This window comes from Cutibacterium nasicola (assembly GCF_051303185.1).
Classification (GTDB): Bacteria; Actinomycetota; Actinomycetes; order Propionibacteriales; family Propionibacteriaceae; genus Cutibacterium.
The window spans coordinates 172,676-269,110 of the sequence record NZ_JBPPGE010000005.1 but is presented as its reverse complement, the minus strand read 5'-3'; the positions used below and the strand labels follow the sequence as shown (position 1 = coordinate 269,110).

The window sequence follows — 96,435 nt, the reverse complement described above, 5'->3', positions numbered from 1 at the left end:
GTGGCTGGTTCTGCTGGTTGGTCTCGGTTTTGTGTGTCGGGGCTTGGTGTGGTAGGGTTGGTCGGGTCGCCTTGGGGTGGTCCTGCTTGTTGGTGGGGTTGTTCTGTGGGTGTGATGTTTGAGAACTCAACAGTGTGTCTTTGATAGTCAATGATTTTTTGATGCATCTTTTTGGTGTGTCGGATTTGTTTATGGATTCCTTTGTGATTCTGGACATGGACTGGATTTTTTGGTCAGTGTTTGGGGTTAGTGTTTTGGATTCTTCATGTTGACACCGTTGCCCTGTGCCTGTGTGGTGTGGGGTGGGTGATATTTTTTCATTGGAGAGTTTGATCCTGGCTCAGGACGAACGCTGGCGGCGTGCTTAACACATGCAAGTCGTACGGAAAGGCCTCTTTTTGGGGTACTCGAGTGGCGAACGGGTGAGTAACACGTGAGTAACCTGCCCACAACTTTGGGATAACGCTGGGAAACTGGTGCTAATACTGGATATGTGCTCCTGCTGCATGGTGGGGGTTGGAAAGCTTCGGTGGTTGTGGATGGGCTCGCGGCCTATCAGTTTGTTGGTGGGGTAGTGGCCTACCAAGGCGGTGACGGGTAGCCGGCCTGAGAGGGTGACCGGCCACATTGGGACTGAGATACGGCCCAGACTCCTACGGGAGGCAGCAGTGGGGAATATTGCACAATGGGCGCAAGCCTGATGCAGCAACGCCGCGTGCGGGATGACGGCCTTCGGGTTGTAAACCGCTTTCAGCAGGGACGAAGCTTGTGTGACGGTACCTGTAGAAGAAGCACCGGCTAACTACGTGCCAGCAGCCGCGGTGATACGTAGGGTGCGAGCGTTGTCCGGATTTATTGGGCGTAAAGGGCTCGTAGGTGGTTGATCGCGTCGGAAGTGGAAACTTGGGGCTTAACCCTGAGCGTGCTTTCGATACGGGTTGACTTGAGGAAGGTAGGGGAGAATGGAATTCCTGGTGGAGCGGTGGAATGCGCAGATATCAGGAGGAACACCAGTGGCGAAGGCGGTTCTCTGGACCTTTCCTGACGCTGAGGAGCGAAAGCGTGGGGAGCGAACAGGCTTAGATACCCTGGTAGTCCACGCTGTAAACGGTGGGTACTAGGTGTGGGGTCCATTCCACGGATTCCGTGCCGTAGCTAACGCATTAAGTACCCCGCCTGGGGAGTACGGCCGCAAGGCTAAAACTCAAAGGAATTGACGGGGCCCCGCACAAGCGGCGGAGCATGCGGATTAATTCGATGCAACGCGAAGAACCTTACCTGGGTTTGACATGGACTGGGAGTGCTCAGAGATGGGTGCGCCTCCTTGTGGGGCTGGTTCACAGGTGGTGCATGGCTGTCGTCAGCTCGTGTCGTGAGATGTTGGGTTAAGTCCCGCAACGAGCGCAACCCTCGTTCACTGTTGCCAGCACGTTATGGTGGGGACTCAGTGGAGACCGCCGGGGTCAACTCGGAGGAAGGTGGGGATGACGTCAAGTCATCATGCCCCTTATGTCCAGGGCTTCACGCATGCTACAATGGCCGGTACAAAGAGTTGCGAGCCTGTGAGGGTGAGCGGATCTCGGAAAGCCGGTCTCAGTTCGGATTGGGGTCTGCAACTCGACCTCATGAAGTCGGAGTCGCTAGTAATCGCAGATCAGCAACGCTGCGGTGAATACGTTCCCGGGGCTTGTACACACCGCCCGTCAAGTCATGAAAGTCGGTAACACCCGAAGCCGGTGGCCTAACACGTTGTGTGGGGGAGTCGTCGAAGGTGGGACTGGTGATTAGGACTAAGTCGTAACAAGGTAGCCGTACCGGAAGGTGCGGCTGGATCACCTCCTTTCTAAGGAGCGTTTTGTAAGGGCTCATTCAGTGCGTCTCGTGTGGGGCGTTGGTGGATGGGTTGGCTTCTTGTGGAGTATTGGCGTCCTGTGTGTTGTGGCAGGGTCTTAGGCATGCTGTTGGGGTTCTGGGGTATCACACTGTGTGTGGTGGCCTGGTGCGGTGATGCTGCGTCTGCTGTGTGGTGGGTGTGGTGTTGATTCGTGTGGTGGTTGAGAACTGTATAGTGGATGCGAGCATCTTATTATTTTTGTGTTTTGTGTTGTGTAAGTTGTGTAGTGCGATCGGTGGATGCCTTGGCACCAAGAGCCGATGAAGGACGTTGTAACCTGCGATAAGCCCTGGGGAGTTGGTAAACGAGCTGTGATCCGGGGGTGTCCGAATGGGGAAACCTGGAATGTCCGGAGTAGTGTCCGGTGGCCCTGCCCTGAATGTATAGGGGTGTGGGAGGTAACGCGGGGAAGTGAAACATCTTAGTACCCGTAGGAAGAGAAAACAATTGTGATTCCGTGAGTAGTGGCGAGCGAAAGCGGAGGAGGCCAAACCGTGTGTGTGTTCAAGCCGGCAGGTGTTGCATGTGCGGGGTTGTGGGGGCCTTTGGGTTCTGCTGCCGCAGGATCGGCCAGTGATAAATGTTGCGTGAAGGTGAAGCGTCTGGGAAGGCGTACCGGAGTGGGTGAGAGTCCCGTAACTGTAAGCGTGGCACTGGTGAGGGTTGCCCCAAGTAGCGTGGAACTCGTGGAATTTTGCGTGAATCTGGCGGGACCACTCGTCAAGCCTAAATACTCCTTGGTGACCGATAGTGGATGAGTACCGTGAGGGAATGGTGAAAAGTACCCCGGGAGGGGAGTGAAATAGTACCTGAAACCGGTCGCATACAAGCCGTCAGAGCCTTGTGGGGTGATGGCGTGCCTTTTGAAGAATGAGCCTGCGAGTTAGTGATGCGTGGCGAGGTTAACCTGTGTGGGGGAGTCGTAGCGAAAGCGAGTCCGATAAGGGCGCTAGTCGCGTGTTCTAGACCCGAAGCGGTGTGATCTATCCATGGCCAGGATGAAGCGTCGGTAAGACGTCGTGGAGGTCCGAACCCACTTCAGTTGAAAATGGAGGGGATGAGTTGTGGATAGGGGTGAAAGGCCAATCAAACACCGTGATAGCTGGTTCTCCCCGAAATGCATTTAGGTGCAGCGTTGCGTGGTTCTTGTCGGAGGTAGAGCACTGGATGGTCTAGGGGGCCTATCAGCTTACCGAAATCAGCCAAACTCCGAATGCCGGCAAGTGTGAGCGTGGCAGTGAGACGGCGGGGGATAAGCTTCGTCGTCGAGAGGGAAACAGCCCAGATCATCAGCTAAGGCCCCTAAGTGGTGACTCAGTGGAAAAGGATGTGGAGTTGCGTAGACAGCCAGGAGGTTGGCTTGGAAGCAGCCATCCTTGAAAGAGTGCGTAATAGCTCACTGGTCAAGTGATTCCGCGCCGACAATGTAGCGGGGCTTAAGTTATCCGCCGAAGCTGTGGCAGACCCTGTGTGGGTTTGGGTAGGGGAGCGTCCTGTGTGAGGTGAAGCTGCCGGGTGACCGTGTGGTGGATTGTGCGGGAGTGAGAATGCAGGCATGAGTAGCGAATGACGGGTGGGAAACCCGTCCGCCGATTATCCAAGGGTTCCAGGGTCAAGTTAATCTGCCCTGGGTGAGTCGGGACCTAAGGCGAGGCCGACAGGCGTAGTCGATGGATAACCAGTTGATATTCTGGTACCGGCTTGTCACCGTTCGTGTCGAGGTGTGTGATGCTAAGCGTGCGAGCCTGCCATTGTGGCATCGTTGATGTTGTGGTGGTGTGGTGAGTGTGTGAACCGATCATGTAGTAGGCAAGCTGCGGAGGGACGCAGGGAGGTAGCTCATCCCCGGCGATGGTTGTCCGGGGCTAAATGTGTGGACCGTCTGGTAGGTAAATCCGCCGGGTGTGTGGTTGAGGCATGATGGCGAGCCCATGTGTGTGGGTGAGTGAGTGATCCTGTACTGTCGAGAAAAGCTTCGTGAGCGAGGTGGCTGGTCCGCCCGTACCCTAAACCGACACTGGTGGATAGGTAGAGTATACCGAGGCGATCGAGATCATCATGGTGAAGGAACTCGGCAAAATGCCCTCGTAACTTCGGGATAAGGGGGACCTGAGCTGTTGCTGCCACGTGCTGGTGGTTGCGGTGAGGGGCGCAGAGACCAGGGGGAAACGACTGTTTACCAAAAACACAGGTCCGTGCGAAGTCGTAAGACGATGTATACGGACTGACTCCTGCCCGGTGCTGGAAGGTTAAGGGGAACTGTTAGCGTGTGCGAAGCGGTGAACTTAAGCCCCAGTAAACGGCGGTGGTAACTATAACCATCCTAAGGTAGCGAAATTCCTTGTCGGGTAAGTTCCGACCTGCACGAATGGAGTAACGATTTCCCTACTGTCTCCACCATGAACTCGGTGAAATTGCATTACGAGTAAAGATGCTCGTTACGCGCAGCAGGACGGAAAGACCCCGGGACCTTTACTATAGTTTGGTATTGGTGATTGGGACGACTTGTGTAGGATAGGTGGGAGACTGTGAAGTGGCCACGCCAGTGGTTGTGGAGTCATTGTTGAAATACCACTCTGGTCGTTCTGGTTATCTCACTTTGGGCCGTGATCCGGTTCAGGGACAGTGCCTGATGGGTAGTTTGACTGGGGCGGTCGCCTCCTAAAAGGTAACGGAGGCGCCCAAAGGTTCCCTCATCCTGGTTGGTAATCAGGTGGTGAGTGTAAGTGCACAAGGGGGCTTGACTGTGAGACTGACAGGTCGAGCAGGGACGAAAGTCGGGACTAGTGATCTGACGGTGGCTTGTGGACGCGCCGTCACTCAACGGATAAAAGGTACCCCGGGGATAACAGGCTGATCTTGCCCGAGCGCTCATAGCGACGGCATGGTTTGGCACCTCGATGTCGGCTCGTCGCATCCTGGGGCTGGAGTCGGTCCCAAGGGTTGGGCTGTTCGCCCATTAAAGCGGCACGCGAGCTGGGTTCAGAACGTCGTGAGACAGTTCGGTCCCTATCCGCTGCGCGCGGAGGAATCTTGAGAAGGGCTGTCCTTAGTACGAGAGGACCGGGACGGACTGACCTCTGGTGTGCCAGTTGTTCTGCCAAGAGCATGGCTGGTTGGCTACGTCGGGTCGTGATAACCGCTGAAAGCATCTAAGCGGGAAGCATGCTTCAAGATGAGGGTTCCTACAGGTTTCTGGTAAGGTCTCCGGTAGACGACCGGGTTGATAGGCCAGGCGTGGACGCATCGTAAGGTGTGGAGCTGACTGGTACTAATAGACCGAGGACTTACACATTCTGTTTTGAGACGTCAAGAATGGTGTTGTGTCGCATCCACTGTACGGCTCCCAGCCCCCACGCGGGGTTGCGCCAAGCCTGACTGGCCCCATAGTTTTCCGGTGGTCATGGCGGAAGGGAAACACCCGGTCCCATACCGAACCCGGTAGTTAAGCCTTCCAGCGCTGATGGTACTGCATGAGGGATCATGTGGGAGAGTAAGACACTGCCGGACTCAATTCATTTCATGAAAAACAGAGGGTGTGGGGAAGAATATGATTCTTCCCCACACCCTCAGTCTTTTTTCCTTTCCTTTCCTTTTCTTTTCTATGCGCCCCCACACCAACACATACAACTCCCCCAACATATTGCCGTTGTGCCGAAGCCCGGGAGGCCCGGGACCTTCGCGACCTACCAGGCCTGATTTGACGGGTGCGTGCGACAATGTCGTGCTCGATGCTATGAGGGTAGAGGCGTGCGCGTTCCACGAGGGATCGCCAAGGCGCGCCTGCGTCTCACGATGGCTGGGACATGGCTTCACGTCTTTGCCACGGTTACGTGCCGACACCTCCGCACTCATGAAGGTCCAGCGAGCCCGGGAGCGGACATGAGAGGTGACAGCATTAGTATGACATGACTATATGAAGACGTGGCCCCTCTCCAAGAGGGGCCACGTCAGTCTTGAAAGGGCTGTCAGCAAGATGTCGGGCTGAAATCGGAGTTCCTAATCATGTAGGCAACGACTTTTCCGCCAGTGAGGAGATAATCGACTTCCTTGCCATCGTTGGAGAATGCAAGGGCCTTCTCATAGCCCATTCCACTGAAGTCCGAGGTGACGTCGGTCAGCTTGAGCTTGGAGTAGTCGGACCGCAGTTGCGCCTCCGAGATGCCGATTCGTGCTCCGTTCGAGCTGGCGTTGGTGCCACCAACGAACAGGTAAGCCTGGACATTTCCGCCGCTGGTCCACACTCCGCCGAGGAAGCCGCTGTAACGGGCATACACCGGGGTGTTGCGGGCACAACCATCGCTGACGCCGTCAGGGATGACATGGATCGTGGCGGCGAGCTCCGACGTCGCCTTGTCGAGGTTGAGGGGCCCGACACCGGCCATCTTGCCGAGTCGGATCGGGCTATTCACCGCCAGGTCATAGACGATTGCTGCATCGCACTGCTTGTTGTTCATGACCTGGCTGGTAGCAACGGCAGCCTTGTTTCCCAACGTCTTGAGCATGGCGTCGCAGTCGTTGTCGTCAGTGATGACCCCGCCTTGGGGGAGAGGCTCCCAATGGTCCTTGTTCTTCCTCATGACGAGGTGGCCACCATCGGGGCCAGCGGACTTCCCATTGATGTTGAAACTAGGCGCATAGGCCACAGCGGCGTTCTGCCCGTCAGCAGCCAAGGAGACCCACTGGACCTGGGCGTCGGGCGCGTTGAAGAGCTGCCTGACAAGATCCGGGGTCGGGGTGACCGACGCATTGTTGGCAACCTTCGGCATCGGTGTGGCCGGTGTCGAGGCAGTCGATGATGCGGTGGCCGTCAACGTCGAGGTGACTGTGACCTCGGGGGTCTGGGTCTTGGGCGTCGGCGCGGGAACTGCCTTCGTCGCATCATCGTTGGTCTTGAGGAAGTGGAACAGACCAACTCCCAGCGCGACGACGAGGACCGCGGCGACGGCAATGATCCAGTACTGGCTCTTGCGCTGTGGCTGGGGCTCGTCGCTGAAGGGAATGCCGCCCACTGACTCACTGACGTTCGGACGGTCATTGGCCGAGGCACCGGCTGGTCCTGCACAAAGGTCAGGCCCATAGTCGGCCTGAAGACCGTAGACCTGTCCGTAATCGTAGGCTCGGCCATTCTGGTCAACTCCTACTTGCTGGTTCCATTCGTTGCCAGTCCCCGGTCTGAACTGTTGGCTGTCGCCAAGCTGTTGTTGGTCCTGGAAGTTCGCGTCATTCCAGTTCCCCGCAGGCTCAGCGCCTTCCCAGTGGTGCTGCTGGTCCCAGCCCTGTGGGTTCTGATTGGGATCCCAGCCCTGTTGATGCTGATGTGGATCCCAACCCTGGGGGTTCTGGTTCGCGTTCCATTCCTGCTGCTCACCCCATCCGTGCTGATTCTGGGGCGTTTGCCATTCTCCTTGAGGGTAACCAAGGGTCCAGTCCTGTTGGCCGGGCTGCTGCCCCTGACCCTGCTGACCCCAACCTTGCTGACCTTGCCGGCCCTGTTGCGGATATTGTGCGGGGTCCCATCCTTGCTGGGGGTACTGGCCGTTCAAGTCGGCATACTGGCCTGTCTGGGGGCCCCATCCGGCCGCGGCGTCTTGGGCGCCCCAGCCATCGCCGACCTGCGGGTACTGGTTCCAGCCCTGTGGGTATTGATTCGGATTCTGCGGGTACGCGTAGCCGTCCGGCTGATAGTAGCTCCAGCCTTGCGGGTACTGGTCGTTCTGGGAGTCACCGGGCTGCGGATACTGCTGATCGGCGTAGGGGGATTGTGAACCGTCCGGCTCGATCGAGAACTCAAGGTCCTCTGGCAGCTCCTGGGTGGGTTCGTAACCCTGTCCCGGGCCAGTATCCGAATCGGGCTGATCAGGGGTCAGCTCGGTTTCGTTGTCGTCAGAGTGTGAATCGTCGGGGTGTTTCCCCTCTTGGAATCCATCGTCAGCCACGACTCATTCTCCCCTCACTTCGTCAGTGAATGTGCCAATTTGACGTTGATGACATGGCGAGCAGCGTCATCGAGACGCTTCTTGCCCGACGAGGACGCCGCCATCGACGTCAACGCGCGAACCATGGGGCCTGCCAGACCTGGATCGGCAGTAATTGCCAGATCACCGCCGGCAGACACGAATTTGCTTGCTCGGTGTCCGCCGTCGACCGAGAACACCGAAACTGAACTGCCCAGGTCATCGGAGACGATGAGTCCTTGATATTCGAAGTCCTTGCGAAGCATGTCATTCATGATCTTGGACGAGAACAACCCGAGAGTCCCCGGATCGATCTTTGAGTAGTACGCCGAGGAGATCATGACAGCTTCGGCCCTGGCATTGAATGCCATTCGGAACGATTCGAGACATGGGTCATGGCGAGTCGTCTTCTCGTCGGTAATTCCAGTGGGTTTGAAATCGGTGTCCTCGACGATGCGACCAATTCCGGGAAAATGTTTGACGGTCGAGATGATCCCGGCCTTGCGATGCCCTGTGACGACGGAGGCCGCGTACCTGCCACAGGTCTGAGGATCGGTACCGAAACCGCGATGGTGCTTGGCGATCGGCTTGTTCCTGGCACCAAGATCAGAATCAATGACGTCAGCGACGGGGGAGAAGATCATGTGGACGCCGAGGTCAGCGAGCTGTTGGGCGCTCCTCGTCACCACGGACTGGGCCTTCGCCGGAGACATCCGAGTCAGAGCTTCCTGGCTCGGCAGCCGGTCGACTCCCGGAACCTGGATGTTCTGAATCTCGCCGCCCTCATGGTCAGTCGCGACGATGGGCTTGATGTCATGCGGACTGACGCCATTGACGGCGTCAAGCATGGCGTGAAGTTTGGACTTCTTGGTCCAGTGACCAAGAATGAAGATGCCGGCAAGACACTTGGCGTCAATGAGATTGGCGATGTACTCGGGAGAGTCCGAGGGAACCACCCCGACGAGAATGCATTGACCGGCACGCTCCGCGACCGACATGTCCGACACGATGCGGGTGGCCCGTGGATCCATGGGGATCGGGGTCACCTTTTCCATCGGGGCTGCCAACTGGGTAGGGCTGGGGGTGAGACTGGCCGAGGGCGGGGTTGGAGTCGGCGTGTCAGATGGGGACGACGACATCATGGGCGCGGAGGAGGGCGGTTGGGCTGGGGAGTCGGTTTGTGAAACGCATCCAGCCAATGGCGCACTCAAACCGGCTGCGATGATTGTTCGGCGTCTCATGGTCGGATTGTTTCACAGCCTTTCCATTGTCGTCAGTAACCAGGAAGGTCAACGCGGAATGATGAGATACACCTCGTGGTCCTGGCTACTACAATCGACGTATTCACCGACGACATGACAGAAGAACGGGTGAGACTTCCCGGCCCGTGGATCTTGCGCACTGACGGAGAAGTTTGAGGGACGATTCGGCGGCACCGGCGGGGAAAGGTGATCTGGGCCGGTGCGCGAGCCGAGGTCGGAGCCGTCTACCAGTTCCATGACGATGGCGAAGGTGGAGGACTCAGTGACCATGTCCGTCACTCGGACGGCCGAGTCGTCATCGACGGACATCAGGATTTCGCGCTCGTCGACGACGTAGTGGCTGCCAACGTGGCGTGCTGTTGACCCACCGGTGGCGTCCTCCTCGGACATGATTCACCCCTTCGATGTGTAGTGCCCACGGCCCGACCGGGGTAGAAGTGTCAGTCGCCAGTCGTGAGGGCATCTGCCACGTCGTCTCGGTGGGAGCGACGACGCACGATCGCCCAGGCGACGGCGAGCGCGATGAACCACACCGGGGTGGCGAGGAGAGCTTGGAGGGTGTCGTCAGCCCCAGCCAGAAGGACAAGGACAAAGATGAAGGAGGCCAGCACAACCCATGGCATGACATGCGCGCCGGGCATTGGGTAGATCGACTCGGCATGAGCCTGTGGGTTACGACGCACATGCACGATGTAGCTGACGAGGATCATGCTCCACACGAAGATGAACAGCGCTGAGGAGACCGTCGTGACCAGGGTGAACGCACTCATCACCGAGTCCTTCGCGGCGAGGATGAGGGCCGAACCGATGAGGATGACGGTGCACACCAGGCCCCAACCGGGGACGCCATGGCGGGTGAGCCTGCCGAAGGCCCTCGTTGCCATGCCCTTGTGAGCGAGGCCGTAGACCATCCGGGAGGTCGAGTAGACCCTGGAGTTGGCGCTGGATGCTGCCGAGGTCAGCACGACGAAGTTCATGATGCCGGCAGCTGCGGTGAAATCGATGAGTCCGAACATCTGGACGAACGGGGAGGAGTCCTTCTGGATGAGGTTCCACGGGGTGACGCACGTCATGGCAAGCAGCGCTGCCACGTAGAACACCAAGACTCGTACCGGGACGGCGTTGATGGCCTTGGGCATCGTCTTTCGAGGGTCACGGGTCTCCGCGGAGGTGGTACCGACCAGCTCGATGCCGACATAGGCGAAAACAGCGATCTGGAAGCCGCCGAAGAACCCACTCCAGCCCTTCGGGGCGAATCCGCCATGGATCCACAGGTTCGACACCGAAGCCTTGTACCCGCGCGACGAGGTGAATCCCATGATGATGAGCGCCACCGCCACGACGATGAGAATGGCGATCGCGACAATCTTGATGAGAGCAAACCAGAACTCAAGCTCGCCGAAGAGCTTCACCGTCAGCAGGTTGAGAACCAGCAGGACAAGCAAGGTGGCCGCGGTGAGGATGAAGGCCCACAGTTGGTCATGGGCCCAGTAACCCCAGTACGAGGTGATGGCGATGACGTCAGCCATACCCGTGACGACCCAGCACAACCAGTACGTCCAGCCGAGGAAGAACCCCGCCCAGGGGCCCAGAAGATCGGCGGCGAAATCTTGGAAGGACTTCCATTGCAGGTTGTGTAGCAACAACTCGCCCATGGCCCTCATGACGAAGAAGAGCATTGCGCCGATCACGACATAGGCAACCACGATGCTCGGGCCCGAGGCGTTGATGGACTTTCCGGATCCCATGAACAGGCCGGTTCCGATTGCGCCACCGATGGCGATGAGCTGAATGTGGCGGCTACTCAGGCTGCGACGTAGATGCTGCATGTCGCCAGCCACATCGTGGTTCTCGCGATTCATGGGGAGCATTGTTGCCCCAGCAGGGGCCAGGTCCAGGAGGCCATCTCGCATTGTGCAACGACTGCTCAGTCTTCAGGACTCTGGAGACCGCCGGAGTCAGCCTTGTTCTGTGAGGAGTTGATGACGGCGACAGCTGCTCTGGTGTCAACGTCTTCACCTGTGACCGTGACGCAACGGTGTTGGCTGACAAGACCGTGCACGAAGATGTGCGGACGCCGAGCTCAATTCAAATGATCGCAGGGGCGAAGCCGTCCCCGCCGTCCTTCTTGCCCTGAGACGTCACGCCTGGGGGATAGACCCTATTCCACAACGGAACGACGGTGAGGGTTCGGGAATCTTCAGAGCGACATGGTCCTCCCGGGATGGTAAGGGGTCGCCCCTTTGCAAAAGAACTGGGGTGGCTAACGGGACTTGAACCCGCGACCCCCTGGACCACAACCAGGTGCTCTACCGACTGAGCTATAGCCACCATGCGCCTTCACCAGGCAACCCGAGGAGAGTACCGGGTTCGGGAGCGAGAATGCAACTCGCCCGCCCCGTCGTCGGCGTCAGTCCCTACCTGCTCCGGTGAGGAAGCCCTGGTACTTCGCCGCGATCTCGTCACAACGGTTGGCATCCGGGCCAGGGACAGGAACCATGAGCGCCTCGCGCCAGTACATGAGCTCCTCGATGGACTCCTGGATGTCGGCAAGAGCGCGATGGTTGCCCTGCTTCTCCGGTGTGTGGCCGAAGGCTCGCGGATACCAGCGTCGTGCCAGCTCCTTGATGGAGGAGACGTCAACGTTGCGGTAGTGCACGTAGGACTCCAGCTCCGGCATGTCTTTGGCCAGGAAGGAACGGTCAGTGCCGATGGTGTTTCCGGCCAGTGGGGCTTTTCCTGCGTGCGGGACGTGGGTACGGATGTAGTCGAGCACCTGTTCCTGAGCCTCAGCCATCGTCAGCCCCCTGTCGAGCTCCTCCAGGAGTCCGGACGTGGTGTGCATGTTGCGCACGAAGTCATTCATGTGCCCGAGCCACTCGGGCTCAGGCTTGATGATGACGTCCACTCCCTCGCCCTGGACGTTGAGCTGGCCATCGGTGACCAAGGCGGCCACCTCGATGAGTCCGTCGTGGGCCAGGTCGAGCCCGGTCATCTCGCAATCGATCCACACCAACATGTCTTTCACATCACGACAGACTAGTTGGTGGTGACGACATGACACCTTCCAGCGGTTGATGCGGACGGTGCGTTCACTGCCTGCCGTTGGGGGCCAGCGCGCCATCCAGTAGTTGCCGACCAGACCGATGATGCCGATGGTTCGAGGTCGAGATTCTGGTGAGGGCCTCGTCGTTCGTGAGGTCGGGGTGACCGGGGCCAGGTCAGGTACGCCCATGTCATCGAGGATTCCCACAGGATTCACGACCCGGCCATCATGCCGGGGAGCCATTCCACCCGGAACGCCCCACCAAGGGTGGGCAGCGCGCGAGCTCGGTACCGGTACGGAATGGCGACCGTCAGGTACTGGTGCCGAGCGATGCGATGCACGGCGCCGGTCATGCCGTTGACGAGCGTGGCGATTGCGGCAGCAAGGGCGGCAGATGCACCGTTACGGACCGCGGTGAGCGGAATGTGCGGAATTACCGCGCCATGACCCAGCGACGCATCAACGTTGGCAAGGAAGCCGAAACGATGATCGACGACCACGTTACCGGTGGAGTGAGGCCCGGTGCGCGTTGAATCAATCGCGGAGAAAGACCAGCACGTCCAACGAAACCGACAGCCCTGTTCGCAACGTGGTTGGGACAAAGTGGGCCATGGTGGTCGGACCCCGATAGGATGTCGGTCATGGCCCGGTAGCTCAGCGGATAGAGCAGCAGCCTTCTAATCTGTCGCGCGTGGGTTCGATTCCCACCCGGGCCGCCGTCGGTCGTCCGTGTTCCACGTGGCGAGGAATCGGCGCATCGGAAACTGTCCCGTGTGCCCGGTAGTCTTTCCACCATGTCCTACGTTGCCCCCGCACCCGTTGTGCGTCGTCCCTGGTGGCAACGTCTGTTGCGTAACCCGTGGTTCTGGGTGTTGCTCGTCCTGGTGATGGCATCGGTGGCCTTCTTGGTTCACACCTACGTCATCATGCACGCGGACACAGTGGTGGAGCGTGACGGTCAGAAGGGTGTCGTCCCGGGTATCACGAACCGGTCGTTCAAGCTCGGTTTCCACTATGCATGGCCGACGGCAGCCGTCTGGTCGTCGATCTTCATCCTCATCGACCGGTTCAGAACCCGACACCTTCACGTGTGGTTCCTCTGCTTCTGCTGGGGAGCATGCATAGCGACCTACGTCAGTATGCACGTCAACACCTGGATGGCCGGGATGCTTTCGGTGACGGGCGGGGTTGACCCAGCCTCGGGCGCAGGTCCTGCGGTGTACTCGGCTCCCCTCGTCGAGGAGTCGTGCAAGGCCATGGTGCTTTTCGGACTGGCCGTGGTCACGGGGAGACGCATGACCTCGGTGGTTCAGACGGTGAGCATGGCGGGGCTCTCGGCGATCGGCTTCGCCTTCGTCGAGAACATCATGTACTACGCGCGGGCCGACAACTACGCCCGCGTCACTGCGGCAGCTGGCGACCCGAAACAAGCCGTCATGGAGTTGGTCATGCTGCGAGGCGTTTACACATCCTTCGGGCATCCGCTGTTCACCAGCATGACGGGCATCGGTCTGGCCCTGGGGCTGCGATCACGCAGTCGTCTGGTGCGGGTTTTGGCTCCGACGACAGGGTTTGTCATGGCAGTGCTCGGGCACATGTTGTTCAACGGATTCTCCGCGGTACTGCCGATGGCGACCCTGAAGAACCTGTGGTACGTCGCCCTCGCGATCGTTGCTTCCGTCGTGGTCTTCGTCATCATTCGCATGGTGCGCGAAGGAAAGGTGATCCGGAATCGTCTCGAGGACTACGTCAAGGCCGGGTGGCTTCCGAAATCGGACGCTGACACCCTCTCGGCTCTGCGGCGTCGTCAGTGGGCGGCCCTGGTGGCCCTCAGTCAGGGGCTGCGTCGCTGGTGGCACACGCTGGAGTTCTTGCGTACCGGCACCGATCTGGCTTATCTGCGTGATGCGGTCGTGCGTGGATTGGACGACGACCCGGGTACGCGCCAGATTCAACTCATCACGCACATGAACTTGCTGCGTCCGATGGCTGTCACCGTGGCCCGAGGTGCCAGACTGTCCAAGCCGAGACTGCCCGCATTCCTTCGGAGACGTCGGAGCCAGCCGGTCAACAACGAGTTGCAGTGGGCACCGCCACAGGCCTGACGAGTGACCAGGAAGGATCGCCATGAACACTGAGCAGATGTTGCTGTCGCTGACTGAGTTGCGGCATGACCTGCGTCAGGCTGATTTCCCTCTTGACCTGCCCGAGGCCATCACCCAGACAGGGCTCGCTCGTCGAATCGCCAACCAGCTCAACGACTACATTCTTCCTCGGTTGGAGACGATTGACGCGCCGCTGCTTGCCGTGGTTGGTGGGTCGACAGGCGCCGGAAAGTCCACTCTGGTCAATTCTCTGGTCGGACGAGTGGTGACACGTCCCGGCGTCATTCGTCCCACCACGACCTCTCCGGTTCTCGTCCACCACCCCGACGACGCAGAGTGGTTCGACGATGACCGGGTCCTGCCGACTCTGGTGCGTTCCCGGGTTGCCAGAAACGATGCCTCGAGCCTCCAACTGGTCGCTGAGCCTGGGATTCCGAAGGGCCTGGCCATTTTGGACGCCCCCGACATCGATTCCGTGGTGGCGCGAAATCGCGACCTGGCCTCCCAGTTGTTGCAGGCCGCGGATTTGTGGGTCTTCGTCACTTCGGCGGCCCGCTACGCGGACGCTGTGCCCTGGGACTTCCTCAACGAGGCCCAGGAGCGGCATGCCTCGGTGGCGGTGGTGTGCGGCCGCGTCCCGCCGGAGGCCATGAGGGAGGTGCCGCCGGACCTGGGGCGTCTCATGACCGAGCGTGGGCTGGCCGATTCCCCGCTCTTCGCTGTGCCGGAGACCAAGACCAATGTCGATGGCCTCCTTCCCGACCAGGCCGTCGCGCCGCTACGGTTCTTCCTGTCGAGCTTGGCCCAGGACCAGCAGAAGCGACGTGAGGTCATTGCGTCGACGTTGTCCGGGGCCATCAGCTCAGTGTGCGAACGGTCGTCCTACATCGCCGCCGGCCTGGAGGCCCAGGCAGTCGCCACGTCCAGGCTGGCTGAGGATGCTCAGTCGATCATGGCCGAGGCGTCCCAATCGATTGCGACACAGTCCGCCGACGGCACCCTACTACGAGGCGAGGTGCTTGCACGGTGGCACGAATTCGTGGGAACTGGCGAATTCATGCGTGCCATGGAGGCGAAGGTCTCGTGGTTCAGAGACCGCGTCGTCCAGGCATTCAAGGGGGCACCGCCGGAAGTTGAGAAGGTCAGTGTCGCGGTGGAATCCGGTCTTGAAAGCCTCATCGTCGCGGAAACCCAAGCTGGGTGTGAGCGAGTCGAGGCGGTGTGGCATGCCGACCCAGCCGGTCGCAGTGTCCTGGAGCGAGCGGACGAGGATCTGGCCCGCCCGTCGCAGAATTTCGAGGAATCCGTCTCCCGCTTGGTGAGGGACTGGCAGGGCGACGTCATGGAGCTGGTCGCTGGTGAAGGCATGGACAAGCGGTCCAAGGCCCGATTCATGGCTTTCGGTGTCAATGGGGTTTCCGTGGCACTGATGCTCGTCGTCTTCGCCCACACCGGTGGACTGTCCGGGGCCGAGGCAGGCATCGCGGGCGGGTCGGCGATCGTTGCCCAGCGGCTTCTCGAGGCCCTTTTCGGCGACGATGCGGTGCGACGCTTGGCGAAGGTTGCCAAGGATCAGCTTGACGCCAGGGTCGAGGGGTTGCTCGCCAAAGAGGTTGCGCGCTACCAAGGCGTGCTCGGATCGTTGGGAGTCGATGAGGAGCTGCCAACTCGGATCCGCACCTCGATCGAGGAGGTGCGGCAGGCCCAGGAAGCGCCGGAATCCCGCGATGGCCAGGTGACGATTCGAACCCGTCCACAGCCCCGGGAAGTGGAGGCGTTCGGGGCTTCTGAGCCCAGACAGATGAGAGCTGACATGCCCATCCTGGATGCCGAGATCGTCGAACCGTCGGTTGTCTTGGAACCTGAGCCTCGTCAGGAGGAACGATGAGTAGACGACGCGTCGACCTTGCCGAGCGCATCGAGATGCTGGGCAAGGCGGTGGATTTGTCGGCTGGACGTATCCCCGACGACGTGTCCGAGCGTGCCCGTGTGGTTCTGGATCGTGCTGACCAACGCTGCCGGATCGGTGGCGATCACACCGTCATAGCTCTCGCCGGTGCCACCGGATCAGGGAAGTCATCAACCTTCAACGCACTGGCCGGTGCGGAACTGGCCAATCCCGGTGTGCGTCGTCCCACGACCTCGAAAGCCACGGCCGCGGTGTGGGGAAACGCGTCGGCTGAGCCCTTGCTGGACTGGCTCGATATTCCGCACCGACACCACATGGGTAGCGACGACGCCCTCGACGGTTTGGTGCTGCTTGACCTGCCCGACCATGACTCGGTGCGACTCGAGCATCGCCTGGAGGTGGACCGACTCGTCGAGATGGTCGACATGATCGTGTGGGTCGTGGATCCCCAGAAATATGCCGACGCCGCTCTGCACACCCGTTATCTGGCGCCGCTGGCGACCCACTGCGAGGTCATGACGGTCGTCCTCAACCAGATCGACCGTCTTGACAAGGAGCAGCGCAAGAACTGTCTGCGCGATCTGCGTCGTCTGCTGGATTCCGAAGGCCTGGACAAGGCCAAGATCATGGCGATCTCGGCTACCACCGGTGAGGGGGTGGAAGACATGCGCGTCGCCTTAGCTCGCGCCGTGCGTGCCAAGAAGGCTCAGGCAGCACGTCTTCATGCTGACCTCGACAACATCTGTCAACAACTGTTGGAGGCCACAGGTGAGGAGGCGGGTCAGGTGAGTCAGGACTCCGTCAATGGGTTGATCGAGGCATTGTGTACCGCCGGAGGTGTCGATCCTGTCGTCGAGGCGACCCGGGAGGCCTACCGCAAGAGAGGCCACTACGCCACTGGCTGGCCGCTGACGTCCTGGGTGTCGAAGATTCGCCAGGATCCTTTGCATCGACTGCACCTGGACCTGGTGCCGGGGAGGAAAAAGGACCTGTCGCGCGGGACGGAACCCACCGATGTGCAGCGAAGTGCCATGACGACGCGGGTCGGGGTCGCAGGAGCCAAGGTGGACACGGCAGTGCGTTCCTTGGCTTCGGAAGCGTCCGAGGGACTACCTCGCTCGTGGGCCGACTCGGTGCGGGCTGCCTCACTGTCGAACCGCCAGGACCTATCTGACGGCATCGATCGAGCTGTCGCTTCCACGGACTTGGGGGTGCATCGCGGTACCGGCTGGTGGACATTGGTGACGGTGGTGCAGTGGATCCTCATCGTCATCGTCGTGGCTGGGGCAGCGTGGTGGTTGGTGGATGGCTTGATGGCCTACTTCCAATTCCGCGTTTCACCGGTGAGATGGCACAACGTCCCGGTGCCGCCCCTCATCGTTGTGGGAGGTACCATCGCGGGGATCGTGGTGTCACTGCTGTGCCAGATCGGGGTGCAGACGGGGGCGCGGGCGGCTGCGCATCATGCCAGGTCTGAATTGCGGGCCAACCTCACCGAGGTCGCATGGCAATCGGTCGTCGACCCGGTCAATGCGGAGCTTGATCACCACGACGAGGTCGTCAAGATCTTGTCCAAGGCGTCCTGATCTGGGCTCGGGGTCAGTGGCGGGCCCGAGTTGTCCACAGAACCCTCGGCAGGCGTCGTCGGAGTTGTCCACAGATCTGAAATTGCCTGACGGATTGTCGGGGTCCCGACGATAACTGTCTATGAGTGGAGAGGAGCTCACAGATGGACGCAAACGTGTCATTCACCGGAAATCTCGGAACTGACGTCGAGATGAAGGTTGGTGAGGGTTGGCGGGGAGCCCGATTCCGGGTTGCCCACACCCCTCGCGTCATGAGGCAGGGGGAGTGGGTCGACGGGACGACGACGTGGCTGTCGGTCCATGTCTACGGGCGCCTTGCGGACAACTGCACCGCCTCCCTGCACAAAGGAGATCCCGTCATGGTGACCGGACGACTGCGCACCCGTAACTGGATTGACGACGAGGGCTCCCACGAGCAACTCATCGTGGTCGCGAACAATGTCGGGCCGGATCTGTCTCGAGTGTCAGCGCTGTGCCGTCGTCCCGAGAAGCGGGCCGAGGCGCCGCTGGGAGACGATCGCGTGCTGCGCTACCAGGAATTCCACGATGTGGGTGGCGACGGTATTGATGAGGACACTGAGGTGGTTGACGACGACGTCGAATTGGTCGGGTCCTGAAGCTCGACGTGAGTCATCGGGAATGAGTTGGTGACGGGAGTCGTTACAACGGCTGGCATACTGTGCAGCGGTCGGTGAAGTGCCGGCCGCCCCGTTCCCGCAGATTCTGGAGGAGTGCCGATGGCCGAGTTCATCTACACCATGCACAACGTCCGAAAGGCGGTGGGTGACAAGGTCATTCTCGACAATGTCACGTTGTCGTTCTTCCCGGGCGCCAAGATTGGTGTTGTCGGACCGAACGGCGCTGGCAAGTCGACGATGCTCAAGCTGATGGCTGGGCTCGACAAGCCGAACAACGGTGACGCCAGCCTCGCCAAGGGAGCCACGGTCGGAATCCTGCTCCAGGAGCCTCCGCTCACCGAGGACAAGACGGTTCGCGAGAACGTCGAGGAGGCCGTCGGCGACATCAAGGCGAAGCTCGCGCGGTTCGAGGAGGTGTCGGCCGAGATGGCCAACCCCGACGCCGACTTCGACGCCCTCATGGCCGAGATGGGCGAGCTGCAGACCGAGCTCGACAACGCCAACGCCTGGGACATCGACACCCGCCTCGAGCAGGCGATGGACGCCCTGCAGTGTCCGCCTGGTGACACCCCGGTCGATGTGCTCTCCGGCGGGGAGCGTCGGCGCGTCGCCCTGTGCAAGCTCCTCATCGAGCAGCCTGACCTGCTGCTGCTCGATGAGCCCACCAACCACCTGGACGCGGAGTCCGTCAACTGGCTCGAGGGTCACCTCAAGTCCTACCCAGGAGCTGTCCTGGCCGTCACTCACGACCGCTACTTCCTCGACCACGTCGCCGAGTGGATCTGTGAGGTCGACCGCGGTCAGCTGCACCCGTACGAGGGCAACTACTCGACCTACCTGGACACCAAACGCAAACGTCTCCAGATCGAGGGCAAGAAGGACGTCAAGCGCGCCAAGATCCTCGAGAAGGAGCTGGAGTGGGTGCGCTCCTCGCCGAAGGCTCGCCAGGCCAAGAACAAGGCTCGTCTGGCCCGTTACGAGGAGCTGGCCACCGAGGCCGAGCGTAACCGCAAGATCGACACCGCCGAGATCAACATCCCGCCGGGCCCGCGTCTGGGCAATGTCGTGCTGGAGGCCAACCACCTCACCAAGGGATTCGACGATCGCGTCCTGATCAAGGATCTGTCCTTCACCCTGCCGCGGGCCGGCATCGTCGGCGTGATTGGTCCGAACGGTGTCGGCAAGACGACCCTGTTCAAGACCATCGTCGGACTGGAGAAGGCCGATTCCGGCTCCCTCAAGGTCGGCGAGACGGTCAGTTTCTCCTACGTCGACCAGAACCGAACTGGCATCGACCCGGAGAAGAACGTCTGGGAGGTCGTCTCCGACGGGCTGGACTACATCAAGGTCGCCAACTTCGAGGAGCCCTCCCGTGCTTATGTGGCGAGCTTCGGCTTCAAGGGACCGGACCAGCAGAAGAAGTCCGGCGTGCTCTCCGGCGGTGAGCGCAACCGTCTGAACCTGGCCCTGACCCTCAAGCAGGGCGGCAACGTTCTTCTGCTTGACGAGCCGACCAACGACCTGGACGTCGAGACCCTCTCGAGTCTCGAGGATGCGCTGCTGGCGTTTCCGGGATGCGCCGTGGTTGTCTCCCACGACCGTTGGTTCCTCGACCGCATTGCCACTCACATCCTGGCATGGGAGGGTGAAGACGAGGACGGTGTGCCGCGTTGGTTCTGGTTCGAGGGCAACTTCGCCGACTACGAGGCCAACAAGATCGAGCGCCTCGGACCAGAGGCTGCTCGTCCGCATGCCTCGAAGCATCGGCGACTCACTCGTGACTGAGTGGTGACGCACTGAGGAGGGGTCCGGACTCTTCCTGTTGATGCTGCTCACGGCGCCGGCCCATTGCTGTAACGCTGCTATGGGCCGGCGCCGCTTTGCTTCCACCATCGTCAGCCCATGGGAGCAAGGACACGGGATACATCTGTACATGGAAGCTCAAGGGATCGGTTGGTCCGGTGCCGGGGATCAAGATCACCCCGCAAGGAGCAGGGAGTCACCTTCCCCAGCGAGGCCGCCGTCAAGATAGCGACAGAATAACGTGTGTGAGGACTCATCGGCCAAGCCGCGCGGGGGCCTTCGACGGGTGACAGCAGCCAGATAAATCGGGTTTCCGTGAGGTCAGCCCGATTCAGATTCTCGAGCTGACCTCGATCATGAGCGAGATCAACGAATCCCAGCAGCGTCTTCTCGCGGCATGATCGACCAGTCCGCAGACTCGCAACATCCGACGTTGTGCTAAGAGTTGGGCCACACCGTCATTGTTTGCCGCGGGACGACAGGTGTGAGGCGAACAGCTCCGAGAAGGTGAGGGCTCGCTGTCCCGTCAGGTCAGAGGTCTGGCGTCGACAGGAGAACCCATCGGCCAGGATGATGGCCTGCGGTCCGGCCTCGTTGATGGCCGGAAGGAGGTTGTTTTGGGCAACCTTCACCGAGAAGTCGTAATGACCGTTCTCGACGCCGAAGTTCCCGGCGTATCCACAGCAGCCGCTGACCACTTTGACCTTCGCCCCCGCAGCTTCGAGCAGACGCCTGTCCGGGCCGAAACCGAGGATCGAGGCATGGTGACAGTGGGGCTGGGCGACGACGGTGTGGCCGGCCAGAGAAGGCGGGGTCCATTTCGCCGCCTCCAGCATCTCAGCGACGGTGTGCATGTTCCGGGCGACGCGGCCAACCCGTGGATCGTCCGGAAGAAGGCGCATGGCATCGTCCCGCCACACGGTCGTGCACGACGGTTCCAACCCGACGACCGGGACGTTCGCGTCGGCCAGGGGAGCCAGTACCGCCAGCCCTGCCCGCAGCCGACGACGGGCGCCTTCGAGCTGACCAGTGGTGATCCAGGTCAATCCGCAGCAGACGTCATCGGAAAGGACCCTGGGGTGGTAGCCGGCGTCGGCCAGTACCGCAACGACCGCGGAGAGGTCTGACCCCTCCAACATGTCGGAGAAGGAGTCCACCCATATGGCGACGTCACCCTTGTCCCCGCTACGGCGAGTCGGTGAGGTCGATCTCGTTGAGGGATTCTCGGTGGCAGGCGAGGTCGAAGTTCCCTGTTTTGCCACGATGGTCTGGGCTGAGGTTGCGTGCTCGCTGGCCAGCCTGGCCGAGGACTGGAACCGCGGAAGCGGACGGCGCTGGTCGACGCCAGCCGTCCATCGGGCCAAGTGGGCGAAGGCCGAGACCGACAACACCTTGTTGGCCAGGGCTAGCGCTCCCGGGATGCGATTGAGGAGACGTTCCCACAGTGGCAGTAGGCCCATGGTGACGTAGGAGCGGGGGCGAAGTCGGTGGCGGTATTTCTCGTTGAGGACCGTACTGCGGTAACTGGCCATGTCGATCCCGGTAGGACAGTCGCGAGCACACCCCTTGCAGGCCATGCAGAGGTCGAGAGCCCGTTCCACCTCGGGGGAGTCCCAGCCGTCAATGAGAGTGCCGTTGACCATCTCCTTGAGGATGCTGGCTCGGCCGCGGGTGGAGTCCACCTCGAGTCCGGAGGCCTGGTACGAGGGGCACATCACTGCGCTCGGAGCGGTGTGGGCGATGCACTTTCCGACTCCGGTGCAGCGATGGACGTTGGCGGCGAATTCGGGATGGGAAACGGTGATCGCGGAAAGAGCCGATTCGTGGGTTCGGATATTGGTCTCGAGCGGTGCGGGATCGACGAGAATCCCCGGGTTGAACACGTTGTCCGGGTCGAGGATCGCCTTGACCTTGCCGAAGAGGCTCAGGGCATCGGGGGAGTACATCGTGTCCAACAGGGCCGAGCGTGCCCTGCCGTCGCCATGCTCACCGGAGACTGACCCACCATGCCGTGCGACCAGTTGCGCCGCCTCGGTGACGAAGGAGCGGTAGCGCTGGGGTCCGTCGGACTGATCGAGGGGGAAGTCGATGCGACAGTGCAGGCATCCCTCGCCGAAGTGGCCGTAAGGCAGACCATGGAGGCTATGGTCTGCCAACAAGGACTCGAAGTCGCGGAGGTAGGGGCCGAGGTCGACTGCCGGAACGGCCGAATCCTCCCATCCGGCCCAGGCTGGCTTGTCGAGGCTGACTCCGGCCAGCCCTGCGCCGTCAGCCCGGATCCTCCAGAGGGCTGCGGCCTGATCTGGATCGCAGACCACCCAGCCATCGAGGCATTCGCTGGCAGCGACCATGTCTTTGGCGCGCGACGCCACCTCGGCCTCGTCGTCGCCGCGAAGCTCCACGAACATCCAGCCGTCGCCACGCGGGAGGTCGGGAACCGGTCGTCCTGCCCGAGAGACCACGTCGACAATCCGGCGCCCAAATCCTTCGCAAGCGACGGGGGAGAAGGGCAGCAAGGCCGTGACCGCATCGGCGGCCTCGGGCATCGATGGGTAGCCCAGCGCCACCGTCAGCCCACAGGGAGCCTCGCGGACAAGTCGGACCGTCGCCTTCGCGACGATACCCAGGGTGGCTTCCGTGCCCGCGATGAAGGCTGGAAGATTGCGGCCACGCTCGGGCAGCAGCCACTCCATTGAGTACCCGGAGACTTGACGGGAGAAAGTTGCGAATTCGGTCCGGATGGTCGCAAGATTCGCGTCTGCCACATCAGCCAGACGTTGCGCGAAAGGAACCGTGAGGTCACCGGGGCGGAGGGTCGTGACGTGACCATCAGCAGTGAGGAGGTCGAGGTCGACGATGTTGTCGCCGGTACGTCCGTACCCCAAAGCCCGCGGACCGCAGGCGTTGTTTCCGATCATCCCGCCGATGGTGCAGCGAGTCGATGTGGAGGGGTCCGGGCCAAACCGCAATTGATGGGGAGCCCCGGCATGCTGAAGCCAGTCCTGGACCACGCCGGGCTCGACAACGGCGGCAGCCGATTCGGGATCGAGGGAAAGGATGCGGTTGAGGTGCGCTGCGGTGTCGATGATGAGGCCGGTCCCGACGGCATTGCCAGCACAGGTCGTACCGGCGCCACGGGTTGTCACGGGTAGACCAACGTGGCTGGCTGCAGTGACTAGGGCACAGAGCTCATCAGTACTTCGTGGATGGGCAACTGCAGCGGGGACAACTCGGTAAATCGAGGCGTCGGAGGAGTACAAGGCGCGTGCCAGCCGGGAATCGTCCAGGATTTCCACGGCAGAGGCGTCCAGACCCCTCAGGGTTGAGTGAAAGTCCTGAAGAATGTCCGTGGTGGCCGTCATGGACTCAGTCTGACACGGAAAGGACAGCCTTCATGGCCCGTCCCAAGGCCGAGAAATCCTCTGGATTGATCGGGTCAACGAAAATATGCCGGACCGCGCGGACATGGTCGGGGGCGGTCTGCCGCAACAGGTCCATCCCGTCGGGAGTCAGCCTTGCGACCACTCCACGACGATCTCGCACGTCAGGCTCACGCACGACAAGGCCGCGGCCCTCGAGCCGCTCGATGGCGTGAGTGAGTCGTGACCTTGACTGATGTACCTCGCTGGCAAGGACAGACATCCGGACCGCGTGATCGGGAGCCTCCGAAAGACTGACGAGGATCTCGTACTCGCACAGCTCGAGGCCATGGCGCCGTAGATCCTCCGAAAGGTGCGCAGTGATACGAGCTGATCCGAGGAGCCAAGCTCGCCATACTCGTTGCTGTTCAATGCTCAGCCAGGGGGCTGCCGCTGACCGCTCCACCTTCGGCCCGACATCCTCAAAAGGCGTTGTCGATGGCGTATTCGAGGCATCGTCATCATGAATGCTGCGCCTGGAACCGCCCTGTGACATGATGAATATCGTACCCGTGGTGCGAGGAACGTACTCCTGCCCACTCCTGTGGACACCTACCTATGGGTGGCGCTGGGAATTGTGGGGATCGGCCAATGCGCCATGCAATAGCGTGGTGGGAGTCATTTTTGACCGAGAAGAGGGTGAGTTGATGAGGCGTACCAGTGACGAGGAGCCCCTTGCTCTGCAGCGCAAGCTCATTGCGTCCTCCGCCAAGAACTTCGCGACGATGCTCGATCGACAGGCGGATGCCCATCCCAATCGCATCGCCTTTCTTACTCCCTCCGGTGCTGACGATGAGGCCAACACCTGGCTCCCCATGACCTTTGCTGAATTCCGTCGTCAGGCCCACGAGGTGGCTGCTGGATTGATGGACTTGGGGCTTTCTCGGGAGGGACGCGTCGCCCTGCTCTCCGGAACGCGCACCGAGTGGATCATTGCCGACATGGCCATCTCCTGTGCTGGTGGCGCGACGACGACGATTTACCCGAATTCCGGGCCGGAAGAGGCCAGTTTCATCCTGGTGGACTCCGAGTCGTCCGTTCTTTTCGTCGATTCCACGGCCCAGGTCGCGAAGATCCAGGGCAGGCCCGAGGTCGATGCGGTTGTTCGGCACATCATCAGTTTTGCCGACGATTCGGCCGAGACCGGCGTCCGGGATGACCGACTCACCACCATGGCTGACATCATTGCGAATGGACGGCGACGCCTGGCCGCCGAGCCGGACCTCGTGCGGCGCATGATCGATTCCGTCGAACCCGACGACCTGTGTACCCTCATCTATACCTCTGGCACGACGGGCACGCCCAAGGGAGTCGAGCTGACTCACCGGGCATGGACGTACATGGGCCAGGCATGGAAGAGCCTCAACATGTTCCGTGGCGGGGACGTCCACATGTTGTGGTTGCCGTTGTCCCACGCCTTCGGGAAATGCCTCATCGCCATCTGTGTCGAGATTGGCATCACCCAGGCAGTCGAGCCGCGCATCCCACGGTTGGCCCGAAGTCTGGGCGAGGTCAAACCGCGCGTCATGTGCGGTGTGCCGCGTATCTTCGAGAAGATTCGTGCCGGCGTCATGACGGCATACCCCCAAGGACGTCTGGCAAGTCGTGTCTCGCGGTGGGCCTTCGCAACCGGACGCGATGCCCAGAGCTATCGCAACGCCGGCGATCGCGCACCCAGGATGCTTGAGGCCAAGCGGAAGATCGCCGATGCGCTGGTCTTCTCCACCCTGCGTCGCAAACTTGGCGGCATCGAGTTCATGATCTGCGGTGGTGCCAAGTTGTCGGAGCAGGTCCAGCAGTGGTTCTCCTCCGCCGGGATTCCCATCGTCGAGGGGTATGGGGCGACCGAGGTCGGGGCAGTCGCGTTCTTCAGCGGGCCCGATGCCATTCGCCCCGGCACCGTGGGACCGGCTGCCCCTGGCTGCCTCGCACAGATCGCCGAGGATGGCGAGATCCTGGTGTCGGGACCGATCGTTGCTCGTGGTTACCACAACCTCCCGGAGAAGACGGCAAAGGCGTTCACTAACGGCTGGTTCCACACAGGCGACATCGGCGAACTCGATGAGATGAACTATCTGCGCATCACCGACCGCAAACGTGACCTGTTCAAGACCTCTGGCGGAAAGTACGTCGCCCCACAGAAGGTCGAGGCCACCCTGATGGCCAATTGCCCGTACCTGTCCAACGCGGTTGTCCTGGGCGAGGGACACAAGTACGCAGTGGCCCTCCTCACCCTCGAGAAGAGCGCTCTCATGACGTGGGCACGTCGGCATGGGCGTCCTGGCGCCAGCTACGCCGAGCTCACAGCAGACCCGGACGTGCGTCGCAGCATTCAGCGGTATGTCGATCGCGCAAACTCCCGCCTCGAACGCTGGGAGACCGTCAAGAAGTTCGCAATCCTCGACCACGAGCTGACCGAGGACGCTCATTCGGTCACGACCAGCCTCAAGGTGCGTCGGGGGGTCGTGGTTGAGAAGTACTCCGACATCGTTGACGAGATGTTTGCCGACGAGAATGAGCAACTGGGTGCGGCCAAGGGAGGCGACGCACCGTGACGGGTGCCGTTGTCGTCGACATTCCGCTGCGATGGTCCGACATGGATGCGCAGGGACACGTCAACAACGTACGCATCAGCGAGTTGGTTCAGGAGTCTCGAAATCAGGCGTTCTACACCAACGGTGCCCAGGAGATGCTTGAGACGGGGATCGTCGTCGTCACTCAGGATGTCGAGTTCTTCGCCCCCTTCGTCGTGGATGGGAGCCCGCTACGGGTCGAGGTTGGTTGCTCCAAGGTCGGCGCGGCCCGAACCGTCCTGGATTACCGTGCCTGGCACCATGACCTTGAGGTCACTCGGGCACGCGGAATTATTTGCCCCTTCGACTTCGACGCAGGACGACCGCGTCGGCTCACCGACGGCGAGCGAGGCGCCTTTGAGGCCATGAAGATTGAGGAGACACCGTGGAAGCCGATCAAGATCGTTGACGTCTCCGAGGTCGGTGACATCGTCGAGGTCCCTATCCGGTGGTCTGACGTCGACCGGCAGGGCCACGTCAACAACGTCAGCATGGCTGGGTACCTCCAGGAGGCCAGGATCCTCGCGACGACGTCGTGGTCGCCAGGGATGAGACGAGCCGGCGACCACCTGTGGGTCGTTGTGCGTCAGGACATCCGTTATCGACGTCAAGTGCTGCCGTCGCAGCGGTCATGCAAGGTGCACACTGCGCTCACGCGGCTGGGAGCCTCGTCAATGACCCTTGCCGGGTCGATTGGCACGGAGGCGGGATCTGCCCTCGATGCCGCAACTGTGCTCGTCTGCGTCGACCCGGACACCGGAGCCTCGGTCCCGATCGACGACCGGACGAGGGAGGCGTTGGCAGCCCACCTCGTCACGGTCTGATCGACGTTCAGGCTCGCAGCCACACGGCTTGGTCACGGCCGACGGATGCGAGTTCGTCGTGGATCTCCAGTGAAGTTGAGCTGACGATGATCTTGTCTGTGTCCACGGTTACGGCCTCGTCACCGAAATTCACGACGCAACGGAAGTCAGGCTCACGGGAGAAGTCGAGGACATCGTCGGCCGACTCGTTCCATGTCATCGTCCCGGCTCCCAGGGCAGGGTTGTTCCGACGCTCAGCCAGGAGAGTGCGGTAAAGGGCCAGGAAGGATGACGGATCGTCTTGTTCGGCCTCGACCGTCCAATCAGCCCAGTCGTGCGGCATCGGAAGCCAACTGTCACTCGCTGATGACCACCCGTAGGGGGCCTCGGAACCGCTCCACGGGATCGGGACGCGGCAGCCGTCACGACCGCGGTCAGTGTGTTCAGAACGCTCCCAGGTGGGGTCCTGCAGGACGTCGTCGGGGAGGTCCTCCACCTCTGGCAGGCCGAGCTCCTCACCCTGGTAGACGTAGGCGCCGCCAGGAAGGGCAAGCTCGAGCATGACGGCCGCGCGGGCTCGACGGCGTCCTAGAGCGACATCGGTCGGTGTGCCGTGGAACTCGGCATGGGGGGCAGCTGGATCTGAGAAGTCCAGACCTGAAATCTTCTTGCCATAGCGGGAGACAGGGCGGAAGTTATCGTGGTTGCCCAGCACCCAGGTGGCACTTGCCCCCACTGACTCGTGGGCTGCCAAGGATTCGGTGATGGTGGTGCGAAGCGAACGGGCCGACCACGCCGAGATGAGGAACTCGAAGTTGAACGAGGTGTGTAGCCTGTCCGACTCGAGGTAGCGCACCAGACGGTCGTGGGGGAGATATGCCTCGGCGACGAACATTCGCGGACCCCCAGGGGTGTCGGCGTATTCGTTGGCGATGGCTCGCCAGCGACGTTGGATGGGCGCCAGTCCAGGCTGATCCCACATCGGGCTGTCCCCGACGAGCTCTCCGATCTCCTCGTTCTCGGGTAGGTCGGGGAGGCCGGATTCCTTGACCATCGAGTTGGCGACGTCAATGCGGAAACCATCGACGCCGCGGTCGAACCAGAATCTCAGAACACGGTCAAACTCCTTGAGGACATCCGGGTTCTCCCAGTTCCAGTCGGGCTGGGAGACGTCGAAGAAGTGCAGGTACCACTGCCCTGGGGTTCCGTCGGGCTCGGTGATGCGTTGCCATGCACCACCTCCGAACACCGATGGCCAATTGTTCGGAGGGAGTTCACCGTTCTCGCCGCGGCCATCTCGGAAGATGTAGCGGTCGCGTTCAGGCGAACCGGGGGCAGCTGCGAGGGCTTCCTTGAACCACGGATGCTCCTCGGAGGAGTGGTTGGGGACCAGGTCGATGATGACTCGTAGGCCCAATTTGTGGGCCCGTTCCACGAGCGCGTCAGCGTCATCGAGAGTCCCGAAGTCAGGGTTGATGTCGCAGTAGTCGCTGACGTCGTAGCCGCCATCGGCCAGTGGGGAGGGGTACCACGGTGAGATCCAAAGGGCATCGACACCCAGGGCGACGAGATGGTCAAGGTGTTCGGTGATGCCGCGGATGTCGCCGATGCCGTCGCCGTTCGAGTCGGCGAAACTGCGCGGGTACACCTGGTACACAACGGCGGACGTCCACCAGTCGTGGGTCGTGGAAATAGTGGTCATGGGAGTCCTTGAAAAGTTGCGGGGGTTGTCAGGAGCAGGGGTAGAGCCACGGCGACTTGCGGTGGCCGCTGCCGTGGAGTTGCTGGGAGGTCAGTTTACGCGGGCTTCGCGTCCATCGCCGGACCAGTTGACGTGCCAGGAACCCTCGTCGTCGACACGACGGTAAGTGTGCGCGCCGAAGAGGTCGCGCAGCCCCTGGGTGAGGGCGGCGTTGAGGCGTGGTGCGCGAACCTGGTCGTAATAGCCAAGGGCTGAGGAGAATCCCGGAACTGGGACTCCGGCCGCGACTGCTCGGGCGACGACGCGACGCCATGCCTGCTGGCAGCGAGCCAGTTCGGCCTTGACGGAGGGTGCCTCCAGGAGGGTGGTGAGGTCACCAGCGGCATACTCGTCCTTGATACGCTGAAGGAGACAGGCTCGGATGATGCAGCCGTCGCGCCAGATGGAGGCGACTTGGCCCATGTCGACTTCCCAGTTGTACTCGGTCGCAGCGGTGCGGATCTCGTCGAGCCCTTGGGCGTAGGCGACGACCTTCGCGGACCACAGGGCGTCACGAACGTCGTCAATGAACGCCTGACGATCATCGACGGAGATGGTGCGGTCCGGCCCCTCAAGGGTCTGCTGGCCCACCTTGCGCAGCGGAAGGGCGCTGGAGACCGAGCGAGCGAAGACGGCCTCACTGATGGTGGAGACGTCAACTCCGAGCTCGAGAGCTGTCTGGACGGTCCAGGTACCTGTTCCTTTCATCCCTGCCTCGTCGCGGATGACGTCAAGGAGGTCGGTGGCAGGATCGCGAGGATCCTTGGCGCGCAGTACCCGGGAGGTGATGTCGACGAGGTAGGAATCGAGATCGCCGTGGTTCCAGGACTCGAAGACGTCTGCGGCCTCGGCATTCGTCAGACCGGCAGCGCGCAAGAGGGCATGGGCCTCGCCGATGAACTGCATGTCGGCGTACTCAATGCCGTTGTGGACCATCTTGACGAAGTGCCCGGCGCCATCAGTGCCCATCCATGCGCAGCAGGGCTCACCGTCGACCTGTGCCGAGATTTTCTCCAGAACCGGGCCGATGGCTTCATACGACTCCTTGGAGCCCCCCGGCATGATTGACGGTCCCTCCAGCGCGCCGACCTCGCCACCGGAAATGCCGGTGCCGACGTAGTGGATACCGGTCGGGCGGATCTCTTCCTCCCGACGTCGAGTGTCGCCGAAGTAGGCGTTGCCGCCGTCGACGAGAACGTCGCCCGGCTGGAGCAGGGGAGTGATCTCCTTGATGACAGCATCTGTGCCACGACCGGCCTTGACCATCATGACGATGCGGCGCGGGCGCTCGAGGCTTGCGACGAAGTCAGCCAGATCATGGAATGGCAGAAAGGTCCCCTCGTGGCCGTGCTCGGCCATGACCTCGTCGGTGCGTGAAGCTGTGCGGTTGTACACGGCGACCCGGAAACCCTTGTGGGCCATGTTGCGGGCCAGGTTAGACCCCATCACGGCCATCCCGATGACGCCAACCTCGGCGGTCTGTGGCGCAGTGTCACTCATGCGATTCCTCCTAGATGTCTCACCTCCATCTTTCCAGGCATTTCCGTGCGGTGCAGCGCGGCTGGCTGGAGATGGCGTGAGACAGTGATGATGGTGGAGGTTGTGGTGACGGAATTCAGCGGTGTTACCGGGATCGCCACGCCGGGCATGACTGCACTCGGGCTGATGAGACATCTTGAACACAGATGCTGCGGTGTCAGGCGCAGTGGCGGCAGGTTTCTCCTCAAGGAGGTGCGATGAGGGCGGACATGGCAGCGGTTAAGCTGGAGCCAGACCAAGCATGATCCGCGAAAGGTCGCGGTCGGACATCATAAACTTCGGACGATGCCGCTTGTGGATCCGCTGTGCCAGCCACTCCAGCACGAATCGTGGCCGTTGCTTGAGCATTGTCGGAGTGATGTGAAGCATCCGCCAGCCATGTCGATCCAAACTCGCTGACCGCAGCATGGTCGCTTCGTAACCTTCAGGTGTGCCGTGTACGCAGCGACCGTCGACCTCAACCCCAACCCGTTCCGCGTCGAAGGCTTGGTCGAGGGTAAAGGCTCCTTCGGCCGTGTCCACCCGCTTGTTGGAGTGCCACCCGGTGAACCCGACTGCGCGGAGTGCCCGGGACAACCACAATTCCGGCACTGACCAAGGATTGAAGGAAATATCGGCCAGGGCTGCAGTGATGCGGTGACGGCTGACCTTCCACGACAGGCAGGAACGAGCTGATCGGCAGGAACGCGGGGTGACGAGTTTTTGTCTCAGCGCCTCACAGACCCATTCCCATTCTCCTCGAACGGCCATGAGGAGGACGGAGGCCTCAGGAATCGCCATGGACACGTCGCGGTATTGGGTGACGTACCGGCGCGGAATCCGCCATCGATGTACGAGGATTCCGTCTCGTTTGATGCCTCTCGTCCGTGAAAACGCCTCCACCTCGTGGACTGCGCTGAACTCTCGTGTCCGGCTGCCGGGTGGAATCATTCCTTGCGCAACGAGGGCGGCTTTACCAATGATGACCGTATCTGCATGCCACATGTGTATCGCTTGCATCTTCACTCGAGGATCGTCAGCTCGTCCGGCATCCGCAACGATTCCCGGGAGCATGCGTATCGCGCGTCCGGCTTTCACGGCGCGGTCAGCCTGCCCGCGTGTTCTGCTGAAACGATGTATCCGCACGACACCGCCGTTGTCCGCCATGGCTAGTTCAAGTTCGTTCACACCAACAGTTATCGGCAAGACATCAGGCGATCCGTCAGCCAATTCAAGATCTGTGGACAGCGTCGGGAGAGTCACGGAGAAGGTTGTGGACAGTCTCAAGGAATGAGGCCCGGGGATGCAAACGGAGAGGAATTCACAGCACAGCGATCAAGGAAGCCCACCATCTTCCATGACAATGAGAGATGTCAGGTTTCAGGTGGTCCCTGTCTGACGTGGTAACCCGGGGAAGACGGGCCTTCCATGACCGAGAAGAGTCCACGATGCGCCATGTGTCCGTGTTTGCCAACTCCCCATGGAGCCTCCAAGGTCGATCTGAAACCGGCGCGACGACGCTACGCGAGCTCACGATCGATGCGCTGGCCCCGGTGCCCATGAAAACTTCGCCTGGCTGGCCCGAGGTCGACTTCAGCTCCGTACGCCTGCTCATGCTGTGTGTCGTGTGGCCGATCTCCGCGGCCATCCCCTTCATCCCTCATTGGCTGGGGAGTCCATGTCGCCAAAAAGGACGCGGCAGCAAGAACGTTGACTGATTCTGGTCGCGCAGCGTGAGTGCTGATCACAAAGATGATAGTGGCCCCGAACCATAATGGTTCGGGGCCACATTCATGTGTCACAGATCAGTGACAGCTGGCCGCCTGGCAACGCAGGGTGCGGCGCGCATTGTCAGCGCGCTCGGCCAGAACGCGCCGCATGGTGCTGCCCGGGTTGTTCTCGGAAACCCAACGATCGAGCTTGTCGAGCCATGCCCCGTCGATGACCTCGGTACTTGGGAAGAGCCACATCAGGGCGTTCTGGACCTGGGCGTGACCGGCCTTGGCCCACTGGCCCTCGTGGGAGTCGATGGATTTGCACAGCTCCAGGTAAGGATTGACGTACTGCGAGAGCACCTTGGTCTGATCGGGCTGAATGAACTGGCTGACGAGCTGGCGGTAGGTCTCGTTGGGCACCGAGTCGTCGGTGGTAGCGCGGTGCCAAGCAGTCAGCTTGGCCTCAGCCGTTGGCATCGCAGCGCGAGCGCCAGCGGCCTGCTCCGATCCGGAGATGGTGTTGTCATGCTGCAATTCAGTAGTGATCTCCGGCTCGCCGACTCGGCCCATACTGGCCAGGGCGATGAGGAGACGCCAACGCATTCCCTGATCGATGTCGAGCCCCTCGGGCACCTCTTCGCCGTTCAGCCACCCCTTGAGCAGGTCGGCGGCATCCTTCGTGGCAGCAGCGGTCAGACCGTTGGCGTAGGCCACCTGATGGTCCGAACCGGGCTCGGCGTCACGTAGCCCCGTCGCCAAGATCGCAACGAGGCGATTGCGCACATCCTGACGAGCTCCAGGAATGGTGTAGGAGATCGCAGCGGTGGTGGCCTGGCGAATGAGGGAGGTGACGGCCGTCAAATCCGTCTCGCTGGGAAGCCCCTTGCCAACCAGGGCGACGTAGTCCTGAGCTTTCATCTCGGCGTCGCGGCACATGTCCCAGGCCGAACTCCAGCACACCGCCCGGGCCAGCGGATCAGACAGGGCGTCAATGTGCTCGATGAGGGTGGCCATCGAATGATCGTCCAGACGGACCTTCGCGTAAGTCAGGTCGCCGTCGTTCAACAGGACCAGATCACCACGGGAATGTCCGACGAGCGCGGCGATCGGGGTGCGCTCGTCATGGATGTCGACGTCGAGGCGTTCGGTCCGAACGAGCTTGCCGTCGGTCAGTGCGTAGATCCCAATGCCCAAGCGATGGGTTCGCAAGGTGGGGTACTTCTCGATGGCCGTCTGGACGATGTCGAAGCGGGTGAAGTTGCCGTTCTCGTCAACGTCGTAATCCGGACGGACGGTGTTGACCCCTGGGGTGCGCAGCCACTGCTCAGTGAAGGAGGACAGATCGCGTCCCGACGCCACCTGGAGCTGGTGGAGGAGATCCTTGAGTTCAGTGTTCGAGAAGGCGTTCTGGGCGAAATAGGTGCGCACGCCAGCCAGGAACTCGGCTTCTCCGACGAAGGTGACCAGTTGCTTCAGGGTCGAGGCACCCTTGGCGTAGGTGATGCCGTCAAAGTTCTGCTCGACGGTGTCGAGATCGATCATGTCAGCGGCGATCGAATGCGTAGTCGGCAGCTGATCCTGGGTGTATCCCCACGTCTTGCGCTGGTTCGCGAAGGAGACCCATGGGTCAATGCCGCCGTGCTGCTCGACGATCTTCTCCTGGCAGTGATGCGACGCCCATTCGGCGAAGGACTCGTTGAGCCAGAGATCGTCCCACCACGTCATGGTGACGAGGTCGCCGAACCACATGTGAGCCAGCTCGTGCAGGATGGTGTTGTCGCGGTTCTCGTAGGCGGCCGAGGTGACGCGGGACCGGAACAGCAGATCGTCACGGTGGGTGACGCAGGCAGCGTTCTCCATGGCTCCGGCGTTGAATTCCGGCACGAAGGACTGGGTGTACTTGCCGAAGGGGTACGGGTAACCGAATTCGGACTCGTAAACCTCAAATCCACGTTGTGTGGTGGTGCGGATTTGGTCGGCGTGGAGGTACTCTCTCATCGACTGACGGCACAGAATGTCAGCGTCCATTTCGCCAGACAATGCGTGAATGGTTCCGTGATCGACGTGGTATTCGCCGGCGACAAGGGCCGTCAGATACGTCGAAATCGGAAGGGTGGGCTCAAAACACCACCGTGACATCCCTTCCCAAGGGCCTTCCGTGGGTTCTGGGGTGGGGGAGTTTGAAACGACGGTCCAACCAGTCGGAGCGATGACCTGCAGCTCGAATGTCATCTTTTGATCGGGCTGCTCGAAATCGGCGTACATACGCCTGGCATCTGCAATCTCGAACTGGGTGTAGAGGTAAACCTTACCGTCAGCCGGGTCGACGAAACGGTGCAGGCCCTCACCCGAATGGGAGTAGCGGCACAGCGCCGTAATCGTGATTTCGTGAGTTCCCGCTTCCGTGGTGAACGGGAAACGATTATTCGAGAATGCGGCTGGATCCAGCGGGGTGCCATCGAGGTCTGCGGCGTAGACACCGTCAGCAATGAGGTCAAGATGGCTCTCGCCACCGGTTGACGAAAACTCGATGGTCGACGAGGAGACGAAGGTGTCGGTCGGCTCGGCGAGCGGATCGCCGTTGGGGTCACGCCCAGAAAGATCAACGAGCACCTTGGAGCTGTGCGCTGTGATGACCTGGGAGCGCTGCTGCGCTTCCTCACGCGTGATGTTGACCGAACTCATCATGCCTCCGTGGAACGTGCGTCAGTTGAGGGTGTACGAAAGCCCCAACCATTTCCGCAAAACTGTATCGGTCCTTGCCTTTCACTGTCTCGTTAAGTGAGAACTGTGTCTCGCGTCATTACTGCGCCTTACGCGAACAATGACAGGGTCGGGGTGTACGCGTGGGGGCGCGTGCGGTTGGCTGGAGCCATGACCACAACAGTTGACTTTTGGTTTGATCCGTCCTGCCCCTGGGCATGGATGACGTCACGCTGGATGCTCGAGGTGGAGAAGGTCCGTGACGTCCATACCGTCTTCCACGTCATGAGCCTGGCCGTCCTCAATGAGGGACGTGATCTGCCGGACGGCTATCGTGCCGAGATGGACAAGGCGTGGATCGGCGCTCAGGCTGCCACTGGCGTCGTCGAGGTGCACGGGCAGGAAGCTGTCCGCGACTTCTACACCGCCCTTGGAACCCGCTACCACCTTGGCAAGGAGGAGCGCAGCATCGAGACCGTCAAGGCAGCGTTGGTGGAGAGCGGCTACGACGAGTCCATCGCGGATCGTGCTGACAAGGGAGAGTTCGATGAGGCCATGCGTGCGTCACACCACGAAGGTATGGATCCGGTCGGACAGGACGTCGGTACTCCCGTTCTCCACATCAATGGCATGGCACTCTTCGGGCCGGTGATGTCCCCTGCTCCGAAGGGTGAGGAGGCTGGTGAGCTCTTTGACGGGTTCGAGAAAGTGACGGCCTACCCCGGGTTCTTCGAGCTGAAGCGGACCCGAACCGTGGGGCCGATCCTGGATTGATCCGCATCTGGGACTGTCACCGGGAGACCATTGAAGCGTTGATCGGGCGTCACCTGCCGTACATGGAGGTGACGCCCGAATCAGTGAGGGTATGGCCAAACTGATCGATCTTCTCGGGAGCACACCATGCCTTCCAGACCTTTCCGTGTTCTTGGCGCCATGGCTGTCGGGTGTCTGGCCATCACCTGTGCACCAATTGCTCATGCTGACACCGACGACTCGCTGTCGACGAAGACTCCGTATCGCTATTCCGGTGGCACCTTGCAGGCCCCGCCCGCCGGATTTCACCCCGTCAACACTCAGGTCGTTGCCCGCCACGGCTCTCGTGGCCTGTCGAGCTTCAAGTACGACGCCCTGACGATGGCGATCTGGGAAAAGGCCAATGAGTTGGGAGCTGTGACTCCCCTCGGCCAGGATGTTCACGCCCAGGCCATGAAACTTCATGAGGCCAATGAAAATCTCGGCAACGAGGACACCTGGGCCCACATGGAGGCCGACGGAGTTGAGCTCAGCAAGGGCAACAAGCTCGAGAGGGGGTACGGCAACCTCACCGAGGTGGGAGCTGATCAGCATCGTCAACTGGGTGAGCGTCTGGCCCACCGGATGCCCGAGATCTTCAACGGGGAAGACAACACGGTCGTCGTGGAGTCCTCGGGAGAACCGCGTGCTGCGGAGTCCGGATACGACTTTGTCACTGGATTGCTCCATGGTGCCCCGCAGATGAGCGGGCATATGTCACGCGCCATCAAGGCCGACACCAAGACGCTGTACTTCCACAAGGACAAGTCGAACCCGGACTACAAGGCTTACAAGGAGTACCAGGACAGCAAGGAACTCTCTGATTACGTCGATGCGGTGAATTCGCGTCCGGAGGTTCGCAAGGCCGCCCGTGAGGTTCTGGAAAAGATCTATACAAAGGACTTCGTCGACCGATTGGCAGCAGGGGAGTGGACCTTCGAGACCCCCGAGGGCAAGAAGGCCAAAAACGACGTCGACGCGGCCCTCAACCTGTACAACCTGTACATCATCGCTCCCTCGATGGCTGCTGAGACCAAGGTCGACTTCGCCAAGTACTTCACGAAGGACCAGGCCAATGTCTTCGCGATGTCCCTCGACGCTGAGGACTACGCCGAGAAGGGTCCCGGCTTCCAGGGATCGGACATCGCCCATCGCAATGCCCGCCCTCTTCTTAACGATTTCCTGGCCCAGATCGATCAGCAGACCAAGGACCATCCCAAGGGATCGGCGACCTTGCGGTTCGCCCACGCTGAGACCCTCGTTCCCTTCGAGGCGCTCATCGGCGCACCTGGATCTCGTACCCAGATCAGCCCGCAGGACACCAATTTCTGGCAGGCCACAGATTGGCGGGGTGCCAAGGTGGCTCCGCTGGCCTCCAACGTGCAGTGGGACGTCTTCGAGTCGGGGTCAGGGCAGAAGGTCGTCCGGATGCTCCTCAACGAGCAGCAGGCTACTTTCGGACGTGGCTGTCGTCCGATCTCGGTGAACTCATTCTTCTACACTCTCGACGAGCTCAAACATTGCCTGACTGGTGCTTCCATTGCTGATGGTGGTTGGTTGGTGAAGCCGTCTGGTGACGGGCCGTCGGCCCCGACCACGCCGGCTCCTTCCTCCACCGCTCCGACCGTGACGCCGAGCAGGCCAGGAGACTTCGCCGGGGCACTTCCGGCTACCGGAGTCTGAAAACCACTGTGGGGACCGGTGGCCGCGGAGCTTCCGCGGCCACCACACCTCGTTGTGGGAGGCAGGTCGACTGATACCCGAATGCACAGGTATGGGAACTGCGCAAGGATGGGACCATGGTTGACGATCCCACCCGAGGCGACGAGTTGGAGGCAAGTGAGTCCGAGTCCGAGGCGCGTCATCGCTGGACTGAGCTGACCGAACGCGTCCTGGACGCCCAGGACGCCTACTACGCCAACGACGCCCCGACGATTTCCGACGCCGAGTACGACCAACTCATGATTGAGCTGAAGAAGCTCGAGGACGATCGCCCTGAGTTGAGGACCCCGAACTCACCCACCCAGCGAGTTGGGGCTCCACAGCGGGTGACCGACTTTGCCCCGGTGGAGCATCTGGAGCGCCTGTTGAGTCTGGACAATGTCTTCACCCGTGACGAGCTCTCGGAGTGGATGAACAGGGTCGCCACGTCCGTCGGGGGAGTCCCGGACTTCCTGTGCGAGCTCAAGATCGATGGCCTTGCCGTCGATCTCGTGTATCGCGATGGTGAACTCGTCTCGGGGGCCACCCGTGGCGACGGTCGCATTGGTGAAGATGTCACCGCGAACGTGCGCACGATCAAGGCGATCCCGCAGAAACTGGCTGGCGACGACATCCCAAGCCTGCTCGAGGTACGAGGTGAGGTCTTCTTCCCGGTCGCCGACTTTGCCGACCTCAACGCCGGTCTCGTCGAGGCTGGCAAGAATCCCTTCGCCAATCCTCGTAACGCGGCCGCGGGATCGTTGCGACAGAAGGATTCGCGGGTGACGGCTTCACGTCCCCTGTCGATGATCGTTCACGGGTTTGGCGCCGTTGAAGGACATGAGTTTCCCAGCCAGGGACACGCGTACGACAAGCTCGCCGAATGGGGCTTGCCGGTGTCGCCGTACCTCAAGATCGTCGAGAACGCCGAGCAGGTGCATGAGTTCGTCACTTCCTGGGGAGAGTCGCGTGACGAGGCCTCCCACCAGATCGACGGTGTGGTGGTCAAGGTCGATGACGTCTCTCTGCAACGCAAGCTTGGTGCAACTTCTCGAGCTCCCCGATGGGCCATCGCGTACAAGTACCCGCCGGAAGAGGTAAACACTGAGCTCCTTGACATTCGTGTCAATGTCGGGAGAACGGGCCGCGTCACGCCGTACGGGGTCATGAGGCCGGTGACCGTTGCGGGATCGACTGTCGAGATGGCCACCCTCCACAACGCCTTCGAGGTCAAGCGCAAGGGAATCCTCATCGGAGACACCGTGGTATTGCGGAAGGCCGGCGACGTCATTCCCGAGATCTTGGGCCCGGTTGTCGAGTTGCGTAACGGTTCGGAGCGGGAGTTCGTTATGCCCGATCACTGCCCCAGCTGCGGCGCTGAGCTAGCGTACGAAAAGGACGGTGACAAGGATCTTCGCTGCCCGAACGCCAAGGAATGCCCTTCTCAGCTGCGAGAACGTGTTTTCGGGCTGGCGTCGCGCGGCGCCCTCGATGTCGAGGCGCTCGGATGGGAAGCCGCCATCGCTCTGGTCGACCCGGAGAATCAGCGACCGGATGAGGGTGAGGTTGCCGAGGGGCTTCCGGACCGGCAAGTCCCGGTGCTCAACTCAGAAGCAGGGCTCTTCGACCTACAGCCCGACGACCTGGCCGAGGTCAAGGTGTGGCGTCGTCGGAAGATGCGCGGGAAGGTGGGCCCCTGGCAGCTCGAGCCCTACTTCTTCACGAAGCCGACGGCGAAGAAGCCCTCCGTGCCAACTACCACGACCAGGAAGATGTTCGACGAGTTGGCCAAGGCCAAGGCCCAGCCACTGTGGCGGGTTCTGGTGGCGCTGTCGATCCGGCACGTCGGGCCGACGGCGGCCAGGGCACTCGCCACCCACTTCGGTTCGATCCCGGCCATCCGGGAAGCATCCTTGGAGGAGCTCGCCGGGGTCGCCGGGGTTGGCGAGATCATTGCGGAATCGGTGCAGCAGTGGTTCGAGGTCGACTGGCACCAAGACATCGTCAGCCGGTGGGCTACAGCTGGGGTACGAATGGCCGACGATCGCGACGAGGCACCCGAGCAGACCCTGGGAGGGCTGACTGTGGTCGTCACGGGAAGTCTGGAGGGATTGACCCGTGACGAGGCCAAGGAGGCCATTGTTTCCCGAGGGGGCAAGGCCGCCGGATCGGTGTCGAAGAAGACCGACTACGTCGTTGTGGGAGAGAACGCAGGGTCCAAGGAAACCAAGGCACGCGAACTAGGTCGTCCGATTCTCGACGAGGCGGGGTTCCGATACCTGCTCGAAAACGGCCCACAGGGAGTCACAACCGTTGCGTGATGGTCGATCTTCCCGGGCCGCCACGCGGGACACAGCTGGCAGGACACACATGTGGGCCGGGCACGAACGCCCGGCCCACAACGTCCTGATGAGAACTCAGAACTCTGAAATGTTGTGAGCCACGTCGACGGTGGAGAACATCCGGTCGACGGCCGCGATCTGCTCGTCAGTACCGGTGATGCGGTGGGCAGCGGCCAGCGAGAACCCGCGTCCCATGCCGAAGTACAGTGACCCGAGGGCAGCCACATCGAGGGTGGCGGCATCAGTGGAATCGTCGACCCGAGTTACCGTGGCTGGTGCTCCTGGGGCATCGACGTCGACACGCCACGTACCCTCGGCGTAGCCCATCGAGTCGGTGACGTGAAAGGTCACCGAGCCCTGGTGATCCCAGCCTCGCACTGCCATCGCCCGGTCGACGTCAAGGATGCGGAGCCACCCGAGATCAGTGTGACTGGTGAACTTGATCACCCTCGGATCCTCGACCGCCCACGGTAGCGGCGTAGCGGGATTGACCTGCCGTGCCTTGATCGTCTCGATAAGGTCGACGGAGGCCAGGAACTCCCACAAGGCGACCTCAGCATTCGGGGTGGTGGCCACCATGTCAACGACGGTGATCTGCGAGCCGAAGTCCTTGTCAATTTCGTAAGACACGACGCCATCAGGTTCTCCGTCGTCATCGTGGTGGACGATCGAACGGACCCGACGGTTCGGGCCATCCTTCTGGGGGTTCCAGCGTCCGGAGGCGAAATCGACATGCCAGGACTGACGGTTGTGGGAACCTCGATGGGCATGATGGAACTCGGAGAACACCTTGAGGCGCAGATCATCGATGGTCAGCGGATCGGCCATCGATACCGTTCCGCTCGGTTCGTGGTTGAGCTTGAACCGGCCATCCGCGACGATCTCGACGTTCTGAGCACGAGTGGAGATGCCGTAGCCAAAACGTCCGTAGATGCTTCCCTCGGTGGCCGTCAGCGCGGCAAAGGGCAGACCCTCCTCCTTGGACCGGCCAAGGGCATTCGTCATGAGGGTGCGAAGCAATCCACGACGGCGGTGACTGGCACGCACGGTCACGTCGGTGATGAAGGTGGCCGGTTCGAGATGACGATGTCCGGTGTTGATGGTGCTGGGGTACGCGGCCATCGTGGCGACCGGGAGTCCCGGGAACTCCGGATCTGGGTCAGGCTGCCGGATCGTCCACAACCGTTGACCCTCGACATAGGTGGCGTAGTGCTCGAGCTCGGCGTCGGATGGTTGTGCCTGGTGGAAGCCCAGTGCCACGGCACGCAGGACATTGTCGACCTCGTCGCTGCGAGAACCGTCGCTGGTGACAAGCTCCAAGCGATAGGGGTCAGGGGCCTGGACGGATGAGGTGCTTTCAGCCATACCCTTCACGCTAGCGGAGTTGATCCCTTGTAAAGGGCCAACCGGCTGGACATCGGTGCCATGATTGAACCATGACCTTCAAGCCTTCACACGTTCATATTGGTACCGATCACGCGGCCTTCGAGCTCAAGGAGTTCCTTGTCGACAGGCTGACCAGGGCTGGGTACCAGGTCGTCGACCACGGCGCGACGAGCTACGATTCCCTCGACGATTACCCGGACTACTGCATTCCGTGCGCTCAGGCCGTCGTAGCTGAGCCTGGTTCCCTGGGCATCGTTCTGGGCGGTTCGGGGAACGGCGAGCAGATCGCGGCCAACAAGGTCAAGGGAATTCGTGCTGCGCTTGCCTACACCGTCGAGACTGCCGAGTTGGCCCGTCTCCACAATGATGCCAACGTCGTGTCCCTTGGTGGCCGGATGCAGACTCACGAGGAAGCGTGGAGGATCGTCGAGACCTTCCTGACGACGGACTTCTCCCATGAGGACCGTCACCAGCGTCGTATTGACAAACTCACTCGCTGGCAGGACGAGGGCTCACTGGGTTGAGCCGTCCTCATCAGACTCTCTGACCGGGCTGGCGGTGGCTCGACGACGAAGATCCGCCAGCACGGTCGGCCACTCTCGGCCTGGCTCGGGCATCTGGGGCCCAGCGGCCGGCTCAGATTGCTCAGCAAATTCGCGCACCCTCAAGGCGCGGTCTCCACCGAGAATGGGTCCACGGCCGCGTCCGTGGTCGTGGGTGCGTCGGGTTTTGCCGTGGGCCGAGGCATTCATGTGACCATCCTGCCGCAAGTACACCTCGCCGTACTCATCAGTCCACGATTACCACGTCATCCCATCTACCTCGAGAGGACAACCGTCTGTGCCTGAAGGCCACGTCATCCATCGTCTTGCCACCGCCATTGGTAACGCCTTTGCCGGAGAACCGGTTGAGGTCACCTCGCCGCAAGGCCGTTTCACCGAGTCTGCAGCCATGCTCGACGGGACGGTACTGGCGTCTGCCGAGGCATGGGGCAAGCACCTTGTCGTTGATTTCGACAATCATCGTGACGATCACCTGCTTCACATCCACCTGGGGCTTGTCGGGAAGCTTGAGGTGGGGCCGTCAGCTCCGGTGGTCGGGCACGTCAGACTGCGCATCACCGACGGTGTCACGGCTGCGGATCTGCGTGGACCCCAGACTTGCGAACTCATCAACGACGATGGCTGGGCGGCGGTCGCGACAACGATCGGGCCAGACCCCATTCGTGACGGCGCAGACCCCGAGACTGCGTGGCGCAAGGTGCGACGGTCCACTCGCCGGATCAGTGACCTGTTGCTGGACCAGAAGATCGCAGCAGGGGTCGGCAACATTTATCGAGCTGAAGTCCTCTTCCGGCATCGGATCGATCCAGCGACCCCTGGCACGCAGATTTCCCACTCGACATGGCTGGCAATGTGGGATGATCTGGTCATGCTCATGCGCGCCGGGGTCGAGGCAGGCCGCATTGACACCGTCGGGCCGGAGCACACTCCGGAGGCGATGGGGCGACCACCTCGCGTTGATCGCCACGGTGGCGAGGTCTACGTCTACCGACGAGAGAATCAGCCATGTCTGGTGTGCAATACGCCGGTGAAGATGGTCGCACAGGGAGGGCGTCACCTGTTCTGGTGCCCACGTTGCCAACGTCGGCATCACTGACGGTTGAGTCGGGTCTGGAGGTCAGGATGAGTCACATCAGCGTCGGTCAGCCGTGGACCCTGGTGTCATGTCAGGAGTCCGCCGCCGACTGTTCGTGGATGTGGACCCACCCGTGCGGAGCGGTGCTGTCTGCCCGGCTACGCCAATCCGACGAGGCCGAGCTCGTCGCCGGAATCACCATGCCCCCCGGCGTCGACACGGCAAAAGTGACGGTTCCCGGTCCGATCTGGGTCCTTGACGATCCGCTCCCTGCTGCTGTGTGGGCGGCTGGGGCTCACGGTCTCGTCGTCACCAGAACTTGCCGCGACGGGCATCCGGTCCTCATGGTGTGGCGGCAACACATGGGTGATTCTTACGCGGTGGACGAGGGCGTCAGCCTGCTCGGAAGCGAACTTGCCTTGACTCCGGGCAATGCTCGGATGGCCTTGTGGCGTGGTCGGTTCGCGGATGACATCGGGGAGGCGCTGAGCTCCCTTCCTGCGTGGTTGCCAGCCGAGACCATCGTGGACCATCCCGAGGAAATGATGTGTCACACCCCCGATGCGGGCATTCTCGTCGATGGGATCGAACACACCAGCGAGACGATCGGCCCGCTGCCGGTCGGGGCGCACGATTTGGCAATTCATGAGTCCCGGGGAGCCACCCGAGTATTGATCGGCTGGTCTCCCGATCTTGCCACGGCTGTGGGCGCAAGGGGCGACGAGATTCTTTCCGGTTTTGATCCACGCACCGTCACCGGACCACAGACATGGCTCCTCATGAGCGCAGTGAGCCTGAGGGTCGCACCATTCTCCGCTCTGGACGTGGCCGTCGAGGGCCTCGAGAATGTCCTGTCGCGGCCGTTCAGCTCTGCCGAGGACCACGTTGCTCGGCTTCTCACCTGCTGTGCAGCGTTCCGGTTGGGTCATCGGATGAGTGATTCTGAACTGCGCGACGAGGGATTGCGGCGGTTGTGGGACTTGCCGTTGGACGAGCCAGGAACGTTCATGTCCCGCTGTATCGCCTCGGCCGAGCTGGCGGAGCTGGCTTCGGGACATGTGTGGGTCAATGTCGTCTCGGGCGAGGGGGAAGATCCACTGATACGTGCCGAGAGAGCCATGTGGACCGGAAGGTGCGCGAGCCGGGATGCCGACGAGGCCGTGTGGGAGCTGGGAGCTTTCCTTCCGACCGTTCCTGGCGGGCCTCTCTACGCGCAGGGTCACCGAGTTGCCAGACGCCGAGCGGCTCTTGCCTATGCCATGACGACGGTGTGGCCAGAGGGGCTGACGAGTTCGTTCGGCTCGACCCGGGTGGGGGAATTGCGTCAACGGACGTTGAGGCGGCTCCTCGTCAGTGAGCATCTGGATGACGAGGAGCTGGCTCTTCTGACATGGTGATGTCGCCGAAACGATGTTTGTCGGGATCATGAATAGGTTGAACAAGTCTCGTTGTGCCACGGTTGTGCCATTTTCAGTAGGTAAGAACGACTGTGCCGCGAGTGAGGTTCTGGTTGTGTCCGCGACACGTGGCACAGTTGGGGCGTGACTTCGTCCCTTTCCGTATCTGAGACGCGAGCAGCAACGACAGCCCGGACACGATCCGGTTCTCAGCCGACCCCCAATCCGAGGTCGACGCCGGTTGTCGTCATACCTCGATTGATGAACGTTGCCGTCCTCCTCATCGTGCTGCGCCTGGTATTCAGCCGCACGGCGTGGGTTGGAATCGCTAACAACCTGTTCTCGGTGTTCATCTTCCCAATCGATGGATTCGGTTGGGTAGGTGTCGTCGTTCTGTTGGTGCTGGCGGATGCGCTGTCGAGGCGCAAGAGATTCGCCTGGTGGGTGAGCATCGTCGTTTTCGGGCTGATGTGGCTTGTCGCGGCCACGGTTTTCGTCATCATTGTTGCCGAGGTCATAGTGGGGGGCCCGACGGACACCTTTGATGACCTCGATCTCGCGGGGTATCTGTTCAACGTCTTCTCAGTTGGCTGGATCCTCGTCGCCCTACTGACTCATCGAAAGGACTTTGCGGCACACACGGTTCGAGCCAATCTCGGCAAGGCCATCGTCGTCCTCAGTGGTGGCCTGTTGGCGACCGGGTTTATTGGCTGGCTGCTGGTCTCCCTGACCGGCGGCGTCGGGCGACCTCGCAACCGGTTGGTAGGCATTGTCGGTCGGATCATTCGCGGAAATGGGGCCGGAATGGCACCAGCACCCATGTCTCCGCACTGGGTGCAGGAGGTGATCTCCTTCCTCTTCGCCCTCGTGCTGGTGGCCGCGCTTGTCGTCATGCTGCGATCCCAGCGCAACATCGCCATGATGAGCGTGTCCGACGAACTGCGCCTGCGTCGGCTTCTGGAGGACAACCCGGCCGACTCCCTCGGCTATTTCGCGCTGCGCCGTGACAAGGCTGTGGTGTTCTCGCGAAACGGCCATGCGGCAGTGTGTTATCGAACGGAGGCGGGGGTCGCACTGGCCTCGGGCGATCCCGTCGGTCCGGTGGATCAGTGGCCAGGCGCCATTGAGGCATTCCTCGACGTGGCCCACACCTATGGTTGGGTTCCGGCCGTCATCGGCACTTCTGAGGAAGGTGCCACTGCATGGAATCAGGCCGGACTGAGGGCAATGCGTATCGGCGACGAGGCCATCATCTCTCCCGCCACGTTCAGCCTTGACGACCCCGACCTCAAGCCGGTGCGTCACACCGTCACCAAGTTGCGCGCAATGGGGTACATGACCCGAGTGCGTCGTCATGAGGACATCAACCCGCAGGAGCTTCAGGGACTTATCGACCTCACTGACAAGTGGCGTCAGAATGGTGAGGAACGAGGGTTCTCCATGGCTCTTTCTCGGTTGGGAGATCCGCTCGACGGTCGATGTGTCATGGTGGAGGCGCTCTACCCCGACGACGGCCCGCGTGCTGGCCGGACGGCGGGGATTCTCTCCTTCGCGCCTTGGGGTAATGACGGATTGTCCCTGGACGTCATGCGTCGTGACTTGAACGGAGCTGACAACGGCGTCACCGAGCTCATGGTCGCCGGCCTCATGGCTGCCGGGCCGGAGATTGGCATCAGGCGCGTATCAATGAACTTCGCGGTATTCCGCGAGGCGATTGAGGAAGGTGCTCGCGTGGGCGCCTCCCCGGTGCGTCGTCTCAATCGTTGGCTCGTGCTCGTTGCGTCGAAATGGTTCCAGATCGAGCAGCTTTACCGATCCAACGTCAAGTACAAGCCGAGCTGGCAGACCCGCTACCTCAACTTCACCGATACCTCTGACCTGGCGCAGGTTGGTCTGGCGATGGGTATTGCCGAGGGCCAGCTCGACATTCCGAACTGGCTCTACCCGATGGAGCCCCCGCCGCAGCCGATTTACTCGATCAGTGGCCACCCGGAGATCGCGGAGTTCCTGGCTGAGGAGCGCACCCCCGCCCTTCCGCAGCGGCGTCTCCCGGAGCAGGTTCGTACCCGGATGGCCACGCGGGAGCGGCTCATCGAGTCCGGGGTGGAGGCCTATCCCCCCGACTGCACGTCCGATCATTGTCCCGGCGACGTCATCGTCGAACTGACCGGTCAGAAGATGACGGTGTCCGGGCGGGTCGATGCCTGCCGCGATCACGGCGGCGTCATCTTCGTCGATCTGTTCGACTGGACCGGGTCGTGTCAGCTCGTGATGGAGCGTGATGTGCTGGGAGTCGATGCGCTTCGGGAGTTCCGCCATGCGGTGTCTCTGGGGGACCATCTCGTGGCATCCGGACCTGTGGGTAGTTCCCGCAATGGAACGCTGAGTTTGGGCACGACGTCGTGGCGGTTGGCTGCGAAGGCCCTACGGCCGTTGCCGTCGCGCCGATCGGGATTCAACGACCCAGAGGCCAAGGTTCGACAGCGCTACCTCGATCTCATCGTGAACCCGGGCGCTCGTGATCAGTTGAGGGCTCGGTCGAACGCCATCCGTGCGGTGCGAGAAACCCTGCTGAGTCACGATTACATCGAGGTCGAAACTCCAATCCTGCAGACGATCCACGGTGGTGCGAATGCGCGACCGTTCCGTACCCATGTCAACGCCTACGATCTGGACCTCTACCTGCGCATCGCCCCAGAGCTGTACCTCAAGAGGCTCATGGTGGGTGGAGCCGGCCGAGTCTTCGAGATCGGTAGGAACTTCCGTAATGAGGGTGCAGATGCCACCCACAACCCCGAGTTCACGATGCTGGAGGCCTACCAGGCCTATGGTGATTACGTGCAGATGCGTCATCTCACGCGCGAGATGATCCTGGCGGCGGCGCGCAACGCCATCGGTGACACCGTGGTCCGAGGACGCGACCGCAGGGGCGTTGAACACGAGATCGACTTGGCCAACGAGTGGCATGTCATCACCGTCAACGAGGGAATCTCGCGAGGACTGGGGGAGGAGGTCACCGCTGACACCCCCAAGGAGAAACTCCTCGAATACGCCGACAAGCTTGGTATTGCGACGATGCCGAAGTGGAGCCGCGGCGACGTGGTTCTCGAGCTGCACGAACACCTGAGCGAGCACGTCACCGTCGAGCCGACCTTCTTCTGTGACTTCCCGACTGACGTCTCCCCGCTGACTCGTCAGCATCGTGACGATCCGCGCCTGGCGGAGAAGTGGGACCTCATCATCTTCGGGTCCGAGGTGGGTACCGCCTACACCGAGCTCGTCGACCCGGTGATTCAGCGGGAGCGGTTCACCGCCCAGTCATTGCTGGCCGCTGGTGGTGACCCGGAGGCGATGGAGCTCGACGAGGACTTCCTGGAAGCTCTCGAATATGCCATGCCACCCTCGGGCGGAATGGGCATGGGCTTGGACCGTTTGGTGATGATGCTGACGAATGCGTCAATTCGCGAGACGATTGCCTTTCCGCTGGTGCGCCCGCGCACCTCGTGAGGCCCTGACGAGTGTGGTGTGAGGCAGGAGATTGCCATGAGTGAGGATGCTGAGGCGCGCTGTTCCAACGGGTGTGGTCACAAGGTGCTTGACTCCTCCCACGACGCCTTGACGTCAGTTCGGGAGCTGGGCGGACGACCACTACGCGTGGTGTACGACGATGGAGAAGGACCCGATGACAGCGTTGACGCCCCGGTCATCCTCCTCATGGCCGGCGCCGCGGCGTCGAGCGATTTCTGGACACCGGTCGTGGACCGTCTGCAGAATCTTGACGTCGTCAGCTATGACAGACCAGGGCTCGGCGGAACGGTCTGGCCAGGGAGCTATCCCGACCTGGACGAAGAGATCGCCAGTCTGAGAGATCTGGTTGAGCTCATCCAAGCACGTTGGGACACCAGGGAGCCACGGAAGGTCATTCTCGTCGCCCACTCCATGGCGGCCTTCCATGCCGAAGCCTTCGCTCGTATCCATCCTGACGCCGTCGCCGGAATCGTCTTCGTGGATCCGTCGGTGGAATGGCCGATCCATCCGCCGCGTCGTCGAAGCCTCGCCTTGCCGAACGCGGTGTACAGGGTTGTGGATTCAGCGGCGGGAACGTTGGGGCGTAGCGTTTTCGCCATCGGCGTCATGGCGCAAACCATGAGATCCGGGTCGGCGGTGTGGCGTCAATTCCAGGAACACCGGCTTCATCGGGTGTACGGGAGCCCTGACGCCATGGCAATGGCGGTAGCCGAGTGGATTGGGTATGACCAGCAGGCATGGGACCTCTTGGCCGTGCGTTCGGAGCATCCCTGGCCTGACCTGTCGACGGTGCTGTTGTCGGCGGTGTACTCAGGCCAGGAGCAGGAGTTGGATCGTCACGAACGTCTGGCCCCAATGCTCAGGGCCGACCTCGTCGTGGTGGAAAACTCCCACCACCTCATGATGCTGGACCGCCCGGACGTTGTCGCGGATGCAATCCAATCGGTGCTGAAGTGACGAGATCGCGATGTGGTGTGGTGTCCCATTGGCCGAACGACAGGGTGTTCCACTAAGCTGTTGATGTTCTTGTTGCGCTAGGCGCGATGAGACGGGGCGTAGCGTAGTGGCTAGCGCGCCTGCTTTGGGAGCAGGAGACCGCAGGTTCGAGTCCTGTCGCCCCGACCGCCTCGTGTTCAGTCGAAGTGCGGCTGTGCGCGGAATGTGATGCCACAACGGTGAGGAAAAATGAACAGCCTCGGACTGCATCCAGCGCGTCCTGAGTGATGCTCCTTCGTGTAAGCTTGTAGCTACGTCGTGTCTGCAAGGACACCTGATGCCATTGCAGTCAAAGGTCATGCTGGTACGCGGCAAGCCATTCCGGGTGTCTACCAGTATCAGCGTTGGTGGAGGGGGGGTAGGCGCCACGGGCAGGGATTGGGCACCTGGGTACTCCCACGGAGGTTCTCCGGCGAGTCGTGGTGATGGCATCCCATCTCCACAGCAGGCGTGGATCGTCCCGATCCGCTGTGTGCTTGCCACGACGATACGGGCGACAACAACATCCAAGACTGGTCGTTGCGCTCAACGGAACGGGGCAGGCAAGGTCAATCAGGCCAGTGGTCGATGGGTCGAAGTATGATCAAAGGTACGAACGTGGTGAGGGACTTCATGGCGCGCCACCCGTGGTGGTGTGCTCTCGTTGTCTCTGCCATGGTTCTCATACCGAGAGCGGGAATATGGTTAGCTGCTGGGTTTTGGCTCGCGATCATTGGTAATCGTATTGGGAGCAAGAATGTATTGCCTGCCGCAAGGGTGGCTGTCAAGGTAGATTCTTTGGGGCCTTCGACGAATTATTACGTCGGGGACAGAGTTACACGGTACGATGTTTTCGGAATGTGCTATTACACAGTTCCCCGGTCGATTGCTGGATTAACAACGTTATGCGTTGAGCGTGAACCTCGGAATAGTCACGACCACAACGCTCTCAAGGTAAGCATAAATGGTCATCAGATCGGTTACATGTCGGTATGGGCTGCCGCCGAAATAGCTCCAGAATGGGATGCCCTCGGTGTGACGTCAATGGAGGTTCACGGACGCGTCATGAGCACCCTCGGCGCTTATGTCGAGGTGCCGACGAATGATGCCCTCCGTGCGGCGCTGTCACGACAAGGTACGGACCAGGGCCGACGCCCCATCCTGCTGAGGGGTCACGCATTGTCATTACCGTCGGCATCGGTGATGGCTCGCACACAAGTGCCAGTTCACCCGTGGGGGCCATGTACCCGTAGCCGTAAGCTGGTGGTGACGAAGAAATCCAAAGCTGGCATTTCTCGAGTCTGTCAGTCTTATGGTCAGAACGGTAAGCATGACAAGGCTCGGCTGGATGATCTCGACGCCCACATAAGGCTGACCGTGAATCACAAACTTGCCGTTTTCATCGACGATGTCCAAGTTGGAATGGTCCCAGATGAAGTGAGGGAATCATATCTCAATGTGGTCGAGGCTCTTGACTCCTCGGATCGATGCTTGTCAGTTCCGGCATCGATCTGGATGACGTATCAGCGCGGTTTTCGAGCCGGAGCGAGCATCGCATTGCCGCTACCCGATGAGATTGCGACCCCCGTCGGAATGCCACAGGGGCCAGTCGCAGTCTTGCCGCGGGGTCGTAAGGTGCAGGTGACCCGAGAAGAGGACCACATGGAGGCACTGTTGGGCCTACTTGACGGCGAGCATTCCGTGCCAGTGGTGGCAGAACTTGAATCCTGCATAAAACAACTCAAGACGACTCAGAAAACAGTGGTTGGCGTCAAGGTGTGCGGTGAGATGGTGGGCTTGTTGTCAACCCAGACGAGTCAGCACTTTCTTCCGGTCGTCGAAGTGTGCGAGGACGCAGGAATTGCGTTGGTCTGTCACGGCAGGGTCACCGGTAACCAGCTGAAAGTCGATCTCGTCCTCGAGGCTGCCAAAGGCAGCGAATTACCTCCAGAGTGGGTCGACGACAACGTACATGGGCACGCCAACAAGCCCGTCGGAGAAGCGGGAGCTCCGGTGTCTTCGCCATACCGGTGAATCTATCCATCAGGTGAATTCATGCTGAGCGTCTCACCGGGACTCTGATCGGCCACGGCAGCTCATGGCAATGCGAGAATGTCTCGAGTTCACTGTTCGGAGCAGCCATTGACCGGTATTCCAAGGCTCGAGCGTTCTCAAGATGTGCTGGGTATCCCCAGCCGAAACGGAGGCGCTCAGCAACGGGCTGGGCTGATCATTCCAACTCACGACAAGCTCATCGCGGGCTCGCGACGCCGCCACGTACAGCAGCGACCGCTCCCGGAGCAGAGCCTGGTCTTTCTCATCCTGATCGAAGTCGTATGCCTTGATGCCCATGGGGATGGACCGCGAGGAGACCCCGAAGAGGTACACCTTGCTGAACTCGATGCCTTTGGCACGATGCATGGTCATGACGACCGGCGCCCCCGGCGGTATCGAACCGTGATCAACGGCTCGGGTCTGTACTCCCCGTTCATGCAGCGCATCTACTACTCGCTCGCGCTGTGACCGGTCCCTCACCAGCACCGCCGTGGTCTCGGGTTGGCGACCCTTCGCCCATTGCCCGACGATCTTGGCCAGGACGTCGAACTCTTCGGTGATCGTCCCGCATGGGTGAACGGTGACGTCGGGGCCGCGTCGAGCCGACCGGTACTGCGTTAGCTCGTCGTCGCCACCACCCAGGTCTACGTAGGACCCGCCCTCGAGCACCTTGGCCGACCAGCGAAGTATCTGCGCCGTGGTGCGGTAATTGAGGGTGAGCCGCCGCGAACGGCCTCTCGTCATGATGTCGTAGCGCGACAGCACCAACCGGTGCCCGTAAATGCGCTGGTGAGAGTCCTCAGCGATGAAGATGTCATTCGGCCCCTCGGGCACCAGTGATCGGATGAGCCTCCAGTGGGCCGGGGCGAGGTCCTGGCCCTCATCGACAAGGACATGATCGGCGACGTCACGATGGCTGGTGAGGTACTGCCCGGCAATAGCTGCCGCCTCGGCGAACGAGATGGTGCCATCCATACGAGATCTCTCGCGATACGCATTCACCAGCTGCCACACCTCATCACGATCGCGACGATTGAGTCGGAAGCCTCGCCCGGGGCGTCGCACCCGCAGATACTCTTCCTGCGTCGTGATGAGATTCGGCAAGACAATGTGCTCGTACTCGGTCTCGAGCAGTCGGTGGTGAGCCAGCCGCTCGGGTACGGTGCCGCGAGCCTGATCAACGACGTCGCGCCACAGCCGCGACGGCGTGCGCCCGGTCAGATCAGTGCGGGGGCTCCGAGGACGGCCCTGACTGCCCCAGCGCGGACGCTCGCGGCAGGGTCGGATCAAGTGACTTCAGGGTCTCCGACAGTTCATTGGCGAGGTTCGTCGTGAAAGTCGTGACGACGATGCGGGCATCGGGGTTCTCGCGAGCCAGCGATGCAGCCCGGTGAAGGATGACAACAGTCTTGCCGGTTCCGGCCCCGCCGCCCAACCGAAACGGCCCGCTCCACCGGCCGTTGACGAATCGATGCTGTGTCGGATGCAGGAACACTCGCCACGCCCTGAAGTCTCCGTCCTCGATGACCCGTCGCAGCTCGTCCTTACCCTCAATCATGGCGAATTCCATGGCCGCCGCAGGGCTGCGCAGACTATTGAGCAGCGCGGCGTCAGACTCGCGAGACACGTCCTTGTGGGGCGCCGGTTCCTGTTCTGCCTCGGACTCTTCCGGCGGCTCGAACAGCTCCTCGCGCACCTGGTCTGGCGTCTTGCCGGTGGCCAGATCGATGAGTGCGGCCCCCTGCCACCCACTCAGCGGCGCGGCCATGTCGAGTATGGCGTCTTCGCTGGTGAGAGTGAGTGCGGCATCGACGAGGTTGGCGTCGAGCCCGAGGGACAGCATGTCTGCCCGATCAGCGGTGATGACGGGAGAGGATCCTTGGACGGGGCTCGTCAGGGGGCGCTGACGTATGGCTTGCTGACACTCGTAGTGTCGGCGTCGCTGGACGGTTCAGCCTCTTTGATCTCAGGGATTCCGTTGAGAGGGTTGATGGCGAGTTCGACGCGCGAGGCCACGTTGTAGGCCTGGTCGTGGTTGTAAATGCCCTCGAGGACATAGTGGTTACGCCCCTCACCGGTGATCTTGAACAGCACGGCGCGGTACTGGTCGTCGACGCGGCCGGTCCGTACTCTGCTGTCGCGGCAGTTTTTCACCTTCTCGACATTCAGGCCGGGCATCGCGTCATCGGCGGCGAGTTTGGCCAGGAAGGTGTACGTCTTCGCCTTGAGGAATCCGTCGAGCTTGTTCGCCTGCTTCGACATGACGATCGTCGACTCAGCCATGGTGTCCTTCCCCCGACTCCACGTTTTCCAACGCCGCGGTGATGTCGTGTGCTGTTGCCTGCACAGTGTCCATCCGTCCTTGGCCAGTAGTTCCTCGTCGCCGGATTCCGGTTCGAAGATGACTGCTATACCCTCCTCGGGCCATGACAGGTCAAGCATGATGCCCTCGGAACCGATCTCCTCGCCGTCCACCGGTTCAGCTACCCCGTGCGCCGCGAGATCCTGCAACAGATCGGAATGCTCGGGTGAGGGGTCGAGGATCTCGAAGACGGCGGGCCAGGGGACGTGTGCAATGTCGATCGCCGGCGTGGTGACGGCCGTCTCCTGCCCACTCGGCTGCTGCGGTGTGGCACAGCCGAGGATGACCGTCTGGTCCGATGCATCGCGCAGCATGAGTGCGTTGCTCAGCGCAAACCACCGACGCCACGCGTCCAAGAAATCGGACTCGTTGGCGGCGTCGTCGTCGAGAACAACGCAGATGTCGCTGGCCGGTGGGAAGCTGACCGGTCGTAGTCGGGTCCGAATGCTCAAGAGGCTGTCCTCACTCCACCAGATGCGCGTATCCTCAGGCGTGTGTTGCGGCTACCGGGGTCGCTTCTCGTGGATCCAGCGGAATAATGGTGTCCAGGTGTTCGTAGAACGTCGCCGTGGTGCCACGGACGAGGTCTGACAAGCCCTGAACCGTCACGAGCTGTCCGTCGTCGGTCTGCTCAACAGTGCTGACGAGCCACTCCTCGTCACGCACTTGGACGACGGAACCTGGCGCGACGGTGATCGTCATGGTCAACTCCATCCTCGTGATTGCTACCGCCCGTCTCGGCGCCAATGACGACGCGTCCGTCGCCGATCGGGCGGACTCGACCACTCGTTGCGCTGGCAGACACCGTCGTGACGGTATCTGCATGCGAACGATATACGACGAGCGTTCACCCCTTGTCCAAGGGTCACTCCGCTGAGTGGTCACTGAGGGGTCGTGAGCTGATCCTGATTCTTGCCTGCGGGCAGTGACGTGAACAGGGCCACCATGAGGCCGATGAGACCGACGGACAGGCCGATGTGTCCAAGTCCTGCAATGCCGGAGATTGCGGGGGAGACGTCGGTATGTCCGTTGATCTGCATGATGCCGTGGACGACGAGCATGGTGATCGTCACCACCAGGCCAAGGTTGAATCCCCAGAAATACGTGGCGAAGGCGCCGCGGTGCTGCGACAGGGTGAACGCGCGTTCCAAGAGGAGCACGATGAGGGTGAGCATGAACCCCAGCGCAAGGCTGTGGGTGTGTACCACCTTGAGCTGGGTCCAGCCGGTGAAGTCGTGGGCCTTGGTGAACTCACGGTAGAACACTCCGCCGACCAGACCGATGACCAACCAGGTGGTCGCGCAGGTGGCAAGCTTCTTCAATGGTGTCATGAGGCCATCACATCATGGGAATGAGCTGTGGACATGGTCCGAAAGATTGATATGCGGGTGACGCGCGGACGAGTTCAGGCCGCTCTGACGCACCGTGTCACCACGGGTGTGACGTCGACGGGCAATCCATGTATGCTGTCGAAGTCCCCTCGGGGATGCGCGGATGTAGCTCAATGGTAGAGCCCCAGTCTTCCAAACTGGCTACGCGGGTTCGATTCCCGTCATCCGCTCCATGGTGGCATTGTCATCTCGACACGTACGATTCAATGAACGGATACGCTAACGGAGAATTCCTGAGGGGCGATTCGAAAGGGTGTTTGCGGTGAGGTCGTATGAATCCGGCGATGAGCTGGCTGCAGAGATTGCCAAGCGTGGCGATCTTTTTATAGGCGAGTTCGCAGATGTTCCTGACGATAGTTGGGATCAGCGTGTTGATGGCGTTGATCGCACACCCCGCCAAATGATTGCTTATCAGCTTGGCTGGATGGAGCTGTTGCTTGGCTGGGAACGTGACGAGCGAGCCGGCGAGGAGGTGGTGACTCCCGCTCCGGGATATAAGTGGAATCAGCTAGGCGATTTGTATCAGACGTTTTATCGGCGTTGGGAGACGCTCCCCGCCGAAGAGTTAATGGATCGATTCAAAATCTCGCTTGACGAGGTAGTCCACCTGGTTAAGGGTCTCACTGAAGAAGAGTTATTTGAGCCGGGGCAGCGGGCCTGGGCGTCATCGACACCATCAGCGTGGCCAGTGTGGAAGTGGGTGCATATCAACACAGTCGCACCTTTTACGACGTTTCGCAGCAAGATCAGAAAGTGGAAGAAACAAGCGGGGTGTTAGACCATGGGGCCTTGCCTTCATGAGCTTCTAGAGGGTATGGGTTCGCTAAGGCCTCACTCAGTCCCTGCACCAAGGCTCGCTGAAAGGGCCACAACACCACCAAAATCACTAGCCAAGATTGTGAAGTTAGGCGGGCCAGGTCATCTCGGGGAGCCGTCCACTGGCTAGGGGGCTACTGCATCGCTAGAATCAGATGGAATGTGTGTTCCCCTCAACGGGGACGACAGAATCGGAACCACAGGAGAAACTTCGTGCCCAGCACCCTTGAGAAGCTCAGCACCAACCGTGTGAAGCTCACGATCGAGATGCCCTTCGATGAACTGAAGCCCAGCCTTGACAAGGCCTACAAGGACATTGCTGCCCAGGTGAACGTCCCCGGCTTCCGCAAGGGGAAGGTGCCCGCTCCGATCATCGATCAGCGATTCGGCCGCGGAGCCGTCCTTCAGGAAGCCATCAACGACGCCCTCCCGTCTGCCTACGGCAAGGCCATTGAGGAGAACACGGTCGTTCCCCTCGGCCAGCCCGACATCGAGGTGACCAAGCTGGAGGATGGCGAGGTCGTCGAGTTCACCGCAGAGGTGGACGTCCGCCCCGACTTTGACCTGCCCGACGTTTCCGCCATCTCCGTCGAGGTGCCTGCCGTCGAGGTGCCCGACGACGACGTTGATGAGCGCATCGAAACCCTTCGCCAGCGTTTCGCCACCAACACCGAGGTTGAGCGTGGCGCAGCCAAGGATGACCTCGTCACCATCGACCTTGCGGGGACCCGCGACGGCGAAGCTCTCGAGGACGCCACCGCTTCCGACGTCACCTACAAGGTTGGCTCCGAGGGCATGTTGGAGGGCCTCGATGAGGCTGTCACTGGTCTGAAGGCTGGCGAGTCCGCTGAGTTCCACTCCACTCTCGTCGGTGGCCCGCTGCGCGGCCAGGATGCCGACATCAAGGTCACCGTCACCAAGGTGTGCGAGCAGGAGCTTCCGGCCGTTGACGATGAGTTCGCCCAGCTGGTGAGCCAGTTCGACACTCTCGACGAGATGCGCGCCGATTTGCGCAACGCTATGGAGAACATGGCCCGACTGGACCAGGCTGCGGACGCCCGTGACAAGGTCCTCGAGGAGGTCATCTCCAAGATCGACATTGAACTGCCGACGAAGCTCGTCGACGGTGAGCTCGAGGCTCGCCGTCAGCAGGTCAGCCAGCAACTGGCCCAGGCTGGTATGACCGTCGAGGAGTACCTCGAGGAGTCCGAGGAGGAGGCCGACAACGCCGACGACTTCTGGGCCGAGATCGAGAAGCGCTCCCTCGACGCCCTCAAGGCTCAGATCGTCCTCGACAAGCTGGCTGACGACGACGAGATCGGCGTCGAGCAGAATGAGCTGACCGAGCTGCTCTTCCGCAAGGCTCAGCAGAGCGGAACCTCCCCCGAGCAGGAGGCCCAGCACATGATGGAGCACAACCACCTGCCCGACTGGATGCAGGAGATCCGTCGCGGCAAGGCGCTGGCCTCGATGGTGGGTGCTGCCACCGTCAAGGACTCGAAGGGCGAGACCCTCGAGCTCGACCGCATCCAGCCTGACGGCACCATTGCTGACAAGCCTGAGGAGTCCGAGGAGTCCGTCGAGAAGGCTGAGGACAAGGGCGAGGCCCCTGCTGAGGAGGCCAAGGACGACAAGAAGTCGACTGCCAAGAAAGCCGCCGACAAGGGCAAGGCTGACAAGAAGCCTGCTGCGAAGAAGGCCTCGGCCAAGAAGACAGCCACCAAGAAGTCGACTGCCTCCAAGTCGGCGGCCAAGAAGGACAAGTCCGAGTGACGATGTGGGACAGCAGTCCCTTAGGATCGACACGATCCGTTGATGACCGGCGTCGTGCGGGTTTCCGCGCGGCGCCGGTTCCACGTCAATCCTGAGGATGTTCGATGAGCACACACCCCTCACGCACCCCACGGCCTCGACGCCGGATCTCCGTGGCCCCTGCCACCCGTCAGTTGCGCGATGTGCGCCAGATGGTGGCCGACGACATTGCGGTGGCCCGTGCTGTCGAGCGCGGCGAGGTCGAGATCGACGAAGTAACGCTCGAGGAGCAGCCGACCCATGGCGCGACGGGTGCCACGATGGCGGCTGAGTCGGGCCTTCAACCTCAGCCCACCGACGAGGAGAAGGTCAAACCTGCGTCCAGCAAGCACGGCTTGCCCAAGGTCACGATCGTCCTGCTCACCATGGCCGCGGCGTGGCTGGGGCTGAGTTTCCTCCACGAACTTTCCGGTGTCATTGCGCCGCTGTTCTTCGCCCTGAATCTGCTCATCACGGCCTACCCGATTCACACCTGGCTCGTGAAACACAAGTGCCCGAGGTGGATTTCCGCCACATCAGCGGGCACCGTCGTCATCATCGTCTTGGCGGCGGGATTGGCCGGAATGGCGTGGTCCGTCGCGGCCATGATCACCGAGCTGCAGAGTTACATCCCGCAGATGGAGAAGCTTTACACCCAGCTGTTGACGTGGTCGACACAGCTGGGATACTCCCAAGAGGTCATCACCGAAAAACTCAAGAAGATTGATCCTCAGCAGGTGATGTCGGTCGTGACATCCTTGGCCTCGGACACCACGAGCGTGGTGACGATGATCGTCGTCATCCTGACGGGCATGATCTTCATGGTCATGGACACTCCTCAGATGCATGATCGTTTGCGTATGGCTGGTGAGCGTAAGCCGGACGTCGTCATCGCCCTCGAGTCCTTTGCCAGCGGTATTCGAAAGTACTGGTTGGTGACGACGGTATTCGGTCTCATCGTCGCGCTCTTCGACTGGGCGGCCCTGCTCATCATCGGCGTTCCGCTCGCCGGGGTGTGGGCGTTGTTCAGCTTCCTGACGAACTACATTCCGAATATCGGCTTCATCATCGGCGTCATTCCGCCAGCACTACTGGCTCTTTTCCAGGACGGCTGGGTGGCTGCGGTGGCCGTCGTCGTTTCCTACTCGGTGCTGAACTTCGTCATCCAGTCGATCATTCAGCCGAAGTTTGCCGGTGATGCCGTCGGTCTCACGCCGACGATGTCGTTCGTGTCCCTGTTGCTGTGGGGCTGGGTGTTCGGTGCACTGGGAACCCTCATCGCCCTACCGTGCTCCTTGCTCGTCAAGGCCACCCTCATCGACCACGACCCGGGTGCCCGGTGGGTCAACGCCCTCATCTCCTCCCGTCCTTCCGAGAGCCTTGAGGACAATCCGGACGAGGAACATGCTGACGTCGTCGAGGACCGCTGAACGCGAAAGGTCCTGGAACTGTCGTCCCCACGAGGTAGGTTCAGAATCGTGAACCACAACACTTCGATCACTTCCCAGGGCATGCCCGCCATGGCCGGCCCCGAGACCGGCGGTGCCGGGATGACCGACAACGTCTACCAGTCGCTGCTGCGCAACCGCATCGTCTTCCTCGGGTCCGAGGTCAAGGACGAGAATGCCAACGCGTTGTGCGCTCAGATGCTGCTGCTCAACGCCGAGGATCCCGAGGCCGACATCTTCCTGTACATCAACTCCCCGGGCGGCTCGGTCACCGGTGGAATGGCGATCTACGACACCATGCAGTGGATCTCCAACGACGTCGCCACGGTGACGATGGGCATGGCTGCCTCGATGGGCCAGTTCCTGCTGACCGCCGGTACCCCTGGCAAGAGATACGCCCTGCCGCATGCCAAGATCCTCATGCATCAGCCGTTGGGTGGCGTCGGCGGTACCGCCACGGAGATCGCCATCAACGCCAAGATGCTCAAGGACACCAAGCGGGAGCTCTCCCAGCTCAATGCCGATCACTCCGGCCACACCCTGGAGCAGATCCTTGAGGACTCCGACCGTGACCACTGGTTCACCGCTCAGGAGGCTCTTGAGTACGGGCTCATCGACCACGTCTACAGCAATGCGTCGCAGCTTCGCGGCGACGCTCCCAATCAGTGAGGTGACCATGGGATTCAACTCCTTTGACAGGAATCGGTTGGCCGCCTTGAACGCCGAGCAGGCCGAGCAGGCTGCTCCCGGCGGGCTGGCCCCGGAAGGCCCGCGCAACGACTACTACATCCCGCAGTGGGAGGAGCGCACCTCTTACGGTGTGCGTCGTGTCGACCCCTACACCAAGTTGTTCGAGGATCGCATCATCTTCCTCGGCACCCCGGTGACCGACGACATCGCCAATGCCGTGATGGCTCAGCTGCTGTGCCTGCAGTCGATGGATGCCGATCGTCAGATCAGCATGTACATCAACTCGCCTGGTGGCTCCTTCACCGCGATGACGGCGATCTACGACACCATGAACTACGTGCGTCCTGATGTTCAGACGATCTGTCTGGGCATGGCGGCCTCGGCTGCGGCCGTGCTGCTGGCAGCCGGGGCGAAGGGGCAGCGTCTGTCCCTGCCGAACTCGACCATCCTCATCCACCAGCCGGCGATGGGCCAGGCCACCTATGGTCAGGCCACCGACATCGAGATTCTGGACGACGAGATTCAGCGCATCCGCAAGCTCATGGAAGGCATGTTGGCTGATGCGACCGGGCAGAGCGTTGAGCAGGTGTCCAAGGACATCGACCGTGACAAGTACTTGACTGCCCAGGGCGCCAAGGAATACGGACTGATCGACGACATTCTCACCTTTCTGTGAGGTTGTTGCTGGACGAGTCCTCGTCCGGCAGTGAGGGGTCTCGAGTCTCGAGGGCCACTGCAGGGTTGGGTGGCGTCACCCAACACGGGGCGGCGACAGCCACGGGGTGGGTGCCGTCCGCGGCTATGGTGGACGGCACCCACCTCGGGGGACGAACCTCCGGAGGGACGTAATGATGGTGGCCTGCCGACAAGGAGGAGAGCCGGATGGCGCGGATTGGTGAGAGCGGAGACCTCTTCAAGTGTTCGTTCTGCGGGAAGAGCCAGAAGCAGGTCAAGAAGCTCATCGCTGGCCCCGGGGTCTACATCTGTGACGAGTGCATCGATCTGTGCAACGAGATCATTGAGGAGGAGTTCTCCTCCTCGGAGGAGATCGGTGGCCTCGACGAGCTGCCCCGTCCTCGTGAACTGTGCGAATTCCTTGATGCGTGGGTGATCGGCCAGCAGGAGGCCAAGCGCACCCTCTCCGTGGCCGTCTACAACCACTACAAGCGCATCCAGTCCGAGGTTGACATGTCGCACGCCCGTCGCGCCGAGGACGATGGGGTGGAGCTCGGTAAGTCGAACATCCTCATGCTCGGGCCGACGGGTTGTGGCAAGACCTACCTGGCCCAGACAATGGCTCGTCAGCTCAACGTTCCTTTCGCGATGGCTGATGCCACGGCTCTGACCGAGGCTGGCTACGTCGGTGAGGACGTCGAGAACATCCTGCTCAAACTGCTCCAGGCCGCTGATTTCGACGTCAAGCGTGCTGAGCGGGGAATCGTCTACATCGACGAGATCGACAAGGTGGCTCGCAAGTCGGAGAACCCGTCGATCACTCGTGACGTGTCTGGTGAGGGAGTCCAACAGGCTCTGCTGAAGATCCTCGAGGGGACGGTTGCCTCGGTGCCTCCTCAGGGAGGACGCAAGCACCCCCAGCAGGACTTCATCCAGATTGACACCACCAACATCCTCTTCATCCTGGGCGGTGCCTTCGCCGGTCTGGAGGACATCATCACCAAGCGGATCGGCACCCGTCCTCTCGGGTTCAACAACGATCCCGGCGTTCATGACGCCATCGGAGGGCCGGAGGTCTTGAGCTTGGTTCGCCCGGAGGACCTTCATGAGTTCGGGCTCATCCCGGAGTTCATTGGTCGTCTGCCCATGGTCACGGCCGTTCATCCGCTGGATCGCCGCGCATTGGTACGTATCCTCACCGAACCGCGCAACGCCCTGACCCGTCAGTTCGAGAAACTCTTCGAGCTCGATGGCATTGAGCTGACCTTCACCAACAGTGCCCTGGAGGCCATTGCCGACAAGGCCGTGGCCCGGGGGACCGGTGCCCGTGGTCTGCGGGCCATCATCGAGGAGACCCTCATGGATGTCATGTTCGACGTCCCCTCCCGCGATGATGTCGCCCGTGTCGTCGTGACCCGCGAGGCCATCACCGGAGAAGGGAAGTGCCAGTACCTGTCCTCGCCGAGCTTGGCGCACGGTCGAGGACGGTTGTCGGCCTGACCTCAGCGTTCGTCGAGAACCTCGGCGAGCAGCCGGTCCGCCCGTTCCTGCAGGTCCGAGACGGACTTGCGACGCTCTTTGCCCCGTTGCACCTTGACCAGCGGAATGCGGGACGCAATGTCGTTGGCCTCGTCGCGCCATTCCTGGGCCTTGGAACTGGACGAGCGGTCGGCATACTCCAGCACGCGATCCACGGTGAGCTGAACCCGTCCCAGTGCCGTCTTCGAGGCCACCGACTTGCGAGCCTTGTCGTAGCCCGATTTCGCCCACGCCTCGACACGGCCATTCGTGTTGATGGAATCCCACAGGTCCTTGGCCAGTGGTGTTCCTGCGGCAATGGCTGTCTTGACGAGTTTCGACTTCGCGGACTTCCGGGTGTCTGCCATGGATTCACTCCTCCTGTTGCGTTCCTTACAAGACGGTACGCTGACACCCATGGCAACCGGATATCTGCGATACCCCGATGTCCACGGCGACCTCGTGGTTTTCACTGCTGACAACGACTTGTGGTTGGCCTCGGTCATGGGAGGACGGGCAAGTCGGCTCACCAGCGATCACGTCATGGTTCGCAATCCCCGTTTCAGCCCGAACGGCACGAAGATCGCGTGGACCTCTCACCTGGGTCAGCGGCCCGAGGTCTTTGTCATCGACCTGGCTACGGGTGACCAGCGTCGCCTGACGTGGCTGGGAGCTGCTCGCAACCTCGTGGTGGGATGGCAGGACGACGAACACGTGGTGTTCTCGTCTCCACATCAGACCAATGACGTCGGTTTGGCCTGGCTGTACACGGTCTGCCTGGATGGCCACGTCGAGCGCCTCGGGTACGGACCGGGAATGGACCTGGCCGTCAATTCGGACGGCGCCGTTGCCGTCGTCACCCCGAACTCCGCAGACTGCTCGCGCTGGAAGCGCTACCGCGGTGGCACTGCTGGCCAGATCTGGTTGCGTCCAGCCGGGGCCGACAGCTTCTTCCGCCTGCTGCGTGACGGCAACGACGATCACGGCGGTCGCTACGCCGCTGCTGGGCGTTACGGGGTCGGCTGGGTCGACGGTCGACTCTTCTTCAGCTCCGACATGAGTGACGATGACTGCCCGCGCGCCCAGGCTCAGATCTGGTCGGTCGACGGTCAGGGCCATGACCTTCGTCAACACACCCATCACGGTGAGGACCAGGGCTACGTCCGCGACCCCCGTACTGACTCAACGACAATCGTCTACCACGCTCACGGCGCACTCTGGACAATGACCGGCCTCGATGCCGAGCCTCACCGTCTCGAGATCGATCTTGGTGTCGGAGCGCCCCAGCGTGTGCCGGTGGACCCCACCGACCGTCTGGAGGCCGTCGTGTCCGACCACGGTGGTGACGGATCCCTGCTGGAGTGGCGGGGAGCTGCCTATTTCCTCACTCACCGTTCCGGTCCGGCTCGAGCGTTGTCGGCAGCTGATGGGGTCCGTATCCGTGAGCCGCGCGTCCTCGGCCAGACGGGTCAGGGAGTCTGGGCCAGCGACGTCGAGGGAGAGGATTGCCTCGAGATCGCCAACCTTGACGGCACCGGCGATGTGCGTCGGGTGGCTCAGGGGCAGATCGGCCGTGTGCTGAACATCGCACCAGCCCCCGACGGCACGAAGGTCGCCCTCGTCAGCCATGACGGCCGCATCCTCATCGTCACGATGGCCGACGGAGACGTCCGCCAGATTGCGAAGTCCCCGGAGGGTGAAGCCAGTGGTCTGGCATGGTCCCCGGATTCTCGTTACCTCGTGTGGCGTTCACCGGTCCCCCTCGGAGAGGCCATGATCGGCCAGATCCGTTGCTGGGACGAGCAGGGGATGGGAGAGTCCTTTGCCCTCACCCGTGGTGCATTCGACGACTCCTGCCCGGTCTTCACCGCCGACGGCAAGTACCTCGTCATGCTCTCGGCCCGCACCTTCGACCCGAACTACGACGGCCAGACCTTCGACCTGTCCTTCGGACACACCCAGCGTCCGTGGTTGGTTCCGCTGAGCGCCACCGAGGCATCCCCCTTCGGTCCATCCTCCCAAGGGTGGCGGATCAGCGAGGTCCAGGATGCCAAGGCCAAAGCCACCGCTGAGACCGGTAACGATGACGAGGACAACACTCCCGACGTCGTCTGCGACCTCACCGCTGATGGCTTCGAGGAGAGGATGGTGCCGTTCCCGGTGCCCTCGGGCTCCTACCGCGGGCTGGCGGCGGTCAAGGACGGCCTGGTCTGGATCGAGATTGCCGATCGTGGTGGCGAACTCGGCGCCACCCGCGCCGGTGTCGGCGGGGAGGCTCCTAGCGACGTGTTGTGGCATTACAACCTCGCCAACCGTCACCTCGACAAGCTCTGCGAGCACGTCGACTCCTACTCGGTTTCCGGCGACGGGGAGCGTCTGGTGGTGCGGTACAAGGATGACGTCATCGTCGTCCCCTCCTCCCACAAGGTGGATGACGACGATCCGGCGTGCATTCGGGTCGACCTGTCGAGGATGCGTCGCACCATCGATCCGCGTGCCGAGTGGCGTCAGATGTTCGACGAGAATGGCCGTCTGATGGCCAGCCACTACTGGCGCGAGGACATGAACGGGGTCAATTGGGACGGCGTGCTGACTCGTTACCGTCCGCTCGTTGATGTGTGCCACGTCGTCGACGACCTCCACGACATCCTGTGGGAGACCGTCGCGGAGCTCAACACATCGCACTCCTACGTCTCTGCCGCAAGTGCTGCTGGTGATCCCGACATGCGCGCCGGGCTGCTCGGTGCTGATGTCAGCAACGAGGTCGACGGGGCCAAGGTCATCCGTGTCGTGCCCGGCGAGTCCTCGGATCCGCGCGCCTGGTCCCCGCTGCGGGCGGCGGGAGTCGCCGTGTCTGACGGTGACGTGATCGTCGCGGTGGACGGTCGCAGGATCGGCGTCGACGGGACCCTCGGCGAGCTCCTGGAGGGATCAGCCGGGCGGGTCGTCGAGCTGATGGTGCGCCGGGGCGAGGACGTGCGTCAGGTTGCCGTCGTGCCGATGGCTGACGAGGCCTCGCTGCGCTACCACGACTGGGTGGCGTCTCGTCGCCGCTACGTCGAGGAGCACTCGGGCGGACGACTCGGGTACCTCCACGTGCCGGACATGGTCTCCGACGGCTGGGCCGAGCTGCACCGTCAGATCAACGAAGCCACCAGCCACGAGGGCGTCATCGCCGACGTGCGCTACAACCACGGTGGCCACATCTCGCAGTTGGTCGTCGAGAGGCTGGCCCGCAAGGTCATCGGTTGGGATTACAGCCGCTGGTACGCCAGCCCCACCACCTACCCCCAGAACGCTGTGCGCGGACCAATCGTCATGGTCACCAACCAGTGGGCAGGCTCCGACGGTGACATCGTCTCCGCCGTCACCCAGACGATGGGCTACGCCAAGGTCATCGGTGAGAGGTCGTGGGGAGGTGTCGTCGGAATCGACGGCCGCTTCGACCTCGTCGACGGTACCGGAGTGACCCAGCCCAGGTACGCCGGGTGGTACGGCAACTACGGCTGGGGGGTGGAGAACCACGGTGTCGACCCCGACATCGTCGTCACCGTCTCCCCGGAGGACTGGGAGTCTGGCAAAGACGTCCAGCTCGACGCCGCCATCGCCGAATGTCTGCGTCAGCTCGACGAGAAGCCGGCTGCGACGCCGCCGGAGTTCCCCGGACCGGTCTTCGGCTGATCATCTCAACGCATTTCGGCCCCCACACCTACTCAGGTGCGGGGGCCGAACCCTGCTCCGGGGACCAATGCGCCTCGTTGCAGGATCAGTGACTCACTTCTTGCGCTTGGCCGGGGGCTCACCCAGCTCGACCTCGAGGTCGAGCTCCTCGCCACCCTCGGTGAAGGTGAAGGACTCGGTCTTCGAGACCTTGGCCAGGTCGGACTCGACGCCCTTGAGGTTGGCAATGACCGAGGCGGGGGCGCTGATGCAGGCCGAGAGGATTGGGGTCCTCATGGGCACCTTGTGGGTCGACTTCACGCCGCGAAGCTCGACCAAGGCGGCCGAGACGTCGGTCATGAGATCGACGTCGCCGTCACCAGGAACCTCGTCGGTGGTCGGCCAGGAGGAGGTGTGTACGGATCCGTCCTTCCACCAGCTCCAGACCTCTTCAGTGACGAAGGGCAGGAAGGGGGCGAACAGACGCAGCATGACGTCAAGGGCCAGACGCAGGGCCGTCCGGGCGCTCAGCGCACCGGCCTCGTCAATGCCGTCGGAGTCGTAGGCGCGCTCCTTGACCAGTTCTAGGTAGTCGTCGCAGAAAGTCCAGAAGAACTGTTCGGAGACCTCGAGGGCTGCGGTGTAGTTGAACTTGTCGAAGGCCTCGGTGGCCTGGGTGACGAGCTGACGCAGTCCGGCGAGCATCGACAGATCGGCCAGGTTGGTGATGTCGCCGACCTGACCGCCCTCACCGAACCCGAGGACGAACTTCGAGGCATTGAGGATCTTCATCGCCAGACGGCGACCGACTTTCATCTGGGCCTTGTCGAAGGGGGAGTCCATGCCCGGGCGAGCCATGGCGGCACGCCAGCGCACGGCGTCGGCACCGAACTCCTCGATGATCGCGGTCGGGACGACGGTGTTGCCCTTCGACTTCGACATCTTCTTGCGGTCGGGGTCGGTGACGAACCCGGAGATTGCCGCACGCTTCCACGGCAGTACGCCGTTCTCCAGATGCGCACGCACCACACGGGAGAACACCCAGGTACGGATGATGTCGTGGGCCTCGGGGGCGAAATCCATCGGGAAGGTCTTGGCGAACAGGTCCGCGTCGCGCTCCCAACCGGTGACGATCTGAGGGGTCAGCGACGAGGTGGCCCAGGTGTCCATGACGTCCGGGTCGCTGATGAAGCCGCCGGCGACGCCGCGCTGGGACTCCTCGTAGCCTGCCGGGGCCTGCGAGGCCGGGTCGACCGGCAATGCGGATTCCTCGGGCAGCAGGGGATGGTCGTAGTCGGGCTCACCGTCGGAGTCCAGCGGGTACCACACCGGGAAGGGAACGCCGAAGAAGCGCTGACGGCTGATGAGCCAGTCGCCGTTGAGACCTTCGACCCAGTTCTCATAACGGTGACGCATGTGCTCGGGGACCCACTCGAGCTCCCGACCGCGTTCCAGCAGGGCGTCGCGCAGGTCCGCGTCGCGTCCCCCGTTGTGGATGTACCACTGGCGGGTGCCGATGATCTCCAGCGGTTTGTCGCCCTTCTCGTAGAAGTTCGCCTTGCGCTGGGTGGGCTTGGGCTCACCGTCCATCTCGCCTGATTCCACGAGGGCCTCAACAACGAGCTTTCGAGCGGTGAAGGTGGTCTTGCCTGCAATGGCCTCGTACTTGTCGGCGGAGTTGGCGTCGATGATCCACTGCGGGGTCTCACCGAGGATGCGTCCATCGCGACCGATGATGGTACGGGTCGGCAGCTGCAGCTCGCGCCACCAGGCGACGTCGGTGAGGTCGCCGAACGTACAGCACATGGCGATACCGGCGCCCTTGTCCATCTCGGCGGCGGGGTGGGCCAGCACCGGAACCTCGACCCCGTACAACGGGGTGGTGACGGTGGTGCCGAAGAGGTGCTGGTAGCGCTCGTCGTCCGGGTGGGCGATGAGGGCACAGCAGGCGGCCAGCAACTCCGGGCGAGTCGTCTCGATGAAGACATCCTCACCATGGGGACGGTGGAAGCCGAGACGGTGGTAGGCACCGGGGTAGTCGCGGGCCTCGAGCTCGGCCTGGGCCACGGCTGTGGAGAAGGTGACGTCCCACAGGGTCGGGGCGTCGGACAGGTAGGCCTCGCCGCGGGCATGGTTGCGTAGGAAGGCCAGCTGGGCGATCCGCTGGGACTCCGGGGAGATCGTCGTGTAGAGCTGGTTCCAGTCCACCGACAGACCGACCGAACGCCACAGGTCCTGGAAGGTCTTCTCGTCAACGGCAGTCAGCTCGACGCACAGCTCGACGAAGTTCCGACGGCTGATCGACACCTGGCGTTTCGGATCCGGCTTGGCTGGCGGAGTGAAATCCGGGTCGTAGGCAAGCGAGGGATCGCAGCGCACGCCATAGTGGTTCTGCACACGACGCTCGGTCGGCAGGCCGTTGTCGTCCCAACCCATCGGGTAGAAGACTTTCCTGCCGCGCATCCGCTGGTAGCGGGCGACGGTGTCGGTGTGGGTGTAGGAGAAGACGTGGCCCGGGTGAAGGTGGCCGGAGACGGTGGGGGGCGGGGTGTCGATCGAGAACACCTGATCGCGGGAGTCCACCGCGGTGGCGTCGAAGGCATAGAGCTGCTGGTCCTCCCAGATCTGCCCCCACTTGGCCTCGAGGCCCTCGAGGGCCGGCTTGTCGGGTACGACGCCGCGCATCGGGAACGTGGCGGATGTGGGCGCAGAGGTCTGTGAGGTCATGTTCCAAACTCTAGTGTTCTACTCGGACAGGTTGCCAGACGAGCGGTTTTCGCCACCCGCCTGGAGTGGGGTTGATGGGCAGGCTGTTGAGAACCACCAGGCTGGCAAGGATCAGTGGGCTTTCTTGACGGCCTTGAGGAGTTCGTCGGCAGAGGGAACGGCCTGGAAGTCTCCCCAGCCCTCCCACGGCTTGCCGTCGACGAGGAAGGTCGGGGTACCGGCACTGCTGAACTTCTGCAGCTCCTGAAGACCCTGGTCATTGCCGTTCTTGACGAACTGCTCGGTCTGTTTGTTGTCGTAGACCCGCTGGAAGGTCGTCAGGTCCTTGTCGGTGATCCCGGCCTCAGAGGCAAACTCCTTGCGCAGCTGCTCATCGGTGTAGCCGGTGCCCTCCTCCTTGGGCTGATGGGCGTAGACGACGTCGTGGTAGGCCTCGTACTTGCCGACGACATCGGCCGCAGCCGCCGCCATCGCGGCGCGGGACGAGGAGTCATTGCGCAGGTTGTGATCCAGGAAGGTCAAGGTATGGTACTCCAGCTTGATGTCTCCCTTGGCCGACAGGTCATTGAGGGGCTTGCCGAGCAGATCCTCGGCACCCTTGCAGGCCGGGCACTGGTAGTCCTGGAAGACCGTCACCGTCGGAACGCCGCCCTTCGCCTTGTCCTTGTTCAAGGTGTAGACGCCGTCCTTGGTGGCTGAGGGAGGAGTGATCTGGCCGGTGGTCGGCACGTCGTCGGACTTGCGGTTGAGCCCAACGACGACAGCGACGACGACGACCGCCGCAATGACGATTCCGGCAATGACGCCGATGATCCGACGACGCTTCTTCGCTGATTCCTGAGCCTCTTGCTGAGCGCGCAGGGCATCCCGCCTCGAGGTACTGGCGGTCGACTTCTTGTCAGCCATCGGTTGAGGTCCCCTCATGCAATCGATGATGTGTTGCCCATGATGGTAGCCGGTCGGCCCATCAGCCCCTCATCCTGCTCGCGCCTCAGCTGTTGATCCAGCGGTCCACGGACAGGGAAGTGCGGGGGCGTACGACCAGCCAGACGCCGCACAGCGCCAGTCCGAGATCACGCAGGATGTCCAGCGCATAGGTGCGCTGAGCGTGGGCCCAGCTGCGCTCGACGGGCCCACCGTTTCCGAAGCAACCGCAATCCAGGGAGATGTGGCGAGCCCACACCGACGAGATGCCGATGATGAAGATGACCATGGCCAGGGTCCCCAACAGGCCGGACCAGCGCGTCGCAATGGCGAACACGAGCATCAGACCGACGATGATCTCGAGAATTGGCATCGCCCGGCCGACGACAGGCGCGAAGTCCCAGGGGACGATCTGGTAGGCGCGTACGGACCATATGGTGGCGTCAATGTCGGCTGCCTTGATGATTCCTGCCACCAGGAGGGTGCCACCGAGGATGATCCGGGCCAGAAAGCCCACCCAGTCACGTACCTTGACGGATCGCGACGACGGCTGAGAATCCATGGCTGCCATTCTAATGGGGCCTCCTGACAGCGATCTGTGCGCCATCGGTCCTGCCGTCAGCGAGTTGTCGGTGCTGTGGGGCGAGCCGCTGTCGACATGGTCCACATGTCACTTGGCCGCATCAATGGCCTTGAGCAGCTCGTCAGGAGTGGTGTCGTCGCCGAGCTGGGTCCATCCTTCCCACACCTTGTCGTTGACCGTGAGGGCCGGGGTGCCATCAGCATCGAGATCTTGCATCTTGCGAAGACCGTTGTCGTTGGCCTCGGTGACGAACTGCTCGGTCTGACGGGTGTCGTAGATGTGCTGGAACTTGGTGAGGTTCTCCCCTGTAATTCCGGCTTCGGCGGCGAACTTCGTGCGCAACTGGTCGTCGGTGTAGCCGGTGCCTTCCTCCTTGGGTTGATGGGCGAAGACGACGTCGTGGTAGGCCTCGTACTTGCCGACGATGTCAGCTGCGGCAGCCGCCATCGCAGCGCGGTGGGAGTTTTCACCGTCGTACTTCTGGTCGAGGAAGGTCATGGTGTGGTACCGGAGCTTGATCTGTCCCCGGGCAGACAGTTCGTTGAACTGCCTGCCCAACGCGTCCTCAACGGCCTTGCATCCGGGGCACTGGTAGTCCTGATAGACCGTGACGGTGGGAGCGCCCTTCTTCCCCCTGTCGGGGTTGAGGGTGTACACGCCATCCTTGGTGATCGAGGGTGGGGTGATCTGAGTTGACGAGGCGCCGCCATCGGACTTGCGGTTCATACCGAGGACGATGGCGAGAATGATGGCGGCTACGACGACGACCCCGATGATGACGGCGACAACCCGGCGACGTTTCTGCGCGGCCGCCTGAGCTTCCTGCTGAGCTCTCAACGCGGCGCGTCTCGACGTGGTTGTCGCCGTCTTCTTGTTCGGCATCGGTTCGGGGTCCTCTCATGGCCAGCTGACGCCCTCCATCGTAACCAGGCCTCCCAGCGGCTCCCACCGGGGTGTTTGTCGGGGTCGTCCCGGGTACAGGGCCAGCCAGAGAAGTGCCGGTGTCATAGCGAGCAGTTGTAACGCGGCAACCCGATCGAGGCGTCGTGGTTGACCATCCAACTCGTCTCGATCGTGCCGTTGGCCCAGGTGGCTGGCAGGGAGGCATCCCCGGCGAAGACCTTCTGGACGGCGTCTGCCTTCTCCGACCCGCTGACGAGGAACCACACCCGCTTCGAACGATTGATGACCGGCATCGTCACCGAGAGGCGATCCGGCGGGGGCTTGGGAGCATCCGTGACGCCGACGGCCAGCGCTGTCGTCGTGGGACTGAAGGAAGGATGGCCCGGGAAGAGTGATGCGACGTGGCCGTCCGGGCCCATTCCGAGCAGACAAATGTCGAAGACCACGTCGCCGAGTTCCTGAGCGTAGGAGTAGGCGGCCTCGTCAGGATCGGCCTTGCCGTCGGCGGCGGGCATGACATGGGTCTTCGAGGGATCCAGTCGGATGGCTGACGACAGCAGTGGCAGGGCCTGCAGGGAGTTGCGGTCCGGGTGGCCGGTGGGAACGAACCGGTCATCACCCCACCACACGTGTAATTGGTCCGGGCGGATCTGGGCGCACTCGGGAACATCGCCCATCGCGGCGTAGACGGCATTGGCGATCCGTCCGCCGGTCAGGCACAGGTCGATGCGTTCCTGGTCGGCCTGCACCTTGACGATGGTCTGGACGAGGCGATGGGCAACACCCTCAGCCAGTCCCTGGGCGGACTGGTACCGCATGAGTCGTCGGCTCGTCATCACTCACTCCTCATCACTCGTCGACGACCTACGTCCGGCACCGTCGCGGATCTCTGCCATGACAGCGGAGAAGACCTTGTCAGGATCAAGTCGGCGAAGCTCTTCGCCGATGAGCATCTGAAGCTCCCGTCGGTCCAGGGCCACACCGCGAGCAGGTTCCCCGGGAATCCGGTAGACGGCGTATCGACCGCTGCGGCGTCGAATCTCGATGTCCCCACCGGAGGTCGACATGACGATGGCCGAGATTCCGGGAGCATCCGTCGTCACCCTCTCCACCGGAACACCGAGACGAAGTCTCAACCAGGCTACCAACAACATGGCTGGCGCGTTGTCGGCAGCAGACTCCACCCGAGCGGCATGGACAGTGGCCGGGTGCTGGTCCAGGGCTGCGGCGGCCAGCGCCCGCCATCCGGTTGTGCGGGCCCAGCAGAGGTCGCAATCACCTTCTGACAGGTGCGCGGCGCGACGTGTGAGTGCCTTGCAAGGGTCCTTGTCGGTGGCCGAATCGGTGATGCGACGGTCGGCCAGGGCGCCGATGGGATCGGCTGCGAGGTCATCGGGGCCCGAGAACGGCCACCAGGCGATGACGGGGGAGTCGGGCAGCAGCGGAAGGATGACCGAGGCCGGTCGCCGGGCCATGGCTCCGGAGAGCCGCAGCACGATGACCTCACCGGGAGTTCCCTCCCCAGCGTGCACCTCGGCGTCGAGCTTGTCCTTGCGGGAGCGAGTCATGACGACCATGAGGAGCCGTGACGGGTGCTGACGAGCAGCGTCTCGGGCGGCCTCGAACGCGGCGTCGAAGTGGGAGGAGTCGCAGACACAGATGAGGGTGTGCACCAATCCTGATCCGGACCCGACGGTGCGACGGGCCTCCACGATGGCGGCGCCGATCTTTGACGCGGTGGTGTCGGTGAGTGTGACGATCATGTCTTCTCCTCAGGGCCTACGCCAGACGAAGCCGTCCCGGGCGATCATTTCGTCAGCCTCGGACGGACCCCAGGAGCCGGCTGGATAGTCGTACGGGGCAGTGTCGGATCCTGCCCAGAAGTCGAGCATCGGGTCGAGGATCTTCCACGCCAACTCGACCTCCTCGTGCCGGGGGAACAGCGGCGGGTCGCCGAGCAGGACGTCGAGGATGAGCCGCTCGTACGCCTCCGGACTGGCTTCGGTGAAGGAAGATCCGTAGGCGAAGTCCATCGTGACGTCTCGGATCTCCATCTGGGTGCCCGGCACCTTGGCACCGAAGCGCAGGGTGACTCCTTCATCGGGCTGAATACGCAGCACGACGGCGTTGGTGCCAAGGGCCGCGGTGTCGGAGAACGGTAGGTGTGGGGCTCGTTGCAGGTTGAGGGCCACCTCGGTGACCCGTCGCGGCACCCGCTTGGCGGTGCGCAGGTAGAACGGCACCCCTGCCCACCGACGGTTGTCGATGGTCAACCGGACGGCTGCGTAGGTCTCGGTGCGGGAGTGCGGATCGACGCCGTCCTCCTCGAGGTAGCCGCGCACCCGTTCCCCTCCTTGACGACCGGCAACGTACTGCCCCCGGCAGGTCTGGGTCGCCATGTCGTCAGGGGGCTGGATGGCGGCCAGGACCTTGGTCTTCTCAGCGCGCAGCTGGTCGGCGTCGAAGCTCGTCGGTTCCTCCATGGCAGTCAGGGCCATGAGCTGCAACAGGTGGTTCTGGATGACGTCACGGGCAGCTCCGATGCCGTCGTAGTACCCCGCTCGCCCCGCAATGCCGATGTCTTCGGCCATGGTGATCTGGACATGGGAGACGTAGTGATTGTTCCAAATGGGCTCGAAAATCTGGTTGGCGAACCGGAACGCCATGATGTTCTGGACGGTTTCCTTGCCCAGGTAGTGGTCGATACGGAAGACCGACTCCGGGCTGAACGCGCTCCCGACGATCTCGTCGAGGTCTCGCGCGCTTTCCAGGTCATGGCCGAAGGGCTTCTCGATGACGACCCTGCTCCAGTGGGAGGAGTCGTGGTCGGTCAAGCCGTGGCGTTTGAGCTGGCTCACCACGGATTCGAAGGAGTGCGGCGGGATCGACAGGTAGAAGGCATGGTTGCCGCCCGTTCCGCGTTCCTCGTCAAGCTCGCGAATCGTGTCAGCCAGCCGTTCGAAGGCCTCGTTGTCGTCGAATTCGCCGCGGACGAACCGAATCCCTTCAAGCAGCTGTTCCCAGACCTCCTCGCGGAAGGGGGTACGGGCGTGCTCGGCCACTGCGTCATGAACGACCTTGGCGAAGTCCTCGTCCTCCCAGTCGCGCCGGGCGAATCCCACCAGTCCGAACCCTGGCGGCAGCAGGCCGCGGTTGGCCAGGTCGTACACGGCCGGCATGAGTTTCTTGCGCGAGAGGTCGCCGGTGACGCCAAACATCACCAGGACGCACGGGCCCGCCACACGGGGCAGTCGACGGTCGGCTGGATCTCGTAATGGATTGACGCGATCGCCGCGCCACCCACTGGTCGCCCTGATGGTGCTTCCTGAAGCGTCTCGACCTGCCACCTCACCCGTCCTTCCGAAACCGGTAGTCATGATGCGGAACTGAGGTTCCACCAGCCCAACGGTAGTCGGTCAAGCTGCCCGGTCCGTGAGCGTGCTCAGCGACAGGCGGACGGATATGTCCCGTTGCCGCGCTCGACGAGGAGGACACCCAGTTGGTGTGCCGTGCCAACACCGGTCCGCGTGACGCCGCTCGTTTCCGGAGGCTGCACGGTGGCCTATCCCCAGACGGTGGCCGGACGTGGCATGGTATTCCTGGCCAATGACCTCGTGGATCCCATCAACAATGGCCAGATCATTCGTGCTTTCCCGAATGTCCACGCGGGGTCCCAGAACGCTCGCGTCCTGCTGTTCATGAATGCCCGTCAGACGGGCGCCACCATCCCGGTCTTGCGATGGCGGCTGGCACACTCATCAGCTCAAGATGTCTGACGAAGAGGGATACATGACTGTTGTCGTCCAGGCCGACGAGGCGCGCAGTGGTGGCCGCGTGCAGAGAGCACGCGTGGTCATTCGGTGAGCACAGACACGTCGCCGTACAGACGACATGACGGGTGAGTTGGGGAATGATTCTCTGGCCCGCCCGTCATCGTCATGGGGGATCTCGTCAGGACGGCCTGAATACTGGGGAAGGGGTCGGACGCACGCTGCACCACAGGGCTCCAACTGCTGCTGCCGACAGCGCGACGCCCACCGTGTGCCAGATGACCAGCCACGGGTTGAGGTGGGTGAGGTACTGGGAGTATCCAATGATGGCCTGGTAGATCTCGACAGCCATCAAGCCAATGCTCCAGCGACGCATCATGGCAAGGTGGCGGGTGGTGGCGATGGCCAGGCAGGCGGTGGTCAGGGCTACAGTGATCCACACTGATATGCCATGCAGTCGTGCCACAGTCTCAATGTTGAACCCGGTTCGTACTGAGTCGGAGTCTCCGGCGTGGGGGCCAGATCCGGTCACCACTGTTCCCAGCCACATCACGACACACATCATCGCGACGGTGGATCGCACCAACCCCATCGCCAGTCCATCGACGGCCTCGCTCGAATGAGGTCCACTCAACCAGATCATCTTGACGTCAACGAGGATGATCGCCACCGACACCATCAGGCGCAAGGCCACGATGAACGGGTTGAGCGCGAGGTGTACCGAGATCGCGCCAATGACAACCTGCACAGTGATGGACACCAGGTTGATCCATGCCAAGGCCGTGAGCTGGGACGTGACACGGACTCGGTAGCAGCGGACGAGCAGGCTGATCGCCACCGCGACGAGGATGAAGGTGAGCAGCCTGTTGCCGACCTCGACGTAGGGGTGAATCCCCATCGCCTCATGTGGGGTGTACTTCCCGGCGGTGCAACGGGGCCAGGTATCGCATCCCAGTCCTGAACCGGTCAGGCGCACCACTGCACCGGTGACGATGATGCCCATGTTGGTGACCAGGGCAGCGATGCACCAACCGTGCAAACGGCGATCTCGGGAGGTCATGAGATCCACTTTCGTGCCAGCATTCTGAGCAGAATTGCCCAGATCAGCAGGCTTGCCAGTGGCCGCAGGACGGCACCGGCAACCAGACTGACGATGTAGGCCAGATTGGCCAGCCCGAGGGTGACCTCGGCCATGAGGGAACCAGCCACGTAGTGCAGTAGCTCGTCGGCTCGGATGCCCCTGCAGGCCCTGGCATCGTGAGACATGAGTCCGGTGGCGGCGGTCAGACGTAACCCATCAAGAGCAGTGACACGGCCAAAAGGGGCCCTCACGTCCTCAAGAAGCAGAGCTTCCGTCGGAGCGTGAGGGTCACCACTCGGGGGCAAGGGGATTCCTGGCACGACGGTCAGTGTAGAACCCTTACGCCACTCACAGCCCGCTACCAGCCTCCCTGGCAACGATGTCGAGCCCGGGATCCTTCGTCGAGTCAATTCGCATGCCATAGAAGGAGCGGTAGACGAAGAAGCAGGCGATGAGGAAGAACACCGCAGCGAGGATGTGGGTGAGCGGACCTGCGCCGATCGACACTGCCAATTCGACGGCTAGCAGTCCGAAGAGGGTCGTGAACTTGATGACCGGGTTGAGGGCCACTGACGAGGTGTCCTTGAACGGGTCGCCGACGGTGTCGCCCACCACGGAGGCGTCGTGCAGCTCGGTGCCCTTGGCATCAAGGTCGACCTCAACGATCTTCTTCGCGTTGTCCCAGGCTCCACCAGCGTTGGCCATGAAGATGGCTTGGTAGAGGCCGAAGACCGCGATCGAGATGAGGTACCCGATGAAGAAGTAAGGATCGACGAAAGCGAACCCGAGAGCCGCGAAGAACACACCCAGGAAAATGTTGAGCATGCCTTTCTGAGCGTATTCGGTGCAGATCTGAACGACCTTCTTGGAATCCTCGGCGGAGGCCTTGGTCGCGTTCTCGTCAAGTTGCATGTTGTTCTTGATGAACTCGACGGCACGGTAGGCGCCGGTCGTGACGGCCTGCATCGAGGCTCCGGAGAACCAGTAGATGATGGCACCGCCAGCGATGAGACCGAGCAGGAACGGGGCGTGGGTGAGGCCGAGCTTGTTGACCTCAGCGGCGTTTGACAGACCTTCGGTGAGCATCATGACGATCGAGAAGATCATGGTGGTTGCACCGACGACAGCAGTGCCGATGAGCACAGGCTTGGCAGTGGCCTTGAAGGTGTTACCGGCACCGTCCTGAGCTTCCAAGATGTGCTTGGCGACGTCCCACCGGGGGGCGAATCCATAATGCTTCTCGATCTCGTCAGAGACGTGTGGGATGTCCTCGATTGTCGACAACTCATAGACGCTTTGGGCGTTGTCGGTGACCGGACCGTAGGAGTCGACAGCGATCGTCACCGCTCCCATACCGAGGAAACCGAAGGCGACGAGGCCGAAGGCGAAGACGGCCCACTTGACCTCACTCATCGCTCCCATGTCGCCCAGGCCGGAACCGGTGCCGGAGACGAGGAAGGAGGCACCCATGAGGGCGACGATGACGATTCCCAGCCAGAATCCGGAGAAGTTACCGGCAACCAGACCAGACAGGATGTCCAGGGAGGCGCCGCCCTCGCGGGCACTGGTGACGACTTCACGGACGTGACGGGAATTCGTCGAGGTGAAGGCCTTGACGAGCTCCGGGATGAGGGCACCGGCCAGGGTGCCGCAGGAGATGATGATGGACAGCTTCCACCACATCGTCCCGTCGCCCATCGAGCCGAGCATCCACCAGGTGGTCAGGACGGTCAACAGGATCGACATCACCGAGGTGATCCAGACCAACGAGCTCAACGGCTTCTCGAAATCCATCTCGGTGACCTTGCCGTAGCGGGCCTTGGTGACAGCGTTGTTGATGAGGTATGAGACGAAGGAGGCAATCAGCATGACGACACGGACCACGAAGATCCACACCAGCAGCTGAACCTGCTCGGTCTGGTCCGGAACAGCTCCCAGCACGAAGGTGATGAGGGCGACGCCGGTGACGCCGTAGGTCTCGAAGCCGTCAGCGGAGGGGCCAACCGAGTCACCCGCGTTGTCACCGGTGCAGTCAGCGATGACGCCCGGGTTACGGGCGTCATCCTCCTTGATGTGGAAGGCGATCTTCATGAGGTCGGCGCCGACGTCAGCAATCTTGGTAAAGATGCCGCCGGCAATACGCAGGCAGGCTGCGCCAAGGGACTCACCAATGGCGAACCCGATGAAACATGGGCCAGCGAGGTCGCCGGGCAGTACCAGCATGATGAACAGCATGAGGGTCAACTCGACGCTGATGAGAACCATTCCGATGCTCATGCCGGAACGCATGGGGATGTCGAAGGTTTCCCATGGAGACCCGCGGAGCGACGCATGGGCGGTACGAGAATTTGCGAAGGTGTTGACGCGGATGCCGTACCAGGCGACGCCGAACGATCCCGCCATACCGACAAGGCTGAATAGCAGGATGATGAGCACCTTGGCGCCCATGTGTTCCAGGAACAGGAAGTACACGACGATCACCACAGCGATGAAGGCCCACAGCAGCATGAGGAACTTGGCCTGCTGTTTGAGGTAGGTCTTGCAGGTTTCGTAGATCAGCTCGGAAACCTCGTGCATCGCCTCGTGAACGGGCAGCTTCTGCAGCTTGGAGTACGTCACCAGACCGAACACCAGGCCGAACAGGCAGATCACCAGTCCGATCCACAGCAGCGTGGTTCCGGAGATGTTTCCGACCTGCTCATTGAGGGGAGGCAGTTTCAGATTGGCCTCACCGCCGCCTCCTCCTCCCCCCCTCGGTTCCCCGCCGCTTGAGCCACATCCGGCCAGGGCGAGGGTGGTGAGAAGTACGGGCAGTGTGCAGCCTAGTAGGCGCTTCATGGGGGAGACCCCCTTGTCAATCGTGTTCACGATCCTGTCTCTTCCCTGAGAATTCTCGTGCACCTGCGTGAGTGCAGGCCTTGCTTCCAACCGTATGACGTGGTGGTCGTATTGTCAGCAGTTGGCGTCGAGATGTGCAGAATGTCACCGTGTCGGGCCGGTATCGCTCATGGGTTCAGCGCGTCTCGGCATGTCCCGGAATGGGTGCTCAGAACCTGTCGTTGAACGTGCAGGTCACGATGCGATGTTGGCAGGTCCGACGGTGGTTGGTCAGCAGCTGGACGGTGCCGTCATCCGGGTCGCAGTTATTCGGAATCTCCATGAAGGCAAGGATCGGGTTTTCGTGCATCCACTTGACCTCGTCGTCGAGGGGGAACTCGCGAGGGGGAGTGCCGTTGCCGTCCTCTTGCAAGTACGTGTAGTTCCTGTAAAGACGTGAGCAATAGCAAGAGAGGCCGGCGAGTGTGGCAGTGGAAGGAATCTGGTGATGTGAGTCTCGTCGGGTTGTGCGCCCGGGTGGGTAAACTTGCGTGTGCGACGTGGGGGAGGCAGTGAGGCTACCCCACGTCGCACACGGTTACGCCAACTGTATACATGACACTGTATACATGACATTGTGAGCGGTGGGAAGGTGATGGACGTGAAAAGAATTCGTTGTTGGCCTTGGCTCTAGGTGGAGTTCTCTGCTGTGGGGCACTTCAGGCAGAGGTATCCCAAGCATTACCGGAGCGGGGAGAATCGCCTCGTGCCATATGTGAGAGTCCTCGGTCTGCGGATGGGGATGCTTCCTGGGATGGTTCATCCTCCAAGGAAGCCAATCACGCTGATGAGGAATTGGCGAGTATTTTTAGTCAGCATCGCGATGTGTGAGGTGGGGTTGAGTTTTGTCGTGACTATTCTGGTTTGAGGGTCTACGTCAAGAATTCTTCGAGTATTTCATTGGCTGATCCGGTTAAACAAAAGCACCCTACTATTCCTATTTATTTCGTTGAGGTTCCGTTCTCGTCGTTAGATCTGGAATCAGCTCAAGATGAGGTTATGCGGAAGGATTTGTCGCCGACCCTGTCTACTGAGCCTGATCCTGAAAGGGGAAGGGTTCTCGTCGAGACGGGCGCGCCGACGGGTGATTTGAAACAGGCGCGTATTCCATCTGATCGAGCGGTAGGCTCACATGCCGTCGTCCCTGTGGTATATATTGGAAACAATATCGAGAGTGGAGATGCGTCCACTCGTGGAAATGACGCATCTCCTTTTATATCTGGGGCAGATATCAGGGCTTAGGGCTTCATGTGTTCGTTGGGGCCCAGGGTTTATTATAATGGCCGCTATGTGATGCTCACTGCAGGGCACTGTCTCGGTGGAACTCACTATACCCCACAGGGGAAAAGTGTGGGCAATAAGTATACCACGTCCTACCCAGGAAATGCCAGTATATATGGTGATTGGAAGATGTTATCGGGGAAATCGTATTCTGCCGACGTCTATGATTCTGGATCATCGTCCTCATCTCGACACCACGGGGCTGGGGCGAACTTCGGTGCTTTGTCGGGTGGCCACCAGTTATGTACTTCTGGGAGGACGACAGGCCAGATTTGCGGGTTTGTAGTTCAGTCAACTTTCGCGAGGGTAAAAATTGGTAACGTATCGACTGGGCATATTACGAAACTCGCGAAAAAAGAAGGTCGGATCAATACGCATGGCTGTAACGGTTTCCGAGGAGGAGATTCTGGGGGTCCGGCATATTACAACAATGGGTCTGGGAAGATGATTTATACTGGAATCGTCACGGGCCACTCGAGGGCTAAGCGCGGAACGCAGTATCGTTGCACTTATTATGTAACCCAACTGAGCGGTGTTCGTGCGTGGAAGGGGTCGGTGAAGTGGTGAGAAGAGTAGCCTTGATGTCAGCCTTGGCGGTTGGGGTCGTCGGCTTATCAGGGTGTGGCGGTCAGCAGGGCGAGACCTCGCCTTCTCCGGAGGTCAAGGTGACCTCGTCGGCAGCGGCTCGCTCTGCATGTCGAGACTCTTCTATGACCTCTCGGGCAGAGAAGCTCACCACCTCGAATGTTGATTCCCTCAAGGGGCACAAGGCGTGGGGCTGTGCAGTTGGTGGAGATGATGACGGCGAGGTTATGCAGTTTGAGACCATCACTCAGGCTGACGTCGACTCAATGAAGAAAGACCCCATTATGGCTGACGTCCCCGTCCCGACGGGATCCAGCTGTGACGTCCCTCACGGTGCCGTGTATCTATTATTCCTTGAGGATGGCCGTATTTTCCAGCATCGGTTGGTCGAGTGTTCGTATCACGACGAGAAGTGATCTGGCCGTTCGCTGTGGTTGTGGCCCGGCTCCGCGTCAACGGAGCTGGGCCCCGTATCGTGTGAGACTCACTCTCGCGCCGTTACTTCAGGGTTTTCAGGATGCTCATGCGCCTCGGGCGGGCCCCGTCGTAGCGCGTATGACCAGTTCCGGGCGCACCAGTCTCTCTCTGAGGAAAACCGCGTCACCGCGCACCAGACCGATGAGAGATTGCACCGCCATCGTCGAGATGAGCCCGACGTCCTGATGCAGACTCGTGAGCGGGGGATCGGTGTACCGCATCAGGGCTGAGTCATCGCTACCGATGACGGAGACGTCACGGGGGACCGACAGGCCCTGTGCGCGGACGGCCCGGATTGCTCCCAAAGCCATGAGGTCGGAGCCACAGATGATGGCGCTGACCCCCTGACCGAGGAGGTCGACAGCCGCATGAGCTCCGCCGTCGACGGAGAACACGGTGTTGCTGACGGCGACCCTGCCATGCCCGCCGAGTCGACGATCCATGGCCGCGCGTACACCTTGTTCCTTGCGCTGTGCCGGGACGTATCTGCGAGGACCCACCGCGAGGCCGATGTGCTCGTGCCCAAGGCTGACGAGATGGGCGATAGCCTGATCCATGGCGGACACGTCGTCGTCACTGATCTGCGGCGTCGCAATGGTGGGCGAATACCCGTTGACAAGCACCAACGGTAACCCGACGTCAACGAGGTGGTGGTAAGTGGACATGTCCGCAGTGGTGTCGGCATGCGACCCTGACATGACGATGATTCCCGAGACCTGACGTGATCGCAGCACCCGGATGTAGTCGTCCTCGCGCATGCCGCCGGGGGCCTGGGTACATACGGCGGTGGCGTACCCCTTCCGCGAAAGCAGGGTCTCAATAGCTTGGGCGTAGCTTGCGAAGGCGGGATTGGTGAGCTCGGGAACGATGAGTCCGACGAGCCCCGTCGTGACGGGCTTGAGGTGGGTGGGGCGCTGATACCCCAGGACGTCGAGGGCGGTGAGCACACACTGCCGGGTGGAGTCTGAGACCCCGGGCTTGTCATTGAGGACCCGGGAGACGGTGGCCTGGCTGACACCTGCCTGGTCGGCGATCTCGGCAAGGGTTGGTCCGCTCATCTCTTCTCCTCCCGGCAGTGTGTCACGTCACTTCACCGCCCCACCGGTCAGCCCGGAGACGATGTACTTCTGCAGCCAGAGGAACAGCACCATTGGGGGAAGGGCGGCGAGCACGGCGCCGGCCGCGAAGACTCCCCAGTTGGAGCTGGTCTCAGTGGAGACGTACTGGTACAAACCGATGGCCAGGGTCGAGGTATGTGGGTCGGCACCAAGAATGACCGAGGCCACCACGTATTCGGTGAAGGAGCCGATGAAGCTCAGCAGACCGACGACCGCCAGAATCGGGGCCACCAGCGGCAGGATGAGGGTGAAGAAGATGCGGGCATGGCCTGCACCGTCCATCCGGGCAGCCTCGTCGAGGGACTGCGGCACGGTGTTGAAGAAGCCGTACATGAGGTAGGTGTTCGCTCCCAGGGCTCCGCCCAGGTACACCATGATGAGCGCCAGCCGGGACCCGATGCCCAGCACCGGGTAGACGTCACCGAGCCATGTCAGTAGCAGGAAGATGGCCACCACCGTCAGAAGCTGGGGGAACATCTGCACCAGCATGAGAGCCAACAGACCACCGCGACGCGCCTTGAAGCGCATCCGGGAGAAGCTGTAGGCAGCCAGAGCTCCCAGGAAGACGGTGAAGATCGCGGTGACCGCGGCGATAATGACGGTGTTGAGGTACCACCGACCGTACGGACGCACAGGGTCGCTCATGAGTTTGGAATAGTTCGAGAAGTCGATCTTCGAGAACAGCTGGTTGGAGCCGGTCAGGGTGCCGCCTGGCGACAGGGACGCCGAGAGCACGTAGACCAGTGGGAAGGCCGCGAAGACAACAGCGATGATGCCGAGCAGATGACGCCACCACTGCGACTTGAGTCGCTTGGAGAACGGCGTGCGGCAGTTGGCGTCCTTGATGGCAGAGGACACTGTTGCGGTGCTCATCAGTTGACCTCCTCAAGGTCCTTGGTCTGGCGGAATCCGAGCCAGGAGATCACGCCGACGATGATGAAGATGATGACGGAGAAGGCGCTGGCCAGGCCGTAGTCACGACTGGCACCGGAGAAGGCGACCTTGTACACCATCGAGATGAGGATGTCGGTGGCGCCGACATCGAGGCTGGTGTCGGTGAATCGGGGGCCACCGAGGGTCAGCATGTAGATGAGGACGAAGTTGTTGAAGTTGAAGGCGAAGGAACTGATGAGCAGCGGTGCCAGCGGCACCATGAGCAGTGGCAGCTTGATCTTCGTGAAGGTGCGCCAGGCGCTCGCGCCGTCGATCCGAGAGGCTTCCAGGATGTCTCCCGGGATGGACTGCAGAGCGCCCGTCGAGACGATGAACATGTAGGGGAAACCCAGCCACAGGTTGACGATGAGGACCGCTGCCTTGGCGATCCAGGGATCTGTCAACCAGGGAATGGATGCTCCACCCAGCAACACCTGGTTGATGAAGCCGAACTCCTGGTTGAACATCCCCGACCACACCAGGGCTGACAGGAACCCTGGGAAGGCATAGGGCAGGAGCATGAGGATGCGGTAGAACTTCTGTCCCTTCATGGAGGTGTCGTTGAACAACAGGGCCAGGGCCAGACCGAGGGCGAAGGTCGTCAACACCGATAGCACGGCAAAGGCGAAGGTCCACGCGGTCACCCTCAGGAACGGTCCGCGGACATCATGGTCGGTGAGAGCCTTCTTGAAGTTCTCGAACCCGACGGTGACCTTCCAACCGGGCTCCAATGCCTTGCCGGAGGCTGAGACGAAGTTGCCGTGACCGTTGTCCTTGTAGACGGTGCCGTTCGTGTCAGTCATCGTCGCGGTCTTCTCGTCGTAGGTCATCGTCGAGGTGAATTCGAAGGCCTGTGAGCCAGTCGTGGTGCGGATGAATCCGGCTGATGCGCCCTTGGAGACGGGAACCTGCAACTGAGAGATCTCATCGCTGCGTTGGGACACCTCAGAGAACGGGAGAACGCGGTAGCCCGGAAGATCTTTGATCCTTCCCAGAGAGTTGAGCTGTGCCCCATCGACGGGTTCCAGGGGCTGATCGGACGTGCCAGCTCGTACCTTCTTGGTACTGGGATCGATGATGATCAGGGCCAGCTTGCCATCCTTCTCGGCGACGCTCGAGTCATAGACCGGAGCGTTGGGGACACGTTGCTGGTTGTCTCGTTGGATGGCTGCGACGGCGTCGTCATGACTGCCGTTGTGCCCATCGCCGTAATTTGTGAAGCCCACGTAGATCGTGTAGGCCATCACGCCCACCGAGAAGACGAGCATGAAGACGATGCCGGGAGCCAGGTACTTGGCCGGCAGCATCCGGTTGGGTGGCAGGTAGATGAGGGTGATGATGACGGCGATGACGCCGATGCCGATGGCCATTGCAGTGGATCCATGGGCGATGGCAGTCATGACGCCGTAGACGGCGATCGCGTCGAGGACGCCGAGAAGTGCGATCTTGAGGATCCAGGCCCACAGTGACCCGGAGTACTTGCCGCTGGCTGCGGCGACACGCTTTTCCCGTGACTCGTGGTCGACGGTTGATGATGACGACATGATGTGGGGTTCTCCGGTTCAGCGGGGCATGTGAGGAAACGCCGGCACTGGCGTTGCGGGAGGTGGGGGCGCGCGACGTCGTGCGCCCCCACCTGGAGGCTGAGATCAGCCCTTCTTGATCTTGTCGTTGATGGACGTCACGGCCTTGTCCCAGGTGGCCTTGGGGTTGGAGACCTTGCCGCTGATGATCTGAGCCTCGGCGACGCCCCAGTCAGCCCACACCGATCCCATGGCGGGGATGTTCGGCATCGGGACGGCCTTCTGGCCGACGGCGCCGAATGCAGCGACGTCCTTGTCCGCCTTGGCCTTCTCGAAGGCCTGCTTGTTGGCCGGTGGACGATTGCCGACCTTGAACAGCTCGGCCTGAACGTCCGGGTTGCCGACGTACTCGACGAGGAACTTCTGGGTGGCGACGGCGTTCTTGGTCTTGGCGCTCATCCAGAATCCCTGGACGCCGACGAACGGGGTGGCGGGCTGGCCACCGGCAGAAGGGATTTCGCTGATCTCGTAGCTGATGCCAGCCTTCTTGAAGCCGTCGAGGTTCCACGGTCCGGTGAGGATGAAGGCAGCCTCGCCCTTGCCGAACAGATCCTTGGAGATGTCCTGGGAGATGTTGAGGTTGAGGTTCTTGGCCTTCCCCTGCTCGGCCAGCCATGCGGCGAACTTCTCGCCATTGGAACCGCCCATGGCGACCTTGGCGGCGTCGAAGCCATTGTCCTTGAACTCGAAAACCGGGGCGCCGAAGGAGGCCTGGAATGGGTACAGGTGGTACGGATCGGACTCCTTGGGGTCAAGCCCCACGAGGAAGGGGTACTTCGCGCCGGACCTCCTGCCCATCTCGATCATCTCGTCGAAGGTCTTCGGGGCGTCGGTGACGAGCTTGGTGTTGCGAACCAGAGCAATGTTCTCGGTGGCATAAGGAACGCCGTAGATCTTGCCGTTGACGGTGAAGGCCTGGATGGCGACGCCCTGGTAGGCGGAGGTGTCGTCGAGCTCCAGTGGGGCGACGACACCGTTCTCGACCATGCGACCGGTGCCGTCGTGGGCAGCGATGGCGGCGTCAGGGCCCTTACCGGTCGGGACCTGGGTGATGAAGTCGTCGGGGATCTTGGCGAAGTCCTTGACGGCCAGCTTGACGGTGACCCCGGTGTCGGACTTGAACTGCTCGGCGACCTTCCGAAGGACGGGTTCACGGTTGGAGTCAGTCCACACCAGGATTGAGCCGGCAGCTCCGGCGGCCGAGGACGCAGCACCGGATGCTGACGAGGTGGATGACGAGGGGGAGTCATTGCCGCCGCATGCGGACAGGACGCCGACGGCAGCAACACCGAGACCTCCAAAAAGCATTGAGCGACGCGTGATGTCAGGCATGTGGGTACACCTTTCGAGGCAGCTCGACGCTCATCGTCGAGCACGTAGTTGTGCATCAGGCCGACGTATCGTTGTCGGTCGTTTGCAGCGTGGTGTCAGTGTTGCAAAGTGTTACACGGTTGTCTAGTCCAAGCGAGGTGAGATTTATCACTATCTAGCAGCTACGAGTCCCGGGCGGCGTTCTAATGGGTTCTGACGACGAGGACCGCGCCTGATGAAAGTGTTGCGGTCTTGGTCTGCATCGTGGCGCTTCGTCGCCACGATGGGCTCCAGTCGGGGCTTCGTCATCCACTGCCACTACGTCACCAAGCAGAACACATCCGGCCCCGAGGCAATATGCGGGTTCGGCGACCCGTGCGGGTCTTGTCGTGGGTTTGTGGTGATGCTTATGTTTGTGGTGGATGGCATCTACTTGGGTCTCGGTGTGAGTTCACACCACATCGTTCGGTCATCGGTGACTGGATATCAGCGACTGATGGGAGAAGTATCGTGAAACTGCGAAAAACCATGGGAGTGTGTCTGGCATCTGCTCTCGTTGTGGGCGCGATAGCCGGGACAGGGCCGAGTGCATCAGCTGAACCTCCTCTCAAGGAATCGAAGCCTGCCTGCGAAAGCGCCCAGACTGAACCGGGATCCTATGAGTTTATCGGCTCTCCTGGCCGTGACGCATTGGCGGCCAGTGAAGAACTGTCGAACTATTTCTCTGAGCATCGTGACAGTTGGGCTGGGGTGCATTTCTGTCGCGATTACAGCGGTCTTGCAGTCTACATCGCCTATCAGGATGATGCGTCCAAGAGGGTTATCGGAGATGTATCGGCTCATTATCCCAAGGTGGGAATCCATGTCTATAAATCCCGGTTCTCGTCCCTTGAATTTGAGGCCGCGGAGCAGGCTGCGCTTGATCGCGATCCATCTCCGGTCATGTCGGCCAACTCGGATCCTGAAAACGGTCGGGTGGTCGTTGAGTCGTCGGGGGTGACGTCGAGTCGATCGGCTAAGCAAGCCTCGGTACGGATCATGTCCTCGGATCCTCGCATGGCTCGGAGGGTCAATGGTCCGGTCGAAGTTCCTATTGTCTATATTCGTACTGGCATCGAAGGGAAGAATGCTGCGACACGTGGGAATGATGCGCCGCCATTTTCTGCTGGTGCCGATATTCAGGCAGAAGGACTGATGTGTTCACTTGGCCCCCGTGTTCGTCTAGGGGGTAAGTATATGATGCTCACGGCAGGTCATTGTCCTGGTGGTACTCACTACACCCCGGCGAAAAGGCCGGTTGGAAATCAATACACTACCGCATATCCGGGGAATGCGAAAGTCTATGGTGACTGGAAGTTGATTGCGGGAAAATCGTACTCGCCAAACGTGTATAACGCAGGGAATTCCTCGTCATCACGCCATCCTGGCGCTGGGCTCTATTTTGGTGGTCTCTCTATTGGCCGTCAGCTGTGCAGCTCAGGTAGAACTTCGGGGCAGATCTGCGGATATATCGTGCAGGATAATTTTGGTAGCATCAAGCTTGATGGTGTTACGGCTGGTCATCAAATAAAGCTTGCCAAGCAAGAGGGTAGATGGAATTCCCATGGTTGTAATGGTACTAGAGGGGGAGATTCAGGCGGCCCAGTGTATTATAATAATGGATCCGGAAAGATGGTCTATGCCGGCCTGGTTAGAGGTTACTCGTGGTGGAAGCCGGGGACACAAAAACGATGCACCTACTACGCCACGCAATTGAGTGGAGTTCGCGCATGGAAAAGCTCAGTCGGATGGTAAAGAGAAGCTCGGCATGGTGGGGTGCTATCGTCGTGATCGTAGGGATGGCTACGGCGTGCACCTCGACCCCGAAGCCCGACGACCCGGCCTCATCACCGGTCGCGACGACATCATCAGCGGCACTGGCTATGTGCCGAGACCGGGGTCAGCTTGACCGCGCTCAAGAGCTGACTACATCCAATCTTGCCCACATCAAGGGACACAAGGCCTGGGTGTGCTGGGTAAAACCGTCAGGTCAAGCGGAGGGGGTCGTGCCTCAAGGCCCTTACAGTGACGCCGATATGCGTGAGATCCGCAAGTCCGGAATCCTGGGCGACACACCCGTTCCCACTGACGCGGACTGCCATGTCGCGCCAGGCAAGGTGTACATACTGACTGACGATGGACAGGTGTGGTGGCATCGGATCGTGGAGTGCGGGGAGAACTTGAGCTGACGACCGAGAGCCACCTGACAGTCGCGGGTCGCGATGTCGTCGGCGGGCACCAGCAGGCCAGTGATGACAGCTACACGAGGGATCGCGTGAGGTCGTCCATCCTGCACAACGGCCCGTCGACGGCACGGGCCTTCAACTGCTGTCTGGCATGGTCACGGTTCCAGCTGGTCACCTCCACGACCTGATCCAAGATCCGGCCCTTGTCCTTCTCCGAAGCGGCCTGGTAGGCCCGGGCATACTTCTTGGTGCTCACACCCCATCGTGGCCGACACTCACTTCGCGGGGAAAAATGTGTGGGGTACGGACCCTTGCTACGCGGGGACTTTATGTGAGTGTCGTCGCAGGCTTGACGGAGTGGGTGTTCTGGTGTTGCGGCATTTAATTTCGGGAAAAGGGTAACGACGCCCTTTGGTCATCGATGACACCTGTGTCTGCTAGTGCTGTTACCTCGTTCAACGGTGAGAATGGTGATGGTTATGAACGAGAATTCATGATTGGCTTTGGTTCTTGTGGGGATTCTCTGCTGTGGTGTACTTCAGGCAGGGGTGTCCCAAGCGTCACCGGAAGAGGGGGGCCGGTCCGTGCGATCTGTGAGAGTCCTCGGTCTGCTGATGGGGATTATTCCTTTGATGGCTCTCGTTTCAGGGAAGTCAATGACGCCAGTGATGAATTGGCGAGCGTTTTCGATCGGTATCGTGACGTATGGGGTGGGGGCGAGTTTTGTCGTGATTATTCTGGCTTGAGGGTTTACGTCAAGGACCCTTCGAGCGTGGAAGAAGTCGGTGACGTGGTGAGAAAGCTGGCTGTGATGCCAGTTCTGATGGTTGGTCTCGTCGGCCTGTCGGGATGTGGCGACTCTCGGGGTGAGGTCTCTCCTTCTCCGAGCATCAAGGTGACCTCGTCTGCAGATGTCCGCTCCGCATGTCAGGACACCAGAGTGATGTCTCGGGCGGAGAAACTCACCACGTCGAATGTGGATTCCCTCAAAGGACACAAGGCATGGGGCTGTGTGATTGGTGGGGAGGATGACGGCGAGGTTCTGCAGTTTGAGTCCTTCACCCAGTCTGACGTCGACTCGATGAGAAAAGCCCCGATCATGGCTGATGTCCCGCTTTCCAAGGGATCCAACTGTGAGGTCACCAACGAGGTGACGGTCCTCTTCCTCGGCGATGGCCGTGTCTTCCAGCATCGAGTGGTCGAGTGCACCTATGCCGACGAGAAGTGATCCTCTTGGTGTTGCGCAGGTGGTCTGACTTCGCATCAGTGAACACGAGCCACACATGGTCCAGGCCTGACCCGGCCTTCTGTTGCTCAGGGTGCCCGCCGGCGGGTCGGCATCGACATAGGGTTGCCTAATTTGCATTGGAGTCGGTTTAAGTAACAATGGGGTTGTGAAAAATTCGACCGACACCGATGTGCCCGTTGCAGGTCGCGACGTCGTCGGCGAGCACGAGCAGAGGAGTGCGGACAGCTCCACGAGAGATCGTGTGATGTCGTCCATCCTTCACAATGGCCCGTCAACGGCCAGTGAGCTGGCCGATCGTCTCGGTCTGACAGCAGCGGCGGTACGTCGTCATCTCAGTTCCCTCGTCCAGGAGGGTCTCGTCGACTCCCGTGAGAAGAAGGTCTTCGGGGCGCGCGGTCGAGGTCGTCCTTCCCGTGTCTTCTTCCTGACTGATCAAGGCAGGGCCGATTACTACACTGCCTATGACGACCTGGCGATCTCGGCCCTTCGCCAACTTGCTGATGCTGCAGGGCCATCGGCCCTCGACGCGGTGGCCAAGGCACGGGTTGACGACATCGAGTCGCGGTACCGCTGCCTTCGGGAGGAACGTCCCGATGAGGTCCCGGCCCAGTTGCTGGCCGAGGCCCTGTCCGAGGACGGGTACGTGGCGACCATCCGGCCGGCGGGTGCTGGACAGCAAATCTGCCAGCACAACTGCCCGGTGGCTGAGGTGGCCAAGGTTTTCCCGCAGTTGTGCGAGGTCGAGACCCAGTTGTTCTCCGAACTCCTCGGGTCACACGTCCAGCGGTTGGCAACGATTGCCCACGGCGACGGGGTGTGCACCACTCATGTTCCCGTCGACGTCGAGATCACCCGTCGGACCTTCTCCGAGCCGTCCAAGCGTCCATCCATCCGAAAGGATCCTTCATGACCCAGGTTGACACCCCCGCGAGCCTCCCGGGCACCGGCGCCAGCCAGGACGAACACCTGGCTGCGCTCAGCGGCTACAAATACGGCTGGCACGATTCCGATGCCTACGCAGCGGCCTCCCAGCGCGGACTGTCCGAAGAGGTGGTGCGTGGCATCTCGGCCATGAAGCACGAACCGCAGTGGATGCTGGACATGCGCCTCAAGGCTCTCAAGCTCTTCGAGCGCAAGCCGATGCCGACATGGGGTGTCGACATCAGCACGATCGACTTCGACCAGATCAAGTACTTCGTGCGCGCCCAGGAGCGTCAGGCCCAGTCCTGGGAGGACCTGCCAACCGACATCAAGAACACCTATGACCGTCTGGGCATTCCGGAGGCCGAGAAGGATCGTCTGGTCGCCGGTGTGGCCGCCCAGTACGAGTCCGAGGTCGTCTACCACAAGATCAACGAGGAGCTCGGCAAGCAGGGAGTCATCTTCCTCGACACCGACACCGCCCTCAAGGAAGAGCCCGAGCTCTTCCGCGAACACTTCGCCAGCGCAGTCCCGCTCGGTGACAACAAGTTCTCCGCGCTGAACTCCGCCGTGTGGTCCGGTGGCTCCTTCATCTACGTTCCCAAGGGTGTCCACTGCACCATCCCGCTGCAGGCATACTTCCGCATGAACACCGAGAACCTCGGTCAGTTCGAGCGGACCCTGATCGTCGTCGACGAGGGTGCCTACGTGCACTACGTCGAGGGTTGCACCGCTCCGATCTACAAATCGGACTCGTTGCACGCGGCCGTCGTCGAGATCATCGTCAAGAAGAACGCCCGTTGTCGCTACACGACCATTCAGAACTGGTCGAACAACGTGTACAACCTCGTCACCCAACGTGCTTACGTCGAGGAGGGCGGCACGATGGAGTGGATCGACGGCAACATCGGCTCCAAGGCCAACATGAAGTACCCGGCCTGCTACCTCATGGGTCCGTACGCCAAGGGCGAGGCTCTTTCGGTTGCCTTCGCCGCTGAAGGTCAGCACCAGGACACCGGCGCCAAGATGGTCCACAACGCCCCGTACACCTCCTCGACGATCGTCTCCAAGTCGATCTCCCAGGGTGGCGGACGCTCCGCCTACCGCGGCCTCGTCGCCGTCGGCAAGGACGCTCACCACTCCTCCTCGGCAGTGCGCTGTGACGCCCTGCTGGTGGACGACATCTCGCGTTCGGACACCTACCCCTACAACGACATCCGTACTGACGAGGTGTCCATGGCCCACGAGGCCACCGTCTCCAAGGTCAGCGAGGATCAACTGTTCTACCTCATGCAGCGCGGTCTGACCGAGGAGGAGGCCATGGCCATGATCGTGCGCGGATTCATCGAGCCGATCGCCAAGGAGCTCCCGATGGAGTACGCCCTGGAGCTCAACCGGCTCATCGAGCTGCAGATGGAGGGTGCGGTCGGCTGATCCGACCCTGCCCCGACGAACCCGACCCCATCCTGGAAAGAGAGACACCGCGTTGAGCGCACCAGCCGCCGCGCCCGAGAAGGGCCACAACGTCGCCATCGAGAACGACGTCGAATCCCATCTGCACCCCACCCCGTCGTGGGAGGTTGCCGATCACCCCATGCCCACCGGGCGTGAGGAAGTCTGGCGGTTCACCCCGATCAAGACTTTCACCCCGATCCTCTGTGAGCTCGCCCTTGAGCCGAGCCAGGAAGCCGACGTCATCGACGTCGACGTCAAGGGGACTGACGGGATCACCGTGACGACCCTGGCCACCAGCGAGCTGAACGGCCTGGCCGAGACCCCGCAGGATCGTCTGTCGGCCCTCGCCGCTACCGACCCGCACGCCATCAATCGTCGTCTGGTGATCCCGTCCGAGGCCGAGCTCAAGGCTCCGGTCGAGATCACCATCAACGGTCACAACGACGAGATCGCCTGCCACCACAACGTGGTCGTCGAGATCGGCAACCACGCTCAGGCCACCGTCATCGTGCGTCACCGTGGGGTGGCCCATCTCGGCGAGAACTGGACCTTCCGTGTCGATGACGGCGCCCAGGTGACCGTCCTCTTCGTCCAGGAGTGGGACGGCACGGCCATCCATGGTGCTCAGGTCTCCTTCGAGATCGGTCGTGACGCCACCGTCCGTACCGCCCAGGCCAGCTTCGGCGGCAAGGCCGTGCGCATCTGCCAGACGGCCTCCTACAACGGCCCCGGCGGCAACCTGACCCAGCTCGGTACCTACTTCGCCGATGCCGGCCAGCACATCGAGCACCGCCTGTTCGTCGACCACAATGCCCCCAGCACCGAGTCCCACGTGGACTTCCGTGGTTGCCTGCAGGGCGAGGACGCTCACTCGGTGTGGATCGGTGACGTCCTCATCCGCCCGGTGGCCGAGGACATCGAGACCTACGAGTCCAACAAGAACCTCGTCCTCACCGAGGGCTGCCGTGCCGACGCCGTGCCGAACCTGGAGATCCAGACCGGCAACATCCGTGGTGCGGGGCATTCCGCCTCCACCGGACGCTTCGACGCCGAGCAGCTGTTCTACCTGCAGTCACGTGGTGTCGAGGAGGCCGAGGCCCGTCGTCTCGTGGTGCACGGTTTCTTCACCGACATCGTCCGCAAGATCGGCGTGCCCGAGATCTCCGAGGAACTCGTCGACCGCATCGAAGCCGAGCTCGTCGAGAGCCTCGGCGCCGCCGCCACGATGGAGGAGGTGTGATGCCGGCCGTCACCAGCCTCTCGGCCCTCAAGGAGAATTCCCCGCAGGAGTTCGAGGTCGACGGCACCGAAATCGTCCTCGTCCGCACCGAGGGTGAGGTCCACGCCGTCGGAGCCATCTGCACCCACGCCCACGTGCCGATGGCTGACGGTGACGTCGAGGACTGTGGCCTCGAGTGCTACATGCACGGGTCGATCTTCGACCTGCGCACCGGCACACCGCGCAATCTTCCGGCTACCGAGCCGCTTCCCGTCTATCCCGTGACCATCGACGGCGACGACGTCCTCGTCGACGTCGCCAAGCCCATCACCAAGGAGTCCTGAACCACCATGGCAACCCTGCAGATCAATGACCTTCATGTCGACGTCGAGACCGAGGCTGGTCCCAAGCAGATCCTCAAGGGAGTCGACCTGACCATCAACTCCGGGGAGGTCCACGCCATCATGGGCCCCAATGGTTCCGGCAAGTCGACCCTGGCCTACACCCTGGCCGGTCACCCCAAGTACACCGTCACCGGCGGTTCCGTCACCCTCGATGGTGAGGACCTGCTGGCCATGACCGTCGACGAGCGTGCCCGCGCAGGTCTGTTCCTGTCGATGCAGTACCCGGTCGAGGTGCCCGGCGTCTCCGTCGCCAACTTCCTGCGTACCGCCCGTACCGCCATCGACGGTCAGGCTCCGAAGCTGCGCACTTGGGTCAAGGAGGTCAACGACGCCCTGACCCGGCAGGAGCTCGACCTCGACTTCGCCGAGCGCTCTGTCAACGAGGGATTCTCCGGTGGGGAGAAGAAGCGTTCCGAGATGGCCCAGCTCGAGCTGCTCCGCCCGAAGTTCGCCATCCTTGACGAGACCGATTCCGGCCTGGACATTGACGCCCTCAAGATCGTCGCGAACACCGTCAACCGGTACATGACCGACCCGGAGCACGGGCTCATGTTGATCACCCACTACACCCGAATCCTGCGCTACGTGAAGCCCACCCAGGTTCACGTCTACGTCGACGGTCGGGTGGCCGCCACCGGTGGTCCGGAGTTGGGCGAGGAGCTCGAGGCCGAGGGCTACGAGAAGTACCTGTCCGCCGCCAAGGCCAACGCCTGATCATGAGCTATGACGTCGAGAAGATCAGGAAGGACTTCCCCATCCTGTCGACCAAGGTGGGGAAGTACCCGCTGACGTACCTCGACTCGGCCAACACCTCCCAGAAACCGCAGGTCGTCATTGACACCCTGAGTGAGCACTACGCCCGTCACAACGCAAACGTTGCCCGGGCCATGCACCAGCTCGGTTTGGAGGCCACCCAGGCATACGAGGGCGGGCGCGAACGCATCGCGCGGTTCATCGGGGCGTCTCGTCCCGAGGAAGTGGTGGCCTTGTCGAATGCCTCGGAGGCTCTCAACCTGTGTGCTCACACCCTGGGTGAGCGTCTCGGGCCCGGCGACGAGGTCGTCATCTCAGTAATGGAGCATCACTCCAACCTGGTGCCATGGCAGCTCGTGTGTCAGCGCACCGGAGCCACCCTGCGGTGGTTCGACATCACCGACGACGGGCGTCTCGACCTTGAGAAGGCCGAGGCGGATGAGCTCATCAATGAGCACACCAAGGTCGTCTCCCTGACCTTGGCCTCCAACGTGCTGGGGACGATCAACCCCATCGGAAGGATCGCCGAACAGGCTCATGCCGTCGGTGCCGTCATGGTTGTCGATGCATCCCAGGCCGTGCCACAGATGCCCGTGAATGTGACGACCTCGGGCGCCGACCTGGTGGCCTTCACCGGCCACAAGATGTGTGGCCCGACGGGTATTGGCATCCTGTGGGGCCGCCACGATCTGCTCGCTGAACTGCCACCCTTCCTCGGTGGTGGCGAGATGATCGAGGTTGTGCGTATGGAGGGATCGACCTACGCCGAGCCTCCGCACCGATTCGAGGCTGGCACTCCTCCGATCGCGCAGCTTGCCGCCCTCGGAGCAGCTGCCGGTTACCTCGACGGCATCGGAATGGAGGCTATTGCCGAGCACGAGCATCACCTGGCTGCTCGGATGCTCAAGGAGCTTCAGACCGTCAAGGGAGTGCGTATCCTCGGGCCAACCGACACCACAGCCCGTACCGGAACGGTGTCCTTCACCGTCGCGGGTGTGCATCCGCATGATGCCATGAGCATCATGGATGGTCACGGCGTCGCAGTGCGAGGCGGGCACCATTGCGCCAGGCCGCTACACGAGAGACTGGGCGTACAGTCCTCCCTTCGTGCGTCGGCATACCTGTATTCGACCATGGACGAGGTGGATCGCCTCGTCGAGTCGGTCGAGTACGCTCGAAACTTCTTCGCCGGAGGCGTGGCATGAACGTCGAAGAGATGTACCAGCAGATCATCCTGGATCACTACCGGGAGAAGCACCACAGTGGTCTGCGCGAGGACTACGACGCCGAGGTGACCCAGGTCAACCCGTCATGTGGGGACGAGTTGTTGTTGCGCGTGCACCTCGATGGGGACGTCATCAGTGATGTGTCATACGACGCTGTCGGCTGCTCGATCTCGCAGGCGTCGACCTCGGTCATGACAGACCTGGTCATCGGTAAGACCGTTGATGAGGCCCAGGAACTCTACCGCGGGTTCCGAGAAATGATGCGCTCTCGAGGCACCGTCGAACTCGACGAGGACACCTACGAGGACGCCATTGCCTTCGAGGGAGTCGCCAAGCTCATGGCCCGGGTCAAGTGCGCGATGCTCGGCTGGTCGGCACTGGAGGACGGCCTGCTCAAGGCGATCGAGGACTCCCCGGAGAAGCCCCGAGCCACTGCCGACACCGCGGATAAGAATGACACGAAGGAGGAGGGCTGATGAGCGACGACAACGCCGTGCCCGACCAGGAAGTGACGCTGACGGCCATGCCGAGCGTCGACGACGTCATTGAGGCGATGAAGGACGTCATCGACCCCGAGCTCATGGTCAACGTCGTTGACCTTGGCCTTGTCTACGGGGTCAACATCGACGACGAGGGCAATGTCACCATCGACATGACGCTGACCAGCCCCACCTGCCCGCTGACGGATCGTCTGGAGTACGACACCCAGACGGTGCTCGAGGGGATCGTCAAGTCCGCTACGATCAATTGGGTGTGGCTGCCGCCGTGGGGTCTGGAGCGCATCACCGACGATGGTCGGGCGCAGCTCCAGGCGATCGGCTTCAACGTCTGAGTCTGTCGTCACGTTCCTGCGCAGGCAGGAGTGACACGAGAGTCCGGATGGTCAGGATTTCCTGATCCCCGGGCCCTTCCGGCTGTCCGTCCACTCTGTCAGACACAACTGGCACGGCTAGGAAGAAAAGGGCCCGAGGGTCCCAGCCCCTCACCGGCCACATTCAGACACTGCTGGCCACCTCGTAGGCGTCCCAGATTGCGTACATGACGTTGGCGGGCAGTTCCTCCTCATGACCGTTGACCTCGACCATGAGTCCCCTCGGCGTGGTGTGCAGGGCCTCGGCGTGACCACACCCGGACCGGACCGACCCGCTGAACGGGGTCGTCCTGGCCTTGCAATCCTTCTCAGACGGCGAACCAGAAGATGACGCCAGCGACGACCAGCACTGCCGGAACGACGATGGCCACCAGGTGCCACCACCGTTTCTCCAACCAGATCTGTGTCAGGACGCCAATGATGAGGCCCAGAACGCCCAGGGCGACCACGGAACACCAGTAGGTGACGGGTTCACCGCGCTGGCACACCCCGCCGGCCTGGTCACAGAGGGACCACCACGCGAGATATCCGAAAATGCCCAATCCAAGCACCGCGACGACAACACCGCAGATGACGAGAATCAGGTATCGGCGCCATGAACGGGCGGCCTGTTCAAGGTCGTCGTCTTCTGGTGCTGCTCGGCGTGGGGTACTCATGTCTGACATTCTGTCAAGACGTGGGGATGATGTCTCCTTTCACGCGCGGAACTGAACCCGGCTCCCTCCAGGAAGACTCTGGACAAGGCATTGTCACCTTTGAACTCACGCCAGCCGACGGCAGACAGGTCACTGTGCACGCCCAGTCCCACCTGGAGAATTGGTACGGCAATGTCGGTTTCGTCGCCACTGGGCCGCACTTCGACGAGGCAGGCATCGATCACGTCCCCATGACCTTGAGGCGCTGATTCCTCCGAGGTCTCCATTTGGTCCAAGGCGTCAGGACGGGGGAAGATGGGCCGGTGCTGCAGGTCAAGGATGTGGAGGTGCGGGTCGGAGCCAGGCTCCTGCTCAACCCGGTGAGTTTCCAGGTCGCCGCTGGGGACAAGATCGGTTTGGTGGGTCGAAATGGTGCCGGCAAGACGACCCTGACACGCATCCTCGCTGGTGAGGGACTTCCCGCGGC

The 96,435-nt window shown here is 61.7% G+C and carries 68 protein-coding genes, 4 tRNA genes, 3 rRNA genes and 9 pseudogenes (1 of these 84 running past the window's edge); 46 read left to right on the top strand and 38 right to left on the bottom strand.

Annotated features, from left to right (window positions below; all coding sequences use genetic code 11):
• On the bottom strand, positions 1-217 hold a 217-nt coding region (locus ACSJJT_RS10175; RefSeq protein WP_435916370.1), incomplete at its 3' end, for a hypothetical protein.
• Positions 218-317: 100 nt separating this feature from the next.
• Here ACSJJT_RS10175 and ACSJJT_RS10170 point away from each other — a divergent pair.
• From ACSJJT_RS10170 to rrf, 3 genes are all read left to right on the top strand, one after another.
• Positions 318-1,843, top strand: a 16S ribosomal RNA gene (locus ACSJJT_RS10170).
• Positions 1,844-2,106: 263 nt separating this feature from the next.
• Positions 2,107-5,189 (top strand): 23S ribosomal RNA (locus ACSJJT_RS10165).
• A gap of 98 nt (positions 5,190-5,287) precedes the next feature.
• A 5S ribosomal RNA gene (gene rrf / locus ACSJJT_RS10160) occupies positions 5,288-5,404 on the top strand.
• The 16S, 23S and 5S rRNA genes sit together here, the layout of an rRNA operon.
• A 458-nt stretch (positions 5,405-5,862) precedes the next feature.
• On the opposite strand, the gene ACSJJT_RS10155 is transcribed toward rrf, so the two are convergent.
• From ACSJJT_RS10155 to ACSJJT_RS10125, 7 genes and pseudogenes are all read right to left on the bottom strand, one after another.
• The gene (locus ACSJJT_RS10155; RefSeq protein ID WP_435918178.1) at positions 5,863-7,440 is read right to left on the bottom strand and encodes a hypothetical protein; all 1,578 of its coding nucleotides are present in this window, start codon (positions 7,438-7,440) and stop codon (positions 5,863-5,865) included.
• Between the two features lie 407 nt (positions 7,441-7,847).
• Positions 7,848-8,882: a glycoside hydrolase family 3 N-terminal domain-containing protein gene (locus ACSJJT_RS10150; protein WP_435918177.1), complete on the bottom strand. Its 1,035-nt coding sequence runs from the start codon at positions 8,880-8,882 to the stop codon at positions 7,848-7,850.
• A 417-nt stretch (positions 8,883-9,299) separates the two neighbouring features.
• Positions 9,300-9,503: pseudogene (locus ACSJJT_RS10145) on the bottom strand (serine/threonine-protein kinase); the annotation flags it as partial.
• A gap of 50 nt (positions 9,504-9,553) precedes the next feature.
• A complete protein-coding gene (locus tag ACSJJT_RS10140; protein ID WP_435918152.1) occupies positions 9,554-10,984 on the bottom strand; it encodes an amino acid permease in 1,431 nt (476 codons plus the stop codon).
• A 384-nt stretch (positions 10,985-11,368) separates the two neighbouring features.
• Positions 11,369-11,444: transfer RNA gene (locus ACSJJT_RS10135), tRNA-His, on the bottom strand.
• Between the two features lie 79 nt (positions 11,445-11,523).
• Complete coding sequence (gene orn / locus ACSJJT_RS10130; protein ID WP_435918176.1) at positions 11,524-12,132, bottom strand: oligoribonuclease; 609 nt, start codon at positions 12,130-12,132, stop codon at positions 11,524-11,526.
• Positions 12,133-12,374: 242 nt separating this feature from the next.
• Positions 12,375-12,698 (bottom strand): annotated as a pseudogene (locus ACSJJT_RS10125) (MFS transporter); the annotation flags it as partial.
• Between the two features lie 104 nt (positions 12,699-12,802).
• On the opposite strand from ACSJJT_RS10125, the gene ACSJJT_RS10120 reads away from it, so the two are divergent.
• From ACSJJT_RS10120 to ettA, 6 genes are all read left to right on the top strand, one after another.
• A tRNA-Arg gene (locus ACSJJT_RS10120) sits at positions 12,803-12,875 on the top strand.
• Between the two features lie 78 nt (positions 12,876-12,953).
• A complete protein-coding gene (locus tag ACSJJT_RS10115) occupies positions 12,954-14,264 on the top strand; it encodes a PrsW family intramembrane metalloprotease (protein WP_435918151.1) in 1,311 nt (436 codons plus the stop codon).
• Positions 14,265-14,286: 22 nt separating this feature from the next.
• Positions 14,287-16,152 (top strand): dynamin family protein, encoded by a 1,866-nt coding sequence (locus ACSJJT_RS10110; protein WP_435918150.1) that lies wholly within the window; start codon positions 14,287-14,289, stop codon positions 16,150-16,152.
• Entirely contained in the window at positions 16,149-17,759 is a 1,611-nt protein-coding gene (locus ACSJJT_RS10105; protein ID WP_435918149.1) for a YfjP family GTPase, read from the top strand. The genes ACSJJT_RS10110 and ACSJJT_RS10105 overlap by 4 nt, the downstream gene beginning before the upstream one ends.
• Before the next feature lie 143 nt (positions 17,760-17,902).
• Positions 17,903-18,376, top strand: a complete 474-nt coding sequence (locus ACSJJT_RS10100) for a single-stranded DNA-binding protein (RefSeq protein ID WP_435918148.1) — start codon at positions 17,903-17,905, stop codon at positions 18,374-18,376.
• 120 nt (positions 18,377-18,496) lie between these two features.
• Positions 18,497-20,182, top strand: a complete 1,686-nt coding sequence (ettA, locus tag ACSJJT_RS10095) for an energy-dependent translational throttle protein EttA (RefSeq protein WP_435918147.1) — start codon at positions 18,497-18,499, stop codon at positions 20,180-20,182.
• Between the two features lie 476 nt (positions 20,183-20,658).
• Here ettA and ACSJJT_RS10090 read toward each other — a convergent pair whose 3' ends face one another.
• Positions 20,659-23,562 (bottom strand): FAD-binding and (Fe-S)-binding domain-containing protein, encoded by a 2,904-nt coding sequence (locus tag ACSJJT_RS10090; RefSeq protein ID WP_435918146.1) that lies wholly within the window; start codon positions 23,560-23,562, stop codon positions 20,659-20,661.
• A gap of 4 nt (positions 23,563-23,566) precedes the next feature.
• Positions 23,567-24,124 (bottom strand): MarR family winged helix-turn-helix transcriptional regulator, encoded by a 558-nt coding sequence (locus ACSJJT_RS10085; protein ID WP_435918175.1) that lies wholly within the window; start codon positions 24,122-24,124, stop codon positions 23,567-23,569.
• Between the two features lie 142 nt (positions 24,125-24,266).
• Here ACSJJT_RS10085 and ACSJJT_RS10080 point away from each other — a divergent pair, with 142 nt between their 5' ends.
• Positions 24,267-26,174 carry an AMP-dependent synthetase/ligase gene (locus ACSJJT_RS10080; protein ID WP_435918174.1) on the top strand — a complete coding sequence of 636 codons (1,908 nt, stop codon included), beginning with the start codon at positions 24,267-24,269 and terminating at the stop codon, positions 26,172-26,174.
• Positions 26,171-27,016 (top strand): acyl-CoA thioesterase, encoded by an 846-nt coding sequence (locus tag ACSJJT_RS10075; protein ID WP_435918145.1) that lies wholly within the window; start codon positions 26,171-26,173, stop codon positions 27,014-27,016. Before ACSJJT_RS10080 ends, ACSJJT_RS10075 begins: the two co-directional genes overlap by 4 nt.
• 7 nt (positions 27,017-27,023) lie before the next feature.
• Here ACSJJT_RS10075 and ACSJJT_RS10070 read toward each other — a convergent pair whose 3' ends face one another.
• The 3 genes from ACSJJT_RS10070 to ACSJJT_RS10060 all read right to left on the bottom strand — a co-directional run bounded on the left by ACSJJT_RS10070 (position 27,024) and on the right by ACSJJT_RS10060 (position 31,421).
• Positions 27,024-28,697: a glycoside hydrolase family 13 protein gene (locus ACSJJT_RS10070; RefSeq protein WP_435918144.1), complete on the bottom strand. Its 1,674-nt coding sequence runs from the start codon at positions 28,695-28,697 to the stop codon at positions 27,024-27,026.
• Between the two features lie 90 nt (positions 28,698-28,787).
• Entirely contained in the window at positions 28,788-30,236 is a 1,449-nt protein-coding gene (gnd, locus tag ACSJJT_RS10065; RefSeq protein ID WP_435918143.1) for an NADP-dependent phosphogluconate dehydrogenase, read from the bottom strand.
• A 258-nt stretch (positions 30,237-30,494) separates the two neighbouring features.
• On the bottom strand, positions 30,495-31,421 hold the full coding sequence (locus ACSJJT_RS10060; RefSeq protein ID WP_435918173.1) for a putative endonuclease domain-containing protein: 927 nt from the start codon (positions 31,419-31,421) through the stop codon (positions 30,495-30,497).
• A gap of 368 nt (positions 31,422-31,789) precedes the next feature.
• Between ACSJJT_RS10060 and ACSJJT_RS10055 the strand changes: the two are divergent.
• A pseudogene (locus ACSJJT_RS10055) lies at positions 31,790-31,991 on the top strand (hypothetical protein).
• A 68-nt stretch (positions 31,992-32,059) separates the two neighbouring features.
• Here ACSJJT_RS10055 and pepN read toward each other — a convergent pair.
• A complete protein-coding gene (pepN, locus tag ACSJJT_RS10050) occupies positions 32,060-34,654 on the bottom strand; it encodes an aminopeptidase N (RefSeq protein ID WP_435918172.1) in 2,595 nt (864 codons plus the stop codon).
• A gap of 189 nt (positions 34,655-34,843) precedes the next feature.
• Here pepN and ACSJJT_RS10045 point away from each other — a divergent pair, with 189 nt between their 5' ends.
• The 3 genes from ACSJJT_RS10045 (at position 34,844) to ligA (ending at position 39,486) form a co-directional block, all read left to right on the top strand.
• Positions 34,844-35,446 (top strand): mycothiol-dependent nitroreductase Rv2466c family protein, encoded by a 603-nt coding sequence (locus ACSJJT_RS10045; protein ID WP_435918142.1) that lies wholly within the window; start codon positions 34,844-34,846, stop codon positions 35,444-35,446.
• 126 nt (positions 35,447-35,572) lie between these two features.
• A complete protein-coding gene (locus ACSJJT_RS10040; protein WP_435918141.1) occupies positions 35,573-37,147 on the top strand; it encodes a histidine-type phosphatase in 1,575 nt (524 codons plus the stop codon).
• Positions 37,148-37,263: 116 nt separating this feature from the next.
• Entirely contained in the window at positions 37,264-39,486 is a 2,223-nt protein-coding gene (gene ligA / locus ACSJJT_RS10035; protein ID WP_435918140.1) for an NAD-dependent DNA ligase LigA, read from the top strand.
• Positions 39,487-39,582: 96 nt separating this feature from the next.
• Here ligA and ACSJJT_RS10030 read toward each other — a convergent pair whose 3' ends face one another.
• The gene (locus ACSJJT_RS10030; protein ID WP_435918139.1) at positions 39,583-40,872 is read right to left on the bottom strand and encodes a GNAT family N-acetyltransferase; all 1,290 of its coding nucleotides are present in this window, start codon (positions 40,870-40,872) and stop codon (positions 39,583-39,585) included.
• A gap of 71 nt (positions 40,873-40,943) precedes the next feature.
• Here ACSJJT_RS10030 and ACSJJT_RS10025 point away from each other — a divergent pair, with 71 nt between their 5' ends.
• On the top strand, positions 40,944-41,417 hold the full coding sequence (locus ACSJJT_RS10025; protein WP_435918138.1) for a ribose-5-phosphate isomerase: 474 nt from the start codon (positions 40,944-40,946) through the stop codon (positions 41,415-41,417).
• On the opposite strand, the gene ACSJJT_RS10020 is transcribed toward ACSJJT_RS10025, so the two are convergent.
• Entirely contained in the window at positions 41,406-41,645 is a 240-nt protein-coding gene (locus ACSJJT_RS10020; RefSeq protein ID WP_435918137.1) for a hypothetical protein, read from the bottom strand. The two genes, ACSJJT_RS10025 and ACSJJT_RS10020, sit on opposite strands and share 12 nt — an antisense overlap.
• Before the next feature lie 88 nt (positions 41,646-41,733).
• Between ACSJJT_RS10020 and ACSJJT_RS10015 the strand changes: the two genes are divergently transcribed.
• The 6 genes from ACSJJT_RS10015 (at position 41,734) to ACSJJT_RS09990 (ending at position 50,465) form a co-directional block, all read left to right on the top strand.
• Complete coding sequence (locus tag ACSJJT_RS10015) at positions 41,734-42,552, top strand: Fpg/Nei family DNA glycosylase (protein WP_435918136.1); 819 nt, start codon at positions 41,734-41,736, stop codon at positions 42,550-42,552.
• A 98-nt stretch (positions 42,553-42,650) separates the two neighbouring features.
• The gene (locus ACSJJT_RS10010) at positions 42,651-43,928 is read left to right on the top strand and encodes a hypothetical protein (RefSeq protein WP_435918171.1); all 1,278 of its coding nucleotides are present in this window, start codon (positions 42,651-42,653) and stop codon (positions 43,926-43,928) included.
• Positions 43,929-44,072: 144 nt separating this feature from the next.
• A complete protein-coding gene (gene lysX / locus ACSJJT_RS10005) occupies positions 44,073-47,435 on the top strand; it encodes a bifunctional lysylphosphatidylglycerol synthetase/lysine--tRNA ligase LysX (protein WP_435918135.1) in 3,363 nt (1,120 codons plus the stop codon).
• A gap of 36 nt (positions 47,436-47,471) precedes the next feature.
• Positions 47,472-48,413, top strand: coding sequence for an alpha/beta fold hydrolase (locus ACSJJT_RS10000; RefSeq protein ID WP_435918134.1), 942 nt, complete (start codon positions 47,472-47,474; stop codon positions 48,411-48,413).
• A gap of 92 nt (positions 48,414-48,505) precedes the next feature.
• A tRNA-Pro gene (locus ACSJJT_RS09995) sits at positions 48,506-48,578 on the top strand.
• Positions 48,579-49,031: 453 nt separating this feature from the next.
• Complete coding sequence (locus ACSJJT_RS09990; RefSeq protein WP_435918170.1) at positions 49,032-50,465, top strand: HIRAN domain-containing protein; 1,434 nt, start codon at positions 49,032-49,034, stop codon at positions 50,463-50,465.
• A 159-nt stretch (positions 50,466-50,624) separates the two neighbouring features.
• Here ACSJJT_RS09990 and ACSJJT_RS09985 read toward each other — a convergent pair.
• The 3 genes and pseudogenes from ACSJJT_RS09985 to ACSJJT_RS09970 form a co-directional block, all read right to left on the bottom strand.
• Positions 50,625-52,769 (bottom strand): annotated as a pseudogene (locus ACSJJT_RS09985) (3'-5' exonuclease); the annotation flags it as partial.
• 580 nt (positions 52,770-53,349) lie between these two features.
• Positions 53,350-53,550: pseudogene (locus tag ACSJJT_RS09975) on the bottom strand (DEAD/DEAH box helicase); the annotation flags it as partial.
• Positions 53,551-53,729: 179 nt separating this feature from the next.
• Positions 53,730-54,179: a DUF2871 domain-containing protein gene (locus tag ACSJJT_RS09970; protein WP_221267629.1), complete on the bottom strand. Its 450-nt coding sequence runs from the start codon at positions 54,177-54,179 to the stop codon at positions 53,730-53,732.
• A 159-nt stretch (positions 54,180-54,338) separates the two neighbouring features.
• Here ACSJJT_RS09970 and ACSJJT_RS09965 point away from each other — a divergent pair.
• From ACSJJT_RS09965 to clpX, 7 genes are all read left to right on the top strand, one after another.
• Positions 54,339-54,412 (top strand) — tRNA-Gly (locus tag ACSJJT_RS09965).
• 89 nt (positions 54,413-54,501) lie between these two features.
• Positions 54,502-55,017: a ClbS/DfsB family four-helix bundle protein gene (locus tag ACSJJT_RS09960; protein WP_252906169.1), complete on the top strand. Its 516-nt coding sequence runs from the start codon at positions 54,502-54,504 to the stop codon at positions 55,015-55,017.
• Positions 55,018-55,268: 251 nt separating this feature from the next.
• Positions 55,269-56,828, top strand: a complete 1,560-nt coding sequence (tig, locus tag ACSJJT_RS09955; RefSeq protein WP_221267627.1) for a trigger factor — start codon at positions 55,269-55,271, stop codon at positions 56,826-56,828.
• A 191-nt stretch (positions 56,829-57,019) separates the two neighbouring features.
• Complete coding sequence (locus tag ACSJJT_RS09950) at positions 57,020-58,276, top strand: AI-2E family transporter (protein WP_435918169.1); 1,257 nt, start codon at positions 57,020-57,022, stop codon at positions 58,274-58,276.
• Positions 58,277-58,357: 81 nt separating this feature from the next.
• The gene (locus ACSJJT_RS09945; protein WP_435918168.1) at positions 58,358-58,963 is read left to right on the top strand and encodes a ClpP family protease; all 606 of its coding nucleotides are present in this window, start codon (positions 58,358-58,360) and stop codon (positions 58,961-58,963) included.
• Positions 58,926-59,660, top strand: a complete 735-nt coding sequence (locus ACSJJT_RS09940) for an ATP-dependent Clp protease proteolytic subunit (protein WP_435918167.1) — start codon at positions 58,926-58,928, stop codon at positions 59,658-59,660. The genes ACSJJT_RS09945 and ACSJJT_RS09940 overlap by 38 nt, the downstream gene beginning before the upstream one ends.
• A 206-nt stretch (positions 59,661-59,866) precedes the next feature.
• A complete protein-coding gene (clpX, locus tag ACSJJT_RS09935; RefSeq protein ID WP_435918133.1) occupies positions 59,867-61,159 on the top strand; it encodes an ATP-dependent Clp protease ATP-binding subunit ClpX in 1,293 nt (430 codons plus the stop codon).
• Positions 61,160-61,161: 2 nt separating this feature from the next.
• Here clpX and ACSJJT_RS09930 read toward each other — a convergent pair whose 3' ends face one another.
• A complete protein-coding gene (locus tag ACSJJT_RS09930; RefSeq protein ID WP_435918132.1) occupies positions 61,162-61,545 on the bottom strand; it encodes a hypothetical protein in 384 nt (127 codons plus the stop codon).
• 49 nt (positions 61,546-61,594) lie between these two features.
• Between ACSJJT_RS09930 and ACSJJT_RS09925 the strand changes: the two genes are divergently transcribed.
• Positions 61,595-64,858 (top strand): S41 family peptidase, encoded by a 3,264-nt coding sequence (locus ACSJJT_RS09925; RefSeq protein WP_435918131.1) that lies wholly within the window; start codon positions 61,595-61,597, stop codon positions 64,856-64,858.
• Between the two features lie 93 nt (positions 64,859-64,951).
• On the opposite strand, the gene valS is transcribed toward ACSJJT_RS09925, so the two are convergent.
• The 7 genes from valS to zwf all read right to left on the bottom strand — a co-directional run bounded on the left by valS (position 64,952) and on the right by zwf (position 73,321).
• Entirely contained in the window at positions 64,952-67,564 is a 2,613-nt protein-coding gene (gene valS / locus ACSJJT_RS09920) for a valine--tRNA ligase (protein ID WP_435918130.1), read from the bottom strand.
• A 111-nt stretch (positions 67,565-67,675) separates the two neighbouring features.
• The gene (locus tag ACSJJT_RS09915) at positions 67,676-68,470 is read right to left on the bottom strand and encodes a DsbA family protein (RefSeq protein ID WP_435918166.1); all 795 of its coding nucleotides are present in this window, start codon (positions 68,468-68,470) and stop codon (positions 67,676-67,678) included.
• 85 nt (positions 68,471-68,555) lie between these two features.
• A complete protein-coding gene (locus ACSJJT_RS09910; protein WP_435918129.1) occupies positions 68,556-69,059 on the bottom strand; it encodes a DoxX family protein in 504 nt (167 codons plus the stop codon).
• 99 nt (positions 69,060-69,158) lie between these two features.
• Positions 69,159-69,953, bottom strand: coding sequence for a DsbA family protein (locus ACSJJT_RS09905; RefSeq protein WP_435918128.1), 795 nt, complete (start codon positions 69,951-69,953; stop codon positions 69,159-69,161).
• A gap of 122 nt (positions 69,954-70,075) precedes the next feature.
• Positions 70,076-70,810, bottom strand: a complete 735-nt coding sequence (gene pgl, locus ACSJJT_RS09900; protein WP_435918127.1) for a 6-phosphogluconolactonase — start codon at positions 70,808-70,810, stop codon at positions 70,076-70,078.
• A gap of 3 nt (positions 70,811-70,813) precedes the next feature.
• The gene (locus ACSJJT_RS09895; RefSeq protein WP_435918126.1) at positions 70,814-71,737 is read right to left on the bottom strand and encodes a glucose-6-phosphate dehydrogenase assembly protein OpcA; all 924 of its coding nucleotides are present in this window, start codon (positions 71,735-71,737) and stop codon (positions 70,814-70,816) included.
• Between the two features lie 9 nt (positions 71,738-71,746).
• Entirely contained in the window at positions 71,747-73,321 is a 1,575-nt protein-coding gene (gene zwf, locus ACSJJT_RS09890; protein ID WP_435918125.1) for a glucose-6-phosphate dehydrogenase, read from the bottom strand.
• Between the two features lie 210 nt (positions 73,322-73,531).
• Between zwf and ACSJJT_RS09885 the strand changes: the two genes are divergently transcribed.
• Entirely contained in the window at positions 73,532-73,750 is a 219-nt protein-coding gene (locus ACSJJT_RS09885) for a hypothetical protein (protein WP_435918124.1), read from the top strand.
• Between the two features lie 175 nt (positions 73,751-73,925).
• Here ACSJJT_RS09885 and ACSJJT_RS09880 read toward each other — a convergent pair whose 3' ends face one another.
• The 5 genes and pseudogenes from ACSJJT_RS09880 to ACSJJT_RS09860 all read right to left on the bottom strand — a co-directional run bounded on the left by ACSJJT_RS09880 (position 73,926) and on the right by ACSJJT_RS09860 (position 78,075).
• Positions 73,926-74,804, bottom strand: a complete 879-nt coding sequence (locus tag ACSJJT_RS09880) for a COX15/CtaA family protein (RefSeq protein ID WP_435918123.1) — start codon at positions 74,802-74,804, stop codon at positions 73,926-73,928.
• Positions 74,801-74,953: pseudogene (locus ACSJJT_RS09875) on the bottom strand (ABC transporter permease); the annotation flags it as partial. The pseudogene ACSJJT_RS09875 and the gene ACSJJT_RS09880, both read right to left, overlap by 4 nt.
• Positions 74,945-75,145, bottom strand: a pseudogene (locus ACSJJT_RS09870) (ABC transporter ATP-binding protein); the annotation flags it as partial. The pseudogenes ACSJJT_RS09875 and ACSJJT_RS09870, both read right to left, overlap by 9 nt.
• A gap of 28 nt (positions 75,146-75,173) precedes the next feature.
• Complete coding sequence (locus tag ACSJJT_RS09865; protein ID WP_435918165.1) at positions 75,174-77,663, bottom strand: sodium-translocating pyrophosphatase; 2,490 nt, start codon at positions 77,661-77,663, stop codon at positions 75,174-75,176.
• Between the two features lie 208 nt (positions 77,664-77,871).
• Positions 77,872-78,075 (bottom strand): hypothetical protein, encoded by a 204-nt coding sequence (locus tag ACSJJT_RS09860; RefSeq protein ID WP_036975362.1) that lies wholly within the window; start codon positions 78,073-78,075, stop codon positions 77,872-77,874.
• A 1,489-nt stretch (positions 78,076-79,564) separates the two neighbouring features.
• On the opposite strand from ACSJJT_RS09860, the gene ACSJJT_RS09855 reads away from it, so the two are divergent.
• Positions 79,565-79,984 carry a hypothetical protein gene (locus ACSJJT_RS09855; protein WP_435918122.1) on the top strand — a complete coding sequence of 140 codons (420 nt, stop codon included), beginning with the start codon at positions 79,565-79,567 and terminating at the stop codon, positions 79,982-79,984.
• A 105-nt stretch (positions 79,985-80,089) separates the two neighbouring features.
• Here ACSJJT_RS09855 and ACSJJT_RS09850 read toward each other — a convergent pair whose 3' ends face one another.
• The 4 genes from ACSJJT_RS09850 to ACSJJT_RS09835 all read right to left on the bottom strand — a co-directional run bounded on the left by ACSJJT_RS09850 (position 80,090) and on the right by ACSJJT_RS09835 (position 84,852).
• On the bottom strand, positions 80,090-81,103 hold the full coding sequence (locus ACSJJT_RS09850) for a LacI family DNA-binding transcriptional regulator (RefSeq protein ID WP_435918121.1): 1,014 nt from the start codon (positions 81,101-81,103) through the stop codon (positions 80,090-80,092).
• 27 nt (positions 81,104-81,130) lie between these two features.
• Positions 81,131-82,036 carry a sugar ABC transporter permease gene (locus ACSJJT_RS09845; protein WP_016665788.1) on the bottom strand — a complete coding sequence of 302 codons (906 nt, stop codon included), beginning with the start codon at positions 82,034-82,036 and terminating at the stop codon, positions 81,131-81,133.
• On the bottom strand, positions 82,036-83,640 hold the full coding sequence (locus ACSJJT_RS09840; RefSeq protein WP_435918120.1) for an ABC transporter permease subunit: 1,605 nt from the start codon (positions 83,638-83,640) through the stop codon (positions 82,036-82,038). Before ACSJJT_RS09840 ends, ACSJJT_RS09845 begins: the two co-directional genes overlap by 1 nt.
• A 105-nt stretch (positions 83,641-83,745) precedes the next feature.
• Positions 83,746-84,852, bottom strand: coding sequence for a sugar ABC transporter substrate-binding protein (locus tag ACSJJT_RS09835; RefSeq protein ID WP_065673448.1), 1,107 nt, complete (start codon positions 84,850-84,852; stop codon positions 83,746-83,748).
• Here ACSJJT_RS09835 and ACSJJT_RS09830 point away from each other — a divergent pair.
• The 3 genes and pseudogenes from ACSJJT_RS09830 to ACSJJT_RS09820 form a co-directional block, all read left to right on the top strand.
• Entirely contained in the window at positions 84,836-85,138 is a 303-nt protein-coding gene (locus ACSJJT_RS09830) for a hypothetical protein (protein ID WP_417033807.1), read from the top strand. The two genes, ACSJJT_RS09835 and ACSJJT_RS09830, sit on opposite strands and share 17 nt — an antisense overlap.
• A gap of 362 nt (positions 85,139-85,500) precedes the next feature.
• Positions 85,501-86,784, top strand: coding sequence for a chymotrypsin family serine protease (locus ACSJJT_RS09825; protein WP_435918119.1), 1,284 nt, complete (start codon positions 85,501-85,503; stop codon positions 86,782-86,784).
• Between the two features lie 430 nt (positions 86,785-87,214).
• A pseudogene (locus ACSJJT_RS09820) lies at positions 87,215-87,343 on the top strand (transcriptional regulator); the annotation flags it as partial.
• Here ACSJJT_RS09820 and ACSJJT_RS09815 read toward each other — a convergent pair.
• Complete coding sequence (locus ACSJJT_RS09815; protein ID WP_334353375.1) at positions 87,289-87,471, bottom strand: hypothetical protein; 183 nt, start codon at positions 87,469-87,471, stop codon at positions 87,289-87,291. The pseudogene ACSJJT_RS09820 and the gene ACSJJT_RS09815 overlap by 55 nt on opposite strands.
• Positions 87,472-88,026: 555 nt before the next feature.
• Between ACSJJT_RS09815 and ACSJJT_RS09810 the strand changes: the two genes are divergently transcribed.
• The 9 genes from ACSJJT_RS09810 to ACSJJT_RS09770 all read left to right on the top strand — a co-directional run bounded on the left by ACSJJT_RS09810 (position 88,027) and on the right by ACSJJT_RS09770 (position 95,274).
• The gene (locus ACSJJT_RS09810) at positions 88,027-88,443 is read left to right on the top strand and encodes a hypothetical protein (protein ID WP_435918118.1); all 417 of its coding nucleotides are present in this window, start codon (positions 88,027-88,029) and stop codon (positions 88,441-88,443) included.
• A 166-nt stretch (positions 88,444-88,609) separates the two neighbouring features.
• Positions 88,610-89,374, top strand: a complete 765-nt coding sequence (locus ACSJJT_RS09805) for a helix-turn-helix transcriptional regulator (protein ID WP_435918117.1) — start codon at positions 88,610-88,612, stop codon at positions 89,372-89,374.
• A complete protein-coding gene (sufB, locus tag ACSJJT_RS09800) occupies positions 89,371-90,819 on the top strand; it encodes a Fe-S cluster assembly protein SufB (RefSeq protein ID WP_435918116.1) in 1,449 nt (482 codons plus the stop codon). Before ACSJJT_RS09805 ends, sufB begins: the two co-directional genes overlap by 4 nt.
• Positions 90,820-90,979: 160 nt before the next feature.
• Positions 90,980-92,080, top strand: coding sequence for a Fe-S cluster assembly protein SufD (gene sufD / locus ACSJJT_RS09795; RefSeq protein WP_435918164.1), 1,101 nt, complete (start codon positions 90,980-90,982; stop codon positions 92,078-92,080).
• Positions 92,080-92,403: a non-heme iron oxygenase ferredoxin subunit gene (locus ACSJJT_RS09790; protein WP_435918115.1), complete on the top strand. Its 324-nt coding sequence runs from the start codon at positions 92,080-92,082 to the stop codon at positions 92,401-92,403. The genes sufD and ACSJJT_RS09790 overlap by 1 nt, the downstream gene beginning before the upstream one ends.
• Positions 92,404-92,409: 6 nt before the next feature.
• Positions 92,410-93,177, top strand: coding sequence for a Fe-S cluster assembly ATPase SufC (gene sufC, locus ACSJJT_RS09785; RefSeq protein ID WP_435918114.1), 768 nt, complete (start codon positions 92,410-92,412; stop codon positions 93,175-93,177).
• A gap of 2 nt (positions 93,178-93,179) precedes the next feature.
• On the top strand, positions 93,180-94,421 hold the full coding sequence (locus ACSJJT_RS09780; RefSeq protein ID WP_435918113.1) for a SufS family cysteine desulfurase: 1,242 nt from the start codon (positions 93,180-93,182) through the stop codon (positions 94,419-94,421).
• The gene (sufU, locus tag ACSJJT_RS09775) at positions 94,418-94,918 is read left to right on the top strand and encodes a Fe-S cluster assembly sulfur transfer protein SufU (protein WP_435918112.1); all 501 of its coding nucleotides are present in this window, start codon (positions 94,418-94,420) and stop codon (positions 94,916-94,918) included. Before ACSJJT_RS09780 ends, sufU begins: the two co-directional genes overlap by 4 nt.
• A complete protein-coding gene (locus ACSJJT_RS09770) occupies positions 94,918-95,274 on the top strand; it encodes a metal-sulfur cluster assembly factor (protein ID WP_435918111.1) in 357 nt (118 codons plus the stop codon). The genes sufU and ACSJJT_RS09770 overlap by 1 nt, the downstream gene beginning before the upstream one ends.
• Positions 95,275-95,621: 347 nt before the next feature.
• Here ACSJJT_RS09770 and ACSJJT_RS09765 read toward each other — a convergent pair whose 3' ends face one another.
• Positions 95,622-95,978, bottom strand: coding sequence for a hypothetical protein (locus tag ACSJJT_RS09765; RefSeq protein WP_435918110.1), 357 nt, complete (start codon positions 95,976-95,978; stop codon positions 95,622-95,624).
• 98 nt (positions 95,979-96,076) lie between these two features.
• On the opposite strand from ACSJJT_RS09765, the pseudogene ACSJJT_RS09760 reads away from it, so the two are divergent.
• Both ACSJJT_RS09760 and ACSJJT_RS09755 read left to right on the top strand, forming a co-directional pair.
• Positions 96,077-96,217, top strand: a pseudogene (locus ACSJJT_RS09760) (GNAT family N-acetyltransferase); the annotation flags it as partial.
• Between the two features lie 54 nt (positions 96,218-96,271).
• Positions 96,272-96,435, top strand: partial view of an ABC-F family ATP-binding cassette domain-containing protein gene (locus ACSJJT_RS09755; protein ID WP_435918109.1) — the start only. It continues 1,435 nt past the right edge of the window; 164 of the gene's 1,599 nt are visible here — the first part of the coding sequence; its start codon is at positions 96,272-96,274; its stop codon lies beyond the right edge, outside the window.

What these genes read in the sequence shown, in the direction of transcription:
- ACSJJT_RS10150 (WP_435918177.1), bottom strand. Translation starts at nt 8,882, where the DNA reads ATGGATCCACGGGCCACCCGCATCGTGTCGGACATGTCGGTCGCGGAG.
- ACSJJT_RS10140 (WP_435918152.1), bottom strand. Translation starts at nt 10,984, where the DNA reads ATGCTCCCCATGAATCGCGAGAACCACGATGTGGCTGGCGACATGCAG.
- orn (WP_435918176.1), bottom strand. Translation starts at nt 12,132, where the DNA reads ATGTTGGTGTGGATCGATTGCGAGATGACCGGGCTCGACCTGGCCCAC.
- ACSJJT_RS10115 (WP_435918151.1), top strand. Translation starts at nt 12,954, where the DNA reads ATGTCCTACGTTGCCCCCGCACCCGTTGTGCGTCGTCCCTGGTGGCAA.
- ACSJJT_RS10110 (WP_435918150.1), top strand. Translation starts at nt 14,287, where the DNA reads ATGAACACTGAGCAGATGTTGCTGTCGCTGACTGAGTTGCGGCATGAC.
- ACSJJT_RS10105 (WP_435918149.1), top strand. Translation starts at nt 16,149, where the DNA reads ATGAGTAGACGACGCGTCGACCTTGCCGAGCGCATCGAGATGCTGGGC.
- ACSJJT_RS10100 (WP_435918148.1), top strand. Translation starts at nt 17,903, where the DNA reads ATGGACGCAAACGTGTCATTCACCGGAAATCTCGGAACTGACGTCGAG.
- ettA (WP_435918147.1), top strand. Translation starts at nt 18,497, where the DNA reads ATGGCCGAGTTCATCTACACCATGCACAACGTCCGAAAGGCGGTGGGT.
- ACSJJT_RS10090 (WP_435918146.1), bottom strand. Translation starts at nt 23,562, where the DNA reads ATGACGGCCACCACGGACATTCTTCAGGACTTTCACTCAACCCTGAGG.
- ACSJJT_RS10080 (WP_435918174.1), top strand. Translation starts at nt 24,267, where the DNA reads ATGAGGCGTACCAGTGACGAGGAGCCCCTTGCTCTGCAGCGCAAGCTC.
- ACSJJT_RS10070 (WP_435918144.1), bottom strand. Translation starts at nt 28,697, where the DNA reads ATGACCACTATTTCCACGACCCACGACTGGTGGACGTCCGCCGTTGTG.
- gnd (WP_435918143.1), bottom strand. Translation starts at nt 30,236, where the DNA reads ATGAGTGACACTGCGCCACAGACCGCCGAGGTTGGCGTCATCGGGATG.
- ACSJJT_RS10060 (WP_435918173.1), bottom strand. Translation starts at nt 31,421, where the DNA reads ATGGCGGACAACGGCGGTGTCGTGCGGATACATCGTTTCAGCAGAACA.
- pepN (WP_435918172.1), bottom strand. Translation starts at nt 34,654, where the DNA reads ATGAGTTCGGTCAACATCACGCGTGAGGAAGCGCAGCAGCGCTCCCAG.
- ACSJJT_RS10045 (WP_435918142.1), top strand. Translation starts at nt 34,844, where the DNA reads ATGACCACAACAGTTGACTTTTGGTTTGATCCGTCCTGCCCCTGGGCA.
- ACSJJT_RS10040 (WP_435918141.1), top strand. Translation starts at nt 35,573, where the DNA reads ATGCCTTCCAGACCTTTCCGTGTTCTTGGCGCCATGGCTGTCGGGTGT.
- ligA (WP_435918140.1), top strand. Translation starts at nt 37,264, where the DNA reads ATGGTTGACGATCCCACCCGAGGCGACGAGTTGGAGGCAAGTGAGTCC.
- ACSJJT_RS10030 (WP_435918139.1), bottom strand. Translation starts at nt 40,872, where the DNA reads ATGGCTGAAAGCACCTCATCCGTCCAGGCCCCTGACCCCTATCGCTTG.
- ACSJJT_RS10025 (WP_435918138.1), top strand. Translation starts at nt 40,944, where the DNA reads ATGACCTTCAAGCCTTCACACGTTCATATTGGTACCGATCACGCGGCC.
- ACSJJT_RS10020 (WP_435918137.1), bottom strand. Translation starts at nt 41,645, where the DNA reads ATGAATGCCTCGGCCCACGGCAAAACCCGACGCACCCACGACCACGGA.
- ACSJJT_RS10010 (WP_435918171.1), top strand. Translation starts at nt 42,651, where the DNA reads ATGTGGACCCACCCGTGCGGAGCGGTGCTGTCTGCCCGGCTACGCCAA.
- ACSJJT_RS10000 (WP_435918134.1), top strand. Translation starts at nt 47,472, where the DNA reads ATGAGTGAGGATGCTGAGGCGCGCTGTTCCAACGGGTGTGGTCACAAG.
- ACSJJT_RS09990 (WP_435918170.1), top strand. Translation starts at nt 49,032, where the DNA reads ATGATCAAAGGTACGAACGTGGTGAGGGACTTCATGGCGCGCCACCCG.
- ACSJJT_RS09970 (WP_221267629.1), bottom strand. Translation starts at nt 54,179, where the DNA reads ATGACACCATTGAAGAAGCTTGCCACCTGCGCGACCACCTGGTTGGTC.
- ACSJJT_RS09950 (WP_435918169.1), top strand. Translation starts at nt 57,020, where the DNA reads ATGGTGGCCGACGACATTGCGGTGGCCCGTGCTGTCGAGCGCGGCGAG.
- ACSJJT_RS09945 (WP_435918168.1), top strand. Translation starts at nt 58,358, where the DNA reads ATGCCCGCCATGGCCGGCCCCGAGACCGGCGGTGCCGGGATGACCGAC.
- ACSJJT_RS09940 (WP_435918167.1), top strand. Translation starts at nt 58,926, where the DNA reads ATGCGTCGCAGCTTCGCGGCGACGCTCCCAATCAGTGAGGTGACCATG.
- clpX (WP_435918133.1), top strand. Translation starts at nt 59,867, where the DNA reads ATGGCGCGGATTGGTGAGAGCGGAGACCTCTTCAAGTGTTCGTTCTGC.
- ACSJJT_RS09930 (WP_435918132.1), bottom strand. Translation starts at nt 61,545, where the DNA reads ATGGCAGACACCCGGAAGTCCGCGAAGTCGAAACTCGTCAAGACAGCC.
- ACSJJT_RS09925 (WP_435918131.1), top strand. Translation starts at nt 61,595, where the DNA reads ATGGCAACCGGATATCTGCGATACCCCGATGTCCACGGCGACCTCGTG.
- valS (WP_435918130.1), bottom strand. Translation starts at nt 67,564, where the DNA reads ATGACCTCACAGACCTCTGCGCCCACATCCGCCACGTTCCCGATGCGC.
- ACSJJT_RS09915 (WP_435918166.1), bottom strand. Translation starts at nt 68,470, where the DNA reads ATGGCTGACAAGAAGTCGACCGCCAGTACCTCGAGGCGGGATGCCCTG.
- ACSJJT_RS09910 (WP_435918129.1), bottom strand. Translation starts at nt 69,059, where the DNA reads ATGGCAGCCATGGATTCTCAGCCGTCGTCGCGATCCGTCAAGGTACGT.
- ACSJJT_RS09905 (WP_435918128.1), bottom strand. Translation starts at nt 69,953, where the DNA reads ATGCCGAACAAGAAGACGGCGACAACCACGTCGAGACGCGCCGCGTTG.
- pgl (WP_435918127.1), bottom strand. Translation starts at nt 70,810, where the DNA reads ATGACGAGCCGACGACTCATGCGGTACCAGTCCGCCCAGGGACTGGCT.
- ACSJJT_RS09895 (WP_435918126.1), bottom strand. Translation starts at nt 71,737, where the DNA reads ATGATCGTCACACTCACCGACACCACCGCGTCAAAGATCGGCGCCGCC.
- ACSJJT_RS09880 (WP_435918123.1), bottom strand. Translation starts at nt 74,804, where the DNA reads ATGACCTCCCGAGATCGCCGTTTGCACGGTTGGTGCATCGCTGCCCTG.
- ACSJJT_RS09865 (WP_435918165.1), bottom strand. Translation starts at nt 77,663, where the DNA reads ATGAAGCGCCTACTAGGCTGCACACTGCCCGTACTTCTCACCACCCTC.
- ACSJJT_RS09855 (WP_435918122.1), top strand. Translation starts at nt 79,565, where the DNA reads ATGTCAGCCTTGGCGGTTGGGGTCGTCGGCTTATCAGGGTGTGGCGGT.
- ACSJJT_RS09850 (WP_435918121.1), bottom strand. Translation starts at nt 81,103, where the DNA reads ATGAGCGGACCAACCCTTGCCGAGATCGCCGACCAGGCAGGTGTCAGC.
- ACSJJT_RS09845 (WP_016665788.1), bottom strand. Translation starts at nt 82,036, where the DNA reads ATGAGCACCGCAACAGTGTCCTCTGCCATCAAGGACGCCAACTGCCGC.
- ACSJJT_RS09840 (WP_435918120.1), bottom strand. Translation starts at nt 83,640, where the DNA reads ATGTCGTCATCATCAACCGTCGACCACGAGTCACGGGAAAAGCGTGTC.
- ACSJJT_RS09810 (WP_435918118.1), top strand. Translation starts at nt 88,027, where the DNA reads ATGCCAGTTCTGATGGTTGGTCTCGTCGGCCTGTCGGGATGTGGCGAC.
- sufB (WP_435918116.1), top strand. Translation starts at nt 89,371, where the DNA reads ATGACCCAGGTTGACACCCCCGCGAGCCTCCCGGGCACCGGCGCCAGC.
- sufD (WP_435918164.1), top strand. Translation starts at nt 90,980, where the DNA reads ATGCCCACCGGGCGTGAGGAAGTCTGGCGGTTCACCCCGATCAAGACT.
- ACSJJT_RS09790 (WP_435918115.1), top strand. Translation starts at nt 92,080, where the DNA reads ATGCCGGCCGTCACCAGCCTCTCGGCCCTCAAGGAGAATTCCCCGCAG.
- sufC (WP_435918114.1), top strand. Translation starts at nt 92,410, where the DNA reads ATGGCAACCCTGCAGATCAATGACCTTCATGTCGACGTCGAGACCGAG.
- ACSJJT_RS09780 (WP_435918113.1), top strand. Translation starts at nt 93,180, where the DNA reads ATGAGCTATGACGTCGAGAAGATCAGGAAGGACTTCCCCATCCTGTCG.
- sufU (WP_435918112.1), top strand. Translation starts at nt 94,418, where the DNA reads ATGAACGTCGAAGAGATGTACCAGCAGATCATCCTGGATCACTACCGG.
- ACSJJT_RS09770 (WP_435918111.1), top strand. Translation starts at nt 94,918, where the DNA reads ATGAGCGACGACAACGCCGTGCCCGACCAGGAAGTGACGCTGACGGCC.
- ACSJJT_RS09765 (WP_435918110.1), bottom strand. Translation starts at nt 95,978, where the DNA reads ATGTCAGACATGAGTACCCCACGCCGAGCAGCACCAGAAGACGACGAC.